This window comes from Allocoprococcus comes (genome assembly GCF_013300725.1).
In the GTDB taxonomy this organism is placed as follows: domain Bacteria; phylum Bacillota; class Clostridia; order Lachnospirales; family Lachnospiraceae; genus Allocoprococcus; species Allocoprococcus comes_A.
On the sequence record NZ_JAAIMM010000007.1, the window covers coordinates 1 to 115,343 of the forward strand.

Sequence of the window (115,343 nt, forward strand, 5' to 3'; positions counted from 1 at the left end):
GCTGACTGTTACTAATCGGTCGAGGGCATAACCAAGAAGGTAGGACAGGGTAAAGAAATGGATGGAGTAAAGATTTAAGTTTGTATGTGGTTTTGAAGGTACATGAGATAATTCGAGAGAAGTTGTAGACCAGATGGTTTGCAGCTTTTTTTGTGCAATAATCCAGGGATAACAGAAAAGAGCCGTGAGCCAACTGATAACTTTTGCGGAAGAATAGTATAAAAAAAGATTTGTAAATCGTAAAAGTAGAAATACAAATCTTTTTTAGGGATATTTTACCAGCCGCATCTGCCACAATTTGTACAGGGAATGCAGCTCTTCTTTTTTAGAAGAGGGTACCAAGGATGAATCTGAATATCCGGTAATTTATGAAGATCCAAGGTTAGAGAATGATAATGATCTTTCAAAATAATCTGATCATCATGACAATGGATAATCGTCAGTGGATAGATGGTTTTCTCTTCTGGAATCATGCAATTCTGATGAAGAACAGGAGTGTATTTATCTGCTCTAATCTGAATTAATTGATCTATTGTGATAATTTTATAGATATCGTCAGAATCTGAAACAATAGCAGGAGAGCTGTAAAGTGTATAACCAGCAGGAATCTCATAAGAATTTATTGTGAATTCTCCGATAGGAGTTACTATTTTTTTCATACGATTATTTGTTGAATCATCCATTTTTCTGTTCTTCTTTCATGGCGCTGTCTTTTCCCTGCATAAAATGATCTTTTTTCAGGATTGCAAAAGCCCGCTCATAATCATTTTTACGCATATATTTAACCATTTTTTTCAAATTCTCATTCGTTGGAACGATCCGCATGCCGTTTTTCAGCGAATACATACCCACTCTTACCAGCTCTGATAAATTGGATTCGTAGAATTTGGTGATCCGGTCATTATTGAAAATGCTGACAATTTCCAGATGCATCTGCGTATCAGCAAGCTCCCACTCATAAACATCGGAAGCAACCGCACACATATGTACCACTTTTTCTTCAATTCGATAGGAATATTCTTCTGCTTTTCCACTTTCAAAGATCAGTTTAAATGCACTGCCCTCTAAGAGTTCGCGGAGCTGATAAAGTTCATTGATATCTTTATCGGTGATTTCTTTTACAGTCATGGATTTATAATAATCGGTAACGATCAGACCTTCAGACTGCAGCATTTTGAGTGCAGTGCGTACCGGATTACGGCTCATACCAAGTTCTTCTGTCAGAAGTGCTTCTGTAAGAGGCATTCCTGGTGGATAAGTCAGATTCATAATATTATTTTTGATAATTTCATAAGCCTGATCGGCAAGTGATTTCCTTTTTTCAGCCATGTGAAATCCCCCTCTGTCTGGTGAATATATTAAGTATAACACATTAAAACGGGGTTTGTAAAAAACAAAATTGGGTATATGTAAAGTCGCGTTTAATATAAGAGTACAGACTGGTGATTGTATACAATGGTGCACGTATTTTCGACGGAAAACGGCATTTTCTATTGTGAAAATGTTGACTTTAAACAGGGGAAGTGATACATTGAATGCAGAAAGAAATTTGTATACAAATTTAAAGATTGTATACAAATTAAAAATGAAAATGTATAAGGTTTTAAGTTCATCAGGAGGAGAAAGACTATGAAATTAGGATTTATCGGAACAGGTAATATGGCAGGAGCAATTATGGGAGGCGTTATTAAAAGTAACGTATTCAAACCGGAAGAAATCATCGGAGCAGATCTTTTTGCACCAGGCCGCGAAAAAGTAAAAGAACTTTATGGAATCAATGTTACCGATAGCAATAAAGAAGTAATTGAAAAGTCAGAAGTTGTTATTTTTTCTGTAAAACCACAGTTTTATGCAGATGTCATTCAGGAAGTAAAAGATCTGGTAAGACCGGAACAACTTATTATCACGATCGCACCAGGAAAGACACTTGCATGGCTTGCCGAACAGTTTGGAAAAGATGTTAAGATTGTTCGTACAATGCCGAACACTCCGGCTATGGTTGGAGAAGGTATGACAGCTGCCACGCCGAATGAGTATGTAACAAAAGAAGAACTTGATTATGCATGCAAGATCCTTTCTGCATTTGGCAAAGTAGAAGTTGTGACAGAGCATATGATGGATGCAGTTGTTGCAGTAAGCGGAAGTTCACCGGCATATGTATTTATGTTTATCGAAGCAATGGCAGATGCCGCTGTTGCAGAGGGAATGCCGAGAGCACAGGCATACAAATTTGCAGCACAGGCAGTTCTTGGAAGTGCGAAGATGGTTCTTGAAACAGGAAAGCATCCGGGAGAACTCAAAGACATGGTATGCTCACCGGCAGGAACAACGATTGAAGCCGTAGGTGTATTGGAAGAACACGGATTCAGAAGTGCGATCATTGATGCAATGAAGGCCTGTGTTGATGTTGCAAAAGGAATGTAGATACGATATACTTGTTTACGGGGAAAAACATGTCCACGTAAACCTGAGAAGGACCGGGGCGTATGACGCAGCCGGTCCTTCTTTTATTCATAGGAAAATTCGAAGGAACTTCCTGTGAAATAAAAGACACTGCGTGTCGGGGATGCGCATTCGTGCGAAGAGGAAGAATGCCGCAAGCGACGACCGCAGATGTCGAATAGCTGTAAGCGGTCTATGAGGAACATGATACCACAGGAGGTAGATAGATGGCAGCAAAACAGAATGTAAAGCGGCGGATCGTAGATGCCGCATGGGAATTGTTCTATGAAAAAGGATATGATGATACGACAGTAGATGATATCATCCGTCTTTCTGAGACATCAAAAGGATCGTTCTATTATTATTTCAGCAGTAAAGATTCTCTGCTTGATACATTATCAACTATTCTGGATGAGAATTATGCAAAGCTTGAAGAGGAACTGGATCCGGAAATGAACAGTTTTGATAAACTGATGTATCTCAATTACCGTTCGCATTCATTTATGGAGCAGAAAATTGATGTCGCATTGTTATCATCTTTGTATTCGACACAGCTGATCGCAAAGGGAGACCGTAATCTTCTGGATCAGAACCGTACTTATTATAAACTGATCAGCCGGATTATTGAAGAAGGACATGTGCGCAACCAGATCAGCAGAGAGAAGAGTATTCAGGAAATTACAAAATATTATTCACTTTGTGAGCGGGCATTGGTATCGGACTGGTGTCTGAACAGGGGAAACTATTCTCTTGGAGAATATAGTAAAGAGTATATGCCAGTTTTGATGGAACATTTCCGGGTAAACGAGGCAGAATAGATTAAAAATAGAAGTTTCCGGCATGTAGACAACTTTGGGCTGGATAGTCATTGCAATAGGTAAGAGCCAGATGCAGGGAAACGTGTCAGAGTCTAATTTTGAAGAGTTGATTTGAGAGGAAATTACAAATGGGGAAAACAGAACTTACGGAGAAGTTTGACCGCCGTGAGAACTTAAGAGGAACTGCACTTACCATTATGGGTGGAATATTTTGGGGACTGGCAGGAGTGTTTGGAAAATATTCTTTTGTATACAGAGGAATGACAGCACAGTGGCTGGTAAATGTAAGACTTATTATTGTAGGAATTATCCTGCTTACGGCTGTATACAGAAAGCAGGGAAAGGATACCTGGAGAGTATGGAAAAATAAAAGACATGCGATTCGGATGATCCTTTATGGCGTGATCGGAATTGCTGCATGCCAGATGACATACTATATGGCGGTGGACGATTCCAATGCCGGTATTGCGACGGTACTTCAGTATACAGCGCCGGTTATGATCATGATATATCTTGCCATCCGTAATCGGAAAATGCCGAACTGTACCGAGCTTACTGCATTATTTCTGGCGTTTGCAGGAACCGTGCTTCTTGCTACTCACGGGAATCTGACAGAACTCAGTATTTCAAAAATAACGCTGGTTCTGGGACTTCTTTCAGCAGTGGCAACCGTCTTCTACAATCTGCTTCCGGGAGAGCTGATGAACGAGTATGGAACCTTTGAGATTGTTGGCTGGGCGATGCTAGTGAGTGGAATTTTATTACTTCCGGTTGTCAGACCGTGGACGATACAGGGAATTATCTGGGACTGGCAGACCGTGCTGTGTGTGGGAGTCGTGATTATCATTGGAACCGTGCTGTCTTTTGGATGCTACATGGAAGGTGTCCGGCTGATCGGAGGAACAAAAGCAAGTCTTTTTGCATCGATAGAACCGCTGACCGCAACGGTTATTTCAATCCTGTTCATGGGAGGTGCATTTTCATGGATGGATCTGTTTGGCTTTGTGGGGATCATCGGAGCAGTTACAATCCTGTCATTACCGAAAAAGAAGGCATAAAGAAAGGATTTTTATATGAAAGAGAGTCAGGGGAAAGGGTTAATTTCAGTACATATTGCTGTTGCATTGTTTGGCTTTGTAGGGCTTTTTGCAAAGCTGGTAGATCTGCCGGCGGTGATCATTGTACTTGGAAGAGTGTTTTTTTCATCCATTTTCCTCTGGCTTTTTCTGCGTTTTAAGAAGCAGAAAATTCGCCTGGAGGAGAAAAGTGATTATTTTTGGATGATCGGAGCCGGAATGGTTCTTGCGGTACACTGGAGCAGTTATATGCAGTCGATTCAGAGTTCGACTGTTGCTGTCGGGACGCTTACGGTATCTACATTTCCAGTATTTGTAATTTTTCTGGAGCCATATCTGTTTCATGAAAAACTGAAAAAATCAGATGTATTTTGTACACTGATGATGCTGGTCGGAGTTTTCTTTATCGTACCGGCATTTCAGATGGACAATCAGATCACACAGGGAGTTCTGTGGGGACTTTTGAGCGCGTTTACTTATGCAGTGCTTTCACTGATGAACCGGCGTTTTTCCTGTAAATACCCGGCGACATTGGTGTCCCTTTATGAACAGGGAACAGCGACGATCGTTCTGATTCCGACACTTTTTGTGTTAAAGCCGGTGATCACACTGGCAGATGCGGGTGTTCTGATGATGCTGGGAATTATTTTCACTGCGGTTGCACATTCTTTATTTATCGGTGGGCTTCGGACGGTCAAGGTAAGGACAGCGGGGATTCTGTCCGGACTGGAGCCGGTATACGGAACTCTGAGTGCATTTCTCTTTTTGAAAGAAGTTCCAAGCTTCCGGGAGTGCCTTGGTGGTGTGATCATTCTGGTTGCAGTTTTCTTATCGACACTGAAGCCGGAAGAGAAAGAAAAATAGCCGAAGATTCACTGGCAGGAAGGTTTGGCAGAAGGACAGAAAGGAAGGACTGGCATGAAAAAGGAACTGGAATATTTTACAATAGACGGTGAATTTGGCGGAAATCAGGACTGGTTTACCAATGTGGTCATGCATGTGGGTGGCTGCGCTGCGGCAACTGCATGCGACAGCTGTATCTATTTTGCAAGAAAATTTGGGATGAAAAGCCTGTATCCGTTTGATACATGGAAGTTGAATAAAGAGGAATATAAAAAATACAGCCAGATCATGAAGCCTTATCTGAGACCGCGGATCAATGGAGTTAACAAATTATATCTGTATACGGACGGATTCCGCGAATATCTGAAGGATAAGCAGAAAGATGGTGGAGTTTGTGTTTCTGCGGAAATGAAAGAATTTTCCGGGGAGCATACGGTGACGGAGGCAAAGCAGTTTGTCAGACAGCAGATCGGAAAGGAGATACCGATCCCGTATCTGATGCTCCGGCACAAGAATAAAGAGAAGTTTGAGGATTTTATCTGGCACTGGTTTCTGGTGATCGGTTATGAAGAAAAAGAGGACGGATTCTGGATCCGGGTTGCGACCTATGGGGAAGAAACCTGGCTGAACCTGGAAGAACTTTGGAATACCGGAGAAAAAGAAAAGGGCGGTATGATCGGATATCGTCTGGAAAATGTATAAAGACTTTCTAAAAACTATTTACGGACGGGAAAAGTTCCGTTACAATAGGTAGAGAAATCAATGAAAAGGAGATTGTATAAAATGGCAAATCCAATAGTAACATTTGAAATGGCAAATGGCGATGTGATCAAAGCGGAATTATATCCGGAAATCGCACCGAATACAGTGAATAACTTTGTATCTCTTGTAAATAAGGGATTCTATGATGGACTGATCTTCCACCGTGTCATCAGTGGATTCATGATCCAGGGTGGATGCCCGGATGGAACCGGAATGGGTGGCCCTGGATACAGTATCAAAGGAGAATTTAAGCAGAACGGTTTTGCAAATGATCTGAAGCATGAACCGGGCGTTCTTTCGATGGCGCGTGCAATGCATCCGGATTCAGCAGGATCACAGTTTTTCATCATGCATAAGACTTCACCACATCTTGACGGTGCATATGCAGCTTTTGGTAAAGTTACAGAAGGTATGGATGTTGTAAATAAAATTGCTGAGACGGCAACAGACTACAGTGACAGACCGCTGGAAGAACAGAAGATGAAAAAAGTGACTGTTGAGACTTTTGGAGAGGCTTATCCAGAACCAGAGAGAGTCTAACAGGAGTTACAAAGCAGACAACATCAGAGACACTTGTGCATGGCAGGTGTTTCTTTTTAATTCATAGGAAATGCCGAAGGAACTTCCTATGAAACAAAAGATACTACGTGCCGGAGATGCGTACTTGCACGAAGATGAAGCATGTCGCAGGCAACTGTGCTCGGCGTGAGAATGTGCCAAGGCACATTCTTTTTATACAAAATATTCAGAATTATGGAAAAAGAGAGGAAGAGAGTCAAATGAGAACAGCACTTACAATTGCAGGAAGCGATTCAAGCGGAGGAGCAGGTATCCAGGCAGATATCAAAACAATGATCAGTAACGGAGTCTATGCTATGAGCGCAATTACGGCTCTTACTGCACAGAATACAACCGGAGTTACAGGAATTATGGAGGCAACGCCGGAATTCCTGGGAGAACAGCTGGATAATATTTTCACGGATATTTACCCGGATGCAGTGAAGATTGGAATGGTATCTTCAAGTGGTCTGATCACAAAGATCGCAGACAAATTAAAAGAATATGATGCGAAAAATATTGTAGTTGATCCGGTTATGGTAGCAACAAGTGGAGCAAGACTGATCAGCGAGGAAGCGATTGATGCGCTGAAGAGCCGCCTGCTTCCGATGGCAACCGTTCTGACTCCGAATATCCCGGAAGCAGAAGTGCTTGCAGGTATGAAAATCCAGTCGCAGGCGGATATGATAAAAGCAGCAGAAGAGATCGGCACCCAATATCACTGTGCAGTTCTTTGTAAGGGAGGGCATCAGCTGAATGATGCCAATGATCTGCTGTGGAGAGACGGTGGATATAAGTGGTTCTACGGAGAGCGGATCGACAATCCGAATACGCACGGAACAGGATGTACTTTATCCAGTGCGATCGCATCAAATCTTGCAAAAGGATATGATCTGGATGAGTCAGTAGAACGTGCGAAGAAATACATTTCCGGAGCACTTGCAGCAATGCTGGATCTTGGTAAAGGCAGTGGTCCGATGAATCATGGATTTGCAATTAAAAATGAATATACAGAAAGCAAAGTGGAGGAATAGAAGTATGAATGAAAAGGGAACCTCTATCTTTGAAAATGGACTGATCTGGTTTGGGGCAGGCGTGTCCCTTGCAGAGATCCTGACCGGTACTTATTTTGCGCCTCTTGGATTCGGAAAAGGAGTTCTGGCGATTATTATTGGTCATATCATAGGATGCACGATGCTTTTCCTTGCCGGAGTAATTGGTGGAAAGACCAGACGAAGTGCAATGGAAACAGTAAAAATGAGTTTTGGCGAGAAAGGAGGAGTCTTCTTCTCCTTCCTGAATGTGCTGCAGCTGGTTGGCTGGACAGCGATTATGATTTATGATGGGGCACTTGCAGCAAATGGTGTTCTTCATACCGGCAGATGGGTATGGTGTCTGGTGATCGGTGCACTGATCATCTTATGGATTGTGATCGGAATCACAAATCTTGGCAAGATCAACACGGTTGCAATGGCTGCTTTATTTATCCTGACACTGGTACTCAGCAAAGTGATCTTTGGTGATGGATCGGTAGCAGGCGCAGGTGGAGATGCCATGACGTTTGGTGCAGCGGTAGAGCTTTCCGTTGCCATGCCACTTTCCTGGCTGCCACTGATCAGTGACTATACAAGAGAAGCAAAAGAACCGGTAAAAGCAACCGCAGTCAGTGCCGTTGTTTATGGAGTTGTCAGCTGTTGGATGTATGTGATCGGTATGAACGCCGCGATTTACACAGGAGAGTCTGATATTGCAAATATCATGGTGAAGGCCGGACTTGGAATAGCAGGACTTCTGATCATTGTATTTTCTACCGTTACGACGACTTTTCTGGATGCTTACTCAGCAGGAATTTCATCAGAGTCAGTATTTTCAAAAATCAATGGGAAATATGCAGCAATTGTTGTCACTGTGATCGGAATGATCGGAGCGATCGTTTATCCGATGGACAACATTACCGATTTCCTGTACCTGATCGGTTCCGTATTCGCGCCGATGATCGCAATCCAGATTGCGGATTTCTTCATTCTGAAGAGAAAGGACAGCCTGGAAGTATCTCTGGATGTCATGAATGGTGTGATCTGGGTGATCGGTTTTATACTTTATCGTATTCTGATGAATGTGGATATTCCGCTTGGAAATACACTCCCGGATATGGTCATTACCATCGTAATCTGTATTCTTGCAAGAAAATGTATAAAGACAGAAAAATAGCTTTGAAAGAAAATGGAAATGCCGTGTTGACATTTCCATTTTCTTTTGACAGAATATGTAGCGATCTACAGAATAGAGGTGGAAAAATGAATGATGATGCCTGGGAACGTGGTAAAATTTTATAAGAAAGAAGTTTTGGAGAATTTAGAAGATTGCGAGAGTGCAAAGCACGTAGCAATCTGGTATCAAAGGGGTCAAAATACCTTTTGCCCACAACATCTATATATGGGAAAAAGAGTTGGGCAGAATGAAAAAAGAGCTTACGACATATGATCGGGGGAAATGTCGTAAACTCTTTTTTCTGTAATTTCATTAAAGGAGAAATGAAAATAAAAAGTATCAAAATACTGAAAACGTCTTATTTGGTTTTGATTCCTGATCAAGTGGGGCAATTGTGACTGACTAAGATGCCGCCCCACCGAGGAATTCTTATCTAGTTGTTATCTTCAAGCTGATATTATAATACCAAGAGGCTGGGAATTTGTATATTCGCAAAAAAAACAAAAGAAAAAAGCTTTGAAAAATAAAATTGTGCAAAATAACAGGGGAAAAATCAATTTATACAAAAGGTTATCTGGAATTTAGAAATTGATAATAAAATTTGCATAAATGCAAAAAAATGAGTGCGAATGATTTCTGTGTAAGAACAAATGTGTTTTTGAGAAGGAATTAGGAATGCTTATTGTAAATGTCAATATAAAAAATTTTCGAACATGAGGAGACCGGTATGAAAATCCTGAAAAAGAAAAAGAGCTTACGACATATGATCGGGGGAAATGTCGTAAACTCTTTTTCCAATAATTTCATTAAAGGAGAAATGAAAATAAAAAGTATCAAAATACTGAAAACGTCTTATTTTGTTCGGTTAAGTGTTATCCTTAACTTGTTATTATAATAGCATTTGCCGGAAGTTTTGTATATTCGCAAAAAAAACTAAAAGAACTGGAAAGTTAAAATAAAATTGTGCAAAATAACGAGGTGCAAAACAAGATTGACAAAAGAATGCAAAAAAAGGAAATTTTAACGGTAAAAATATATAATGTCTAATAATTAACAAGAGGTTACAGAAAGTTACAAGGAAAACTGTAATTTTTGAAAGTTTACTCCGGAAGCAAGGGGAAAAATAGAGGAGGATACTGTTTGTGAATGCCGGAAAGATTCAGATAATGGAAAAAGAGCTTGCGACATATGATCGGGGGAAATGTCGTAAGCTCTTTTTCTGTAATTTCATTAAAGGAGAAATGAAAATAAAAAGTATCAAAATACTGAAAACGTCTTATTTAGTTTCGTTAAGTGCTATCCTTAACTTGATATTATAATATCATGTGTATGCTCTTCTGTAAATTCGCAGAAAAGACAAATGTTACAAAAATGATACTATAAAATTATGCAATATTACCAAAGATGGTGCAAAAAATGGAAAATGTGAAAGTTTTATAATCTTACGACTTCTTATTTGATTTGCTTTTCCAATATGTTAAAATTAAAAAAAGCAGAAAATTTTTACAGATAAGGGGAAAGATGATGAAAGAATTTGTTGAAATGCGGGATGTCCGTAAGATTTACCGTATGGGTGAAGTTGAGATTGCCGCAGCAGATGGAATTGATTTTCAGATAAAAAAAGGTGAATTTGCAGTTGTAGTAGGTCCAAGTGGTGCGGGAAAAACGACAGTGCTCAACATTCTGGGGGGAATGGATACGGCAACAAGTGGAGAGGTCTGGATCGATGGAAAGAATATTGTAAAGTATTCGTCGAGGCAGCTTACTTCCTATAGAAGGGATGATATTGGATTTGTATTCCAGTTTTACAACCTGATTCCGAATCTGACAGCACTTGAGAATGTAGAACTGGCACTTCAGATCTGCAAGGATCCACTGGATGCAGAGATGGTTTTAAAAGAAGTCGGGCTTGCAGACCGTATGAAGAATTTTCCGGCACAGCTTTCCGGTGGGGAGCAGCAGAGGGTATCGATTGCGCGTGCACTGGCAAAGAACCCGAAGCTTCTTTTGTGTGATGAGCCGACAGGGGCGCTGGATTACAATACCGGTAAGGCAATATTGAAGCTTTTACAGGATATGTGCCGTGAACGAGGGATGACGGTGATCCTGATCACACACAACTCAGCGATCACGCCGATGGCAGATCGTGTAATTAAGATGAAGAATGGAAAAGTCGGAAGTATGAAGCTGAATGAAAGACCGGTTCCGGTAGAGACGATTGAATGGTAGGTGGACGTAAAGACCGATGAAGAAAAATATTTTACGCAAAGACTTTATAATAGAAATTAAAAAGACGATGGGACGGTTTATATCGATCTTTTTTATCGTGGCATTGGGTGTCGCATTTTATTCGGGAATCCGTGCATCAGAGCCAAGTATGCGGATCACTGCAGATCAGTATTTTGATGATTCGGAGCTGATGGATCTGAAGGTAATGGGAACCATGGGACTTACCAAAGCGGATATCAAAGCGATTGGAAAGGTATCGGGAATTGAAGCTGTAGAAGGCGGATACAGCAAAGACGTGCTTTGCCCGGTTGGAGACAATGAAAAGGTTGTCCATATGCTGAGCACGCAGAAGAATTTTAATCAGGTTTCGGTTGTAGAAGGCAGGCTGCCGGAAAAAGCCGGAGAATGTCTGGTGGATGAAGATTTTCTGAGCTATACAGACCTGAAGGTTGGCGACACGGTAACTTTCCATTCCGGCGATGGAGAGGCATTGACGGATTCACTGGTTACAGATACATACAAGATTGTCGGGATCGGGAACAGTCCGCTGTATATTTCATTTGGAAGAGGAAGCAGTACGATCGGAACCGGAGAGATCAGTGGATTTGTTGTAGTGAATAAAGCTTCTTTTGACATGGATGTTTATACGGAAGCTTATGTGAAAGTGAGTGGTGCTGCAGAGAAAACTGCATTTACTGATGAATACAATGATCTGTCGGATGCAGCAAAGGAAGCCGTGAGTGCGATTGAAGAGGAACGCTGTGCAATACGTAAACAGGAGATCGTAGATGAGGCAAATGAAAAGCTTGCTGATTCAGAGAAGACAGTGAATGAAAAATCGCAGGAACTGGAGGATGCGAAAAAAGAGCTGGAGAGTGGGAAAAGTAAGGCAGCCGAAGAACTGGAAAAAGCAAAGCAGCAGCTTACGGATGGAGAAGCAGAGCTTGCGGATGCAAAGCAGCAGATCGCAGACGGCGAGACGCAGCTTGCAGATGCAAAAGCGCAGCTGAATGATAAGCAGGCACAGCTTGATTCGGCGGAGGCACAGTATGAATCCGGAAAAGCACAGCTGGATCAGAAAGAACAGGAGCTTGCAGATGCGGAACAGGTTTATCTGAGCAATTATTCGAAATATATGCCGATCATTACGGCGGGGAAGGAACAGATTGCAGCAGGAAAGACACAGATTGCGGATGGAAAGAAACAGCTGGACGAGGGACTTGCACCGCTTAATCAGCTGAAAGACGGACTGGCTGAGATTGAAGATGGAATCAGCCGGTGTGATTCAGAAATTGCAGAATTGAATACGCAGCTGAACGGAATGGACAGCAATGAATATCAGAAATATGTAAATATTCCTAAAGAGAATAGAAATGAAGAACAACAAGCTTATGTGGAAAAGTGGGAGAATTTAAATATACAGCTTGCCGGTATGCAGGAGCGGAAGACACAGCTTGAAAATACAAAGCAGGAGAAGCTGAAACAGGCAGGTTTTGCCACAGAAGCAGACCTGGAGGCACAGATCACCAGCCTGACTGAGCAAAAAGAAGATCTGGATGCAAAAGAGACGGCACTTCTTCAGCAGGAGCAGACACTTGCCGCACAGGAAGAAGAGCTGTTAAGTGCAGGCAGACAGATTACAGACGGCAAGAGTCAGATTGCAGCAGCCAGAGCCCAGCTTGACAGTGCAAAATCACAGATCACGGACGGAAAAGCACAGATCCAGTCTGCATGGGCACTTCTGAATGAAAAAGAGGGCACTTTAAATGCAAGTAAAGCACAACTTGCATCCGGTGAACAGGAGCTTGCGGATGGCCGGAGTGAATATGAGCAGGCAGCAAAAGAAGCTGAAGACCAGATCACGGACGGGCAGGTGAAGATCATAGACGGAGAAAAGCAGCTTGCGGATGCAAAGCAGAAGATCGCAGACGCAAAGGCTGAGATCAAAAAGATTGAGAATCCGAAATGGTACGTGCAGACGAGAGAAGATGCGCTGACAGAATATCAGGGATACGGGGATAATGCAGACCGCATGCGTTCCATTGGAAAAGTATTTCCGGTACTCTTTTTCCTGGTGGCAGCATTGATCAGTCTGACAACGATGACACGAATGGTAGAGGAACAGCGTGTACAGATCGGAACGATGAAGGCTCTCGGTTATGGAAAAGCTGCGATCGCAGGAAAATACATCGGATATGCGCTGATAGCAACGCTGGGAGGAAGTATTTTTGGGGTACTGATCGGGGAGAAGATTCTGCCGCTTGTCATTATTTATGGCTATATGATTTTGTATAAGCATTTGCCGGCAATCCTGCTTCCGTATCACATGAGCTATGCAATCCAGGCTTCGGTGATCGCAGTTGCCTGTATACTGATCGCTACGATCGCATCCTGCTACAAAGAGCTGGCAGCAGAACCGGCAGAACTGATGCGTCCGGCAGCACCGAAGCAGGGCAAGAGGATTCTGCTTGAACGGATCGGAATTATCTGGAAGCATCTGAATTTTACATGGAAATCGACCGTGCGGAATCTGATCCGGTATAAGAAGCGATTCTTTATGACTATTTTCGGAATCGGCGGCTGTATGGCGTTGATGGTAGTCGGATTCGGACTGAAAGACTGTATCTATGAGATTGTCAGCTTACAGTATGAGAAGGTGCAGTTCTATGATGCAGCAACCTATATGAATGATGATATTTCTGAAGAAAACAGACAGCAGATCCAGGAGTATCTGGATCAGAATGCAGATGTAAAAGAGACGATCGAAGTACATATGCAGAAGACAGATGTAAAGTCTGCATCTGGTAAAAAGACACTTTATCTGATGGTTCCGTCGGATGATGAAAAGATTGAGGACTTTTTAAGCTTCCACAGCAGAACGAATAAGAATGAAGTTTATTCACTGAAAAAAGATGAGGTGATCCTTACCGAGAAAATGGCATCTCTTCTGAATGTGAAGGTGGGAGATCAGCTTACAATCGAAGATGAAGACCGTGGGGACCAGACGGTTACCATTGGAGCAATCTGCGAAAACTATATGAGCCATTATCTGTATCTGTCACCGGAAAAATACGAGGAATTGTATGGAAAACCGGTCGAATACAATACGATCATTTACAGTGTGAAAGATGGAAAAGATGATCAGATCGAGAAGACAGGAACAAAGCTTCTGGCGATGGACGGAGTGTTGAATGTAAGCTACACCAGCAGTATTGAGGGCAGACTGGATGATATGCTCCGCAGTCTGAACCTGGTTATTGTGGTACTGATCGTATCGGCCGGAATGCTTGCCTTTGTGGTACTGTACAATCTGAATAATATCAACATTACGGAGCGTCAGCGAGAACTTGCCACACTGAAGGTTCTGGGCTTTTATGACGGAGAAGTTGCCTCTTATGTGTACAGGGAAAATATTCTGCTGACGATCATCGGATCAGTTGTAGGTATGGTGCTTGGCAATTTCCTGCATCGTTATACTATCCTGACGGTTGAAGTGGAAGAGGCGATGTTCGGACGTCAGATACACTGGCAGAGTTATCTGTACAGCTTCTTGTTTACTGCAGCATTTTCTTTATTTGTAAACTGGGTAATGTTCTACAAACTGAAGAAGATCGATATGGTGGAATCTTTGAAGAGCGTGGAATAAAAGCTTTTGACAGTGTATGTCAAAGATTTCTTATAGACGGTACACAAAGGATCGGGAAATATATTTCACAGAAATTTTATATTTTTTACAGAATTATTAGCACTCTTGTTGAAAGAGTGCTAATTTTCTATTGACATTTAGAAATCAGGGTATTAAGATATTTCATGGACAGAAAAATACGGTGTTTGAAACCGCAAAAAGATAGAATATGAAATTTAGGAGTGATAAAAATGGCAGTAAAAAAAGGTAGTCTTTCAATCAGCAGCGAAAATATTTTCCCGATTATCAAGAAATGGGTATATTCCGATCATGATATTTTCGCAAGAGAGCTTGTTTCCAATGGATGCGACGCGATCACAAAATTAAAGAAGCTGGATATGATGGGAGAATATACACTTCCGGATGGTTATAAAGGAAAGATCCAGGTTATTGTAAACCCGGAAGAGAAGACTTTGAAATTCATCGATAATGGTCTTGGTATGACTGCTGATGAAGTAGAAGAATATATCACACAGATCGCATTTTCAGGAGCAACCGAATTCCTGAACAAATACAAAGATAAGACAACAGAGGACGATATGATCGGACACTTTGGTCTTGGATTCTACTCTGCATTCATGGTAGCTGATGAAGTTCATATTGATACCCTTTCTTATAAAGAGGATGCCAAACCGGTACACTGGGTAAGTGAAGGCGGTACAGAGTATGAGATGGAAGAAGGGGATAAAGAGGAAGTTGGTTCTGAAATCACCTTATTCCTGAACGAAGACTGTGTAGAATTTTCAAATGAATACAGGATCCGTGAAGTCCTTGAGAAATACTGTTCATTCATGCCGGTAGAGATTTTTGTATCCAAAGCAAATGCAGAACCGGAATATGAGACGATCCCGGAAGATGAAGTCCTTGATACCGATACGGTTGTTGAACATATCCACGAAGATGCCAAGATGGAAGAAAAAGAAAATGAGAACGGCGAAAAAGAAATGGTTGAAGTTTCACCGGCATCCGATAAAGCAAAGATCGTGAAACGCCCGGTATCGATCAGTGAGCCGGCACCGTTGTGGACAAAGCATCCAAACGAATGCAGCAAAGAAGATTATATTGATTTCTACCGGAAAGTATTTATGGATTACAAAGAACCTCTGTTCTGGATCCATCTGAACATGGATTATCCATTCAACTTAAAGGGTATCCTGTACTTCCCGAAGATCAATACGGAATATGATTCTATTGAAGGAACGATCAAACTTTATAATAACCAGGTATTTATCGCAGACAATATCAAAGAAGTCATTCCGGAATTCCTGATGGTATTAAAAGGAGTCATTGATTGTCCGGATCTGCCGCTTAACGTATCACGAAGCGCACTGCAGAATGATGGATTCGTACAGAAGATTTCTGAATATATTTCCAAGAAAGTTGCTGACAAGCTTTCCGGAATGTGCAAGACAGATAAAGAAAACTATGAGAAATACTGGGATGACATCAGTCCGTTTATCAAATTCGGCTGCCTGAAAGATGAAAAATTCTGTGAGAAGATGAGCGATTATGTTCTGTTCAAGAACCTGGATCATAAGTATATGACACTCAAAGAATGCATCGAAAAAAATGGCGGAAAAGCAGAGCCGGAGGAAAAGACCGAGGGTGAAAATGCAGAGCAGTCAGCAGAAAAGAAAGAAGCAGAGAAGACAACGATCTACTATGTAACAGATGAACAGCAGCAGAGCCAGTACATCAATATGTTCAAAAAAGAGGGACTGGATGCAGTGATCCTGTCACATAATATTGATTCTCCATTTATTACTCAGATGGAGCAGAAGAACGAACATATTAAGTTCCAGAGAATCGATGCAGATCTGACCGATCACTTCAAAGAGGATGTATCTGAAGAAGAAAAAGAAGCATTCAAAGAAAAGACAGACAGTCTGGTTGAAATCTTCCGTAAAGCACTTGGCAATGACAAACTGGAAGTAAAAGTGGAAAAGATGAAAGATGAAAATGTGGCATCTATGATCACACTTTCCGAAGAATCACGCCGTATGCAGGAAATGATGAAGATGTATGGAATGTCAGGCATGGATCCGTCTATGTTCGGAACCAATGCAACCCTGATCCTGAATGCAAATCATCCGCTGGTAGAATATGTTGTAGAGCATAAAGATGGCGAAAATACAGAGATGTTCTGCCATCAGTTATATGACCTGGCAATGCTGGCACACAAGCCACTCAGCCCGGAAGAGATGACAGAATTTGTAAAACGCAGTAATGAAATTATGATGAAACTGGCAAAGTAATTTTGCTGTAGATACCAGGAAAAGCCTGAACCATTCAGATTCCCGTTTTCGCTTATGCGAAAAGGTCTGAATGGTCAGGCTTTTTTGGGCTGTATTTGGAAACACTTTCCACAAAGTGTTGGTGAACTTCCCGGTCTTTTATAGTATAATATAACAAAAGAGAGGCGGTGGATACGATGAAGAATTATTCAGAGGATATAAGCAGACAATATCATATTCAGGTGGCCAACGGGGAAGTCGGTCGTTATGTCATTCTCCCGGGAGATCCAAAGCGCTGCAAAAAAATTGCACAGTATTTTGACAATCCGGTGATGATTGCAGATAACCGGGAATTTATCACTTATACAGGAACTTTAGATGGCGTAAAGGTAAGTGTCACATCTACCGGAATCGGCGGACCATCGGCGGCGATCGCAATGGAAGAACTGGCAAGATGTGGAGCAGATACGTTTATCCGGATCGGAACCTGCGGTGGGATACAGCCGGAAGTAAAAAGCGGAGATATTGTGATTGGAACCGGGGCAGTCCGTATGGAAGGCACAAGCAAAGAATATGCGCCGATCGAGTATCCGGCGGTGGCAGATCTTACAGTTACCAATGCCCTTGTGCATGTTGCCAAGGAAAAGAACTGTGAATTTCATATAGGAGTGGTACAGTCAAAAGATGCATTTTACGGACAGCATGAGCCGGAGCTGATGCCGGCAGGTTATGAACTGATCGATAAATGGGAAGCCTGGAAGAAACTGGGATGTCTGGCATCAGAGATGGAGACGGCAGCACTTTACATTGTGGCAGCAAAGCTTCATGTACGCGTGGGTGCGTGTTTCCTTGTAATGGCAAACCAGGAAAGAGAAAAACTGGGACTTGAAAATCCGGTAGTGCATGATACAGATATGGCAGTACAGGTGGCAGTGGAAGCCATCAGAAAGTTAATCAAAGAGGATCGGTAAATGAAAGAAACAATATATAAACGAATCTTTGTGATCGTTCTGGATTCGCTCGGAATTGGTGCAATGCCTGATTCTGAGAAATTCGGTGACAGGGATGTAGATACATTTGGTCATATTTTAGACAGAATGGGAACACTGGAGATTCCAAATCTTCAGAAGCTTGGTATGCTGAATCTGCATACCGGGGGAAAGATGTACGGAATCGAGAATCCGGTTGGAAAAATTACCAGACTGAAAGAGGCGAGTAACGGAAAAGATACGATGACCGGACACTGGGAAATGATGGGGATTTATACAGAAAAACCATTTAAAACCTTTACCGAACATGGATTTCCACCGGAACTGATCGCAGAATTGGAAAAACAATGCGGGAAAAAAGTGATTGGAAACCGTAGTGAGAGCGGAACAAAGATCATTGAAGAACTTGGGGAAGAAGAAATCGAAACAGGTGCAATGATCGTCTATACCTCTGCGGATTCTGTATTGCAGATATGTGGAAATGAAGAGACATTTGATCTGGCAAATCTGTACCGGTGTTGTGAGATCGCAAGAGAGATCACGATGAAGGATGAGTGGCGCGTGGGACGAGTCATTGCAAGACCGTATGTAGGAAAGAAAAAGGGTGAATTTAAAAGAACCAGCAACCGCAGAGATTATGCACTTGAGCCGACCGGAAAGACTGCACTTGACGCACTGAAAGATGCGGGAAAGGATGTGATCGCAGTCGGAAAGATCCATGATATCTTTTGCGGGGAAGGAATCACAGAATCATATCATTCCAATAGCTCCGTGCATGGAATGGAGCAGACCATTGAGATCTGCAAAAAAGATTTTGACGGACTGTGCTTTGTAAATCTGGTTGATTTTGATGCACAGTGGGGACACCGGCGTGATCCGGTTGGCTACGGACATGAGATTGAGAAATTTGATAAAAATCTTGGAATTTTGCTGGATGATCTGCGGGAGGATGATCTTCTTATTATTACCGCCGATCATGGAAACGATCCGACCTACACAGGAACCGATCATACACGGGAATATGTACCGTTTTTGGCGTATTCCAAAAAGATGGATGAGGGTGGCGTGATCACGGAGGGAAATACCTTTGCAGTGATCGGGGCAACGGTCACAGATAACTTTGGTGTAAAAATGCCGGAAGGAACGATCGGGCATTCGATTCTGAAGGAACTTATTTAGTAAGAAAAAGCAGGAAAAAAGAGAATGAAAAAAGAACAAATAATAAAAATGATAGAGATTGCGCTTTCGCAGCTTGCATATTCTTATACCCCTTATTCTGACTTTAAAGTAGGAGCTGCGCTGCTTGCAAAGAATGGTCGGATATATACGGGATGCAATATTGAAAATGCGGCTTATACACCGACAAACTGTGCGGAGCGTACTGCATTTTTCAAGGCAGTCAGCGAAGGAGTAAAAGAATTTGATGCAATCTGTATTGTAGGAGGAAAAGGCGGTGTTGTGACAGAGTATGCACCGCCGTGCGGAGTATGCAGGCAGGTCATGATGGAATTCTGTGAACCGGAGACATTTCAGATCATTCTTGCAGTAGATGCAGAGCATTATGATATCTATACCTTGAAAGAAATGTTGCCAAAAGGTTTCGGACCATCCAATCTTACAGAATGAGAAAGGACTCTTACTCAACCTCAAACGGAATCTCGTATTTCGCAAAAATCCGCTGCGCCATCTTATCCCATGCCTGCTCCAGTGATTTGTCCAGCGTGAACAGGTTCATAGACGTTCCGGTCGTACAACTAAGCGTTGTCCCGTCATACTTAAAATTCAGGTACAGTCCCTGAACATCCGCAGGAGCAAACGAAAGATTTTCCTGCTCGAGAAGCCGTGCAATATTCGGTGCAGACATAGAAAGAACAAAATGAAATCCCAGAGGAGTACGCTTTCCTTTGATCAGAGAAAGACAGAACTCGCGAAGTTCTTTCCAGAGAGCATATTCCCGGTCATTCAGAGCTTCTCTTTCTTCAGCACTGAAGAAATCTTTTTTCAGTCGTCCGTTAAATTGAAAGGTATTAAAAGTTGTGATATCTCCTTCAATAAATAAAAAGGAATCAAATGCAGGATGCAGTAAAAGTGCATTCATGCATTTTTTTGTATCCAGAGAAAAAATAAGCATAGACTTCCTCCTGTCATCAGTGTAATAGTATCAGTATAGCATAAATCTTGAGATATGCATAAGAATTTGATACAATACGGGAAAGAAAAAGGATGGATAACAAGATGAAAATAGAATTAAACCGGGATCAGATCAAATACATTGCAGTGTTTACCATGCTGCTCAATCATGTTGCAAATATATTTTTGCAACCGGGAACCTTTGCCTGCGAAGCGTTAAAGGATATCGGTTATTTTACGGCACCGGTCATGTGCTGGTTTCTGGTTGAGGGATACCGTTATACAAGGTCAGTAAAAAAATATGCAGGAAGACTGCTGATCTTTGCTGTCATTTCGCAGCTTCCGTATTATCTGGCATTTGCGCGGAATCATCTGGCACCGTGGTATACTTTAAATATGATGTTTACACTTTTTCTGTGTCTGTGTCTGCTGATAGCAGAGGAAAAAATATTAGATCTGGGAAAGAAAAGTCTGGTTGTACTGGGAATTATAGCAGTAAGCAGTATCTGTGACTGGGCAATTCTGGCTCCCTTGTATACACTTTGGTTTTACCGGGCAGGAGAGGATCCGGAGCGCCGGAAAAAGGCATTTTTTATTGCGGCACTTGTTCTGGGGATTACGGTGACAGCAGAACTTCCGGGAGCTGCGGGAATTGCAGCGGGAGCAGGGGCAATGATCGCAGTACTGGCAGCGGGAGCCTGCGTTCTGGTATTTTATAACGGAAAAAAATCACAGAAACATTTTCTTGTGAAAAAGTATTTTTTTTACGTGTTTTACCCTGCACATTTGGTGATTTTGGCATTATTAAAGATTTGACTTTTATAATAGAAGAAAGTAAAATGAATAAGTTAGAGTATTTATCACATGATTCAATGAAAATGAAACTCATATTTTAATAAAAGATAGGATGCATAGCATGAAGAAAAGAACGATGGAGAAAGAACATCAGGCAGAAGAAAGAAGAAAAAAAGTTCTGATGGAAATTGCAGGAGCGGTTGTTGTACTGACTGTAATCGTAAGTATTGGTCTTTCGCATCTTGGAACAGATAAGGTGAATACATCAGCAGGAGTAAAAGCAATCAAGAAGCTGGAAAAAGCAGATGTATCTGAGGTGGAGACCAAAATTTCAAATATTGAAAAAGAAGAAAAACAGGCGACAGAGGACTGGAAGAACCGTCCGTTGTCCGAAAAATTTGCGCATGCGGTGATTCTCGGAGATTCGATCACAACCGGTTTTACCGTATATGATGTGCTTGATACTTCTAAGGTTGTAGCGGAAAAAGGAATGCACCTTGAACAGACCGGTGATCTGATCAAGACAGCTGCAGAGTTAAAGCCTGAAGTCCTTTTTCTGGCACTTGGACTGAATGACATTTCCGGAACAGATGGAGATACCGATGCATTTATTGAAAAATACAAAGCGGTACTTGCAAATGTGCGAGAGCAGATGCCGGATGCAGTGCTCTACATCAACTGTGTTCTTCCTGTTTCCACGCAAAAAGAAGAAGAAGAGCCGGTTTATGCCAAGATTCCGGATTATAATACCGCACTCAAAGCATTGTGCGATGAAGAAGGAATTACATTTATCGATAATACAGAGATCGTAAAAGATGAGTATTATGAGCAGGATGGCGAGCATATGAAGTCGGAGTATTATCCAATCTGGGCAGAACATATGGCGGAGGTGGCCGGAATATGACAAAGAAAAAAGGGGAATTTACAGTTCTGCGTAATATCAGAGCTGGGATGGTAGTTATTTTGCTTATCTATATTGGTCTGATCTTTCAGTCTAAGGGAGACAGCGATACACCGTTTGCAGATGTACAGAAAGCGGTTGTGGATGCAGCAGATGATAAGAACATGACACTTGCCGGAACCCAGGAGATCAAGAGATTCTATGGGATCAATCCGAAGGATTATGAAGATATAACACTGTATTATACGAATGAAACAATGGGAGTCAACGAGCTCCTTCTGGTGAAAACAAAGGACGAGAATGAGGCGGAGGCAGTTGAGGAAGCCGCAGAACAGCGAAAAAAGACACAGCTCGATAATTTTGAAGGATATGGGGCCGAGCAGGTAAAGCTTCTGGATGCTTCGATCATTAAGACGAAAGGTACATACGTGCTTTTTGTTATTTCACCAAAAGCTGAAACTGTAGAAAAGGCGTTTACAAAGAGCCTGAAGTAGATAAAAGGAAACGAAAAAGTTATGTTATTTAGTAGTCTGGTATTTTTGTTTACATTTTTGCCAATTACACTGTTGGTATATTATTTGGTGCCGCGTAAGGTAAAAAATGTGGTACTTTTGATCGCTTCCCTCATATTTTATGCGTGGGGAGAGCCGGTCTATATCTTCCTGATGCTGATTTCCATTCTGTTCAATTATTTTTGCGGAATGGACATTGCATTAAAAGCAGGAAGAAAATCGCAGGTTCACAGTCTGATCTTTACGATCGTTGTAAACCTGTTTATTCTTGGATTTTTCAAATATTACGGATTTATCGTAACGAATTTAAACGCGATCCTTCCGTTTTATATTCCATATAGAAAACTGGAGCTCCCAATAGGAATTTCCTTCTATACTTTCCAGACATTGTCTTACATCATTGATGTATATAGAGGAAATGTAGACGTACAGGTAAATCTGATTGATTTCGGAACCTATGTTACAATGTTCCCACAGCTGATCGCAGGTCCGATCGTACAGTATGCAGATGTGGAGCGACAGCTGCGTGAAAGAAAGGAATCACTGACGAAGTTTGGATACGGTGCCTGGTTCTTTGTGATGGGACTGGCGAAGAAAGTGCTTTTGGCGAATACGATTGGTTCGATTTATGAAAATATCGCGGCGATGGATGGAATGTCGGTAGTGACTGCATGGCTTGGATGTCTTGCCTACACTTTCCAGATTTATTTCGATTTCAGCGGTTATTCGGACATGGCAGTCGGACTTGGAAAGATGTTCGGGTTTGAGTTTATGCAGAACTTCAATTATCCGTATATTTCCAAAAGTGTTACCGAGTTCTGGAGAAGATGGCATATTTCGCTGGGATCATGGTTCCGCGAGTATGTGTATATTCCGCTTGGAGGAAACCGGGTAACGGTTCCGCGGCATTTACTGAATCTTCTGATCGTATGGTTCCTGACCGGTCTCTGGCATGGGGCAAGCTGGAACTTTGTAGCATGGGGGCTCTTCTACGGAGTGATCCTCATTACTGAAAAATATTTTACAGGAAAAATACTTGCAAAGCTGCCGGGGGCAGTCCAGACGATTTACACAATGATTCTGGTCATGCTTGGCTGGGTACTGTTCTTCAGCCCGACACTCGGAAGCGCACTTACCTGGATCGGCAATATGTTCGGTCAGGGTGCAACCGGATTTATGGACAGTCAGGCATTGTACCTGATCATGCGAAACTGGCTCTTCTGGGTGGCAGGGATCATAGGAAGTACACCGTTTATGCATCTGCTCGGAAAGCGGCTGGTATTTGACGAGGAAAGACCGCATACGGTTCTGGCAGGCTGCCTGATGACAGGACTGTTTGTACTGTGTGTGGCATATCTGGTGACAGAAAGTTACAATCCATTTTTATATTTTAGATTTTAAGGAAAGACAATGGTAGAAAGAAAGAATAATAAACAAAAAAACAGAACAAAGCATTTTCTGCCAGGAGGGAAAAAACAGATCCAGGCGGTATGTGCGTTTTTATTTCTGGGAGCCCTTATTCTCAGCTGCGGAGTAAACCTTATGCACAAAGACAGGCAGATGTCAGAAAAAGAAATGCGTATGCTGGCGCAGAAACCGGAAATTTCTCTTTCCGGAATTGCTTCCGGAAGGTTTATGGAGCAGTACGAGGAGTATGTATCGGATCAGTTTGCAGGAAGAGATACCTGGGTAAGACTCAAGACATTTGCGGACAGTGTGGCGGGGAGGACAGAAGAAGGTGGTGTTTTCAAAGGAAAGGACCATTATCTGATGGAAGATGTTGCTGTGGCAGATGAAAATGATCTGAAAGAGAATCTGGATGCAATGAAGAATTTTAAAGAGCGTTATCCGGATATCAAGATGCATATGATGCTGATCCCGAATGCGGCAAATGTCATGGAGGACAAGCTTCCGGCATTTGCGGTGACTGCTAATCAGAGCAGACAGATCAGCCGTGTAAAGGCAGAACTTGGAGATTCTTATGACTGGATCGATGCAGAAAAAGTACTGGATGCTCACAAGGATGAAGCAATTTATTATCACACAGATCATCACTGGACTTCTCTTGGTGCATGGTATGCATTCCAGGGAGCAAAGACGCAGCTTGGACTGGATAAGAGTGAAGAAATTAAGATGAAAGCCTATGCGGTATCGGATTCTTTTAACGGAACGTTATCCGCAAAGAGTGGATATGAGACAGATTATAAGGAACCGATCTATATTTATCTGCCAAAGAGTGCAGATGCACCACAGGTTGCAGTCAATTATGTGGAAGAACAGAAAAAGAGTGCTTCTATGTATGATTCATCCAAACTGGATGAGAGAGATCAATATTCCGTATTCTTCGGTGGAAATCATGCAATGATCGATATTCAGTCAACACAGACAGAAAAACGCAGACTTCTGGTGTTCAAAGATTCATATGCAAACTGTTTTCTTCCGCTTCTGGCTCCGTATTACCGGGAGATCGTTGTGATCGACCCTCGTTATTATACCGGTAAATTAAGTTCTGTGATGTCAGATAAACAGTTTGATGATGTTCTGTTTCTGTACAATGCCAATACATTCTTTGAAGACCGGATGCTGGCGGGGGTACTGGATGAGAATTAACAGGAGAAAAACATGGCAAATAAAATAGAAAAGCAGTTTCTGGACACGGAAAATAAAGGACCGGTCCGGCTGAACAAATATTTAAGTGAAGCTGGTGTATGTTCCAGAAGAGAAGCGGACAAACTGATAGCAGCCGGACAGGTGACAGTTGACGGTGTGCGTGCAGAAACCGGAATGAAGGTTGAGCCGTGGCAGGTTGTGCGGATTGGGAAAAAGCAGGTATCCAGACAGGAAGAGATGATCGTGCTTGCGGTCAATAAGCCACGTGGAATCGTCTGTACTGAGGAAAGACGGGAGAGAGACAGTATTGTACGTTTTCTTAACTATCCGGTACGGATTACTTATGTAGGACGTCTGGATAAGGATTCGGAAGGGCTGCTTCTGATGACGAACAATGGTGACATTATCAACCGGATGATGCGTGCGGCAAATAAACATGAAAAAGAATATAAAGTTACAGTCAATAAGCCGGTGACAGATGAATTTCTCAAGGAGATGGCGGGTGGTGTCCCGATCCTGGATACTGTCACAAGACCATGCCAGGTAGAAAAGCTTGGAAAATATAAATTTAAGATCATTCTGACACAGGGACTCAACCGGCAGATCCGCCGGATGTGTGAGGCACTTGGCTACGAGGTAAAGGAGCTTCGGAGAGTGCGGATCATGAATATCGAACTTGGTAATTTAAAGCCGGGAGAATACCGGAAGGTTACGGATCAGGAACTGAATGAACTCTATGAGCTGATCAGGGATTCAAAGTCAGAGCCGACACCGTGGAACAATAATTAAAAGTGTGGATTTGGATATGGATAAGATGAAAAGGATGCAGGAGCTGGTAGAGCTTCTGAATAAAGCCGGAAAAGCTTATTATCAGGATGCGCAGGAAATTATGAGCAATTATGAGTATGATGCGCTGTATGATGAACTGAAAGGTCTGGAAGAAGAGCTGGGAACCGTTATGGCTTCCAGTCCGACGGTGAATGTAGGATATGAAGTATTAAGTGAGCTTCCGAAAGAACGTCATGAGTCACCGATGCTTTCTCTTGACAAGACAAAAGAAGTGGCAAGGCTGAAGGAATTTGTTGGAGACCAGACGGCTGTGATCTCATGGAAGATGGATGGTCTGACGATCGTTCTGACCTATCGTGACGGCGAACTTTTTAAGGCAGTTACAAGAGGAAATGGGGAAGTCGGTGAGGTCATTACCAACAATGCGAAAGTATTTAAAAATGTGCCGCTTCATATTCCGTATAAAGGGGAACTGATCCTGCGAGGGGAAGCGGTGATCGGTTACAAAGATTTTGAGCGGATCAATGAAGAAATTGATGACGTGGATGCAAAATATAAAAATCCACGGAATCTGTGCAGTGGTTCTGTCCGCCAGCTGAACAACAAGATCACGGCACAGAGAAACGTAAAATTCTATGCATTTACCCTGGTACGTGCAGAAAATGTGGATTTCCACAATTCCAGAAAAGAACAGCTTGACTGGCTGGAACAGCAGGGATTTGATGTGGTGGAGCATTATCTGGTGACAAGAGAAGAACTGGATGAGAAGGTTGCATTTTTTGCAGAAAAGATCGTAGAAAATGATTTTCCGTCAGATGGTCTGGTTCTTGTATATGACGACATTGCGTATGGGCAGTCGCTTGGGAGAACGGCAAAATTTCCACGTGATTCTTTTGCTTTCAAATGGGCAGATGAGATCCGCGAGACGCACCTTCTGGAGATTGAATGGAGTCCATCAAGAACAGGGCTTATTAATCCGGTAGCGATCTTTGAACCGGTAGAGCTGGAAGGAACAACGGTAAGCCGTGCAAGTGTACACAATTTAAGTATTATGGAGGAGCTGCATCTGGGAATCGGGGATACGATCGAAGTTTATAAGGCGAATATGATCATTCCACAGATCGCGAAGAATCTGACCGGCAGTGACAATATTGAGATCCCGAAAGTCTGTCCGGTTTGTGGTGGAGCTACGGAGATCCGTCAGATGAATGATGCAAAGTCGTTGTATTGCACAAATCCGATGTGTCAGGCAAAAAGAATCAAATCCTTTGCCTTGTTTGTCAGCAGGGATGCACTTAATATTGACGGGCTTTCTGAGGCGACACTGGAGAAATTTATTGCGAGAGGATTCATTCACAAATACAGAGATATCTTTCATCTGGATGTCTATCAGGAAGAAATTCAGACGATGGAAGGTTTTGGAGAAAAATCTTATGCGAACCTGATCGCAAGCGTGGATAAGGCGAGAAGCACAACACTTGCTAAAGTGGTATATGGACTTGGGATTGCAGGGATCGGTCTCGCAAATGCAAAACTGATCTGCCGCCATTTTAAAAATGATGTGGAAAAAATGACAGGAGCATCTGAAGAAGAACTGAGTGATATCCAGGGGGTAGGTCCGGTGCTTGCGGCGGCATTTGTAAAATATTTTGTATCAGAGAAAAGAAAAAAGGAATTTAAGCTCCTTCTCGGAGAACTGGAGATCCAGCAGGAAGAGATGGCAGAAGAACAGAAATTTGCAGGTATGAGTTTCGTTGTCACTGGCAGCGTGAATCATTTTGCAAACCGGAATGAGGTAAAAGAACTGGTTGAGAAGATGGGTGGAAAAGTGACCGGATCTGTAACGAAGAAGACAAATTATCTGATCAACAATGATGTAGAGTCTGCTTCTTCCAAGAACAGAAAGGCGAAAGAACTTGGAGTGCCGATCATTTCAGAGGAAGAGTTTATAGAACTTGCAGGGGTGGAAATCGAATAAGAAGGACAGAGGAATCTGCCTGAATACGACCGAAAAAAGGAGGACCAGCCAATGGCAGAAAATGACCAGAAGGACAAGACAGTTGAGAAAGTAACCGGTGAGGTAGAAAATACAGACAAAAAAGAAAATAACGAAGACCGCTATGAAAAGGTCTGTTTCATCTGTCACAGACCGGAGAGTGTGACCGGAAAGATGATCGATCTTCCGAACAATATCTGCGTGTGTCCGGACTGTATGCAAAAAAGCTTTGATGCAATGAACAATATGAATTTTGGCGGGATGGATTACAGCCAGTTTATGAACATGGGACCGATGATGGGATTTGGAGACATGGATGCACAGATCCCGAAGAGCCAGCGTGTGAAAAAGAAAAAGCCGGAAGAAGAAAAAGAACCGATCCTGAATATCAAGGATATTCCTGCTCCGCATAAGATCAAAGCGAAACTGGATGAATATGTAGTAGGACAGGAATACGCCAAGAAGGTAATGTCGGTTGCTGTATACAATCATTATAAAAGAGTGGCAACGGATACAATGGATGAGATTGAAATCGAGAAATCCAATATGCTGATGATCGGACCTACCGGATCTGGAAAGACATATCTGGTAAAGACACTGGCAAAACTTCTGGATGTGCCGCTTGCAATTACAGATGCGACCTCGCTTACCGAGGCCGGCTACATAGGGGATGATATTGAAAGTGTAGTATCGAAGCTTCTTGCAGCTGCGGATAACGACGTAGATAAGGCGGAACAGGGAATTATCTTTATCGATGAGATCGACAAGATTGCGAAGAAGAAGAATACCAGCCAGAGAGATGTCAGCGGAGAATCTGTACAGCAGGGAATGTTAAAGCTGTTAGAAGGCAGCGAAGTGGAAGTGCCGGTGGGAGCCAACAGTAAGAATGCGATGGTTCCGCTCACTACAGTCAATACAAAGAATATCCTTTTTATCTGTGGTGGTGCGTTCCCGGATCTTGAGCAGATCATCAAGGAAAGACTGATGAAGAATTCTTCTATCGGATTTGGAGCAGATCTGAAAGACAAATATGATCATGATAAGAAAATACTGGAGAAGGTGACGACAGAAGATCTGCGTAACTTCGGAATGATTCCGGAATTTCTGGGACGTCTGCCGATCGTATTTACCCTTCAGGGACTGGATGAAGAGATGATGGTTCAGATATTAAAAGAGCCGAAAAATGCGATTCTCAAGCAGTATCAGAAGCTTCTGGCGCTGGATGAGGTCAATCTGAAATTCGATGATGGTGCACTTCATGCGATCGCAAGAAAGGCAATGAAGAAGGATACAGGAGCCCGTGCACTGCGCGCGATTATTGAAGAATTCATGCTGGATATCATGTATGAGATTCCGAAGGATGACAGCATCGGGGAAGTGACGATCACGGAGGCATATATCGAAGGAACCGGAGGACCGCTGATCGAGTTGAGAAGCCAGTCCGTACCAAGGCTTGAGCATCACTAAGTATAACAATGACCTTCATATATCAAAAAAACATGACGGTCATACAAAAATAGAATGGAAAATATCCGTAAATTTAAAATTTACGGGTATTTTTTTGTTGAAAAATTGTATTAAAAGGTGTACATTAGACAATGTGTCTAAAAAATACAAGATATAAACAGGAGTGAGAGAGAATGGAGACTTATAAGTATTTACTGGATCTTGCAATTATTTTACTTTGTACCAAAGCACTTGGGCTTGCGACCAGAAAGGTACAGATGCCACAGGTTGTAGGAGCACTTCTTGCAGGAGTTCTTCTCGGACCGGCGATGCTTGGGGTCCTGACAGAGACAAGCTTTATACATAACGTTGCAGAGATCGGTGTTATCGTGCTGATGTTCTGTGCAGGTCTGGAAACTGATATACAGGAATTGAAGGCAAGCGGAAAAGCATCCTTCGTTATTGCACTGATAGGTGTTATCGTTCCACTGATCGGCGGTTATGCGACTGCAATGTTCTTTAACCGTCCGGATGTGATCGCATCCGATGCATCCTGCAGCGTATTTCTGCAGAATATCTTTATCGGTGTTATCCTGACAGCAACTTCCGTAAGTATTACGGTAGAGACATTAAAAGAACTTGGTAAATTAAAAACCAAATCCGGAAATGCGATTCTTGGAGCTGCGATCATTGATGACGTGCTTGGTATCATTGCACTGACACTGGTAACAAGTATGGCAGATGAATCGGTAAAGATTTCAGTTGTATTACTGAAGATTGTTGCATTCTTCGCATTTGCAGGTGTGATTGGATTTATCTTTTACAAGGTATTTAAAAAGTGGACAGATCAGGCGGAAAAGGGACTCAGACGTCATGCGATCATGGCATTTGTATTCTGTCTGCTGATGGCTTATGTGGCAGAGAAATTCTTCGGTGTTGCAGATATCACCGGTGCATTTATCGCCGGGCTGATCATTTCCAATACAAGTAAATCTGATTTCGTGCTGAAGAAATTTGATACCATGTCTTATATGCTGCTTTCACCGGTATTTTTCGCAAGTATCGGACTGAAGGTAGAACTTCCGAAGATGAGTACTGCAATTGTAGGCTTTGCAGTGATTCTTACCATTGTTGCGATCCTGACAAAGATCGTTGGCTGCGCCCTTGGTGCGAAGATGTGTGGATATAAGAATTATCAGTGTGCACGAATCGGTGTCGGAATGATCTCCCGTGGTGAGGTTGCGCTGATCGTTGCCAGCAAGGGAGAAGCACTCGGTATGATGGGCGGCAATTTCCTCGGACCGGTTATCATCGTGGTAGTGATAACAACGATCATCACACCAATTCTGCTGAAGATCGTATTCAAGAGCGGTCCGAATGTAAGTACCCTGGAAAAAGGAAAAGAAGTGACTTCCTTCTACGAGGATATTGAAAAGAAGCGTACCGAATAAAGAATGGGTATGGAGTGCAAAATGCGTAACCGTCCAGTATCGTAGTATAAGAAAGAAAAATCCCTCATATATTTTCCAAAAGAAAGTATATGAGGGATTTTTATGCCACAGGAAGAATGTAAAGAAAAGATCCTGTCGGAAGAATACAGGGATTTTATGATGAGGGATACCGGTGCTCTCGGGGAAAACTTTCCTTTGGAAAACGGATGCCGGATACCGTTGAAATACGGTTTTGAGCTTCTTTATATTGACCAGAGTGAAGACAGAAAAAAGTCACTTGCCGATTATCCTTATACAATGGTTCCGAAGTGTTATACAACACTGGATATGGCAGCGATCCAGCAGGCGGGAATTGCTGCGGTTCAGAATCTGCCTGGTCTGGAACTGAGCGGTGAAGGAGTTCTGGTTGGGATCATTGATACTGGGATCAACTATCTGGATCCCATTTTCCGGAATCTGGATGGTTCGACCAGGATCCGGCGAATCTGGGATCAGGAAGAACAAAGTGGAACAGCGCCCCGGGAAATCGGATATGGGAGTGAATATACGAAGGAACAAATCAATCAGGCGATCCTGAGTGAGAATCCAAAGGAAACCGTTCCGTCATTTGATACGGACGGACATGGCACTTTTGTTGCAAGTGTGGCATGCGGAGGGGCAAGTCCGGAGAATTTGTTTATCGGGGCAGCGCCGGAGGCGGAGATGGTGATCGTGAAGCTGAAACAGGCAAAAGAATACTTACGGGAGTACTATTTTGTAGACTGGGATGCCGGATGCTATCAGGAAAATGATCTGGTAGCGGCGGTTTTTTATCTGCAGAAGGTACAAGAAGAGCTGAAAAGACCATTGGTGATCTGTCTGGCAGTTGGAACAAGCTTTGGAGGACATGGAGGATATTCAATTCTGTCAGAGTATCTGCAAAATGTGGCGGCGAGCGAAGGAATCGGGATTGTGACCGGAAGTGGCAACGAGGCAGATAAAAGGCATCATTATCTGGGAATTCTGGAACAGGAAAATAATCTGCCGGTCGAGATCAACGTAGGGAATAATACCAGAGGTTTTGTGATGGAACTATGGACAGAACTTCCGAATCTTCTGGCACTTTCTATCGCATCTCCAACAGGACAGACAGTAGGACCGGTCCCGCTCAGACGGGGAATAGGAGAGTATGTGTTTGTATTCGAGCAGACCAGGGTGATATTAAATTACCGGGTTCTGGTAGAGACGACCGGGGCGCAGCTGGTATTTTTTCAGTTTGACAGACCGGGAAGCGGAATTTGGAAGATTATACCGGAAACACTGGAACTGGGGAATGGAATCTTTCATATCTGGCTTCCAATGGAAGAGTTTCTGACGGGAAATGTCTATTTTATCCGTGCAAATCCGGAATATACGGTGATGGAACCAGGGGATACCGGGGCGGTGGTCTGTGCAGCGTATTATAATGGAAAGGAAAATAGCATTGCAGTCAGTTCGGGAAGAGGTTATACTAGAGATAACAGAATCAAACCGGATTTTGCTGCGCCGGGGATCAATGTGACAGGGATCAATTTAAGGGGGCAGTTTATTGCAAGATCTGGTTCCAGTATAGCAGTTGGGATCACTTCCGGAGCACTGGCACTTTTTATGGAGTGGCTGGATAGGCAGGGAGTGGATCTGGATGCATCACAGATGAAGAATCTGCTGATACTGGGAGCTTCACGGAAGACAGACATGAGTTATCCGAACCAGGAATGGGGATATGGAGCATTGAACCTTTACCGTACTTTTGAGCAGATCAGGCGGTTCTGAAAAATACGCAGATGCGAAAGGGGAAAAAGTAAATGAGTGATTTTTTTGATATAATAGGAAAGCGGATTTCAGATACCGTGGATGACCTTGGAAAGAAGGCAGGAGATACGATCGATATCCAGAAAAAGAAAAATGAGATCTATGGTCTGAAGCGAGACAGCGAGCGGGATATGACAGAGATCGGACGATTGGTATATGAGCGTTTCAAACAGGGAGAAGTGGTAGATACCGATTTTATCGCGTTCTGCGAAGCAATCGAAAAGCGTGAAGAACAGACAGAGATATGCGAGCAGGAAATCGCGCGCATCAAAGGAGAATAATTATGGAAATCCTGAGCATTTTAACCGGAGCTTTTGTTGCCGGGGCCGATCTTGGAATTAAAAAATATACTGAAGAAAATGTAAGAGACGGGGAAGAACGCCGGATTTGGAAGGGAAAAGGAATCTACCGCAAAGTCCACAACAAAGGTCTGATGATGAATCGTCTGGATTCCAGACCAAAGGTGGTAAAAGGCATGTCGGCGGCAGCACTTGGAATCCTGTTTTTCTGGGATCAGCTTCTTTGGAAAGAACCGGGACGCAAACTGACAAAGTTTGGAACATCGCTGATGCTGGGCGGAGCAGTTGGTAATACTTATGACCGTTTCAAAAGAGGTTATGTGGTCGATTATCTGTCTCTGAAAACAAAGAACAGGAAACTCTCAGATATCACTTTTAATCTCTCGGATCTGGCTCTTTTTGCAGGAGCGATCCTGACGGTATGGAGTTCTTTATTTGGAAAAAAGAGATAAAAATAATTCAATGTATTTGAAAAAATACTTGATTATTTTTTAAGATTTGAGGTATTATAAGTCTTGCTGATGTGGCATCGTCTGGCATATGCCATGCAGAAAAAAAGAATAGAATCTTGGTTATATTGGAAACGATACATTCCTCCGGAATGATGAACGAACAACACATTTTCTGTTACGCTTATTATGAAGGAGGATATTTTTATGCCAAAAAACAAATTTCAAGACGTTATTTTCACAATTATCATGGTGTTCGCGATGGTTTATACCATGATCTGTTATAACATTGCTCTCAACGTAGGAGGAATGAACAACCAGGTATTTTTAAATGCATTCCACGAGCTGGTCATCATGGGACCAATTGCATTCATCCTTGATTTCTTCCTGATTGGACCATTTGCAAAGAAAAAAGCATTTTCCATTGTCAATCTGGAAAGAGATAATGCCTTTCACCTGGTGATCGCTATTTCCGTAGTATCCATCATCGGAATGTGCCCGCTTATGAGCCTCGCAGCAACCCTGCTCTTCAAGAATGCCGGAACCCAGTTCGTAGCCGTCTGGCTCCAGACCACTGCAATCAACTTCCCGATGGCATTCTTCTGGCAGCTCTGCTTCGCCGGTCCATTAGTAAGAAAGATTTTTGGTCTATTATTCCCGGAAAAAGAAACATCCAAAATCGCCGATGGACAGGAAGCCTAATTGAGGTAAAGCGTAAATCCATTTGAAAATATAAAACAATGATTTACGACTTCGGTTCAATACCCAGTCAAAGAAGTAAAACTTAGTCAACAACGTAAATAAAAAATAATCCCTGGTAGATGCGTCTTTGCACGATGGAAACGAGACTTAATCAATTGTGGAAGCCATTGCTGACACAATTGATGCTTTCAAAGGCTCGTTGGAATGGTTCGTGCAACTTAGCAGCTACCAGGGATTATTTTTTATGCCCTCTTGCGACTACCCCTCAAGTTCTTTCAACACCTTCCTGAACTGAAACGTAAACAAAACCGTCGTGAAGGATACCGCCAGGAAGTCTGCAATCGGTTCAGCCATATAGACTGCACTGGTCTTGTTCCCGGTCAGAATATGCGGCAGCAGATAGATCAGTGGCAGCAACAGGATAAATTTACGTGTAACAGCGACAGCAATCGAAGCCTTTGCCTTTCCGAATGATGTAAATGCCATCTGGCATGCGATCTGGATTCCGAAAAGCAGCAGGCAGGCACAGTAAATCCGGAGCGCTGATTTAGTAAAACCAAGCAGTGCAGAATCTGAAGTAAACATTTTTGCAAACACCTGCGGGAAGAGCATAATAAATGTCCACAGAAGTGTGGAATAACAGAGGCTTGCTGTTAAAAGAAGTCTGAAAGCTTTTTTAACACGATCTCCGTTTTTTGCACCGTAATTATAGCTCAGGACTGGTTGCGCACCCTGTCCCAGCCCCTGCAGCGGCAGCATTGCGAACTGCATGACACTGGTAAGAATCGTCATGGCACCAACTGCGATATCTCCTCCGTATTTCAGCAGAGAAGAGTTGAAGCATACGGAGATGATACTCTCACTTGCCTGCATGATAAATGTGGCAATCCCGAGAGCGACACAAGGAAGAATAATCTCCGGTTTCAGGATGAGATTCTTTTTCCGGATGTGCAGGATCGTCTTTTTGCCGCACAGGAAAGAAAGAACCCAGATGCAGGAAACTGCCTGTGACAGAATTGTGGCAAGCGCAGCACCTCTGACTCCAAGATGGAATGCAAAGATAAACAGCGGATCCAGAACAATGTTCATCACTGCTCCGATCAGAACAGAGAGCATACCTGTTTTGGCAAAGCCCTGTGTGGTGATAAACATATTCATGCCAAGGGTAAGCTGGACGAAAATAGTGCCGACAGCGTAAATGTTCATATAATTTACAGCGTATTCGATCGTATTTTCACTGGCACCGAAGGCAAGAAGAAAAGTACGGTTACCAAATAACAGGATGACTGTCAGGATTATAGAAATCAGAATCTGCAGGAAAAAGCAGTTGCCCAGAATATGTTCTGCAGTATTAAGGTCATTTTTTCCCATTGCAATCGAAGCACGCGGCGCACCACCGCCTCCAACCAGTGCTGCAAAAGCGGAAATGATCATAATCAGTGGCATACATACGCCGACTCCGGTAAGGGCAAGTGCACCATCACCAGGAATGTGTCCGATGTAAATACGGTCAATAATGTTGTACAGCATATTGATGAGCTGTGCGGTGATCGTCGGAATCGCAAGCCGGAACATCAGCTTTCCGACGGGTTCGGTACCCAGAAAATCTTTGTCTTTGTTCATGTCTAATAATCTCCTTTGTGATAAATAGTTGCTACGTTGGATGCCAGACGTTCATTCAGTGAGGCGAACATCTGGAATTCTTCTAACGAAAATCCGTCAAACAGATTGTGGTAAAAAGCAGACTGGAATGTGTCGATTGCTTCGGTAACATTTTCACATGATGGCAGCAGGGAAAGATGCGTTTTCCTGCGGTCTGTCTGGTCTGCTGTTTTTGAAAGGAACCCCTTCTGACACAAAAGATCAACTGTCTGGGATACATTCCCTTTTGAAAGCATCCGGAGCTCGGCAATATCACCTGCGGTATCTTTTGTTGGGTTATTATGTAAGAAAGCAATGATCTTAGCCTCGATCAGCGAGAGATCATACTGGTGGCATAATTCTTTCAACATCTGTTCATGCATTTTCCCAATTCGCTGCATTAATTCAAGCAGATATGTAATGTTCATCTATACACCTCCGTTTTTACAATAAAAAAGAATGTTCCTTTTATTTCATAGAAAGTTCCTGTGAAATAAAAATAGTTCTAAAAAGAACCATTTAGATAATATCTTATATCCATTGAGATAAAATGTCAATAGAACGAAAACATGAAAGTTGTTTGTTAAAATATAAACGGTATAATTGTATACGAAAATACATTTTTTTTACTTTAACATATTGACGTGAGGAAAATTTGCTGTTACAATAATAAACAATTTATAGACCATAGTTCAAGGAGGACATAAGTACATGCTTACAGGATTTAAAAACGCAGTAGAAGTTGATTTCACATTGGAAGAAAATAAAAAGAAAATAGAAGAAGCATTCAAACAGGCTCATGCAGAAGCAGGTGCTGTTTACCCGCTGATCATCGGTGGAAAGAAAGTTGAGACAGAAAAGAAGATCGCTTCTGTATCACCGGCTACAAAGGAAGTACTCGGATATGCATGCTCATGCAGCAAAGAACAGGCTGATGAGGCAATCAAGGCATCTTACGAAGCATTCAAAAAATGGAGCCTTACATCTGTAGAAGAAAGAGTACGTGTATTAAGAAGACTTGCAGCACTTCTGATCGAGAACCGTTTTATCATGGATGCATGGAACGTCCTTGAAAGTGGAAAGAACTGGGGAGAAGCTGACGGAGAACTTTGCGAACAGCTTGACTTTATCAATTCTTATGTAATGCATATCCAGAATCTGGAAAAAGGAAAAGAACTGGTTCCTACAGATGAACTTACAAAATGCGTTTACATCCCGATTGGTGTAGGTGTGGCTGTTTCTCCATGGAACTTCCCACTCTCACTGTTTGGTGGAATGATCGTATCTGCAGTTGTTACAGGTAACACGATCTGCTGTAAACCATCTTCAGACGCTCCGATCGTTGCATACAAATTCGTAGAACTCTGCCAGAAAGCTGGTATTCCGGCTGATGTAGTAAGTTACATTCCTGGATCAGGATCAGAGATTGGTGACTTCATCGTAGAACATCCGCTTACAAGATTTGTAAACTTCACAGGATCAAAAGCAGTTGGATGCAGAATCAATGAACATGCAGCCAAGATCGCTGACGGACAGAGATGGATCAAACGTGTTGTAGCTGAGATGGGTGGAAAGAATGCAATTATCGTAGATTCAACAGCAGACATCAAGAAAGCAGCAAACGGAGTTGCAAGCTCTGCATTTACATTCCAGGGACAGAAATGCTCTGCATGCTCAAGAGCAATTGTTCTGGCAGATGTATATGATGAGTTTGTAGATGAAGTTGTAAAATGCGCAGCAGAACTGAAGGCAAACCAGGGATCAGGCGAAAGCAATGCAGCGATGGGACCGGTTATCAACCAGGGCGCTTATAACAGTATTACAAATTATATCGAGATCGGACGTAAAGAAGGAAATGTTGTATTCGGTGGTACATACAGTGACGCAGAAGGATATTATATCGATCCTACTGTAATCCGCGATATCAAGAGAGATGCAAGAATCGCCAATGAAGAAATCTTTGGACCAGTCCTTGCTGTTATCAAAGTAGATTCTTTTGATGAAGCACTTGATGTAGCAAACCAGACAGAATATGGTCTTACAGGATCTGTATACAGTGAGACACGTGAAAATATCCAGAGAGCAAAAGTAGAATTCCAGGTAGGTAACTTATACTTTAACAGAAAATCTACAGCAGCAGTTGTACTTCAGCATCCATTTGGTGGATTTAATATGTCCGGAACAGATGCGAAGACTGGTACAGCAGATTATCTGACAAACTTCATGAACCTTAAATCAATCACAGAAGATCTGAATTCATAGGAAGAGCCGGACTTAGAAAAAGGGCAGAGAATCAGAGTGTGTATAAAAGCGAAGTATTGGCCTGGCAGATTATAGAAAAACCGGTGGCTTGTGTAAAAAGACATGAGCCACCGGTTTTTATTATCAGGAATTCTATTTTTTGAAGCAAAGTGTCCAACAAGTGATACTGGTGAGTTGCTTAGCTGTCTGGAAATGCTGACTGCTATTTACTCATCTTTAAATCCTTCACCCACTACATCATTCGATTCCATGATTACAAGGAAGGATTTTGGATCAATCGTTTTGATCAGTTTGCGTATTCCGTACATCTGCTTATTGTTGCAGGCGCACATTACGATGTGCTTATCATCTTTGGAATAGCTTCCCATACCATTTAAAATTGTAGAGCCGCGTCCGAGAACCTCATCGATCTTGAAGCAGATTTCAGTGCTGTGCTCAGGATCGGTTACGATTAGGGCAAGCTTTCCTTCATCAATTCCGTACATAACTTTATCCATAACAAGAGAGAGCAGATAGCTGACGATCAGACCGTAGATCAGGCTGTCCACGTCATGGGATACAATTACGGTTCCAAGGATCACAATTACTGCATCCAGTGCAAATGCAATATTTCCAAGGGAAAGGTGTGGGTTCAGTGCTTTGATCGACATCATGATAAAGTCAGAGCCTCCGGTTGAAGAATCCCGCATATAGATCATTGCATAACCAAGTCCGGAAAGGACACCGCAGCAGATGGCAGAAAGAAGTCTGTCACCCTGATAAACCGGGAATAGCGGTGCGATCACGTCTATGATTATGGAAGTAATGATGATTGTCCGGACTGAATTCAGGAAAAATCTGCGGCCAAGAAGCCGGAAACAACAGATGGCGATCGGGATGTTAAGGATCAGGGCAACAGTACCGATTGGCAGTCCGAACAACTGGTAAAAGATCAGGGCGATTCCGTTTACCCCTGCCATCGGAAACTTTGCGGCGGCAGCAAAATTATAGACACCGACAGCGATCAGGATTCCTCCGATAATATCAGTTGCGATATCTTTTGTAAGTTCCAAAACTTTGTTCTGATTCATGATAGTATCCTCCTTGATGTTGATGAAATGTGATTTATAAAAAGCAAAGGCTTGCCAGAAAGACCAAAAAAAACATCTGCTAATTATATCTGGATATAATCGCAAATGCTCTTCATTTCTTTAGTATACGCGCCATAGGATAAGGATGTCAACGGTTGTTTGGGTTGTATCCGTAAAATAAATTTGTTATGATAATGAACAGGAAAAGTTGCAAATTACAGTGATAAAGTGAGGGACAGATTATGAAAATAGTTTTTTTGGATGTAAAAACAATTGGAGAAGATATTGATCTTTCTGGATTTGACAGGCTTGGTGAAGTCGTAAAATACGATTTTTCTACATCAGAAGAAGTACCGGAAAGAGTTCAGGATGCAGATGTGATCATTTTGAATAAAGTACAGGTCAATGAGCAGACGATTGGAAAAGCAGAGAAGTTAAAGCTGGTATGTGTGACGGCAACGGGGACCAACAATCTGGATAAAGAATATCTGGAAAAAAGAGGAGTTGCATGGAGAAATGTAGCCGGCTATTCGACAGAAACGGTGGCACAGCACACTTTTGCAATGCTTCTCTATCTGCTGGAAAAGATGCGTTATTACGATGATTATGTGAAAGAAGAGCGGTACATTAATGATACAATATTTACGCATTTTGCAGAGCATTTCACGGAGATCAGTGGCAAAACGTGGGGAATCATAGGTCTGGGAACAATTGGCCGGAGAGTTGCGGATATCGCAAAAGCATTCGGAGCACAGATTATTTATTACTCTGCATCAGGGCGTCCGGCGCAGGGAGGTTACGAACAGGTAGATCTGGATACGTTGCTTGCGAAATCTGACATCATATCCGTTCATGCACCGTTAAATGAGCATACAGAGGGCTTAATGGATAAAGCAGCTTTTTCAAAAATGAAAAAAACCTGTATTTTCCTGAATCTCGGACGTGGTCCGATCGTAGTCGAGCAGGATCTGTATGAGGCACTGGAAAATGACGAGATAGCTGCAGCCGGACTTGACGTACTTTGCCAGGAGCCGATGAGTGAGACGAATCCGCTGCGAAAAATAAAAGACAGCAAAAAACTGCTGATTACACCACATGTAGCATGGGCGAGTGTAGAAGCAAGGACAAAGCTGATGGGGATTATACTTGGACAGATAAAAGAATATTTTCAAATTTAAGAAACCGGAGTTGTCGCATGGATTTTAGTGATATGCGGCAACTCCGGTTTTGCTTAAAATATTTGTTTACTTGTAAAGAGTCACAAACTGTCCAATCTGTCCGTCAGACAACCTTTTACATCTCCGCGTATAATTTCACAAGCTCAACCACAATATCCACAGCCTTGTCCATTCCCTCCGCCGTGATGTGTTCATATGGTCCATGGAATGCATGTCCCCCTGTTCCAAGGTTCGGGCAAGGAAGTCCCATAAAGCTGAGCTGGCATCCGTCTGTTCCGCCACGGATCGGAAGCACAAGCGGTGCAACACCCGCATTTTCACAGGCTTTCTTTGCATTCTCAATCAGATGCATGCATCCGGCAATAATCTCAGCCATATTCTGGTACTGGTCAGTAATCGTAAGTTTCACAGTGCCTTCTCCCCATTTTTCATTGAGGTTCTTCTCAATATGACGAAGAGTTTCCTTTCTGGCTTCAAACAGATTCTTGTCGTGATCCCTTACAATGTAATGAAGCTCTGCTTTTGCCACATCTCCACTCATACCGGTCAGATGGTAGAATCCTTCATAATCCTCCGTTTCACGCGGGATTTCAAGCCCTGGGAGCATATTATTAATTTCAGCAGCAACCAGGCACGCATTGATCATCGTATCCTTGCCGGAACCCGGATGCACAGCAAATCCTGTAATTTCAAAATCTGCCTTGCATGCATTGAAGTTTTCATACTGAATTTCGCCTTCGGTATCGCCATCCAGAGTGTAGGCAAACTGTGCATCAAATTTTTCCACATTAAAATGATCAGTTCCACCACCGACTTCTTCATCTGGTGTAAAAGCGATTGAGATCGGTCCGTGCGGAATATTTTCTTTGATCAGTGCTTCAGCCATGGTCATGATCTCGGCAACTCCGGCTTTATCATCGGCACCAAGAACGGTTGTACCGTCTGTTGTGATCAGGGTGCGTCCGGCAAGAGATGGAAGATGCGGAAAATCTTTTACGGTAAGGGTACGTCCACTTGTGCCAAGCGACAGATCACCGCCATCGTAATTCTTGTGTACGACCGGGATGATGTCATGGTCACAGTAATCGGAAACGGTATCCATGTGTGCGATAAATCCGATAGATGGCTTATTCTCATATCCCGGTGTGGCAGGAATCTTTCCGTATACATAGCAGAATTCATCCAGACTTACGTCAGAAATTCCGAGGGCAGTCATCTCATCTGCCAGAATACGTGCCAGGTCGAATTGACACTGGGAAGAAGGAGAAGTCGTACTGTGTTCATCACTTGGGGTACGGACTACTACATAATTTAAAAGTCGTTCATATGCTCTCATAATCAAACCTCTTTTCATTAACATTTCTTATCCGAGTATAACATTTTGCAGGTGAATATGCAATTTTAAAAATAGATTATTCAACCTGTTACGTCCTTGAAAATGTATGTACAATATGAAAATACGTCCTTAAAAATGTATTATCCATACAAAAATACGTCCTTAAAAATGTTGAACCACACATTTTTTAGTGATAAAATAAAAATAAACAGGATATAATGTTTATAGAATCATAGATCATAAAGCAAGGAGGATGCCAGATGAAGCGCTTTGCATTAGAAAAATTAAAAGAGTGGAAGAAAAAAGCAAACAGGAAACCTTTGATTATCCGTGGAGCCAGACAGGTAGGAAAAACATGGCTAATGAAAGAATTTGGAAGGACATGTTTTGAAAAAGTTGCCTATGTAAACTTTGACAGTAACACAAGAATGCAGCAGGTATTTGATGGTGAAATTAATATAGAAAGAATCATACTGGCAATCAGTGCAGAAACAGGAATTTCCATTGATGTGAAAGACACATTGCTGATATTTGATGAAGTACAGGAAGTCCCGAAAGCATTGTCTTCTCTGAAATATTTTTGTGAAAATGCTCCTGAATATGCAATTGTGGCAGCAGGTTCTTTTTTTGGTGTGGCATTGCATAAAGGAACTTCTTTTCCGGTTGGAAAGGTAGATTTTATGGATCTTTATCCATTGACATTTCAGGAATTTTTGTGCGCATTAGGAGAGGAACGCTTCGTAAATATTCTTCAGGGAACGGATACTGATATGGTGACAACATTCAAATCTAAATATATAGACCGGTTACGCGAATATTATTATGTAGGTGGCATGCCGGAAGTAGTACAGACGTATGTAGAAACGAAGGATTTTAATCAGGTCAGAGAGATACAGAAGAACCTGTTGAATTATTATCAACAGGATTTTTCAAAACACGCCGAGACTTCATTGGTTCCAAGACTGAATCTTGTATGGAATTCGATTCCGATGCAGCTGGCGAAGGAAAATAAAAAATATATCTATGGACAGGTGAGAAAAGGATCAAGGGCAAAAGATTTTGAGCTGGCAATACAATGGCTTTTAGACTGTGGATTGATTCATAAGGTACAAAGAGCAGGGAAAGCTGCGCTGCCACTGAAGGCATATCTGGATTTGGATGTGTTCAAAATATATCTTCTGGATGTGGGGCTTTTGATGGCGATGACGGATATGGATGCGCAGGTAATTATCGATGGAAACCGTATATTTACAGAGTTTAAAGGTGCGTTAACGGAGCAGTATGTTTTACAGCAGCTGATCGCACTGGATCATATAGAACCGTATTACTATTCGACTGCAAATTCCAGTGGTGAAATTGATTTCTTATTACAGGGAAGAACTTCGATTATTCCGTTGGAAGTGAAAGCGGAGGAAAATTTGAGGGCAAAAAGCCTGAAAGCTTTCTGTGAAAAATATAAGCCTAAATATGCGGTAAGAATGTCTATGTCAGATTACCGGAAACAGGAATGGATGACAAATATTCCTTTGTATAATATCGACAGGATCAAAGAATATCTGGAACAGTAAAAAGCTGAAAATATGAAAAATTATGGAAATCTATAAGGGTTGAAAAATAAAAAAATTGCACAAAACAAATAAAAAAGTTTGAAAAACAGCAAAAATATGGGCCAAAAAAGATGTGATTTTGGTTAATCTTGATAATCCATGAGTGTTATAATACAGCTGTAACAAGGAAATAGGTACTTTACCAGAAGTCAGTGATTGGAGGAAAAGATAAATGAATACTTTAAAAGCTGAAAAAAGAAACATGCAGACAAAAGCCAAAAAACTCAGAAGAGAAGGTTATGTAACCGGCAATGTATTCGGACGTGAGATTGAAGGCTCCATTCCGGTACAGATGACACAGAAAGAAGCGGAAAAGTTCCTGAAAGCCAATGGCAAAGGAAGCCAGATCATGCTGGATCTGGACGGAGAGCAGATTGATGTGCTGGTAAAAGAAGTCGATTATGATTCTATGGGTTCAAAAGTACTTGAAATAGATTTTCAGGCACTGGTAAGTGGAGAAATGGTACATTCCGTAGCAGAAGTTGTGATCCACAATCAGTCAAAGGTTGTCACAGGTGTTGTTGAGGAACTGCTTAGTGAAATTGAATACAAAGCACTTCCATCTGCACTTGTTGAAAAAGTAATTGTTGATGTTGGGGATTTGAAGGTCGGAGAAACCATTAAAGTCAAAGACCTTGACATCGCAAAAGATAAAGATGTCAAGCTGATCACAGATCCGGAAGCAGATGTAGCAGGTGTGGCTGCCGTTCATAATGATGTTCCGGAAACAGATGAAGAAGAAGCAGCAGCTGAATAAAAAGATTTTGTAAAAAAGGCGGACGCTTTGCAGAAATTTGAACTGCGAAGTGCCCGTTTTTTTTGTTTCATAGGAAGTTCCGAAGGAACTTCCTATGAAACAAAAGGACTACGTGCCGGAGATGCGCATTCTTTTTATATAACTGAAAATTTCTAATCCCATTTTTTAGCATGAAATTATAACGGAATATTTACATAAAATCAGGAATCTTTATACAATCTTTATACTAAAAATACTATCATTGATTTGAAAAAACAGGAGTAAAAACAGTAAGAGGAAGGAAAGGTTATGTTCGAGATTGAGAGTATTATTTTATTTACAGGGATCCTGAGCTTTCTACTGATCGCCGGCTTGCATCTGATGCGTGAACTCGATATTTTCCTGAAGAAGGATAAAGAAGAGAGAGAGGAAGAAAGATACTGAGGAGAAAGGAAAAGAAACAAATGACAGTATTATATAAAAAGATGACACAGACGCAGATGATTGTTGTCGGGTATTTGCTGCTGATTCTTTTGGGAAGTATTCTCTTAATGCTTCCGGTTTCATCAAGGGATGGAAATATGACATCTTTTGCAGATGCATTATTCACCTCGACATCTGCATCCTGTGTGACGGGGCTGGTTGTACAGGATACGTATCAGCACTGGTCTTTTTTTGGACAGCTTATCATTTTGATTCTGATCCAGATCGGCGGTATGGGATTTATGACACTTGGTGTCTGTGTGGCAATTCTGCTAAGAAGAAAGATAGGGCTTAAAGTCCGCGGAATTTTGCAGGAGAGTATCAATAGTATTCAAATTGGTGGAATTGTAAAGCTTACAAAGAAGATTATTAAGGGAACACTTTTTTTTGAAAGCATTGGAGCCGTATTGCTGATGATCCGGTTTATTCCGGAATTTGGAATAGGAAGGGGGATCTGGTATGGGATCTTTCATTCTATATCAGCTTTTTGCAATGCCGGATTTGACCTTATGGGAGAGAATGGTGCCTATCAGTCACTGGTCAGATATTCGGATGACTGGCTGGTAAATACAGTGATCATGCTGCTGATCATAATCGGTGGAATCGGTTTTTTTGTGTGGGATGATCTGTCTGTGAAAAAACTCCACTGGAAAAAATATCATCTGCATACAAAGATTGTTTTATCGACAACAGGTTTTTTGATTATAGCAGGAGCAGTTTTATTCCTGATACTGGAAAGAAATAATGTACTGGCAGGGATGCCTGTGAAAGAACAGATACTCTGTTCTTTATTTCACTCGGTGACAGCCAGAACAGCAGGGTTTAATACAACCGATACAGGAGCGTTGACGGAAGGCAGTAAACTTGTTACTATGATTCTGATGTTCATAGGAGGAAGCCCGGGATCTACAGCAGGTGGAATTAAGACGACAACCGTAGTGGCTCTCATTGTATTTGTGCGTGCAAATCTGATGGAAGCAGCCGGTTGTAATGTATTTAACAGAAGACTGGATGAAACTGCGATCAGAAAGGCCAGTGTTGTAATGTGTACGAATCTGTTCCTTATACTAACAGGAACGATCTTCATGGAAATTATGCAGCCGTTTTCTTTGTCGGATGTGATGTTTGAAGTCTTTTCTGCAATGGGAACAGTGGGAATGTCTGCGGGAATCACAAGAGATGTATGCATGGCATCAAGGATGATGCTGGTATTTCTGATGTTTTGCGGAAGAATAGGAAGTCTGACATTTGCACTTTCACTGAAAGGACACAGACATGAGGCACCGATCCGGAAACCGGTAGAAGAAATTACGATAGGATAGAACGAGGAGTAGAAAAATGAAATCAGTATTGATTATAGGACTTGGAAGATTTGGCCATCATCTGTGTATTGATATGGCCAATCGGGGAAATGAGGTAATGGTCATCGATAAAGATGAGAAAAAGACAACGGATTTACTGGAATACGCAACGGCAGTACGGGTAGGGGACTGTACAAATGAAGAAGTATTAAGAAGTCTTGGAGTAGGAAATTTCGATCTTTGCTTTGTGTGCATCGGATCAAATTTCCAGAGCAGTCTGGAGATAACAAGCCTGGTAAAAGAGCTTGGAGCCAAACATGTTGTCAGTAAGGCAAACAGGGATATCCATGCAAAATTTTTATTGAGAAACGGAGCGGATGAAGTCTTTTATCCGGATCGGGATATTGCAGAACGACTGGCTGTAAAATACAGTGCAAATCATGTTTTTGACTATTTTGAACTCAGTAAGGATTATTCGATTTTTGAAATCCAGCCGAAGTCTGCATGGATCGGGCGGACGATAGAAGAAGCGGATATAAGGGCAAACTATCATATAAATGTATTTGGAATAAAGAAAAATGCAGAGCTGGTGGTCCTTCCGAGAGCGGATTATGTGATGCATGAGAAGGATCATCTGCTTGTAGTAGGTCTTACAAAGGATATTGACCGTCTGCTTACAAGTATGAAATAATGAATGATGGGGGAAAGAAAATGATAAAAGAGAGAGTAAAATATATGGTGCACTCGGTTGCAATCATGGCGGTTGCAACATTTTTGTCTTTTTTTCTCCAGAGTTATGGGATTCGAAAAGAAAATATTCTGATGATCTATATTGTAGGTGTACTGGTCATAACAGTTACAACTACCGGTTATCTGTATGGAATGATGGCTTCAGTATGCAGTGTGCTGCTGTTTAATTATTTTTTTACAGTGCCGGTGCATACATTTGCGATGACGGATCAGAATGATGTGGTACTTCTGGTGTTTTTCCTTATCACAGGATTTATTTCCGCAAGTATTATGGTACGATTTCATAATCAGGTGCGTATTGCAGAGGAAACAAGGGCACAGATGGAAAGAGAAAAGTTGAAAAGCAATATGCTGAGAAGTATTTCCCATGATTTCAGGACACCTTTGACCGGAATCATGGGAGATGCTGGACTTTTAAAAGAGGCGGATGATCTGGATGCCGGAGTCAGAAAGGAACTGGCAGGAGAGATACAGGAGCAGTCTGTATGGCTGATGCGCCTGATGGAAAATATTTTGAATATGACAAAGCTGGAAAGTGAAGAATTTGAGATCCGGAAAGACCAGGAAGTAGTGGATGATCTGATCTATGAAGCCGTATCACATATCATAGGACTCCGGGAAAAGAGGAGATTTGAAATTAAACTTCCGTCGGAGCTGATCGTTGTAAATGTAGATGGAAAACTGATGGTCCAGGTGCTGGTCAATCTTCTGGATAATGCGATGAAGCATACAGGGGAAAATGGATGGATCTGTATAGAAGCCAGATATGATGCAGGAAAAGTGTGGATCAGTGTAGAGGATGATGGAGACGGAATTTCGGAAGATCTGAAAGAAAATATTTTTGACGAATTTGTTACAAGGTCAGATGAAAAAGGGGACAGACAAAGAGGAATCGGTCTGGGACTGGCTATATGTAAAGCGGTAGTAAATGCACATGGTGGAAATATTTGTGCAGAGAACAGAAAAGAAGGCGGAGCAAGGTTCATGTTCTGGCTGGAGGCAAGGCAGGTAAGTACAGATGGCAGATAAGCATAAAATTTTAATTGTGGAAGACGATAAATATATTATTAACTTTATCTCGATGAGTCTTAAGAAAGAAGACTATGATTTTGTGATTGCGAAGACATGTGGAGAAGCAAATGCACTGTTCTATGCAAACAGACCGGATATGATTATTCTGGATCTTGGACTTCCGGATGGTGACGGGATTGAGATTATAAAAAATGTAAGAGAGATCTCGAAGATACCGATCATTGTGGTCAGTGCAAGACAGGAAGAGGAAGAAAAAATACAGGCACTGGATCTGGGAGCAGATGATTATGTGACAAAACCGTTTTATATGGGTGAACTGCTTGCCAGAATCCGTGTGGCGCTCAGAAAGAGTAACCAGATTCCGGAAGAAAAGAAAGAAAAAATCTTTCAGTGTGATTATCTGAAAGTGGACTGGGAAAAACATCAGGTATTGATTGATGAAAAAGAAGTTCATCTGACTCCGATGGAATATAAGATTTTGAAACTATTGATCGACAACAGGGGAAAGGTACTGACACATAATTATATTCTCAGCCAGATCTGGGGCAGTGCACAGGGAGTAGAAGCAGCCAACCTGAGGGTATTTATGGCAGCACTGCGAAGGAAGATAGAAAAGGATCCGGGAAATTGCAGATTTATCCTGACAGAAGTCGGAGTAGGGTACCGGTTTAGAGAGACTGCGGAATAAAACAATTTGCAGGCGAGGAAATTAGTTAGAAAAAACGAATGTTATTCTTGAATGACTACCTACAGGACTGATATGATAATGATATAAATTATCAATAAATGGTTTTGACCAAAGGAGACAGATAGAGGAATGACACTAAAAGAATTACAAGTCGGAAAGACAGCTACGATTCTTTCCGTAGGAGGAAGTGGTGCACTCAGGCAGCATTTCCTGGATATGGGACTGATCCAGGGAACAGAAGTAACGATTGTAAAGTATGCGCCGATGGGGGATCCGGTTGAGATCAGGATCCATGGTTATGAACTTACGATCCGTCTGGAGGATGCCGGACAGATTGAAATTACACCGGCCCATGAGCCACATTATAAGAAGAAGGAAGGCAGACAATCGTTAGGAGATGCACAGCATCCGGGGTATGGAGAAGCAGGCATTTTTCATGAGAAGAAAACAGAGCATCCATTACCGGAGGATACGACACTTACGTTTGCATTGGTTGGAAATCAGAATTGTGGAAAAACAACGCTGTTCAACCAGCTGACCGGATCAAATCAGCATGTGGGTAATTTTCCAGGTGTTACGGTTGACAGAAAAGACGGTGTGATCAAGGAACATCCCAATACCCGTATTACCGATCTTCCGGGAATTTATTCTATGTCTCCGTACAGCAGTGAGGAAATCGTTACAAGAGAATTTCTGCTTCAGGATAAACCGAAGGGAATCATCAATATCGTAGATGCAACCAACATTGAACGGAATATGTATCTGACGATGCAGCTTATGGAACTTGAGATCCCGATGGTTGTTGCGCTGAATATGATGGATGAGATGCGTGTGAACGGAGGCTCTGTGCGTGTGAATGAGCTGGAAGCATTTCTCGGAGTACCGGTTGTACCAATCTCGGCAGCAAAGGGAGAAGGAATTGCGGAACTGGTAGAACATGCACTGCATGTCGCAAAATATCAGGAAGCACCGGAAGAAGTGGATTTCTGTTCTGCTGAAGGTCAGGAAAGTGCGGTTCACAGATGCATTCATGCGATCATGCATCTGATTGAAGATCATGCGAAGGAAGCAGGGATTCCGGTCAGATTTGCAGCAAGCAAGCTGGCAGAGAATGATGAACTTGTCCTGGAAAAATTAAAGCTGAGCCAGAATGAAAAGGAGCTTCTGGAACATATCAATCTGCAGATGGAAGAAGAATGCAAGGTAGACCGTTCATCGGCAGTAGCGGGAATGCGTTTTAACTATATCCAGCGTGCCTGTGAAGATACGGTATTAAAGCCACATGAGAGCAGGGAGCGGGTGCGAAGCAGGAAGATCGATCAGGTTCTGACAGGAAAATATACCGGAATTCCGGCATTTATCGCAATTATGGGACTGGTATTCTGGCTGACATTTAATGTGATCGGAGCATTTTTACAGGATCTTCTGCAACAGGGAATTGACCAGGTGATCATAGCCTGCAGTCAGGCACTGGATGCAGCAGGAGTCAACAGCGTATTAAAGTCACTGGTTGTAGATGGAATCTTTCAGGGGGTTGGAAGCGTGCTGAGTTTCCTGCCGATCATTGTTACACTGTTCTTTTTCCTTTCGATGCTGGAGGACAGTGGATATATGGCAAGGGTTGCGTTTATTATGGATAAACTTTTGCGAAAGATTGGTCTTTCCGGAAGAAGTATTGTACCGATGCTGATCGGATTTGGATGTACAGTACCGGGAGTTATGGCGAGCCGGACACTTTCTTCAGAGCGTGATCGTAAAATGACGATTATGCTGACTCCGTTTATGAGTTGTTCAGCAAAACTTCCGATCTATGCATTCTTTACAGCGGCGTTTTTCCCAGGGAAGGGTGCAATTGTAATGATCGGTCTCTATTTCTTCGGAATCCTGATGGGAATCCTTACTGCACTTGCAATGAAAGGGACGATGTTCAAAGGAGAACCTGTTCCGTTTGTTATGGAGCTTCCGAATTATCGTATGCCGGGAGCGAAAAATGTTGGTCAGCTTCTCTGGGAAAAAGCAAAAGACTTCCTGCAGAGAGCATTTACCGTTATTTTTGGTGCAACGATCGTGATCTGGTTCCTGCAGAGCTTTGATCTGCATCTGAATATGGTGACAGATTCACAGGCAAGTATCCTTGCAACGGTAGCAGGTATGATCGCACCTGTATTCATTCCTCTTGGATTCGGTGACTGGAGGATATCAACGGCACTGATTTCCGGATTTATGGCAAAAGAGAGTGTTGTCTCCACTCTTTCAATTTTGTTTGGGTCAACAGCAGCACTGACAGCGGTGATCAACACAGCCGGTGCAGCAGCTCTTTTGATTTTCTGTCTTTTGTATACACCGTGTGTGGCAGCGATTGCTTCTATTAAAAGAGAACTTGGTGGTAAATGGGCGATCGGTGTTGTGATCTTTCAGTGCGTAATTGCATGGGTTGCAGCATTTATTGTGCATGGAATTGTATGTTTATTTTAAAACAAAAACTTCTGGGAACAGGGAAACTGCTTCCAGAAGTTTTTTATTGCAGATATTTTTTCAAGGCATCCAGATAAGTTGTCCCTAATCTGCTTAACATTCTTTTTTTATGTGTAATATACCCAATCCGCATATCACTTTCGTCAGCAAGAGGAACGGCAATGATATCTTTTCCATTCAACTTTTTGTCGATTACACCACTGCATACTGTGTAGCCATTTAGCCCGATCAGAAGATTAAATAAGGTGGCACGGTCCCGTACACGGATATTTTTTTTTCGTTCAGATACAGAAAAGATTTCTTCTGAAAAATAAAAGGAATTGTGTTCACCCTGTTCAAAGGAAAGATATGGATAATCGTCCAGTTCTTCATTGGCTATTATTTTGTGATCGGCGAGAGGATGACGTCTGCTGATAAATACATGTGGTTTTGCAACAAACAGCTGATGAAAAATAAGCCCGTTGGATTTTAAAATTTTTTCCAGAACCGTTTCATTAAAATTATTTAAGAAAAGAATTCCAATCTCGCTGCGCATTTTTGCTACATCTTCGATGATTTCGTATGTCTGGGTTTCGCGGAGACTGAAATCATATTCATCCTGTCCGTAGGTTTTGATCAGATCGACAAAGGCATTGACAGCGAAAGAATAGTGCTGCGTAGATACACAGAATTTCTTTTTCCCGCCGGAAGTTCCTTTGTATTTATCTTCGAGAATAGCGGCCTGTTCCAGAACCTGTCTGGCGTATCCTAAGAAATCCTCGCCTTCTTTTGAAAGGATGATCCCTTTATTAGTCCGGAGAAAAATGGTAATCTTCATTTCTTTTTCCAGTTCACGGATTGCGTTTGTCAGGCTTGGCTGGGAAATATAAAGACGATTTGCGGCTTCGGTAATTGTTCCTGTTTCAGCAACAGTTACGACGTATTTTAATTGTTGAAGAGTCATATTTTTCACTTTCTATAAAGAATATTGTTTTTGGGTTTGGGATATTAGAAAAGTATCTGGAAAATGTATCTTAGCGGAAAATACTTCTGGTCAGATATCCTGGTAATATTGTAGCATGGAAGAAGGGAGCGTGAAACATTTTTTTGATATTGCTATAGTTTTAAACTATGGCAAACTGCATTTTTTTTGTATTTTTCAGATGCAGAATACTCTGCTATACTTTCAAACATAAAAGACAGACAGTACGAAAGAAAAAAGGAGAGCTATATTATGAGTAAAAATACACCATTTCGTTATGATTATGTAGGAAGTTTTTTAAGACCGGAAACACTGAAAAGAGCAAGAAGAGATTTTGAAGAAGGAAAGATTTCAAAAGAAGAACTGACAAAAGTAGAGGATGCTGCAATTTTAGACCTGGTAGAGAAGCAGAAAAAAGCCGGATATCGTGTGATCACAGACGGCGAGTTCAGAAGAGCAACCTGGCATCTTGATTTCATGTGGGGATTTAACGGGGTAGGACATGAGCCGACTAAGACCGGACTTCCGTTCCACGGTGAAGCTGCAATGATCGATGATACTTATCTGACTGGAAAAATTTCCGTAGATCAGCATCCATTTGTAGAACATTTTAAATTTGTAAAGGCACTGGAAGATGAAAATACAGTAGCAAAGCAGACGATCCCGGCACCGGCACAGTTCCTGGAACAGTTTATTATGCCAATGTCCCTTCCGAATACCAATCAGTATTATCCGGATGTGGAAGAACTGGCAGAAGATATCGCAAATGGATATAAGAAAGTTATTCGTGACCTGTATGATGCGGGCTGTAGAAACATTCAGTTGGATGACTGTTCATGGGGAATGTGTGTAGATCCACATGCTACAGCAATTTTCGGAACCGATGAAGCCGGACTTCAGAAAATCATGGAACAGCTTCTTGCTATCAATAACCGTGCAATTGAGGGAGCGCCGGAGGACCTGGTGATCAACACGCATGTATGCCGTGGAAATTTCCATTCTACTTATGCAAGCAGCGGTGCGTATGACTGTGTGGCAGAAACTTTATTTGCCCGTGAAAATGTAAGTGCATATTATCTGGAATTTGATGATGCGCGTTCTGGTGGATTTGAGCCGCTGAAGAGTGTAAATGGTGATAAAAAAGTGGTTCTCGGTCTGATTACAACCAAGTCATCAAAGCTGGAAGATAAGGAAGACGTAATTAAAAGAATTCATGAGGCTGCAAAATATGTCCCACTTGAAAGACTGTATTTAAGCCCACAGTGTGGATTTGCTTCCTGTGAAATCGGAAATAAGCTGACAGAAGAAGAACAGTGGAAGAAACTTGCACTTGTAAAAGAAATTGCAGAGGAAGTCTGGGGAGAAGAAAAATAATCCGGATATAAAAATTTAAGAAAATAGTAGGTACAGCTCCTTTTGAATCGTGTTACAATAAGAACAGATTTGAAAGGAGCTGAAAATTTATGAATGAAGTAATCAAAAACATGGAAGAGCGCAGAAGCGTCCGCAGCTACAAACCGGATATGATCAGTAAAGAAGATCTGGATGCGATCATTGAGGCTGGAACTTATGCGGCAACAGGAATGGGGATGCAGTCACCGATCATCGTAGCAGTGACCGATAAAGCAACGAGAGATCAGCTCTCTGCAATGAATGCAAAGATCATGGGAACAGATACAGATCCATTTTATGGAGCACCGGTAGTTCTTATTGTACTTGCAGACAAGGCAAGACCAACTTATCTTTATGATGGAAGCCTTGTGATGGGGAATCTGATGAATGCGGCACATTCTCTTGGAATCGGAAGCTGTTGGATTCACCGTGCAAAAGAAGAATTTGAATCTGAGGAAGGAAAGGCTCTTTTGAAAAAATGGGGAATCGAAGGAGACTATGAAGGAATTGGACATTGTGTGCTCGGATATGCGGCAGCAGAACTTCCTGTAGCTAAACCGAGAAAAGAAAACTATGTCTATTATGCAGAAGCATAGGAGTGTGATGTATGGATTACGAAGGACAGATTTGCCGGGCACCGATGGAGAGAAGTTCTTTTATGCTTCCGGTAATGGTTGGATGTTCATACAACCAGTGTAAGTTCTGCAATTTATTCCGGCATCTGAAGTATCGGGAGCTTCCGATAGAGCAGATTGAAGAGGAACTTAAGAGAGTTCGTGATCTGAATGGAAAGCCGAAAAAGATCTTTCTGGGGGATGGCAATGCGTTTGGCCTGAAGACGGAGAAATTGTATGAGATTCTGGATCGGATCGCATATTACTTCCCGGAATGTGAAGGGGTCAATATGGATGCAACCGTTACAAGTATTTTACATAAAAGCCAGGAAGAACTGGAAATGCTTGCAGCAAAAAAAGTAAAGCATCTGTATCTTGGAATTGAAAGCGGATTGGATGATGTACTGAAATTTATGAAAAAGGATCATGATCTGGGACAGGCGTATCAGGCAATTGACAGGCTTCATGAAGCAGGACTGATCTATGATGCACATATTATGACCGGAGTCGCAGGAAAAGGAAGAGGAATGGAAAATGCAGAAGCACTGGCGCAGTTCCTGAACAGGACCAATCCGGCGCATGTAGTGAATTTTTCCATGTTTCTGCATAAAGAAGTTCCGTTGTATGAAGATATACGGCAAGGTACTTTTGTTCCGGCAGATGAGCTGGAAACAATTCGTGAAGAATATCATCTGATCGAGAGGATCGCACCGGAAAAAGCAGGAGCAAATATTTTATATGATGGTTTTCATGACTTTATCCATGTGAGAGTCAGAGGACATCTTCCGGGTGATAAAGAAAAAATGCTTGCCAAATTAAGCGGTATCATTCAGGAATATGAGGGAAAAGAACCGGTTTATTCCTTTGTACAGGGGGAATGCCCGGATCTGGAATACTGTGATGATGGTAAGGCAGTATGGGATATGGACCGGAAGACTTCATAGAATCTGCTGTATTATGAATCGGCAGAAATTGAGCGCGTCATCAGGCGCGCTCTTGAATTTGGAACAGATAATATGTCATAAAAAATCCACTGTATCTGATCTTTCAGCTACAGTGGATTTTAATTTGATCCATCCATTGGATTATCCTCCTTATTCACTTCTTATCTATCTGAAACTATTATCTCAAATAGTTTTTTCTATATAAATTTCAATTATTATGCCATTGGTCTGTACCTCTTACTCTCATTGATTTGATATTGTATAAATTATCTTGCCATTGGTCTGTACCTCTTGCTTTCATCAGATTTGTTCTGGTTTTAAATTATGTTCCTTTTGGTCCATACCTCTTACTTTCATTAGATTTGTTCTGGCTTTAAATTAAGTTTCCGGTGGTCTGTACCTCTTACTTTCTTTAGATTTTGTTCTGGTTTTAAATTATGTTCCTTTTGGTCCGTACCTCTTACTTTCATTAGATTTGTCCGAGTTTTAAATTAAGTGTCCTTTGGTCCATACCTCTTACTTTCTTAGACTTTGGAGTTAAGATTAAGTTTCTGGTGGTCCGTCCTCCTTTTGTTTTGTTGATATTATAATATCGCATAAAATGCAAAATGTCAATAAAAATTCTGAAAAAAATAAAATAATTTTAAATATATGAAATAAATGCGGAATGCAGATAAAAAATAGAGAAATATATATGCTAAACAAATGAATATACAGAAAAAACGATTGGTGTTATATAATATCTTTACGGATAAAATCCCAATTGTAAGTTCATGGTTGGCATGATAAGATGATACCATGAATTTACAAAGGAGAAGACTATGAATCACTATACTGGATATGAATTATTGTGGCTCTTTTTCATTTATTCTTTTGGCGGATGGGTATTAGAAACGATATCGGCAACTTTGAAGCAGAAAAAGTTCGCCAACCGTGGACTGGTTAACGGACCGTTTTGTGTGTTGTATGGTCTGACGGCAATTGCGATGACGATCGGCTTGCAGGAACTTCGTGGAGTCTGGCTGTTCATTTTTGCAGCTGTTTATGCGACTGTGGCAGAATGGGTCAGCGGTCATCTGATTGAAAAAGCGTTTAAGGCGAGATGGTGGGATTATTCAAACATCAAATGGAACCTGGATGGATATATCTGTCTTCCGGTTTCATTGTTTTGGGGTGCGCTCGGTTATCTTGCTGTAAGATGGTGCAATGGGATCACGCTGATTTTGTTACATCTCTTGCCGAAGCTTTTGATGCATATTGTACTTCTGATATTGATCGGGGTACTTTTTATTGATATCTTTGGTTCCTTTATGCTACTTACCGGAAAGAGTAAGAATCCGGAGCGATGGATCGCAACGGATGCCGGGATGGACAAGATCAGTGCCAGGATTGCAGGAAAGATTGTCAGAAGTCTGGAAAAACGTCTGAAAAAAGCGTATCCAAAGGCAAGAAAAATCGAAGAAGAGATCCGGGAAGAGGACGAAGAAGAAGTATTCGCAAAAGGATGCGGCTTTTATAAAATCGTGATGCTGTTTATGATCGGTGCTTTTCTGGGAGATATCACGGAAACAATTTTCTGCCGTGTGACGGCAGGGGTATGGATGAGCAGAAGCAGTGTGGTCTGGGGACCGTTCAGCATTGTCTGGGGACTTGCAATCGCACTTGTTACGGCACTTTTATACAAGTATAAGGATAAAGGGGATCGTTTTCTATTCCTTACGGGGACACTGCTTGGTGGTGCGTATGAGTATCTCTGTAGCGTGTTTACGGAACTTGTATTTGGAAAAGTGTTCTGGGATTACAGCAAGATCCCGTTTAACCTGGGAGGACGAATTAATCTGCTTTACTGTTTTTTCTGGGGAATTGCTGCAGTTGTATGGTTTAAAATATTATTTCCGCCAGTGGAAAAATGGATTGAGAAAATACCGGCAGTTGCAGGAAAGCTTTTGACCTGGTTTTTATTAGTATTTATGGTCTGCAATATTCTGGTATCCTGTGTGGCACTGGTAAGATATGATGAAAGAGGAAATGGTGTACAGGCGACGAATGTTGTCCAAAAATGGGCGGATGTGCATTATGATGATGCAAAGATGAAAAAGATTTACCCGAATGCGAAGACGACGGAAGCAAAGAAATAAATGAAATCATATTGACAAATTTCTATGTGAAGAGTAAGATGCAGTTAAAGAACCGGTGTAAGAAATGTTTTGCACCGGTTAAAAAATGAAAAATATATAGAAATATTTCTATATTTCTATGGGAAGGAGAGAAAATGAAAGCAGTAAAAACCGGATGGGATTTTTTTCGGGATCAGATCCTTGGAATGCGCTGGCTAAAGGATCTGGTTGGAAAACTTCTTGCCAAAGCCGGATTGGGAGAGGGGAGATTCCCGGGCGAATTTCTCCATTTTTTCCTGTATGATATCATCAAAATTTTTGTGTTGCTTGCAGTGCTGATCTTTTTGATATCGTATATTCAAAGCTATTTTCCACCGGAGAGAAGCAGGAAGATCATGGGAAAATTTCATGGAATCTGGGCGAATCTGATCGGGGCACTTCTTGGGACGGTGACACCGTTCTGTTCCTGCTCATCAATTCCGATTTTTATGGGATTTACCAGTGCAGGGCTGCCGCTGGGAGTTACCTTTTCGTTTCTGATCTCATCTCCGATGGTGGATTTGGGATCACTGGTTCTGCTGATGAGCGTATTTGGCGGTAAGATTGCATTTGCGTATGTGATTGTTGGACTGGTCATAGCAGTTACAGGTGGAACGATCATTGAGAGACTGCATATGGAAGATCAGGTGGCAGATTTTATCCGCCAGGCACCGAATGTGGAGGTAGAATCACCGTCACTTACAGTAGCTGACCGTATGGATTATGCAAAAAATCAGGTTGTGTCTACCGTTAAAAAGGTAGCGCCGTATATCGTTGCCGGAGTTATCATTGGGGCAGCCATCCACAATCTGATCCCAGGGCATATCGTTCGCAGCATTCTTGGAAAGCAGACCTGGTATGCAGTGCCACTGGCAACAGCAGTAGGTGTTCCGATGTATGCAGACATTTTCGGAACCATCCCGGTTGCAGAAAGCCTGCTGGCAAAAGGTGCAGGACTTGGAACGATTCTTTCGTTTATGATGGCAGTGACAACCCTTTCACTTCCATCTATGGTAATGCTGTCAAAAGCGATCAAGAAAAAACTGCTCGGAACATTCATTGGGATTGTCTGTATCGGAATAATCATTGTGGGGTATGGGGGAAATGTGATAATATAGGGGAGCAAATTCAAAAGACTTTCATGCTTGCATGAAAAGGATTTTGAACTTGCTCCCCGCCGGACATGAGGAAGGAGCGATTTACGAAGTAAATCAGCGGATTCCGAATGGACGAAGGATTGCGTGAGCAGCAACGCTGCGGAGCAATCCGTAATATTATCAAAAGTAGTGGGGAAATTCAAAGATCATTCATGCTTGCATGAAAAGGGAAAAGATTTACATTACCCGAGGTGACAGAAAAATGCAGATAGATTATGAAAAATATGCCCGTATATTCAAAGTAATGTCGGATCCGAAACGTCTGAAGATCATCGACATGTTATCCGAAGGAGAACTATGCGCCTGCAAGATCCTGGAGGAATTTCACATCACACAGCCAACCTTATCACACGATATGAAGCTGATGTGCGATCTGGGAATTGTGAAGGCACGCAAAGAAGGAAAATGGATGCAGTATTCTCTGGATCTGGATGTGATGAATGAGGTTTACAAGACGGTTGGGCGGCTGATGATCCCGAGAGATTATGCAGGGCTTTTAAATTGCAATTGTAATACAGAAAAGGAAGAAAAATAAGTTGCAGCTGCAGCAGAGCAAATCAGGGTGCAGTTGCAGTATAGAAAAAGGAGAAATGAATCATGAGTAAGATTAAATTGTATTTTCTGACGGGATTTCTGGGATCCGGCAAGACGACGATCCTCAGGAATCTGCTGGAAAATATGGAAGGAACAAAGGTTGGAGTGATCCAGGATGAACTGGGAAAGATCAGTATTGATGGAACCGTGCTTCAGAATAATGATATCCAGATGGTAGAACTGAACCGGGGATCGATTTTCTGCAGCTGTCTGAGATTATCCTTTGTGGATGCGCTGGTTCAGATGTCCAGAAAAGGTCTGGAATACGTGTTTGTAGAGAGCTCAGGGTTTGGAGATCCGTCCAATGCGGAAGAAATTCTTGCGGCGACGGAAGTGATGGCTCCGAATGCATATGATTTCAAAGGATGTATCTGTCTGGTGGACTGCTATAATTTTCTGGATCAGGTCGAAGATTCAGAGACGATCGACCGGCAGCTTAAGCACTGCAATCTTGCAGTTCTGACGAAAATTGATCTGGTAGATGAGAACCGGATTGAGAAGGTGAAAGAGAAAGTGCGTGAGATCAATCCGGTCTGTCCGATCACGGAGAGTGCGAATGGAAATATTGACCGTTCGTTTTATGATATGGATCTGATGCTGTATAAATGGGCAGAATGTGAGGATACTACGAATTCATCGAAAAATAAACCGAAGACATTTTCCATGGATTTCACAGGAGAGATCCAGAAGGAAAAGCTGGAAGCTTTCCTTGCGAAGATTGAACCGGATGTTTTCCGGGTAAAGGGATTCTTTAAAGTGGAAAAAGAAGGATGGGAAAAGGTTGACGTAGTTGGAAAAAAACGGGATTATGCACCTTATAAAGCCCAGCAGAAGTCTCAACTTGTATTTATTTCCAAAATCGGAATCGCACTGATCCGCGAAATCGCAGCGGCGTGGGAAGAATGTGTGGGACTTCCTATGAAACTGAATAATTAAATCGGGAGGCTGGATATGAATATAAAAGTAATTGGAAGCGGCTGCGAGAACTGTGATAAGACGAATGCAGTTGTGAAAGAATGTCTGGAGGAGCTTGGAATCGATACGGAGATTGAAAGAGTGACAGATCTGGTTGAGATTGTAAAACTGGGTGTGATGACGGCTCCTTCGGTGATGATAGATGGAAAACTGGTGGTTGCAGGGCAGGTCCCTTCAAAGAAACAGATGATGAAAATACTGAAAAAATAGAAAAATGGGATGGATGCGGAGACTGGAAAGCGCATCCATCCTGTTTTTTCGTATACGATGAGCAAAGTGCAGCCTGTTCGATTATTACGACACAGCCGGAGCCAGGAACTCCTTGATGTAATAAAGTGCTGCGCCGATCGCCGGAGTATACTGTCCGTGATTCCCTACCAGAAGCTGGTCTTCGGTCATCCGGAAAAGAGAACCTTCATTGACTTTATTTAGCAGATACAGCATATCTGTTTCCTGAAAATATGGTGCAAGATAGCCGCTGATGATCACCGGACTGTCAATTACAAGATTCAGGTTGCGGATCGCAAAAGCAAGATGATCCAGATAGTTCCGCCAGATCTGCATAAGGTTCGGAGCCTGTGTCTGATGCAGGAGATAAAAAAAATCTTTGATCGGCATACCGGCAGCAGCTTTCAGAGCATTAGCGGAGCAATAAGTTTCCAGACATCCATGATTGCCACAGTAGCATTTTGGACCGTCCGGGTCGATGCAGATATGCTCGATCAGCCCGCTTCGCATATGATTTCCCTGATGGACTTCATGCCCGGTGATGATCGCACCGCCCAGGTTTGGATTCAGCAGAAAGACCAGTGCACTGTCAAGCTGCGGATGATTCCAGAGCTCCAGATCCGCCGCTGCTTTGGAGTCATGTTCCAGATGGCACGGATACGGAAGTCTGGAGGAAAAATCCGAAAGCTGCATATTTGCATTTCCCATAATATCGCCGTAGGTTACGGCAGTTCCATCCGGTGAGATGATTCCCTGTGTGGCAATCGAAATTCCCTCAATTTTTTCAAGAGCGTAATGATTCTTCTGGATAAAGAGCTCTACATTTGCAGCAAGGGCAGTGTAGTAAGCATCGCTGTTCTCATATGGGAGTTCAATTGTCTCTGTTGCAACTGCATCTCCATATAAATTCACGGCTACAATATGAAACATATCTTTTAAAATCCCAAGTCCGATCGAAATACGGAAATCTTCAACAATTTTTATAATCTGAGCCTTTCGTCCGCCGGTTGATTCAAAATATCCATTCCGGCTGATCAGACCGTCATTTTCCAGTTCATTTAAATTCTGGCTGACGGTAGAAAGTCCCATTTGCAGATCCTGGACAATCTGAAGTTTGGATGTTTCTTTCTGATTGTAGATGTATTGATAGACCTTATCACGATTTATTTTTTTTAAAGTGATTGTGGTCATTCCTTTTTCACGCATACTATTCTCCTTTACTTACTTATATGTGAATCATACACATAAGATCTGGGTTTATTTTAGTATAGATGCCGAAGTAAAACAAGTCAACAGACGGATTTTGTTAAAAGTGCATAAAAAAAGAATGTGAAATTGTATTTTTTGTCAATAGACAATTGGATACGCTGGATATATACTACACTTACAACTTAGATATAAGCGTAAGTCAAAAGCATAACTAAAAAGAAAAAGTAAAACAGGAGGTAATAAGATGAAGTTAACAATCGAAGGAATCAAAGAACGTGCGGTATGGGAGAAGGCAGGAATTGCGCTTCCGGGATATGATGTGGAGAAGGTATCTGAAAAAGCAAAAGAAGAACCGGGATGGGTTCATTTTGGAATCGGTAATATTTTCCGTATTTTTATCGGTGGAATTGCAGACGGACTTCTGGAAGAAGGTGTACTGGACAGAGGAATCACCTGTGTAGAGACATTTGACTATGACGTAGTAGATAAAATTTATGATCCATATGACAATCTGGGACTGAGCGTAATTCTGCATGGGGACGGAACACGTGAATATAAAGTACTCGGATCCCTTGCAGAAGCAGTAAAAGCACAGTCTTCTGATCTGGCACAGTGGAACCGTCTGAAAGAGATCTTTACAAGCAAATCTCTTCAGATGGTATCCTTTACAATTACAGAAAAAGGATATGCTCTGCAGAAAGCAGACGGAACCTGGTTTCCATTCGTGGAAGCGGATATTAAGAACGGGCCGGACAAAGCGACAGGAGCCATGGCAGTACTGGTAGCAATGCTTTATGAAAGATTCAAAGCAGGAAGATATCCAATTGCACTGGTATCTATGGATAACTGTTCCAAGAATGGTGCAAAACTCCGTGAATCTGTTCTTACAATGGCAGAAGAGTGGAAGAGGCAGGGATTTGTAGATGATGATTTCATTACATATGTAAGTGATGAAAAAGTCGTTGCCTTCCCATGGACCATGATCGACAAGATCACCCCACGTCCGAGCGAACAGATTGCAGATGATCTTGAAGCTCTCGGTGTGGAAAAAATGCAGCCGGTTATCACCGGAAAGAAGACTTATATTGCTCCATTTGTAAATGCAGAAAAACCGCAATATCTGGTCATTGAAGACAGTTTTCCGAACGGACGCCCGGCACTGGAAAAAGGATTTGGAGTTTATATGGCGGACAGAAATACAGTAAATCTTTCGGAACGAATGAAAGTAACGGTATGCTTAAATCCGGTTCATTCAGCCACAGGTCCGCTTGGTGTCGTACTTGGATATGATCTGTTCGCACATATGCTTAATACCAATGAAGATATGATGAAGATGGCAAGAATGGTTGCTTATGACGAAGGACTTCCGGTAGTGGCAGATCCTGGAATCCTTTCTCCACAGGCATTTGTGGATGAACTTTTTAATGACCGTTTCCCAAATGAATATCTGGGAGATACAAATCTCCGTCTTGCAGTTGATGTGTCACAGATGGTTGGTATCCGTTTTGGCGAGACGGTAAAAGCCTATGTGGCAAAATACGGAGATGCATCAAAACTGACAGCAATTCCGCTTGGTATTGCGGGCTGGCTCAGATATATGCTGGCAGTTGATGATGAAGGAAACAAATTCGAACTGGCACCGGATCCGATGAATGAAGAAATCGGAGAACAGCTTGGTGACATCGTAGTTGGAAAGCCGGAGACATTGAAAGACCAGCTGAAACCGATCCTGTCCAATGAACGTCTGTTCTTTACCGATCTTTACAAAGATGGCGTTGGTGAAAAGATTGAAGAAATGTTCCGTGAAATGATCGCAGGACCAGGTGCTGTAAAAGCAACGATCCACAAATATGTTCACTAATCAGGAAGAATACGGGAGGAAATGAAAATGTCAGAAACAGTATTTGCAGCAGATCCGGCAAGACTGCTGATCGCGGCGGCAGCGGGAATTGTTTTATTATTACTGCTGATCATTAAATTCAAATTTCATCCGGTACTGTCTCTGCTGATTTCTGCTCTGGTGATCGGACTCGGAGCCGGGATGCCGGTTCCGACTCTGGTAAATACGGTAGAAAAAGGTGCAGGAGAAACCTTACAGGGAATTGTACTGTTGATCGGTCTGGGTTCCCTGTTCGGAGGTATACTGGAAGTATCGGGTGGCGCACAGTGCGTTGCGCAGACACTGGTGAACCGGTTTGGCGAGAAAAAAGCAGGGATTGCACTTGGAATTACCGGACTTGTAGTTGGAACGACGGTTTTCTTTGAGGCAGGAGTTGTGATCCTGATTCCACTTGCATTTGGTCTGGCAAAGAAAACAAAAAAATCAACACTTTATTATGTAATTCCGCTTCTGGCAGGTCTTGCAACTGGTTTCGCGTTTATTCCGCCGTCAGCAGGATCCGTCCTGGTTGCCAATATGCTTGGAGTAGATCTTGGAGTTATGATTGCAGTCGGTGTACCGACCGGAATTTTATCGCTTATCTTTGCCGGGATTTTATGGTCAAAATTCATCGGAACAAAAATCCATACCGGACTTCCGACTACAGTTTCAGAAGTAAGGGAAGAGGAAGAAGCGAACCTTCCTAAATTTTCAACTGTCATTGCGATCATTCTTGTTCCGTTGGTACTTATTTTGTGTAGTACACTTTCGGAATATATTCCGGCACTTGACGGAGTACGACCGGTACTGGAATTTGTGGGAACGCCATTTGTAGCACTGATTATTGCAGTTCTGTGTGCGATGTATTTTCTTGGAAAAAAACAGGGGTATGACGGAGAACAGCTGAAAAAGATCATGGACAGATCTCTCCGGCCGACAGGACAGATCCTTCTGGTTATTACCGGAGGCGGAATTATCCGCTGGGTGCTTCAGGACTGTGGGATGGGAGACATCATCGGACCGGCACTGGAAAAGAGCGGTCTTCCGTTAATCTTAGTTGCATTTCTGATCGCAGCTCTGGTAAGAGCATCGGTTGGAGCGGCAGTGGTTGCGATGACGATGGCAGCCGGAATTATGGCATCCATGCCGGCGGTTGCAGGACTTTCGCCATTATACCTTGCAGCGATGGTCTGTGCGATTACCGGTGGCGCAACGGCATTCAGTCATGTGAATGATTCTGGTTTCTGGCTGGTAAGCTCCTTACTGGAAATTGATGAAAAGACAACCTTAAAATCATGGACGCTGATGGAGACGATTATCGGATTTACCGGTCTTATCTGTGCCCTGATTATCAGCATATTTGCTTAGGAGGAAAAAATGATTGCGAAAGTAATATTGGGAACCATGACAAATGCACGGAAACTGGTCAGCATTGCAGAGCGGATTTCCTGTGACGTAGAGCTTTGCAGTGGCAGATATGTGGTCAATGCGAAATCCATGCTCGGTGTTTTGAGTATGCCTGAATTTGAATACGGAGAACTGCATATCCACACGGACGAAGAAAATGAATGCAACCAGGTCCTGGAGAGACTGCTTGAAGCAGGACTTCTTGCGGATACCAATGATGCGGCAAAACGGTCGCTTTACGACATTACAACATTTGGTGAGATCCTGATCGATTTCACCTGGCAGGGAGTAAATGAAGACGGGCAGACACTATTTGCCCAGAATCCGGGTGGCGCTCCTGCAAATGTTGCAGTTGCAGTGGCAAAACTTGGCGGACATACCGCTTTTATCGGGAAGGCCGGAAAGGATATGCATGGAGAGTTTTTGAAATCTGTGCTGGAAAAAGAAAATGTGGAAACGGAAGGAATGCTTCTGGATGAAAAATATTTTACGACCCTTGCGTTTGTAAATATTGATGAGAATGGAGAGAGAACATTTTCTTTTGCAAGAAAACCAGGAGCAGATACCAGAATGGAAAAAGAAGAAATCGATGTTGATATTCTGGATAAGACCCATATTTTCCATGTCGGTTCTCTGTCACTTACGGAACAGCCGGCAAGAGATACCACACATTATGCGATCCGGCGCGCAAAAGAAAAAGGAAGTATTATCTCGTATGATCCGAATTACAGAGCCTCTTTATGGAAGGATGAGGAGACTGCAAAGAAACAGATGAGAAGTCTGGTCTCTTACGTGGATATCATGAAAATTTCAGATGAAGAAACAAAGCTTCTGACAGATAAAGAAAGTCCGGAAGAAGCGGCAGAAATTTTATTCCGGAAGGGTGTCAAGATCGTTGCAGTCACGCTGGGAAGCGATGGAGCATATCTGTACTGCAAAGAAGGCGGTGTACATATTCCGGGATTTGTGAGCAAAGCGGTGGACACCAATGGTGCAGGAGATTCCTTCTGGGGTGGATTTTTATATTGTATCAGCAAAGCCGGAAAGAGACCGGAAGCATTTACCATGGATGAACTGAAAGAGTATGTACGGTTTGGCAATGCGGTGGCAAGTCTCTGTGTAGAGAAAAAAGGTGCGATTCCTGCGATGCCGGAACTTGCACAGGTTGAAGAAAGGATGGGACGTTAAGATGGATCTGAAAACATATACAACAGGGATTCAGCATATCGGGATTCCGACAAATGATATTGAAAAAACAATTGCTTTTTATCAGAAACTGGGATTTGAGATCGCACTTCAGACGGTGAATGAAGAAGCAGACGAAAAGGTTGCATTTCTGAAACTGGAAACACTTGTGATCGAGACTTATGAAAATAAGGCTGCAAAGATGGAGAGCGGAGCAATTGATCATGTGGCGATCAATGTGAAAGATATAGAAGAAGTGTATCGGTATATTGAAGACAATCAGATGAATACAACAAATGACATCATTCATTTCTTACCGTTCTGGGAAAATGGGGTACGGTTCTTTACGATTGAGGGACCGAATAAGGAGAAAGTAGAATTTAGTCAGTATATGTAAAAATTCTGGCGTTTCTAAGTGGGGAAAGGAACGCCAGAGTTTTTGCATATATGATCGGGCAGATAAAAAAACGGATGCTAAGATTCAAAAAGAAACAAACTAAAAGTTGCAAAATGAAACAAAAGGAGGCCCAAGGGGAATCCATTCCTTGAGAAAGCGATTCTGACCGGAATCAGTTCTGCTCCTCCTTCTGGTAGGCTCCCGGCGGCATACCGACAATCCTTTTAAACACCGTAATAAAGTAATTATAATCATCAAAACCACAAGCATATGCAACCTCCGCAAGAGGAAGCTCAGGGCTGTTTAGCAGAAGCTCTTTGGCTTTCTCTATGCGGAGTTTTCTTATGAAAAATATGAGAAGATATTTGAACGGTATAAAAAGGTATATCAGGCGGTCAGACCTCTTGTGTAAAGAAGTTATATAAAAATAAGCATTTCACGGAACAATTGACAGAACAGGAAATAAAAGTTATAATTCAAACTGTTTGAATTATAACTTTTATTTTTTAGGAGAAAACGAGATGGATGAGAGTTTACACTATCTGATCATGGCAAATCAAATGCTGGTGCAGAAGGCTTTGATGGAGAGGATTAAGGATACCGGGCTTACAATTGGTCAGCCGAAAATCCTCGATTATTTAAAGACGCATGATGGAAGCAGTCAGAAAGAGATTGCGCAGGCATGCTTTCTGGAAGCAGGTTCCCTGACAACGATTCTGAATAAGATGGAGGAGAAGGGATTGATCGAGCGCCGGATCCTCAATGGGAACAGACGTACCTTTCACATTTTTATGACAGAAGAAGGGGAAGAAAAGCAGAAGCTGATTGATAAGAATTTTCAGCAGATTGAAGAAAGAGCTTTGAGTGGGATATCCGAAGAGGAGATGGAAAAGTTTATGTCGGTATCTAAGAAGATTTACTCAAATCTGCAAGAAAAAAGAAACGAATAAGTGCACAAAAGAAAGGAATGACAGAGAAAAATGAACAAATTAAAACGATATCTTTTATTTTTAGTGGGACTGTTTATCAATGCACTTGGAGTCAGCCTTGTGACAAAAGCAAGTCTTGGAACGTCACCGATTTCATCGATTCCATATGTGTTAAGTCTTCATTTCCCATTGACACTTGGAAACTTTACGATCATTTTCAGTATCCTTCTGATCGTATTGCAGATCCTGATTCTGAGGAAGAATTTTAAGATGGAAAATATTCTTCAGATTCCGGTTTCGGTTGCATTCGGATATTTTATTGACTTTACCATGTATCTGTTTGCCTGGATGAATCCGCAGAATTATCTGGTGAAGCTGATCTCACTTCTTGCAGGATGTATCGTGCTTGGCTTTGGTGTATATATGGAAGTAGTTGCAGATGTGGTTATGCTGCCGGGCGAATCCTTTGTCCGCGCGATCGTGCAGACCTGGAATACCAATTTTGGAACCACAAAGATCATCTTCGATTCATCCATGGCGGTCATTGCCGGAGTACTTTCCTTTCTGTTCTTCGGAAAATTAAACGGAGTGCGTGAGGGTACGGTCATTGCGGCACTTCTGGTAGGATTTATTGCAAGACTGTTCGGAAAACATCTGGAATTTGTCAAACCGTATTTATTCCCAGAAGAGTATGCAGCCAAAAAAGAAGAGCCTGTTGTTGAAAATACTGTAGAGGCAGGTCATAAGAATGTCATCGTCATTGGCAGACAGTATGGCTCAGGCGGACATGAGATTGGAAAAATGCTGGCAGAGAAGCTAGGATATGAATTTTATGATCAGGAGATCATTGAGATGGCTGCCGGAACAACAGGAATGACGCCGGAGTTTATCAGTAAAAGAGAAGAGTCCATGGCAAACAGCCTGCTTTATGATCTGTTCAATCAGATGTATCAGTATGGAAATGAGGAGGAAGAAGCTCCAAAGGACAAGATCTATGAGGCTGAGGCAGAAGTGATACGAAAGCTGGCAGAAAAAGGGAAATGCGTGATCATCGGAAGATGTTCAGATTATATTCTGCGGGATAACAGCCGGGTATTGAAAGTATTTTTCACCGCACCGATCGAGAGCCGTATCCGGCGTGTGATGAAACGTCTTGGCGTAGAAGCCAAAGATGCACAGCATAAGATCCACAGGGAAGATAAGATGCGTGCAGACAATTATCACTATTATACCGGCAGGATCTGGGGAGCAGCAGCGAACTTTGATCTTACGGTGAATACGGATCTTGGAATCGAGTATATTGAAAATTGTATTGAACGGATACTGTAAGATAAGTCTGTCAGAAAATAAGTCTGTCAGAAAAAATTTGTTTGACTTTTTGAAAAACAGGAAATATAATAATTGCAAACGAGTAGCAGTAAGCGTAATGATCAGCTCCCTGTCAAGTAGACAAGTAAAAAATCTAAAATAAGGTTACAGATATCCGTCGCATCTGACTCGATGTGACGGATATTCATATTATGAAAATCCCGCAAGAAGTAAATCAGCATAAACTAATTATCCATTTACGGCTTCTAAAGATAATTAACGATACAGTAAGCCGGAATAATTCCTCCGTAGTAAGCAATGTATACACACCAACAATTCCCCACTTGAATACATATGCCGCAAGCAGACACAGTGGAATTCCGATACACCATGTGCCAACAATATCAATAATCATAATGATTTTGGTGTTACCGCCACTTCTTATAATGCCTCCGCCAAGTATCATATTTTCCACCTTGACCGGAGCATACAAGGCAAATACGATAAGCAGTATCTTTCCAAGCTCTTTTACGCTGTCATCAACACGATAGAATCCGGTATATACTCCAGCCAAAAGAATGAGCAAAGCCGATACCGTTACTGCACCAAATAAGCCTGCATACATAATCTTCTTTGATTCTGTGTAAGCCTCATCATATTCTTTCCTGCCAAGCCTTTTGCCGACCATCACACCGGCAGCCGCTGACAATCCACTAAGTGCCCCTACGATAAGTCCCTGAATCGGACCGGTAAGTGTATAAGCTGCAAGGTTTGATGTGCCAAGATGCCCATAAACAGCAGATTCCACATTTTGCCCGAGACTCCATAAAAATTCACTGATCAGAATCGGCATAATCATGATCAGATAATCCCAGAGTGTGATTTTTTTAAAATGTAGAGATAATACCGGTTTATCTTCATCTTTTCTGATACATAAGACAAATCCAATAACAATAAATACCAGGTTAAACAACTGCGAAATAAGTGTGGCAATCGCAGCTCCCTTTATTCCCATACATGAAAATCCAAATTTTCCAAATATCAGCAGATAGTTCAGTCCTGTGTTTACAACAACTGCTCCAAAGCTTGCAAGAAATGGTATTGTGGCATGTTCTTTACAGCGCAGCCAGGAGGATAAAATATTGCTGACAGCCATTGGAAGATAAGAAAATGCTACGATTCTAAAATAAACCGCACCAGTATTTATAATACTCATATCTTTCGTATACAGTCCAAGAATCTGCGACGGAAAAACTCCGGCTGCAAGCAGGAATAATGCTGATATCACAATTCCGCAGATGAGACTCACATCAAAACTGCACCATGCTTCTTTTGTTTCTTCTGCACCAATAAACTGTGCAATTAATATTCCGGCAACCGTGCTTACCGCACCGATCACTACTGAAAAAATCAGTGAAAAATTACCGCATAATCCAACTGCCGATATATTTGTCTCGCCTAACTGTCCAATCATGATCTGGTCAACAATTGAAAATGATGCCTGCAACATACTTTGCAATGTGACTGGAATTGCTATTTTACACAACGATTTCATAAACTTTGACATTATAATTTCCTCGTACTTTCCCTTCTTATTAAATCAACCGGTAACACGATTTCTGTCTTATATTCTGCTCCATCGCGCATTGCCTCCAGACATTCAATTGCCGCCTTCGCTCTTAAGTTTGCTTCCTGATGAATCGTTGTGAGAGAAGGATTGCTTTCCCTGCTTGCCATGTTATCATCAAAGCCGATGATCTGGATATCCTCTGGAATCCGAATGTTCTTTCCTTGTAAAAATCTCATAAACTCAAGTGCATAAAAATCGGACACTGCAAAAACAGCGGTAACACTGTTTTCTGACAGTTGCATATAGTTATCTTCATAAAAGCACATTCTTTCCTTTTCTGTCTTTGGTATCTCCCATCTAAATGTTTCTCCCTGTTCAAAGGCTTTGCGAAACCCTTCGATGCGCTCTTTATCCATGCAGATGAAATTATCTGCTATGCATAATGCTTTTTTATGTCCCAGTTCCTTAAAATATTTTCCAGCCTGATAGCCGCCGTTATAATGATCGATGACCAAATTTACTACTTTCGAGCATTTTTCAAAATAGCCATCATACACTACAAACGATATCCGCATCTGATTTCTAAGGCTTTCATAATCAGCTTCACAAAATCCAATCAGAATCAGTCCATCCATATTCCACATGGATGCAAATACCGGAATCTCCTTGATATCAGATGTCGTTTTTATCATCAGAAAATATCCTTTTTCATTCACCTCATGGGAAAGAGCATTCAGCGATGACATCACAAATCCATCCTCTAAAACCCTGCCCTCATACTTTTCATGGTCATTCACCACTACTCCGATGATTCTTGAATTATTTCTTGCAAGCAAAATGCCAGCCATATTCGGAATATATCCCGACCTTTCAAGTTCCTGCTGGACACGTTTTACCGTCTCATCTGAAATCTTTTCTGTTTTGCCGTGAATCACTTTTGAGACAGTAGCAGTACTAAGACCTAACGCATCTGCAACATCTACGATTCGAATCCTGTTCTGTGCCATTTTCATTCCTTCTTCTACGATATTATGATAATGCTGGGGGGGTAAAAAAGCTCCCAACTATGATACTATGGTACCTTATGAAGGTGGAATTTACAAAGGTTAAGCGTATAACCCGTTACAAAAATTGAGCTCGATTTTTGTGAATTTTTACTATTATATTACACATTTTCCTCGGGGGACTCCCCCATCTTCTCGCTACTTTCTTCTTGTCTTAACCACTCTTGTTTTAGTATACAAGACAAAAAGTAAAATATAATTGACATTATGAAAAAGAAGTGTTACTTTATAAATGGAGGTGAACATAAAGTGGCAAAAAATATTGCGATTAAAGTGGCAAGGGCTGAAAAGGATATGACGCAAAAAGTCTTAGCAGAAGCAGTTGGTGTTTCAAGACAAACTATAAATGCTATCGAAAAGGGAGAATACAATCCCACAATAAAACTGTGTCGTAAAATTTGTCGTGTATTAGATAAACGTTTGGATGATTTATTCTGGGAGGATGATGAAGATGAAGAAAATGAAAAGTAATTTAGATGAACGCCAAGAATTAAAACTTCTTAAAATTGAACATAACGGATGTTGGCTTGCTTTTTGGGGATTGCTGATTGTAATGGCAATACAAATGATAGTGGGGAATGACAGTATTAAGAATCTTGCCGGAGAATGGGTTGTATTTATGAGTCTTGCATTATATCTTTCAATTGATTGTATTCGAAATGGAATTTGGGATAGAAAATTGAAACCGAATCTCAAGACAAATATCATAGCCAGTAGTATTGCGGCAGTATTGGCAGGGATTATATGGTTTGGTGTTTCCTATCGGAATTACCATAAACTTATTGGTTCAATTGCAACCGGAATTATTATGTTTGTGCAGGTGGAAATCTTATGCTTATTAGCATTAATGATATCTTCTAAAATATATAAAAGAAGAGTACAGAAACTTGAGGAAGATGAGTGATATATGAAGTGGAAAGTTGTGGAGGAATTTATAGTATGAATGATAAATGTGTAGTATTGAATGCAAAGAAAATGAATTTTGACCGAAAGCTGGATTTTTCTATTTTATCTTCTGATGTTACAGTATATGAAGATACAACAGAACAGCAGCTGACAGAACGTATTCAGGGCGCAGACATCATTGTAACAAAAGAGATGCCTGTGAATGCAGAAATGATACAGAGATTCCCGGAATCAGTCAAACTGATCTGTGAGGCAGGTACAGGATATAATAATATTGATCTTGAGGCAGCACGAAAGAAGGGGATTACAGTCTGTAATATCCCGGCATATAGTACAGAACGTGTGGCACATACTGCAATCATGATGATATTGAATCTGAGTTCTGCAATGCAGGTACAGATGAAGATGCTGACATGTGGAAATCATGATAACTTTACTAAAAATCTTCAGGTTCCTCATGTTGAGGTGAACGGAAAAACACTTGGTATTATAGGTGCAGGACATATTGGCAGAAAAGTCATAAAGATTGCGCAGGCGTTGGATATGAATATACTTGTGTACACCAGGACACCAAGGGAGGATGAGAATGGTATCCGTTATGTATCGCTTGAGGAATTACTTAAGAATAGTGATTATGTTTCCATGCATTGTCCACTGACAGAAAGTACAAAACATATGATCAACAAAGAAGCTTTATCACTTATGAAGCCATCCGCGTTTATCATTAATACTTCAAGAGGTGCACTTATTGATGAAGCAGCTCTTATAGAAGCATTGGAAAATGGTACGATTGCAGGAGCCGGACTTGATGTTCAGGAAACGGAACCACCTGAAGAAAACAGCCCTCTTTACACTATGGATAATGTCCTTTTGACACCTCATATGGGATGGAAAGGCCTTGAGACAAGACAGCGGCTGGTTTCTATTTTGGCAGATAATATAAAGAAGTTTATAGAAGGAAATCCGATCAATGTTGTATCAGGATTATAGTATCTGCGTATTAAAAGATGATCTGGATGGTTTTGTAGAACATCTGGAAGAATATAAGACCGCAGGAAAGATATATGCAGCAAACGTGATGGATGCTGGATTGGTTAAGAATCAAAGTGTTTTTAAAGAGGCCTATGATATGGGATATTCTATTTAAGCTATTGAGAAATTGGAATTTGTAAAGTATCTTCCTATTTTTCTAAAGCAGATTATTGGTTGTATTTATATTAGGTTTTTAACAACAATGTAACCATTGAAATTACATCTATTTTTTGATATGATTATTGTCGAAGAGAGGTGTTTATAATGCAGATTTCAAGCAGATTTACAATGGCAATCCATATGTTTACCTGTATAGATACATTTTCGAATCAGAAGATGACCAGTGACTTTATGGCAGCAAGCATTGGAACCAATCCGGTGATTGTCCGTAAAATATTGCAACAATTAAAGGCTGCTGGTCTTATTGAAGTTGCAAGAGGGACAGGCGGTGTGACAATTACCAAACCATTGGAGCAGATTACATTCCTTGATGTGTATAAAGCAGTGGAATGTGCACCAGATGAAGAACTGTTTCATTTTCATGAGAATCCTAATCAGAAATGTCCGGTAGGAAAGAATATTCACCATGTTCTTGATAAGAGGCTGTTAGAGGTACAGAGGGCAATGGAGGAAAAACTTTCAGAAATGACACTTGCTGATGTGAAAAAAGATATTGCAGTGTATACAGAGAAAGAGTAGAATACAGAAGGCTTCGGATACGTGATTATATCATCACAATTTCCGGAGCCTTTTAGTTTGTCATAATTAATGTAAAACTTTTAAAGGAAGTTGTAACAAAAAAAGTTACAAAAAGTTTGATGTAACTGTTGACATTACATCAAACAAATGCTATAGTACAAACATAAGATGTAACAAATGATGTTACAACAAATTAAGGAGGTAATTTAAAATGCAGAAAGTAGTAGAATTTTTACAGAAAAATCCGGTTCAGTACTTAGCAACAGTCGGAAGAGATGGAAAGGCAAAATGCCGTCCATTCATGTTCTGTTTTGAGCAGGACGGAAAGCTTTGGTTCTGTACTAACAACACAAAGGATGTTTACAAGGATATGTTAGCAAATCCTGAAGTAGAAGTTTCTGTTTCTTCGCCAGAATATGCATGGATTCGCCTTCATGGCAAAGCAGTATTTGAGGACAACAAGAGTGTAAAGGAAGGATGCATGAACAATCCTATCGTTAAGGGACAGTACCAGACAGCAGATAATCCTATTTTTGAGGTATTCTATCTTGAAAATCCTCATGGTTTAATCGCAGATTTCTCTGGAAATCCACCTTATGAATTTTAAAGATAATTAACAGAAAAATTACAGTCTTCGGGGCGAGGTGTAATTCCTGACCGGCAGTATAGTCTGCGAGCAAAAAGCTGATATGGTGCAATTCCATAACCGACGGTAAAGTCCGGATGAGAGAAGATATGATAAAGCAAGTCCCGCAGGAAATCCCGTCCTGCGGGCTGTTTTAAATTCAGGCATATCTCACAAAAAGGAGATTTATGAGTAACAATACAGCAACTATTAAAACAAGAAAAAATTTAGTTTCTACAAGGACAATAACAATGACAGCTCTACTGGCAGCTATATCATATGTGTTGGCTTTTTTAGAGTTTCCGGTTCCTTTGAGTCCATCATTTGCACGAATGGATCTGTCAGATTTACCTGCACTGATTGGATCATTTGCGTTTGGACCGGTTACAGGAGTGATGATAGAATTGATAAAAAATATATTACAGCTTCTGTCAACATCAACAGGAGGAATTGGTGAACTTGCCAATTTCTTGATGGGTGCATCCTATGTACTGGTTGCCGGTTTTATATACAAATACAAAAAGACAAAGAAAATGGCGATGTGGGCATGTGTTATTTCAAGCGTAGTTATGGGAATAGCCGCAGCGATTGTAAATTATTTTATTCTGCTACCCCTGTTTGAAACATTTATGCCGCTGGATCAGCTGATCGCATCATTTGGTGAATTTCTGCCATTTATTAAGACAAAATTGGACGTTGTGCTATTCAATGCATTGCCGTTTAATATCTTAAAAGGTTTGGTGATTGGAGCAATTGCCATGATGATATATAAAAAACTTACACCGATACTGAAAGGAGAGAATTTGAAATGACAAAAATGGATTATCTCAAACTTCTTGTGGATGAAATTCATTCAACAACAGTTGCAACGATAGGTTCAGATGGACATCCTCAGACAAGAATCATAGATATGATGTACTATGATGAAGAAGGCGTGTATTTTCTTACAGCAAAGGGAAAAGCATTTTTTGACCAGTTAATGGATCAGCAGTATGTGGCAATATCCGCAACAAAAGACAAAATTGCGGTGTCCCTGCGTGGAAAAATAAAGAACATCGGAAAAAAGAATCTTGATATTATGTTTGAAAAAAATCCTTATATGAAGAAAATCTATCCGGGAGATACGAAAGATGCAATCGAAGTGTTTCGGTTGTATGAGGCACAGGGAGAGTATTTTGATATCAGCAATCCATCAAATATTGTGAGGGATACTATAACAATCGGGAAAACCGAAGCTGTTCAGACAGGTTATTTTGTTGGAAAAGACTGTATCGGATGTAAGTTGTGTTATTCTGTATGCCCGCAAAAGTGTATTGATATATCTTCAGTTCCGGTTACTATCAACCAGAATCATTGTCTGCATTGCGGAAGATGTGCAGAAATTTGTCCGAAGCAGTGTATTGAGAAAAGAGGTTAATTATGATCTTTAAGAAAATCAGAAAAGGGCATATTAACTGGCAGGATTTTTTATGTAGTATTCCGGCAAGGGATTATGTATTCCAAAAGGATGCATATGAAGACCAGATTGACAGGACAGCAGAGTATATAAGAAATGCAGACTGTGTTATAATCGGGGCAGGAGCCGGGGCATCGACAGCGGCAGGAATCCAGTATGGCGGCAAAAGGTTTACGGACAATTTTGCAGAATTTATAAAAAAATACGGTGGGCACTACATGACAGATATGTATACAGCCGGATTTTATCCGTATCCGTCCGAGGAGGCAAAATGGGGATACTGGTCAAAACACGCATTGATGAACCGCTTTGATCCTCCGGCGTTGACGCTTTATACCGAGCTTTATGATATTGTGAAAGACAAGGAATATTTTGTACTGACAACCAATGTGGATCATCAGTTTTATAAAGCGGGATTTGATGAAAAAAGAATATTTGCAACACAGGGAGACTATGGAAAAATCCAGTGCCAGAAAGCCTGTCATCCAAAGACTTACGATGCAAAAGACCTGTTTCGTAAAATGGATAAAACAAGAAGAGACTGCCTGATTCCATCAGAGCTTGTACCAAAATGTCCGGTGTGTGGCGGCAATATGGCTATGAATCTCCGTTGTGATAATTATTTTGTGGAAGATGAAGCGTGGCATGAGGCAGCCGACAGGTATGCGAGTTTTCTGGAACAGAATAAAGATAAAAAGGTTGTTCTTTTGGAACTTGGAGTTGGATTTAATACGCCGATTATTATACGTTTCCCTTTTGAAAAGATGGTGCGGGAGAACTCATCATACAGCTTGATACGTCTGAATATGGACGAAGCGGTAGTGCCGGAAAGCTTCGGGGAACGTGCAATCGGTATTGGCGGTGATATGGCAAAGACAATTGCTGATATAAGGGGGCTGGTATTATGACACAGGACGAGCGAAGAGAATATCTGATTCAGTATCTTTTAAAAGAAGAAATACGGTTTGGCAGACAGAACATTCCTACGGACAAGCAGGGGCAGGAAAATCTGCTCCGCTCACTTATGAATGTCAGACCGCCAAGACCAATCAGTAATGATTTTTTAAAAATACAGGATGAGTATCTTACAGAAAGAAATATAGAGCGTGGAATCACGGATGTTGCCACGCTTGCATCTGTAAAATTCGATTCGAGATTATATATCTGGCAGGGTGATATTACTACTTTGAAATGTGATGCAATCGTGAATGCGTGCAACTCACAGATGCTTGGATGTTTTTCACCGATGCATGCCTGCATCGATAATTTTATTCATACTTATGCAGGAGTTGAGCTGCGACTGAAAATGCATGAGATTATGGCAAAACAGGGACATGAAGAAGAGACCGGCAAAGCAAAGATAACATCGGGCTACAATCTTCCGGCAAAATATATTCTTCATACGGTAGGACCTATTATACAATGGGAAGTTACAAAAGAAGATGAAGCTCTGCTTGCAAGCTGTTACAGAGAGTGCTTAAAGCTTGCAGCTGATACAGGTGTGGAATCTATTGCATTCTGTTGCCTGTCCACAGGAGTATTCCGTTTTCCGCAGCAGAGGGCTGCTGAAATCGCAACGAACACTGTAAAGCAGTATCTTGACAAAGACAGCAGAATAAAAAAGGTAATCTTTAATGTATTTAAGGATGAAGATTTAAAGATATACAATGGATTGTTATAAGTGTCTGTTGAAATATCCTATATACCCTAATTAGCAAAAGGGACAGAATAAATTTCTGCCCTTTTGCTGATTTTTAAGTTCTAATGAATCTTTTTATCTAATATTTTCTATTATGAATGACATAAATTTATGTGCTGCATTACTCAATCGTTCGTAGTCCTGATAAATGAAAGCAATACTCCACGTAATATCTTTATCATCGAATGGAACCATGACAAGATTTCCATAAACGCCTTGATCATACATCGGCTCAAGACTTAATGCGACTCCACGCCCCTTATTTACCAGACTGATCAGTTGATTTGCATCCGATGATTCAAAGGCGACCTTCGGTTCAAAATGATATTTTTTTGCATAATGCCACACCAGATTTTTGTAATACGATTTCTTGTCAAGCATTAGGAAATTCTCATTTTCCAGTTCTGAAAAATTCACCGATTGTTTTTTTGCCAGAGGATTATCTTTGTGCACAAAAAGATATAAGGGAAATGTTTTCACCAAAGTATATGGAATCTTTTCGCCATGCCGATTCTCTGGGATTGCAAGAAGTCCTAAGTGTGTCACGTTTTCTTCAACATATTTATCACAGTCTACGTCAGACAATTCTAACATTTCAAGTGTTATGTTTTTATATTTCTCCTGAAAATCAAACAACAACTCCGGATCAATACATCGAAATATCAATGGTGCACAACAGAATTGTAGCTTCACGGGCTGACTCTCGAAATGTTCTGTAACTTCATTTAATACATGATGATACTGCGTCACCAGAGGACTAAATTTATTTAGAAGATACATTCCTTCTTTGGTAAGGCTTATTCCTTTTACAGTTCTTTGGAATAGCTGACAGCCCAATTCCTGTTCCATGCCTGCGATACATCTGCTCAATGCCTGCTGTGAGATATAAAGTGCTTCTGCCGCTTTGGACATAGATGTGTATTCACAGGTTTTTAAGAAATATTCTATATGCTTAAATTCCATCGCTATCACTTCCTTTCACATACATTATACTACAATTTCAAGTTGTAGCCCATACAAATTTTCAGCCATTTTTCAAATGTGCCGACTGCGTTATAGTATAGTTACGGCAAGGGAAACGAACGATGCAAGCTCATCATTCACCCAGGCAAACATCAGAAAGGGAGGTAACAAAATGTCATTTCTGAAAAAACTTTTTCATCATAAACCCTACACATACAAGGAGGATACTAACATGACAAATAAAGACAAGGCATTAGCACTCATTAACACATTTGCAACTGGTGATACAGATGCAGCAAAAAATTTACTGGCTGAAGGATATATTCAGCACAATCTGGCTTACGGTACAGGTAGAGATGCTTTTTTAGGCTCTGTAACTTATCTCGCATCCGCACCGGTAAAAACAACTGTCAACAACATTCGTGCATTTGAAGATGGCGACAAAGTTTTCTTACAGACTGTGTATAATTTTGCAGGTGTCGGCGAGCAGGTAGCATTTGATATTTTCCGCTTTGACAGCAATGGAAAAATTGCTGAGCATTGGGATAATCTTGCTGCAAAGGCTGAGCCAAATCCATCAGGACATACACAGATTGACGGCAGCATGGAAAAAGAACTTGTAAATGCAGAAGAAACACGCAAAATTGTCTCTGCGTTTGTAGGTGATGTTCTCCGTGGCGAGCATCCGGAAAAGCTGACCAGCTATTTTGATGGAGATACTTATATTCAGCACAACACAGGAATTGCGGATGGGCTTTCCGGACTCGGAGCAGCTCTTGAAGCTCTTGGCAAACAGGGCATTCAGATGATTTATGATCAAACTTATCAGGTACTTGCAGACGGAAATTACGGTCTTGCAGTAAGTGAAGGCTCTTTTGGAGGTGCTCATACAAGTTACTACGATCTTTTCCGAGTTGAAAACGGCAAAATCGTCGAGCATTGGGATGTAATGGAAACTATCGCTGATGAATCTACATGGCAGAATCAGAACGGCAAATTTTAAAACACATTATAATATTTTAGGAGGACTCACACTATGAAAAAAATTATCACACTTCTTTTAACCGCAACTTTAACAATGACTGCATTAGCAGGATGTTCAACATCCAGCAACAACGCTGACAACACTGCTTCTTCCAACAGTGCAACTACACAGGAGACCGAATCGACAAAAACTGAACAGACTCAGATCGAAAAAGCACTCGCATTGATCGATACTTTTGCAACCGGAGATACCGATACTGCTAAAGAATTGCTTGCAGAAGATTATATTCAGCACAACCTTGCCTACGGTACTGGAAGAGATGCATTCATCAGTTCTGTCGAATACCTGGCTTCGGCAGATGAAAAAACTACTGTTGAAAACATCCGGGCATTTGAAGATGGTGACAAAGTATTTCTTCAGACTGTTTACAATTTTGCAGGTGCTGGCGAGCAGGTGGCATTCGACATTTTCAGATTTGACAAGGAAGGAAAAATCGCTGAGCACTGGGATAACCTTGCTGCAAAGGCTGAGCCGAATCCATCAGGACATACACAGATTGACGGAACTACGGAAGTAACCGATCTTGACAAAACTGAAGAAAATCGCAAACTCGTGGAAGATTTTCTTTATGATGTTATGCAGGGCAATAATTTAGATAAAACACCAGACTATTTTGATGGTGACACATATATTCAGCATAACACCGGCATTGCTGATGGCGTATCCGGTCTGAATGAAGCACTTGCAGCACTTGCTGAACAGAATATTCAGATGATTTATACTACTACTCATCAGGTGCTTGCTCAGGGAAACTTTGTACTGGCAGTAAGTGAAGGTACCTTTGGCGATAAACCAACCGCTTACTATGATCTTTGGAGAGTAGAAAACGGCAAGATTGCTGAGCATTGGGATGTAATGGAAACGATTGCCGATAAATCCACATGGCAGAATCAGAATGGAAAATTCTAATAAATTTTAATAAAAGTCCTCCTTCAAAAATAGTAAGGGGGAATTTTATCATATGTTTTTAACAGGAAATATTAAAGTTCAAGTGAATCTTCTGCATCTACCCACATCTGCAAATTTCCATCAAGATATAATCTTGCATATTCAAGAGGATCATCAATGGCGAGTGCGTTTAATGCACAGTCTGATCCAGGTGTAGTCTTTAAATTCTTTTCAGCTTCCAAGCAGTCAATGCGAAGCATATAGCCGGCACTTGTGTAAACATCAATACTGTTGCGCTTGGGATTGTATTCTGCAAATATTGTTCTCATCGTATCAAATCTCCTTATCGTTAAATCAATCATTTGTTGCAAAAATCAGAAGCATTTCAATCAGTTCACCATGTCACTTTTATTTTGTGTTATACTGTTTTATAGAATTTTCTTGCCCTTGTATTTGCCCTTATCAGAGTTCGTAAACACTGGTGGGACGATATAACACAAGGGAAACAATAAGGGAAATCTCACCTGCGACAAATTCAGTGTTTTCAAGGGTTTGCGGAGAATTTAATAACAAAATATAACAGTTATTAAATCTCTTAAAACAGGTGAAATCTCAATCGGAAGTTGTGGAGGTAAAATATAGATGAATCAAGGTAGAATTATTGTAATCACAGGTGCGCCGGGGACAGGAAAAACTACAACGGCATCTGCTGTTGCAAAAGAATCAGATTTGGAAAAGTCTGTGCATATGCACACAGATGACTTTTATCATTATTTGAGTAAAGGGGCAATACCACCGCATTTGCCAGAATCAAATGAGCAAAATTTGATTGTCATTGAAGCGTTTTTAGAAGCTGCGAAGCGATATGCTCGTGGTGGATATGATGTAATTGTAGATGGTATTGTAGGACCGTGGTTTTTAGAGCCGTGGCTCAACATTGTTCAAGAGCATTATGAAGTACACTATATCGTTTTAAGGGCAAGTAAAGAAGAAACTATGAAGCGAGCTATCGAACGCTCAAAGTTAGACAGAGAAACAAATATTGAATTAGTTGAAACAATGTGGAAGCAATTTTCCAATTTAGGAATCTATGAATTAAATGTTATAGATACAACTACGCATTCAATCAAAGATACTGTTTCAGCAGTAAAAGAAAAAATAGTAAGCGGTACGGCTTTACTATTTTAGACAATTCCAATTTGTATAACAGGAATTTATCAGAAAATGAGGAATAGTTGAAATGGAGGCGCTATAATAACATGAAGATTGAAGGGAACCAGAAAGAACTGGATGCAATGGTAGAATTTCATAAGGGAAACCGTGTCGAGGGACTGAGACTGCAAGAAGAATTTGCAGCGGAATTTCGTAAGGAGTATAAAGACAAAGATCACTGTCCTTGCCTGAAAGCCTGTCGTTATCACGGAAACTGTAAGGAATGTGTAGCAATCCACAGAGCGCATCAGGAACATGTTCCTAATTGTATGCGACCATTGATTAATAAAAAATTGAAATTGATGTCAGAATTAACAGAGCATACCTTGGCAAATGAAATAGAAGCTCCACATGAGATTTTAAGAAAATAGGCAAGTCAAATTCCCGTTTATTGGGAAGTCGCAGAGAACGAAAAATCGGAAGTTTACAGCGAGGTGAAAGAGGTTGAATTATGTAGAATATGGAAAAGAAAACAAATATGATGATAATATATTTTTTCAAAAATACAGTCAAATGAGTCGCTCACAGCAGGGACTAGCCGGTGCAGGAGAATGGGAAACATTGAGAAAGCTGCTGCCGGATTTTAAAGATAAGCGTGTGCTTGATTTAGGATGCGGCTATGGATGGCACTGTATTTATGCGATGGAACACGGAGCGTCTTCTGTTGTAGGTGACAAACTATAAATAGTCAAGAGTTTTTTTGAGAAATTTTGTGTAATAAAAAAGGGTAACTTTAATAGACCATCTGAAAATATCGTATTTCAGATGGAGCAGATAAATATATAGGGAAGATATTAACGTAGTTTCTGAGCGTTAAAGTCTACATCTTGCCTCTCCAATGCATAGATGACTCTAATCAGTTTCTTTGCAACGTGAGTAATAGCTACCCGGTGTTTTTTGCCTTCTGCCCGTTTCTTTGCATAATAGGTTGCAAAGGTTAAGTCAAAACGGATTAAGGGAAGGCAAGCATTAAGCAGAACGTAACGTAGTTGGGAAGAACCATGTTTTACCATTCTGCCACCATGAGACTCAGTGCCGGAGTCATTTATTCCTGGTTCAATTCCAGCAAACGCAAGCATCTGACTGGGATTGGAAAAGTTTGATATGTCACCATATTCAGCATAAATAACAGCTGCTGAAATAGGACCGATACCAGGGATGGACATATAGTGAGGATGTACTTCTTCAATAAGTCTAGTAATCTCGGCTTCAAGGTTTTTTATTTCCTTGCAGAGAGAGTTGTATAAGGTCAGCAAACTGTTTAATTCAATGTCAAAGATAGAATTATTGACACCAACTGTGTTAGCAGCCAATTCTTTCAAACGAAGGAACTGTTGTATAGAAAATTTACCTCTTGAAATACAGCGTAGTTTGTCATAAGACACAGAATTCATATGAGCCATTTTTTCAGCAGAACCATAGTTTTCAAGGAGATAGATAGCAGTTTTGGAAAGCCGTTCATTGAAAAAAGGTTTAAATTCTGGAAAGGTATGATCTAAAACATTTGTTATCTTCACAAGATAAAAAGAACGTTGACGAATTAATCTATCTCGCAAACGAGTTAGTGACTTCAAGGAATAAGCGTGGTAAAATCCTTTTGAATGGGGTTTGTACTCAACAGTCATTAACCACCGAGCTATTGATTCACAGTCAACAGAATCGGTTTTGGTTCGCCTTAAAGTAGTTGATTTTTTGTATTCCTTGATGAGGACTGGATTAACTTCCATAAAGCTGTGGTTGGCATTTTCAAGGAAGAGTTCAAGATTGAGGGCATAATGGGCAGTTGATTCAAACCCTATTTTTATATCCTCAGAATTGGAGAGAGAATTAAGAGAAATCAGCAGTTGTTCAAAACCATCCTTATCATTAGTGATGGTAAATTTAGAAACAATCTGCTGGTCGGCTGCAGAAATAATGCAACAATCATGTTTGTACTTGGAAATATCAATTCCAACAAAGTACATGGACATAGAGATTTACCTCCTGAAATAATATTTAGCACTGCTGTCTTCCACAGAGAGTTCGGCTGTGTAATCACGTAAATAGAAACGTCAAGCGTTAACAAACTAATTACCAGTAATAGACGAAAAGCTGTGGTCTGAGTCACCTCCGAACAGTCAAAGCTGTAATGATATAGGTACAGATCCACAGTGCTTTAAGTATTATAATGGAGTATTCAATAAAACCCAAGATGTTGGGAGAAAGGAGAATAATCCATTACCCTCAAAAGAGGATAATTGGATTATACGAGTGTTATGGGAACATTCCGCGCAATTGGAAATTATGGGGCTGGAATGTTGATTTCAATTCTTACTATCCCGATTACCAATATGCTTGGCGGAACACAGCAGGCATGGATCAAATATGGAGTTGTGATCGCACTGGTATGCCTGCTACTGTTTCTGATCTGCTACCGTAATGGCGTCCGTACCAAATTTGCTTCTGATTATGAGAACGAAGCATTTGTAGAAGAACAGGACGAAGAGGAAGAGAATGTTCCATTTAAAGATGCGATGGGAATGCTGTTTCGGAATAAATACTGGCTCATTGTCCTTTTATTTAACCTGATCACATCTATTTCAACAAGTGTTGCTGCATCTTCTGGCACTTATTACTGTAAATGGATTTTTGGGAATGACAATCTGGTATCGTTGATCGGAGCACTTGGAATGCTTGCAACGGTTGCAGGATTTATCCTGGCGCAGCCGATCATAAGCAAAGCAGGAATTCAGAAGACCGTATATTTTGGACTGATCGGAGCAGCTGTGATGGCAGGAATCCGTTGCTTTGTCCCAGAAAATTTTGCTCTCTATATTGTAACAAGCCTGATTGGAAGCTTTGTACAGATTCCATTAATGTGTCTGTATGGTGTACTTACAGCTATGACAATTGATTATAATGAGTGGAAATATGATAAGCGGATGATTGCCATCTCTGGTGGAGCAGTCAGCTTTGGAAGTAAAGTAGGAGCAGGGCTTGGAGCAGCAGTGCTTGCACTGATCCTTCAGGCAGGACATTACGATGCAACATTAGCAGCAGCTACGACATCCATGAAATACTCCATTTATGCATTTTCCAACTATCTGCCTTTAATCATGAATCTTGTCATGTTTGTTGTTTTTATGAGATTTGATCTTGAAAATAAACTTCCACAGATGAAAGAAGAGGTAGCAGCGAGAAGGGCAGCACAGCAGAAACAGGAGTAAAAAAGATGTGTTTGAAATAAGTGATATTTTTATTGAGGAAAAATCTGTATTAAAAGAAGGAAAAGAACTTTTGATCACAGATACAGACAAACCTGTCATTTCATTTCAATTACAGAGTGACCGAAGAGAGACTTCTCTTCGGTCTGCCTGTATCCGGGTAAATAACTGGATAGCAGAAGTGAAAGAACAAATTGGGATAAAATATGAAGGAGAACCATTAAAACCATTTACCCGATATGATGTGGAGATAGAGGCGGTGGATGATCGTGGAAACAACAGTACAAAGTGTGCAGAATTCATGACGGGAAGAAAACGTCTGCCATGGAGTGGAAAGTGGATAACGGATGAGATGCATGTGACAGAAAAGCCAAACTCTCCGCGTCCATTATATTTCCGCAGAAAAATCCATCTGGAAAAAGCAGTGGAGGAGAGCTGGATTGTAGTGACTGCGATTGGAATTTTTGATGTCCTGCTAGATGGCAGACGGATCAGTGAGGATTATTTTTCGCCGGGATTTACCGATTACGAACATAATCTCCAGTATTGCTGCTACCGGATAGGCGAATTACAGGAGGGAGACCATGAACTCTTTGTGACAGTTGCGGCAGGCTGGGCAGTTGGAAGAACAACGAATATTTCGAATACAAACCAGAGCGTTTCATTATTGACTGCAGACCGGCAGGCACTGCTTGCAGAATGGTATATTGTATATAAAGATGGAAGCAGGGAAGTTATAAGTACCGATGGAGCATATGAGGTGACGGCAGATGGACCGTATCAATATGCGGATTTCTATGATGGAGAAATTTATGATGCAAGGTTTAAGGAGACGGATTGGAAATGGAGAAAAGCAGATGTGATAACGCCGGATATCCATCCGATGATTGAAGCAAGGTACGGAGAGCCGGTGACCGGTCATGAAATTTTTGCTCCCATCTCCTGCGAAGAGGTTTACTCAGGAGAGAAGGGAGAGACTGAGATTATCTATGATTTTGGACAAAATCTTTCCGGAGTTGTGGAATTTGAGGCAGAGGGAGAAACGGGGCAGATCATCCGGATATGCCACGCGGAAGCGTTAGAGCATGGAAAACTGTACCGGACAAATCTTCGTTCGGCAAAGCAGGAAATCTGTTATTACTGCAGGGATGGAAAGCAGACGTATGCACCGCGCTTCACCTATATGGGTTTCCGCTATATTAGTGTCAGTGGAATAGAAAAAGAGAAGATAAAAGTACAGGCAAGAGCAATCTATTCAGATCTTACGGTCACGGGTGATTTTTCCTGCTCGGATGAGCGATTGAACCAGCTGCAGAAGAACCTTGTATGGAGTGGAAAAGACAATTTTGTGGATATCCCGACCGACTGTCCGCAGAGGGATGAAAGACAGGGATGGACGGGAGACATTGCATTGTTTGCAGGTACGGCGTGTTTTAATTTTCAGATGAACCGGTTTCTTGGAAAGTGGCTCCGCGACATGAAAGCAGAACAGGGAAAATTAGGTGCGATTCCTTTTGTTGTCCCGGTGCGGAAAGGCGTAACTCCAAGCATTACAACAAGCTGCTGGGGAGACAGCTGCATTCTTGTGCCATATGCCATCTACTGGTCAACCGGAAACCGGGAAGTACTTCACCAGATGTATCCTGTCATGAAAAAATATCTTGCCGATGTGTCAAGATGGGCAATGGCAGGTTTTATTAAGAATCATTCGCGGTATATTTTCTCATTGCCGTTTCAGTTTGGTGATTGGTGTGCACCTTACGGGAATCCAAAGGACTGGCTTGGAAAAGGTCCATGGACAGGAACCGCATATTATTGCTATGCGTGTCAGGTGATGAGTGAGATCGCAGAGGCACTTGGAGAGAGGGCAGACTGTGATTTTTACAGGAAAAAATCTGAAAAAATAAAAAAAGCCTACCGGATAAGATTTATGGATGGAGATGGGACACTGAATGAGGAATTTCAGACTGGGTATGTACTGCCGCTTTATTTTAAAATGGCAGGACAGAAAGAAGCAGAAAAAATGGCGGATAATCTTTGGAAACTGATCCGAGAGAACGGCGGTCATCTGAATACCGGATTTACAGCAACACCGTATATTCTGTTTGCACTTGCGGACAATGGACATTTGAAGGAAGCTTATCAGCTTCTGATGGAAGACACGAACCCATCATGGCTTTATCAGGTAAAAAAAGGAGCAACAACCATGTGGGAACAGTGGGACGTGATTGAAGAGAACGGTCAGGTCAAAGAGGCGTCCATGAATCACTATGCCTATGGAGCGGTAGGAGATTTCTTTTACCGGAGGATCTGCGGATTAGAGCCGGTGGAGGCAGGATATAGAAGATTCCGTATAAAACCGATGCCTGGTGGCGGTCTGACAAACGCACAATGCTCCCATATCTGTATTTATGGAACAATCCGCGTCGCGTGGAGGATAGAAGAGGGCAAAATGAAGCTTAAGATTTCTGTTCCTGTCGGAACAACTTGTGAAGTGGAGCTGCCGAATGGAAAGAAGGAGGAGTTAGTCAGTGGAAACTATGAATTACAGGAATGATAAGCTCTCACCAGAAGAGAGGGCATCCCTGTTATTACAGGAGATGAGTCTGGAAGAGAAAATGGCACAGGTGAACTGTGTATTTCCGTTTGATAAAACATATCTAAATTGTGACTGGATCAAAGAACAGGTTCCATACGGAATCGGAGAGGTCAGTACGCTTGAGATGAGGAGAATCAAGTCTTTGCAGGAAGCAGCAGACTGGCAGAGAAGAGTCCAGCGTATTGTAATGGAGAACAGTCCACATGGAATTCCTGCAATTTTCCATATGGAAGGATTATGTGGAGCATTTTTACAAAAAGCAACAAGTTATCCATCGGGGATTGCGAGAGGAGCCGGATTTGATCCGGAGCTGGAAGAAAAGATTGGAGCAAGTGTGGCAAAGCAGGAGACCGCCTGCGGGATCACACATATTTTGGCACCGGTTTTAGACATATCCAGAGATTCACGTATGGGAAGACAGGGAGAAACCTATGGAGAAGATCCGACACTTGCAGCAGCGCTTGGAACCGCTTATGCGAAGGGCGCAGCAGGCGTGACTGTGGATGGCAGGACACCGGACTGTGTGGCAAAACATTTTCTGGCATTCCACAATTCACAGGGAGGTATCCATGGAACACACAGTGAGACGGCAGAACGTACCTTACAGGAAATCTATGGAAAACCATTTCAGGCGGCAATCCGTGATGGAAAACTGAAAGGCATCATGCCATGTTATTGTTCCATCGACAATGAGCCTGTCTCTGTGTCAAAAAAGCTTCTCACGGATCTTTTGCGAGAGAAGATGGGCTTTGACGGAATCTGTGTCAGTGATTATGGTGGAATTGGAAACAGCCATACCGTACAGCATATCGGAGAGACACTTGGAGAAACCGGATATCTGGCAATGGAAGCGGGAATGGATATTGAGATGCCAAGCCAGACAGGATATGGAAAAGAGCTGATGGAGGGATTTTCGGATGGAACGTATGATATAAGTGTATTAGATAAAGTAGTACATAGGGTGCTCTGTGTAAAATTCCGTATGGGATTATTTGAGCACCCATTTGCAATGGAAGGAGAGGCGTTAGAAAAAGAGTTTGCAGAAGCAGATGAGGGAGGAAGCCTGTCTTTGCAGTCAGCTTTGGAATCTATGGTACTTCTCAAAAATGATGGCATTCTTCCATTGGATAAGAAGAAACTCAGAAAAATTGCGGTGATTGGTCCGCATGCAGACAATGCAAGGATGTTTTTCGGTGGTTACACGCATATGTCCATGATGGAATCTGTATATGCAGTGGCAAACAGTATCGCTGGGGTAGCAGGTATTGAGAACAGAAGTGGAGAGAAAATCCCTACCGTGCCAGGCACTCATATCCAGCTTGACACAGGAAAAATATATGATGAGATTTTAAAAACACAAAAACCGCAGTGCAGATCGCTTGTGGAGTATTTAAGAGAAATCCTTCCGGATACAGAAATTGTATCGGCTTTCGGTTATCCAATCGCAGGGGAGGATGAGTCCGGTTTTGAAAAAGCCCTTAAGACGATGGAAGGCGCAGATATTGTACTTCTTACTTTGGGCGGAAAATACGGCACCTGTTCCCTTGCATCCATGGGTGAGGGAGTTGATGCGGCAGACATAAATCTTCCACCTTGTCAGGATCGGTTTATTCTGGCAGCTTTGGAGAAAAAAATTCCACTGGTAGGTATTCATTTCAATGGAAGACCAATCTCAAGTGATGTGGCAGATATGCATTTGAATGCAATTTTGGAGGCATGGAATCCGGCGGAAATGGGTGCAAGAGCAGTATATGAGGCTTTGTTTGGAATTCATAATCCATCCGGCAGACTGCCGGTTTCTGTGGCATATAGTGCCGGACAGATTCCGGTATATTACAATCATCCATGGGGTTCTGCAAACCATCAGGGAGAGAGTATCGGATTTGTCAACTATCTGGACATGCCGCATACGCCGAGATACTGTTTTGGATATGGATTGAGTTATTCGGATTTTGTCTATTCTGATTTGACCATAGAAAAAGAAGAAGTACTGCCGACAGAGACTGTTTCTGTTTTGATGAAGGTCACAAACCAGTCAGAAACTGCCGGAACAGAGATCGTCCAGCTTTATCTGTCCGACCGCTATGCATCGAGAACAAGACCGGTGCAGGAGCTTGCCGGATTTACAAGAGTATGGTTAGAGCCGAAAGAGAGCAGAACTGTTATTTTCAGGATACAGCCTTCACAGATGGCATTTCTGGATAAAGATATGCGATGGAAAATTGAAAAAGGTACGGTTGATGTGAAAATTGGAAGCTCCAGTGAAGATATCCGGTTGAAAGGTGAGTATACCGTCCGGGAAAATCAGTGGATTGAAGGAAAAGACAGAGCTTTTTGCGCGGAGGTGGAAGTTTTATGAGATATTACTGCAATCCGATCAATGTACCATATGCATACCAGTTTAAGAAAGATCCAAGAGATAAATATCAGCTCACTGTGAACCGGGAAGCTGCAGATCCTTCCATGGTGGAATATCATGGAAAATACTATCTGTTTGCATCAATGAGCGGATCCGTGTGGGTATCTTCGGATATGGCACACTGGGAAAGCTATCCGCTGCCGGAGAATGTACCTGCCTATGACTATGCGCCGGATGTGCGCGTGTTCGGTGACTGGATGTATTTTACAGCATCTGGCAGGGGTGAGGCGTGCGATTTCTACCGGACGAAAGATCCTATACATGGTCCCTATGAGAAAATCGAGGGTGTGATGGATTACTGGGATCCGAATCTGTTTGCAGATGAGGATGGCAGAGTTTATTTTTACTGGGGATGTGCCAATGCAACACCAATCTGGGGCGTGGAATTAGACCCGGATACGATGCATCCAATCGGAGAAAAAAAAGAACTAATCTTTGGAAATCCGTGGGAGAACGGATATGAGAGATTCGGTGAGAACAACAGTGAAAATCCGAAAACAGAAGAAGAGATTGAAGGTCTGTTCGCTGCCTTTTTGAAAGAGTGTGGGGAAGATGCGAAAAATCTTCCGGAGGAGAATAAGAAAATCATCCGTGCAACATATGCGGGAATGCCATACATCGAAGGTGCGTGGATGACAAAATATCAGGGAAATTATTATCTGCAATATGCGTGTCCGGGAGCAGAATTGAATGTTTATGCAGATGGTGTTTATGTCGGAAAATATCCATTAGGTCCGTTTCATCTGGCAGAGAATAATCCGTTTTCCTATAAACCGGGCGGTTTTCTTCCGGGAGCAGGCCATGGTTCTACGATGGAAGATATAACCGGACATTTCTGGCATACGGCAACAATGAGGATCAGCAAAAATCATGTGTTTGAGCGGCGTGTAGGAATCTGGCCGGCAGGGTTTGATGAGGAAGGAAATCTCTTCTGCAACCAGAGATATGGAGACTGGCCGCAGGACGTCGAAAAATTCAGAATGGATCCGTGGGCAGAGCCGGAATGGTTTTTGTTAAGCTATGGCGCAAAGATGACAGCATCCGGTTATGAAAAAGATCACGAGCCATCGCTTGCAGCAGACGAGAATGTACAGACGTGGTGGATGGCAGATACCGAAGCACCGGGAAGTTTTCTTACAATGGATCTGGACACCTGTGCAAACGTGCATGCCATCCAGATTAATTTCGCAGATGATCCTTCCAGTCAGATAAAGTGTCCGGGGGAATGGAAGAAAACACCGGATATGGAGCGCTATATAGACCGGAAGGCAGGTTATACAAGATGGATGTTAGAAGGATCTTTAGATGGAGAGATGTGGTTTGCACTGGAAGATAAGAGAAATGCAGACACTGATTTAAGCCATGATCTTGTTGTGTCAGAAGAGGGATGGAAGCTACGCTTCCTGAGATTCACAATAGAAGAGGTGCCTTACCATGTGAAACCGTGTATTTCAGGACTTCGTGTTTTTGGAAGGGCAGAGAGAACACTTCCGGAAGTGCCGGAATATGAAGTCAGACGGACAGGATATCTTGATATGGAAGTTTCCGTAGAAGAGCAGAAAGCGGTATCCGGATATCTGATCCTGTGGGGAAATAAACCGGAACAGCTCTATCACAGCTGTATGGTTATGGGAAACTGCATAAACTACCGTGTAGGAGCTCTGGTAAAAGGAAAAATGTACTATGTCAGAGTGGATGCTTTTAATGGTTCCGGAATTACGCATGGAGAAGTAAAAAAGCTGGAGGTGTTTAAATGAAAAAACAGTTATTGCGGCAGGCAGATGGATCACCATGGATAGCGATTGCCGGCGAAGCTCATAATTCGAGTGCATCAGATGCCGTTTACATGAGCGGAATCTGGGAAAAGGCAGAAGAACTGGGATTGAATACACTGCTCCTTCCGGTGAGCTGGGAACTGATCGAGCCGGAGGAAAACAGGTTTGAATTCACGTTGGTGGATGAGCTTATCATGCAGGCAAGAAATGCGGGCATGCATATTATTTTTCTGTGGTTTGGAACATGGAAAAATGCACAGTCAACTTATGCACCGGAGTGGGTGAAGAAAGATTTGCAGCGTTTTCCGCGTGCGGAGCTAGAACAGGGAAAACGGAAAATCATTCTTAAAAATTTTTATAATATGCCATATACAACCCTTTCTTATCTGGGCGAAGAGACAAAACATGCAGATGCGAAAGCATTCGCAGGATTAATGCGCCACTTAAGGGTAATTGACGGGAAAGAGCGGACAGTGCTTGCAGTCCAGGTGGAGAATGAGACTGGAGTGCAGGGAAGTGCAAGAGAGCATTCCACATTGGCAGAACAGCTGTTTGCAAAAACACCGCCGCAGGGGCTTGTGGATTATCTGGAAAACCATACAGATGAGATGGATGAATCTTTGAAAAATGTATGGCAAAATCAGAATGCCGGGGCAGAGAGAAAAATAACTCCAGACAGTGGGCAGGATGGTATGGAAAAATGCGGAAAAGAAAAAGGATGGAGAGAGGTTTTTGGTCTGGCAGCAGATGAAATTTTTTCTGCATATCATATTGCAAGTTATGTAGAATATGTCGCAGCAGCCGGAAAAGCAGAGTATGATCTTCCGATGGCGGTCAACAGCTGGCTGACACAGGGGACAGAGCCTGGAGTATATCCATCCGGTGGACCGGTTGCCAAAATGATGGAGGTGTGGAATTATGCAGCCCCGTCCATTGATATCTATGCACCGGATATTTATGTACATAATTTTACCGATATCTGCGAGGAGTATACAAAGCTTGGCAATCCACTTTTTATTCCGGAAACGGCAACACATTCCCACTGTGCGCCAAGGCTTGTGTATGCAATCGGACATTATCATGCAGTCTGCTTTGCACCGTTTGGCTTTGAGGATATGGGAAAACCGTTCAACTCTGCCACAGCACATCTCTTCGGGGTGGATGTGAAAGACCCATTACTTTCCATACCACAGGATGTAAAGGAGTACCATTACTGTGCGTCAACGTTAGGAAGCATGATAGATCTGTTTTCGGACAATTATGGAACAGACAATCTTCAGGCAGTGATTGCAGAAAACTGTAAAGATGGTACAGGAGAAATGTTATTTGAAGATTACAGATTCCGCGTGCAGATGGCGGTTTCAGGGCAGGGAGAACAAAAAGGCGTATGTCTTATTTTAAAGGCAGAGGAAGATACTTTTTATATGTTTGCAAATGCATGCCAGATAGAAATCTGTTCGAATGACAAGACGCGGGAGCACTGTGATATTTTATCTTATGAGGAAGGAGCTTTTTCGGAAGGCATCTGGGTGGCAGGCAGAAGATTAAACGGTGACGAAGCAGCAGCGATTACATTTGAGGAATACCGGCTGGTGAAGATAAAACTCTTTTTATATGGAAATGAATAGAAGATGAAGCTCTTACGATATAGGTATAAATAAAGAAATAGGCGAGAATAAGTAAAAACTGATATCAGATTGTACTCTTCAGAAACCGTACCTGCTGTGGTATAAACCAGAAGCCGTTGTCGTACAATGTGGTAAGAAAATCAAACGAATATATTTTTTCCAAAGATTTGTCGTAAAAATGTGGTCAAATCAAGAAACCTCCGTGCGAAAGCAAGTGAAAAATCCCTGTGAAGCTGTGAGATACGCCATGCACAGCTCGGGAAAGAATTCCCTTGCTGCCAGGCTGTCGCCCTATAAAATAGCGAAAATAGACGCCTTTGCAAGTAAACTTGCAGGGCGTTTTTTTCACCATTTTGCATGGCTCGTAGTGTTCACAAATTCTTCATAAAAAAATTAGCACTCACCTCTTGACAGTGCTAACAATGCGTGCTATAGTACAGATAGAACAAAGGAAGGGGAACAAAAAGAAAGGTTTGCTTTCCAGTGTTCCGAACGTATTATGAGTGTTTGAAAGGAGACAGGACTTATGTTGATGCCTAGTATTTTTAATAATAACTTATTTGATGATGATTGGTTTGGATTTCCATTTTACGGATATGCAGATAAAGCAGAGGACAGAGCAGAAAAGAAGCTCTATGGACATCATGCGAATAATCTGATGAAGACAGATATCAAAGAGATGAAAGATGGATATGAGCTTGAGATTGATCTTCCTGGATTCAAGAAAGATGAAGTTACTGCAGAATTGAAAGATGGTTATCTGACAGTCAGTGCTGCAAAAGGTCTTGATCAGGATGAACAGGAGAAAGAAACCGGAAGATATATCCGTCGCGAACGTTATGCGGGAGCCTGCCAGAGAAGCTACTACGTTGGTGAAGATATCACAGAGGAAGACATCAAAGCAGAATTTAAACATGGTATTCTGAAACTCTTCGTTCCGAAAAAAGAAGCAAAACCGGTTGCAGAAGAGAAGAAGTATATCACAATTGAAGGTTAATATAGAAGATAAGTTTTCCCCGGAGAGTAATCTCCGGGGTGTTTTACAGGCAGGAGGTGACAGGACATGGCAGCAAAGCGGGATTACTACGAGGTGCTTGGAGTAGCGAAGAATGCAGATGAAAAGACGATCAAAAAAGCCTATCGGAAACTGGCAAAGAAATATCATCCGGATACCAATGCCGGGAATCCGGATGCAGAAAAGAAATTTAAAGAGGTAACAGAAGCGTATTCGGTACTGAGTGATCCGGAAAAGAAGAAGATGTATGACCAGTTTGGACACGCCGCATTTGACCAGTCTGCAGGAGGCAGCTATCAGGGCAGTGGATTCGGAAATGGTTTCCAGGGATTCAAAAGTGGTCCTGGAGGCTATCAGGAGTATCATTTTACCGGAAATGCAGATGATATTTTCGGAGATATGTTTAAAGATATATTCCATGGAAACGGCAGCAAAAGCACAGGTGGTTTCGGAAGCCAGGGCTTTCACAGAAGCAGTTTCTATGACGATGGGTCCGGATTTGGCGGGTTCGGAGGATTTGGTGGCCACGGATCAGCAGGCTTTGATCAGAAAGGTCAGGATCTGAATGCCAGTGTATCTGTTACATTTGATGAGGCAGCTTTTGGATGCGATAAAAGGATCACCCTGCAAGATCAGAGTGGAAAAGCACAGACGCTGGAGGTACACATTCCGGCAGGAATTGACAGTGGAAAGAGCATAAGGCTTCGTGGAAAAGGAATGCCGGGAACCGGAAAGGGCGGGGCAGGAGACCTTCTCCTGAAAGTAACTGTTCAGCCGAAAGCAGGCTATGAACGAAAAGGAATGGATGTTTACACGACAGTCAATATTCCTTATACAACGGCCGTATTTGGTGGAGAGGCAAGAGTGCATACCCTGTATGGTGATGTGATGTGCAAGATCAAAGAAGGAACCCAGTCAGGAAGCAAGATACGTTTAAGAGGAAAAGGAATTGTTTCGATGAAGGATGCAAATGTCCACGGCGATCAGTATGTAACGGTACAGATCCAGGTTCCGAGACATTTGAATGCAGAGGCAAGACAGAAACTGATGGAATATAAAAAAGCCGCTGCCGGAGGAAGATAAGGAATCCGGAGCGTTTTATATAGACAGGACTCAGCTTCTGAGTCAGATGATTTAACAGAGGAGTAAAAATGTATATAGATTTAGCACTCGACTCTTGACAGTGCTAACAACACGTGCTATAGTTCGGATAGAACAAAGATAGCAAGGCAAAGGAGGGACTCATGTTATGAATATCAATAAATTTACACAAAGTTCTATGGCAGCAGTGCAGAACCTTGAAAAGATTGCAGCAGATTACGGCAACCAGGAAATTGAGCAGGAACATCTTCTGTATTCTTTGCTTACAATAGATGACAGCCTGATTCTCAAGCTGATTGAGAAGATGGGTATTACAAAAGAGACGATGATGAACCGTGTGGAAGAGCTTTTACGGAAGCGCCCGAAGGTGCAGGGTGGTCAGATGTATATTGGCCAGAACCTGAATAATGTGCTGATCCATGGTGAGGATGAAGCAAAGCAGATGGGTGACGAGTATGTATCCGTTGAGCATCTGTTCCTTGCACTTCTGAAATATGCGAACCGTGAGATAAAAGGTATGATGAAGGAGCTTGGAATTACAAGGGAAAGTTTCCTTCAGGTGCTTTCTTCCGTAAGAGGTAATCAGAGAGTAACCAGTGATAATCCGGAAGCTACTTATGATACTCTGAATAAATACGGGGAAGATCTGGTGGAAAAAGCCAGGGAACAGAAGCTGGATCCGGTCATTGGACGTGATGCAGAGATCCGGAATGTGATCCGTATCCTGTCACGTAAGACCAAGAACAACCCGGTTCTGATCGGTGAACCTGGTGTAGGTAAGACAGCAGCGGTAGAAGGTTTGGCACAGCGTATCGTGCGCGGTGATGTACCGGAAGCTTTGAAAGATAAAAAAGTATTTGCTCTGGATATGGGAGCACTGGTTGCAGGTGCGAAGTATCGGGGTGAATTTGAAGAGCGTCTGAAAGCAGTTCTGGAAGAAGTCAAGAACAGTGATGGAAACATCATCCTGTTTATCGATGAACTGCATACCATTGTAGGTGCCGGAAAGTCAGACGGTGCAATGGACGCCGGAAATATGTTAAAGCCAATGCTTGCCCGTGGTGAGCTGCATTGTATCGGTGCGACAACTCTGGATGAGTATCGCCAGTATATTGAAAAGGATGCCGCTCTGGAACGTCGTTTCCAGCCGGTTATGGTGGATGAGCCTTCAGTTGAGGATGCCATTTCTATCCTTCGTGGATTGAAAGAGCGTTATGAAGTATTCCATGGTGTCAAGATTACAGACAGTGCACTGGTTGCAGCTGTTACTTTGAGTAACCGCTATATTTCAGACCGTTTCCTTCCGGATAAGGCAATCGACCTGGTTGATGAAGCATGTGCATCCATTAAGACAGAGCTGGATTCTATGCCGACAGAGCTGGATGAACTGAACCGTAAGATCATGCAGCTGGAGATTGAAGAGGCAGCTCTGAAAAAAGAGGATGACCGTCTGAGTAAGGAAAGACTGCAGAAACTGCAGGAAGAACTTGCTGAAGAACGGGAAAAATTTGCAAAGCAGAAAGCACAGTGGGATAACGAAAAACATTCTGTTGAACATGTACAGAAGATCCGTGAGCAGATTGAACAGCTGAACCGTGAAATCGAAGCAGCTCAGAGAAGCTATGATCTGAACAAGGCAGCAGAGCTTCAGTACGGACGTCTTCCACAGTTGCAGAAACAGCTGGAAGAAGAGGAAGCAAAGGTAAAAGATGAAGATCTTTCACTGGTTCATGAAAGTGTTACCGATGATGAGATTGCCAAGATCATTTCCCGCTGGACTGGTATTCCGGTTGCAAAATTAAATGAAAGCGAGAGAAGTAAGACACTGCACCTTGCAGATGAACTTCACAAACGTGTCATCGGACAGGACGAAGGCGTTACGAAAGTAACTGATGCAATCATCCGTTCCAAAGCAGGAATCAAAGATCCGACCAAGCCGATCGGTTCCTTCCTCTTCCTTGGACCTACCGGTGTAGGTAAGACAGAGCTTGCAAAAGCACTTGCAGAGAATCTGTTTGATGATGAGAACAATATGGTGCGTATCGATATGAGTGAGTATATGGAGAAATACTCTGTGTCCCGTCTGATCGGAGCGCCTCCGGGATATGTCGGATATGATGAAGGCGGCCAGCTTACCGAGGCTGTTCGTAGAAAACCATACTCTGTTGTGCTTTTCGATGAGGTCGAAAAAGCACATCCGGATGTATTTAACGTACTTCTGCAGGTACTGGATGACGGACGTATCACGGACTCACAGGGACGTACCGTTGATTTCAAGAATACGATCCTGATCATGACATCCAACATCGGATCCTCTTATCTGCTGGATGGTATCGATGAAAATGGCGATATCAAGCCGGATGCAGAGGCAATGGTCATGAATGATCTGAGAGCACATTTCAGACCGGAATTCCTGAACCGTCTGGATGAGACGATCATGTTCCGTCCGCTGACGAAAGATAATGTCTACTCCATCATCAGTCTGCTTGTCAATGACATCAACAAACGGCTTGCTGATAAAGAACTGAGGATCGAGCTTACCGAAGCAGCCAAACAGCTTGTAGTGGAAGGCGGATATGATCCGACCTACGGTGCAAGACCATTGAAGAGATATCTTCAGAAGAATGTTGAAACTGAGGCAGCTAAGCTGATCCTGGAAGGAAATGTCGGCAGCGGAGATACGATCCTGATCGATAATGTGGATGGAAAACTTACTGCAAGGATTAAGCAGCACTTAAGAGAAGTATAAGAAATGTAATATATAAAGAATCTGCAATCGGCAGATCATCGAATCCAATCATGGTGACATCATCAGGCGCAGGACGGTTTATGACCGCTTGCGCCTGTATTCGTTTGGAGTCATACCAAACTGTTTTTTGAAGGCAGTCTGAAAGTGGCTCTGGCTGGAAAAACACAAAAAAGTGCTGATTGTACTGATTGGTTTATTTGTGAACTGAAGCAGACGCCGTCCTTCCTCGAGCTTGCACCGGAGAATAAAATCGCTGACGGTAAATCCAAGATTTTCCTTAAAGTAAGCTGAAAAATAGGATTTGCTGAAGCCTGTATATCTGGCGACATCGCCTACCGTAATGTGCTGATTGGTATTTTGTTGTATGTACCGAATTGCCTTTTGCAGGCGCTCATCTGTGGAAAAAGGGGTCTGTGCCTGGGCAACCTTCTCTGCAAAGGTGTAGGATGTTTTGCCTAATATTTCGTATAGTATATCGGGATTATCCGTCTGTTCTGCAAGCTGGATAAAATGGTCTGAAAGCTCATAGGCGGTATCATATTCAAGACCACCATCTATAGCGGCACGGGTGCAGAGAGTCGTGTTTATAATGATATTGTTTTTCAATTGCCGGATAGCGTTATTACTGGTAACACCTATGTGAAAATTGTCATTGTTAAACTGCAGAGAGTGAAACCCCTCAACATTTCCGGTTCTGACAAGCTTTAAAATAGCTTCTTCGATCACATATGATTTATTGTACACGTAGTTTTCTTTTTTATCGTAGTTCATCTGGACAATCTCAGGAGACAGAGTTTTGGGTGAGGAATTGCTCAGGAGAAAATCAGATGGATTCTTCACTTCTTCATAAATACAGTAATTTAAGAACATCAGTTTTGAAATCAGTGACACCTTGGTAATATGTGGAATCTTTTTTAAAAAATCATGAAATTCATCTTTATTTTCATTCGAAATTACATAATCACGATACATGTTAAGGAGAGTATCCTTTGAATAGGGCACATTAGAAACAGGACCGATTATAAGATACTTAGTAATGTCAAAATCTAACCGCAGGCAGCCAAAATAAATCCCATAAGTTGTGGCACAATATGATATTCTATCGGACTTGGAGATAAGAATATCAACATATTTCTGAGGGGGAAATGTCAGTGAAGTCTGTTGTGGAACACAGGTGTCGAAAGTATGGTCTGCATAGATATACATGGGAATATTGTGATCAAAATAGTACATTTTTAAAAAGTCTTCCATATTGTATTTCAGATTCATGGTATTGTGCTCCTTCCGTTCATTTGTATTTATAGTAATAAAAACAAAGTGATATGTCAATCAAAAACAGTTTAAAAATGAAAAAAATAGTTTAAAAATGAAATATATATAAAAAAATAACAGTTATAATTTCATCAAGATCAAACGAGATTGAGATGTGAATGGAGGTAAAGCATGACAAGAGAGGAGATACAAAATCTGATTTTACAAATGACATTAGAAGAAAAAGCCGGAATGTGTTCAGGAGCAGATTTCTGGCATCTTAAGGGTGTCGAACGACTGGGGATTCCGTCTGTTATGGTCACAGACGGACCGCATGGGATTAGAAAACAGGCACAGGGAGCGGATCATCTTGGAATCAACGAGAGCGAAAAAGCAATCTGTTTCCCGGCAGGATGTGCGACAGCATCCAGTTTTGACCGTGATTTGATCCGCAGACAGGGAGAGCTTCTCGGACAGGAATGTCAGGCAATGGATGTCAGCACAATTCTTGGACCTGCAATGAATATTAAACGTTCCCCACTTTGCGGAAGAAACTTTGAATATTATTCCGAAGATCCGTATGTTTCTACAGAGATGGCAGCAGCACTGATCGAAGGGGTACAGAGCAAGAATGTGGGAACAAGTGCAAAGCATTTTCTTGCAAACAACCAGGAAAAACGCCGTATGACAAATTCTTCTGATGTCGATGAGAGAACCCTCAGAGAAATCTATCTTGCATCCTTTGAAGGTGCAGTAAAGAAAGCGAAACCATGGACAATCATGAGTTCCTACAACCGTATCAATGGTGAATTCGTCGGAGACAGCAAGAAGTATCTGACAGATATTTTAAGAGATGAATGGGGATTTGACGGCTATGTTGTTTCTGACTGGGGCGCAGTCAATGACAGAGTATCTTCCCTCTCAGCGGGACTTGACCTGGAGATGCCACCTGGAGATTACGAGAATGATCGACTGATCGTGAAGGCAGTACAGGAAGGAAAACTCGACGAAAGCGTTGTTGATCAGGCTTGCGAGAGAGTACTGGATGTGATCTTCCGCTACACAGAGAACCGTGACACAGAAGTTGTATTTGATTATGAAAAGGATCACGCAGCAGCAGCTGATATCGAAGCAGAGTGTATGGTATTATTGAAAAATGAAAATGATATTCTTCCCTTAACTTCTGATAAGAAGATTGCATTTATCGGAAAATATGCGAAGACACCGAGATATCAGGGGGGCGGAAGTTCTCATATCAACAGCTGGAAAGTGGAATCTGCACTGGAAGTTGCAAAAGCGATTCCGGAGCTTGCAAATGTAACTTTCGCAGAAGGCTATCAGGATGAGAAAGATGAAGTTATTGAAGAACTTCAGAAGGAAGCTGTAAAGACAGCGGCGGAAGCTGATGTGGCAGTTCTTTTCCTCGGACTTCCGGACAACTTCGAATCAGAAGGCTATGACAGAAAGCATAAGAATCTTCCAAATTGTCAGAACGAACTTGTAGAAAAAGTGCTTGAGGTACAGAAGAACGTTGTGATCGTTCTTCATAACGGTTCACCGGTGATTATGCCATGGAAGGATAGCGTTTCAGGAATCCTGGAAGCATACCTTGGAGGAGAGGCTGTTGGAAGAGCAACTGCAGAGGTACTTGCCGGAATAAAAAATCCATGTGGACGCTTAGCAGAAACATTTCCGCTCCGTCTGGAAGATACACCATGTTATCTGACTTATGGAAAGGGCTTTGATAATGCAGAATATCAGGAAGGTGTGTTTGTAGGATACCGTTACTACACATCCAGAAAAATGGAAACAGCGTTCCCGTTTGGATATGGACTTTCTTATACAACATTTGAGTATAGTGATATTCAGTTAGATAAGAAAGAAATATCTGATAAAGATACTGTAGAAGTAAAGGTTAAAGTAAAGAATACCGGAAATCGTGCAGGTAAGACAGTTGTTCAGCTTTATGTAGAAGCACCGGAGACAGAGGTTGTCCGTCCGGTCAGAGAACTGAGAGGATTTGAAAAGATTTTCTTAGAAGCAGGAGAAGAGAAGACTGTTACATTTACACTGGATGAGAGAGCTTTTGCTTACTGGAATACATTGATCCATGACTGGTATGCAGAGGAAGGCACTTATAAAGTGATGATCGGTGAAAATGCAGATCAGATGTGTGCAGGTGAAGAAATCACAGTACATTCTACAAAAGAACTTCCAAAAACATATTCATTAAATACCTGTCTGGGAGAGCTGATGCGTGATCCAAAGGCACAGGCTGTGATGGGACCTTTCATGCAGGGAATGGCACAGAACAGTGCGGCAGCAGATATGGCAGAAGCACAGGAAAATGATACATCCGGAGCTGTAAATCAGGAAATGATGGCAGCAATGATGGAAGGAATGCCGCTTCGCCAGCTTCTTAGCTTTGTTCCGGGAATCAAGAGAGAGATGCTGGAACAGATGGTAGATGCATTGAATCAATTATAGGATGAGATTGTAACAAAGAGTTGTTATTCACAGTAAGCTGAGAATAACGGGATAAGGAAAAAACAAGAGAGGGACAAAAATGGCTAAAACAAAAAAAGAACTTGGTCTGGACTCAATGGGAGTTCAGAAATCAATGAGACTTACAGATTATCTTGGCGATGGTCTCGGACAGTTACCGCTGAATATTATGAGTTGTCTGGTTGGACAGTTGACTTACTTCTATACAGAGAAGGTTGGACTGGCAGCGGGAATGGTTGCCACTATGCTTCTGATCGCAAAGGTTTTTGATGCATTTTAGACCTTGCAATGGGAAAAATCATGGATAATGGCAAATCACCAAAAGGCAAATGTCGTCCTTGGTTTTCAAGAATGGCAATTCCGGCACTTGTATCTATCGTTTTACTGTTTACAGTACCTAAAAATATGGGTAGTGGCTTACAGGCAGCATATGTACTGATCACGAATATATTGCTCACAGCAATCGTATATACCGCAGTAGCAATTCCATACGGAGCTTTGATGGCAATCCGTACAGAAAGCTCGGAAGAACGTGGTAAAATGGGAATCTTTCGTGCAGCATTTGGATATATCGCAGGAATGGTAATCGCAATCCTTCTGATTCCAATCACAAATATGCTTGGTGGTACACAGAGTGCATGGATTAAAGTGGCAGTTATTTTTGGTTTAATTTCTCTGCTTTCATTGCTCATCCTTTATAAAGTATCGAAAGAAAATGTGCAGATCGTGGGAAAAAGTGAAGACGAGGACGTACCGTTTGTAGAAGGAATCAAAATTCTTTTCAAGAATAAATACTGGGTGATCATGCTTGCACTGCAGTTCTTAATGAATATTTCTTACAGCTTAAGTACTTCCGGTGGTACCTATTATGCAAAATATATTCTTGGAAATGATAACATCGTAGCACTTCTCGGAGCAGTTGGACTGATTCCTACATTCCTCGGATTCATCCTGACAGGACCGATGGCATCTAAATTAGGTATGACAAAAACTTGTATGATTTCCTGTGCGATGGGAGCAGCAGCCTGCCTGGTGAGAGTATTTACACCATACAGCCTTATGACATGTGTTGTAGGTGGAGCAGTAACAACATTTGCTAACATTCCTCTGATGTGTCTGTTTGGACCAATGGTAAATAACTGTGTTGAGTACAATGATTACAAGTTCGGAAAACGTATCGTAGGTATGACAAACAGTGCAAACTCTTTCGGAATGAAGATTGGATCCGGTATCGGAGCATCTCTGATCGGATGGCTTCTGGCAGCAGCCGGATACAATGCAGCACTTACAACACAGCCGGCAGCAGTAGATACAGCAATCTTCACATTTGGTATCTATATTCCGCTTGCACTTTTCGTAATCATGTTTATCCTTCTTATGAAAAATGACCTTGAGAAGAGATATCCGGAGATTATGGCAGAACTGCAGAAGAGAGAAACAGCAAAATAAAACTGAAGAGAAGAGGACGGAACTACCAAAAAAGGTTCTGTCCTTTTTGTGCATAGTATCTTTGAAATGGAGGAATTATAGATGAAATTATATGATCTTAAAACAGAATACAGAGAAAATCCAATCGGACTTACAGAGAAGACACCAAGATTTTCATGGAAAATGGAGTCACAGGAGAAGGATACTTTACAGACTGCATATGAAATAAAGGTGACTGATGAAAATGGTAAAGTTGTCTGGAACAGTGGAAAAAAAGCATCAGACCAGTCTGTTCTGATTCCTTATGAAGGAGAAATTCTGACAGATGAAATGCTTTACAAGGTAGAGGTATCTGTGACAGATAACCATGGAAATGCAGAATCCATCGAAGGAACATTTGAGACAGGAATTTTTGACAATACTGAGTTTATCGCAAAAATGATCACAAGTGATTTTTCTGAAGAAGAGACAGCATGCCCGGTATTTGGAAAGACATTTGCAATTGATAAAAAGGTAAAGAAAGCGCGTCTTTTTGCAACTGCGCATGGTGTATATGAAGTGACACTGAATGGACAGACAGTCGGTGATTACCGTATGACACCTGGATGGACAAGCTATCACAACAGACTGCAGTATCAGATTTATGATGTAACGGAAATGCTTGTTGCGGAAAATAAAATCGAAATTACAGTTGGAAATGGCTGGTACAAGGGTATTTTTGGATTTACTTGTGAGCCGAATCGTTATGGTACACAGGCAGGAGCTTTTTCGGAGCTTCATATCGAATATGAAGATGGAAGCAAAGATGTGATCGCTACAGACGAAACATGGTCTGTAAAGACCGGGAAAATCCGTTACAGCGAAATTTACATGGGTGAGACGATTGACACGGATACACCTGAGATTACAGAGGGAAAAGTTGTTGTTAAAGATTTTGATAAAGCAGTTTTAACAGCACAGGAGAATGAACCTGTTCGCATTACAGAGAAGATTGAAGGGAAAGAACTGATCGTTACACCAAAGGGTGAGAGACTGGTTGATTTTGGACAGATTGTTACAGGTGTTGTTGAGGTTCATGTGAAAGGCGAGAAAGGACAGAAAATCGTGATCCGTCACGCAGAGGTTCTCGACAAAGACGGAAATTTCTATCCGGAGACACTTCGTCAGGCAAAATCAATTGATACATTTATCTGCAACGGAGAAGAGCAGATCTTCCGTCCGCATTTTACATTCCACGGATTCCGTTATATCTGTGTGGAAGGAATGGAAGAGTTTGCAGCAGATCAGTTTATTGCCTGTGTGACACATTCTGATATGGAAAAGACAGGTGATTTCAACTGCTCTAACAAGAAAGTAAATCAGCTGCAGAGCAATATTACATGGGGACAGAGAGGAAATTTCCTTGATATTCCGACAGATTGTCCGCAGAGAGACGAGCGTCTCGGATGGACAGGAGATGCACAGGTATTCTCATGGACAGCAGCATTTAACAGGAATACAGCATTGTTCTACACGAAGTGGATGCGTGATGTGGCAGCAGAATCTTCCCTGGAAAAAGGTGTGCCACATGTTGTGCCGGATATCCTGGGACAGTACAGCTCCTCCGCATGGAGTGATGTAGCAGTTATCGTTCCATGGGTTGTTTATCAGATGTATGGTGATAAAGGCATTCTGGAAGAAAACTGGAAATGTATGCATGAGTGGGTAGACTACATCAAGAATAACTGTGAAGAGAATGGTCTCTGGCAGAGTGGATTCCAGTATGGAGACTGGCTTGCACTGGACAAAGAAGAGAGTGCAGACAGAACCGGAGCAACAGATAAATATATGATCGCAAATGCGTACTATCTGTATGTAACAGAGCTTGTAAAGAAAACAGCAGAGGTGCTGGAAAAAGATGAAGACGCGAAAAAGTATGCGGATCTTTATGAAACAACCTTGGATGCATTCCAGAGAGAATATTATACAGAGACAGGACGTATCGTAAGCGAGACACAGACAGGTGCAATTATTTCCCTGTACTTTAATCTTGCAAGAGAAAAAGACAGAAAACGTATCTTGAAGACACTGATTACGAATATCGAAAATCATAAAAATCATCTGTCTACGGGATTTGTTGGAACACCTTATATTTGCCATGCACTTTCTGAAAATGGAGCACATGAGATGGCGGCAACTCTCTTCATGAAAGAAGATTATCCGTCATGGCTCTACGCAGTAAATATGGGAGCAACAACCATCTGGGAGCGTTGGAATTCAATCAAACCAGATGGAACATTTGATGAATCAGGAATGAACTCTCTGAACCATTATGCGTATGGTTCTGTAGGTGACTGGATGTACCGTAAAGTTGCCGGATTATCTCAGTTAGAGCCGGGATATAAAAAATTCCAGGTAAAACCAATGTTTGTAAAAGGCATTGAAGAGTGGGGCACAGAGTTTGAATCTGTTTACGGAAAGATTGTGGCAAATACATCCTGCAAGAATGGAAAGATCCATGTGCATGTAGAAGTTCCGGCCAACACTACAGCAGTGATCGTTCTTCCGGAAAAAGAGGAAGTACACGAAGTTGGTTCCGGTGTATATGATTACGAATATGACACAGAGACAAGTCTTGTTGTAGAAAGATTCAGTATGGACAGCACACTTGGCGAAATCGTTGCAGCACCACTCGCAGTTGAGATGTTCAACCAGATGGTACCGGGAATGCTGGAAGGCCCGATGATCCAGTTTGCTTATGGAATGACACTTTCAGAGCTGCTCGGTGCTGCGCCGGCTGCGAAACCGATGTATGAGGCAGTTGTGAATGCCTTGAATCAGAAGGAAAAAGAAAATCAGTAGTGCCGGTTAGGGACGGAGTTTTCTGGCTCTTTTTGCAAGCAAAAAGCCAGAAAATCCCGTCCCTGATGGTAAGCTGTGAAAGGAGAATATCATGAACAAAATAACATTATGGAATGAATCAGAATACAATTACGCAGCAGCATGCGGGTTTATCCCGAACATGCGATTATATTTCCATGAAGATGAAAAAGTACGACCATGTATCCTGATCGCACCGGGTGGCGGATATACCGTAGTTTCTCCATCAGAAGGTGAGATTGTAGCAAAGAAGTTTTATGAGATGGGATATCATACTGCAGTTGTGACTTATACCACAAATCTCTTACAGATGATTCCATTGAAATTGCAGCCGATGCAGGATCTGATGCGTGCCATCCGCTATATCAGAAAGCATGCAGAAGAACTTCATGTAGATAAAGATAAGATCATGTTATGCGGATTCTCCGCAGGAGCACATGCATGTGGAAGTGTTGCGGTACACTGGCAGGAATTTGAAGAATCTGAGACAGGAGAATATGCGTCCATATCCGCAAAACCGAATGCAGTCATTCTTTCCTATCCGGTGATCACATCCGGTGACTGTGCACATCGAGGTTCTTTCACTGCACTTTTAGGAGCCGATGCTTCTGAGGAAGAACTTGAATATATGTCTCTGGAAAAACAAGTGACAGAAGATATGCCGCCATGTTTCTTGTGGCAGACGGCGACAGATGAACTGGTTCCGGTTCAGAACTCATTCTTATTTGCACAGGCTCTACAGGAAAAGAAGATTCCGTATGCATTCCATGTGTTTTCCCAAGGGAAACATGGATTGTCACTAGCTGATGAAGCATGGGCAAATGAAGAGTTTGGAGAACCATATACATTGGAACAGACTTTTGCATTAGGTCAGGCAGTGAACGATGGAACATTTCCGGTTCCGGAAGAAGTAAAACAGGCTTTGAATGAGATGGCGAAAATGTTCACCGGACAGACTGAGCGTGAGAGGGAACAGGCGAATGAAGAAGTAAAACATTGGCCGGAGCTGGTGGATGAGTGGATAAGGACTACGCTTTAAAATGGCGAGATGTATTACTGGACGCACATAGTGTGAACAGCAACTGCTAAGTGTGGCACATGTCACAATTCTCCAGCATGCGTCTGATGGGAATCTGGAAAAAGAATGCGAGAAGGCATTTCAGCAGATCATAGATGTAGGATATACAGAATCTCTGGAACAGGAAGGAATCCATAAGATTATAAAATACGGCATTGCATGTTATAAAAAGAAGTGCAAGGTTGAGATGAAAATCGAAGGATAGAAAAAGATGAAACATTTATATTTTCAAGTTGACGTTTCAATCAGGATAGCATAGTCTAATAGTAGCTAATAAAAGAAATTAGATTTCTACAGATCAAACTTCTGCAGGAAGAAGAAAAAGCTCAGAGTCGTGACCTCTGAGCTTTTTCTATTCCGTTATGTAAGGTGGCTTATGCCTTTAGGATGGTGCCGCTAATCGTCTCTTTCCAACCATTTGCAAATAAAATAGTTAACGATAAAATTACAATAGAATATATAAAATTACAATAACTGTACGCCCTCAAATGTTATAGTTGCCTTAGAAAAAACAAACAAACGAATAGCGAGGGAGGCAGTGTATAAACTATGAAACCATTTCTAAATATCAAATCCAACATCCCGGATGGTGAAGCTCATGTAATGCCGGATGGAAAAGTCTATATCTATGGAAGTCTTGACACAAAAGAGGATTCCTGGTGTTCCGATCATTACAAAGTAATTTTGTCCGCAGATCTGGAACATTGGGTAGAGAGTGAAATCAGCTTTTCCATCAAGGATGTTCCGTGGGCAGACGAGATTCAGGAACCAACGTACTTAGAGGGTGTTAAGTCTTATAACGAACTTCCGGAGGCAATTTTGACTTTCCTTCCAGAAGAGACCAAAGAGATTCCAATCGATCAGTTCCTACCGATTTTGAGGAATATACTGATAGAACAGCAAAAGAACAAGAGTCTGTTTGCACCGGATTGTATCTATAAAGATGGAAAATACTATCTATATTTTTGTCTTTCTGACGATACGGAGGGAGTTGCAGTATCAGATTCTCCTACGGGGCCATTTAAAAATGCGGTGAAACTTCCTGTAAAAGGAATTGATCCGGCGGTTTTTGTTGATGATGATGGACAGGCGTACTATTATTGGGGGCAGTTTTCTTCTTGTGGAGCAAAACTGAATCCGGATATGATGAGCATTGATGAAAGTACGATTGCAGAAGGGCTTGTGACGGAGAAAGAGCATCATTTTCATGAAGGAAGTTCTATGAGAAAGCGTGGAGATACCTATTATTATGTTTTTGCAGATATCTCCAGTGGAAGACCAAGTAGTCTGGGATATGCGACATCAAAGTCTCCGCTTGGACCATTTACATACCAGGGAGTGATTGTTGACAATATATCGCTGAATGAGAAAAGCTGGAACAATCATGGCAGTATTGAGGAAGTGAATGGACAGTGGTACGTGTTCTTCCATGTAAGTACAAAGGGGCAGTATCTAAGACGGGCATGCATGACACCAATTGAATTCGATGAGAACGGATTGATCAAGAAGGTGGAACTGTAAGCTGAGTCTGTTTTCTGTATTGGGTAGGAGTAATTCCATATTTCTTTTTAAATACATTCTGAAAATAAGCCTGGGAGGAGAAGCAGAGATAGCTGCTGATTTCGCTCAGGCTTTTTTCTGTGAAGGTAAGCAAACTTTTGGACTCTTCTAACTTGCAGCGCATGATAAAACTACTGATATCGAAACCAAGTTCCTTCTTAAATTTTTTAGTGAGATAAGAGCGGCTTTTCCCGATATGTTCCGTGACATCACCAACCCGGATCGCTTCATTTACATGGCGGGAGATGAACTGGACACAATCAAAAATTTCTTTGGACATTCCACCTGGAATTTTCCCTTTTGCAACACGCTCTGTAAAATCAATCAGCATAGAATAGCTGAGCTTTTCAATATAAGCGATATTTTGAGAGTGTTCACAATCCTGAATGTAAATATCAGCCAGTTGATAGGCTTCTTCCAGGTTCATTCCTCCCTGGATAGCTGCCCGGGTGGTAAGTGTTGCTGTTGTGATAAAAATGTTTTTCCTTTGCCTGAGTGCGTTGCCTGCGACAATCCCCTCCACAAGATTCTGTGAGCTGTTGAGAAGTTCTTTCAATCGTCTGACATCTCCATCCTGGACATATTTCATCATTTCTTTTTCGTAAAAATGGGTATTATGATATCTTTGATTTTCTTTGAGTTCCATTATTTTCTCAGTGTAAATGCTGGATATCTTATCTGTTTGACCAAATCCTTCCAATTGGAAATGCTCACTGACAGAGATTACTTCATCATTGATGCAGAAGTGCAAATAAGCCAGAACATTCAAAAAAGAATAGAGTGATTGCTGTGGAATGCTTTGTAAAAACTGTGAGACGCGGGAATGAAAAGAAGCATCGATGGCCCATTCCTTCATAAAATTGTGTGTATCTGATTCTGTTACTGGTGTACTGAAGACAGGTCCGACAATAAGACAATAATCGCGTCTGGATGATTCAACATAACCATAATAAGTAAAAGAATCTGAAACAAAGTAGTCTGGATTCATTTTGAAATTTAAAAAATCCGGGGAAGGATTATTTACAATGATATTGAACCCGACATCTTCCGGATAAGTATAACTTTTATCCAATGCATAATCATAGCAATTGATTGAGAGAAAAGTGGCTTCATAAAATAATTTGCAAAATGCTTTAATATCCTGGATCATAAATAACCTCCGAAAAATGAATTTGATGAGAAAGGAAATCCAATACTGAAAATATTCAACTTATATCCAATTTTACAATATTTGAATTAATATTACAATAATTAAAGCATGGAGACATGTTATCTTATACTCACAATAAATTAATATTCCTGGTAACCAAAGTAATTAGTATGATTTTAGAGAATAAGTGGAGGAAATTTATGTTTATCCAAAATATAACCTGTGAATTTGTAAAAGAACCGATTTCGATTGATTGTCAACATCCAAGATTTTCATGGGAGATTGATGCAGAAAAAAACAATGTCTTTCAGACAGCCTGGCAAATTATTGTTAAGGATGAAAAGAACGTAATTGTATGGGATAGTGGTGTTCAGGAAAACTCGGATACTACAGCTATTTCTTATCAGGGAGAAATGTTAAAATCAACATCCGTATATCATTATCAGATTACTGTGTGGACAAATACAGAAGAAATGATTCAAAGTGGAGAAAATTATTTTGAAACTGCATTTTTGAATAAGTCTGACTGGAAAGCAAAGTGGATGGAGCCGGAGCCATTGCCACAATTACTACAGAATCCTCTGAATGAAGCCAAAAAAGAGTGGCGGAAGATTACAGAAGCAATGATGCACGGAGATATGAGTGCAATGAAAACAGAAGAGGATATCTGGGATGCTTTACCGATGGAACCCTATGATCCGGCAGTACAGATGCGCCGTGTTTTCAGGGTGGGAAAATCTGTGAAACGTGCCCGTCTGTATGTGACTTCACATGGTATTTATGAAGTAAAGATCAATGGAAAGTCAGTGACGGACAGCCGATTGAATCCAGGTTTTACAGCGTATGACAGAAGACTAAAGTATCAGGTCTACGATGTGGATGAATTTGTGCAAAATGGAGAGAATGCAGTTTCTGTAACAGTTGCAGATGGATGGTATAAAGGAAAGATTGCGCTTGGACACGGATGTGAATATGGAGAAGTACCGGGAGTACTTCTCCAGTTGGAGATGATAGATGAAAATGGTAAAAAACAAGTCATGTGTTCTGATGAAAACTGGAAATATTCCTTTGATGGACCGATACGAAGTGCGGATTTGTTCTTAGGTGAAACCTATGATGCAAGAAGATATGACGGGGATCCTTCCAAGATAGAATATGATGATAAAAAGTGGTTTCCGGTGAGAACACATACAATGGACAATCCAATACCAGAAGCGCAGATCAGTCCACTGGCAAAGGTATTTGAAGAAGTTCCTGCACAGAGCGTATTTATTACACCAAATGGCGAAACAGTGGTTGATTTTGGACAGAATCTTGCAGGAACTATCCGGGTGAAGATTCAGGAAGAAAATGGAACAGAAGTGAAATTTGAACATGGAGAAATGCTTGATGGTCAGGGAAATTTCTTTTATGTTTTTGCCGGAACAAGCAGAGCACAAGAGGATATTTATATTTGCGGAGAGAAGCGGGAAGAAATTTTTGAGCCACATTTTACATATCATGGATTTCGCTATGTGCGCGTGACTGGTGGAGCAGATTGGAAGAAAGAAGATTTCACAGCTCTTGCAATCAGTACAGAAAATGAAGTGACAGGAAATTTCCAATGCTCGGATGAGCAGATCAATCAGCTGCAGAGTAATATTTACTGGAGCCAGCGTTCGAATAACATTACGATTCCAACGGATTGTCCGACAAGAGAAAAAGCAGGGTGGACAGGAGATGTAGTGGTCTATGGGGCAACAGCACTGTTCAATCAGAACATGACAGCCTTTTACGAAGACTGGCTTCGCAGTATTCGCCTGGATCAGCTGGAAAATGGATACGTTCTGGGAACAGTACCACAGATCAGAAATTATGTACAGCAGGGGGATACAGGGTCTCTTGGGTGGGGGGATGTCATACTGACACTGCCACTTCAGATGTATCAACTCTGTGGAGACAAAGAAGTTCTTCAAGTAAATTATGAGGCTATGGGGAAATGGATGCATTCCATGGAGTGTGCTGCACATGAACTTCCAGGTGAAGCGGTTCCTTATGGGGGATTCCAGACAGAACAGAATTGTGATGAAAGAAGCCTTGAAAACCAGCGTTATCTGATCAATACAGGATTTCACTTTGGAGACTGGATTATTCCAAGTGTTGTGAATGAAGAGGGCTTTACCGATGGACCGGCTTCTGCATTTCTCACAATGAATTATGTTGGAAGCAGTCTGCTGGCAGCAGATGCAGATATGTTTTCGGAAATTTCTGAATTAGTGGGAAATATGGAGAATGCAGAGAAATACCGCGCTTATGCAAAAAGAGTCCGCCAGGCGTTCGAAGAAGAATATGTATCGGATGATGGAAAGCTTGGGCAGGAGATGCAGGGAAATTATATTCTGGCATTGAGACATCATATGGTGTCACCGGAGAAAGAACCACTTCTTGCGGAAAGACTGAATGAACTTGTAGTAAAGAATGGATTCAGACTGGATACCGGTTTTATGGCTACCCCGCATATTCTTGATATCTTATGTCAGTATGGATATGCAGATACTGCATGGAAGGTATTGCTTCAGAAGCAGTGTCCGTCCTGGCTCTATGAAGTGGAACAGGGGGCAACAACAGTCTGGGAAAACTGGGATGCAGTAAGACCAGACGGGAAACTGGCAAGTTGTTCCTTTAATCATTATGCGTTTGGCTGTGTTGGAGATTTCCTGTACCGGAAAGTTCTTGGTGTACAGAATGCAGGAATTGGTTATGACAGGATCCGGATTGCACCGGAGTATGACTGTCCGTTTATGTGGGCAGAAGGAACCTATCACAGTGAAAATGGAAACATTGAGTTAAGATGGGAAAAGAATAAAAATAAAGTGAAGATTTTCGGACGGATTCCGGCAAATACATCCGCATGCTTAAGGTTGCCGGATGGAACAGAAAAAGAACTTGGAAATGGACGGTTTGACTTCATCACAACGGCGTTTCAGCTCGTCAAGATCAGGTGCAGACACCCGTATGACGTAGCTTAACTTATACATACTTTCTTTGCTCTGGTCTAAGTCCGTTTCCAGCTCGTCCACGCTGTCTAAAGCGTCCACCACATTTGAGCTGGTTTCACTTCCAGCTTGATAGGCGTGATTATCCAAATCTTTCAATTCCTTTTTCTTGTTGCGGACTGTCGTTAATGCTTTCCGATTTTCCACGATTTCTACATTCATAGAAGTATCAACGGGGAATGTGAATTGCTGTTGCTGGAAATAGAAGATTTCACTGGACGGAAAATCCAGCTCGCCCACAATCGCATTGACGGTAAAGTAGGACACATACCAGCTTCTTTGCTGTGCCAGCAGGTAACTTTCAAACTGCCTGCAACCACGCCCCTTTAACTCTAAAAGGACACCTTTTTCCTCGTCAGCCGACGTATAGATAAAGATGTCCCCTAAAGAATAATGCTCCGTATAGCTGTAATGTCCGTAATCTTCATGGAGCATATAATTGATATTCAGTTTTAATATATCTTTGATGATGTGCTGTATATCCAGCGTGGGAAAACGAATTTTCACATAATCAAACAGCATGGTAAGCGGTGCTTCTGGATTGAACCTTGCCAGTTCTTTATACAGAGTTTCCAGAAGTTCCTTTGACGGCTTCATTTTTCCACTTTCTATCTTGTTGAGATATTCCCTTGTGATACCAGAAGCCACCGCCAGTCTGCCTTGTGAGATACCGTAAGCAATCCGCTTCTCCCGTAATTCTTTTATCCATTGTTCTTCATTCAGAACCATACCCCCAATCTATAAAGTGTGAAGTTTTTTAAGGCGACTTCACAGCCGATTTTTGTTAGAAAATCATGCCAGAAGCCTTATGTTTCCTATGTTTTTTGTCTATTGTCTATTTGTAAACGTACCCCTCTGTTAGATACCGAGGGGTTTTACCTGCTGGCGTGGCTTACGCCACACCAGCAACGGCTAGTCCGTGCCGTCGCCTTTCGCTTCGCACGTCGCCGTCCCGTCCTGCCTTGCTTGTGCAAGAGAACCGATAGTCTGCAAAAAATCATGTCCTTTCGGGACTAAAGGCGTGTAAAATTCACTGATGACGCTTGTTCCCACATCACAATAGCCACGCCCTTTGATACGTTTCTGGTAAAACTGCTTTTTCACGTCAGAACCGAACAGCATACCGTAACCAAGTTCACTGATACGCCCCAGTCCTACACGAAAGTTGAAGTTATCCCTTATCCCGTCCGAGAAATATTTTGCGTCTGGTCTTTGACAAGCGACGATAAGGAAATATCCTGCCTGCCGTCCCAGCATGACGATTTTCTTTAACTGGCTAAGCAGGCTCGTGCTTTCCTTTATCCCCAGCATTTCAAAAAATGCCACATATTCATCAAAGATAAGAAAGCAGGGTGGAAGTCCCAGATAGGCGTAGTTTTCGCCCGTTTTATAGTTCGGGTGTCGCTTCATTTCCTCACTTCGCTGTACCATGCCCTCATAAAAGGCATTGACGCAATCTATCATTTCTTCTTTGGTATGGTAGACGTTAGGCATGACTGTTCCTAAATCCGCAAGGTCGGCGTTCTTCGGGTCTAAGATGTAAAGAATAGCGTCAGTATGCAGTAGGGCTTCAATGAGCGTCAGCAAAAAGTATGTTTTACCGCCACCCGTACCACCAGCAATCAGAGCGTGAGGGAGTGCGTCATATTCCCAGACAAGATTTTTCATCAGTCTAAGACAGCCGTTTTCTGCCCGTACTTCATCAATGGTAATGCGGTTTGCTATCATGTCATAAAGCAGGGTGTATTCAATATATCCGTCATGCAAGGTCTTGTCGGTCAGCTCACAATACAAGCCACTTTCCAATTTGTCCTCTAACCGTAAAAGCTGGTCTTGATATTTTCCTAACGTGATTTCACAGCGGATATGAAGCAGTCCCTTTTCCATTTGATAATAAATCTTTGGAAACCAGACGATTTTTTCCCTTGATCTGCTTTGCAGGTCAGTAAAAAAACCGCTGTCTTGTACGGTATCGGCTTCATACCATTTGTTTTCCAGTATCATTCTTGCCAGCTTTTGACGGTGCAGGAGCTTCTTGAAACTGTCGTAACAGAAGCGGTAATACAGAAAAGCGACCAATGCACAAACACCAGTCGCTATCAATATAGTTATGAAGTTGTAAGGGGAAAGCGTCAAGCCGTTCTCTAACAAACTGAAATGCTCCCAATCGGTACGCATGAGCTGTTTGATATTCAATAGCAAAAGAACCGCCACGAATACAAACAGAAGCGTACCAGCACAGAAACGATATACCAAGCCTTTGTCGCTGGCTCTGATACGGTGTCCTTTATTCCAAATCTTTTGCATAAATCAATCACTCCTTTCTGGGTACGAAAAAAGCAGTCAATCATATAGACTAACTGCTTTGTTATATGGATATGAAGTTGTAAAACTGGGAGTTGACTATCTCACAATAAATCTATAAATTGCATAGGCAACCCATATAATCCAAGAAAAAGCCCATAAATCAAAGAGAATACTAACTGTTAAATAAATGATAGCAACAGAGATTGCTATTATCCAATTTTTCTTTTTAGCATTTTCCATAATCAACCATCTCCTCAAATTCCGATTGAGATTTCACCTGTTTTAGGGAATTTAATAACTGTTATATTTTGTTATTAAATTCTCTGCAAACCCTTGAAAACACTGGATTTATCGCAGGTGAGCTTTCCCTTATTGTTTCCCTTGTGTTATATCGTCCCGTCAGCGTTTACGAACTCTGATAAGGGCAAATACAAGGGCAAGAAAAATCTATAAAACAGTATAACACAAAATAAAAGTGACATGGTGAACTGATTGAAATGCTTCTGATTTTTGTAACAAATGACTGATTGAATGATAAGGAGATTCTATACGATGAGAACAATATTTGCAGAATACAATCCACACAGAAACAGCATTGATATTTATACTTCTGCTGGTTATATGCTCCGCATTGACTGTTGGGAAGCCGAAAAGGATTTAAAAACCACACCCGGATCAGACTGTGCATTGAACGCACTTGCCATTGATAAACCGCTTGAATATGCAAAATTATATCTTGATGAAACAATGCAGATATGGGTAGATGCAGAAGATTCATTAGAACTATGGTGATTTTTTCAACAGCACTAAGGTTACTTTTTCCCAATCTCATTTATTGAGAATCGTCTTTTTACCGTGCATATATATTCAA

General features: G+C 41.8%; 100 protein-coding genes, 2 pseudogenes and 1 riboswitch. Of the genes and pseudogenes, 82 read left to right on the forward strand and 20 right to left on the reverse strand.

Annotated elements, in window-relative coordinates:
• Positions 1–275: 275 nt before the first annotated feature.
• Together G4407_RS05160 and G4407_RS05165 are read right to left on the reverse strand one after the other, a co-directional pair.
• A complete protein-coding gene (locus tag G4407_RS05160) occupies positions 276–683 on the reverse strand; it encodes a hypothetical protein (protein ID WP_173688007.1) in 408 nt (135 codons plus the stop codon).
• Positions 676–1,329 (reverse strand): GntR family transcriptional regulator, encoded by a 654-nt coding sequence (locus G4407_RS05165; RefSeq protein WP_173688008.1) that lies wholly within the window; start codon positions 1,327–1,329, stop codon positions 676–678. The genes G4407_RS05160 and G4407_RS05165 overlap by 8 nt, the downstream gene beginning before the upstream one ends.
• Before the next feature lie 300 nt (positions 1,330–1,629).
• On the opposite strand from G4407_RS05165, the gene proC reads away from it, so the two are divergent.
• The 14 genes from proC (at position 1,630) to cdd (ending at position 19,473) form a co-directional block, all read left to right on the forward strand.
• On the forward strand, positions 1,630–2,424 hold the full coding sequence (proC, locus tag G4407_RS05170) for a pyrroline-5-carboxylate reductase (RefSeq protein ID WP_173688009.1): 795 nt from the start codon (positions 1,630–1,632) through the stop codon (positions 2,422–2,424).
• 245 nt (positions 2,425–2,669) lie between these two features.
• A complete protein-coding gene (locus G4407_RS05175; protein ID WP_173688010.1) occupies positions 2,670–3,260 on the forward strand; it encodes a TetR/AcrR family transcriptional regulator in 591 nt (196 codons plus the stop codon).
• A gap of 128 nt (positions 3,261–3,388) precedes the next feature.
• Positions 3,389–4,318: a DMT family transporter gene (locus G4407_RS05180; protein ID WP_173688011.1), complete on the forward strand. Its 930-nt coding sequence runs from the start codon at positions 3,389–3,391 to the stop codon at positions 4,316–4,318.
• A gap of 15 nt (positions 4,319–4,333) precedes the next feature.
• A complete protein-coding gene (locus tag G4407_RS05185; protein ID WP_173688012.1) occupies positions 4,334–5,200 on the forward strand; it encodes a DMT family transporter in 867 nt (288 codons plus the stop codon).
• Between the two features lie 54 nt (positions 5,201–5,254).
• Positions 5,255–5,881 carry a hypothetical protein gene (locus G4407_RS05190; protein ID WP_173688013.1) on the forward strand — a complete coding sequence of 209 codons (627 nt, stop codon included), beginning with the start codon at positions 5,255–5,257 and terminating at the stop codon, positions 5,879–5,881.
• A gap of 81 nt (positions 5,882–5,962) precedes the next feature.
• A complete protein-coding gene (locus tag G4407_RS05195) occupies positions 5,963–6,481 on the forward strand; it encodes a peptidylprolyl isomerase (RefSeq protein ID WP_173688014.1) in 519 nt (172 codons plus the stop codon).
• Between the two features lie 239 nt (positions 6,482–6,720).
• Complete coding sequence (thiD, locus tag G4407_RS05200; protein WP_173688015.1) at positions 6,721–7,533, forward strand: bifunctional hydroxymethylpyrimidine kinase/phosphomethylpyrimidine kinase; 813 nt, start codon at positions 6,721–6,723, stop codon at positions 7,531–7,533.
• 4 nt (positions 7,534–7,537) lie between these two features.
• Positions 7,538–8,710 carry a putative hydroxymethylpyrimidine transporter CytX gene (gene cytX, locus G4407_RS05205; protein WP_173688016.1) on the forward strand — a complete coding sequence of 391 codons (1,173 nt, stop codon included), beginning with the start codon at positions 7,538–7,540 and terminating at the stop codon, positions 8,708–8,710.
• A gap of 1,524 nt (positions 8,711–10,234) precedes the next feature.
• On the forward strand, positions 10,235–10,939 hold the full coding sequence (locus G4407_RS05210) for an ABC transporter ATP-binding protein (protein ID WP_173688101.1): 705 nt from the start codon (positions 10,235–10,237) through the stop codon (positions 10,937–10,939).
• 16 nt (positions 10,940–10,955) lie between these two features.
• Positions 10,956–14,585, forward strand: a complete 3,630-nt coding sequence (locus G4407_RS05215; protein WP_173688017.1) for an FtsX-like permease family protein — start codon at positions 10,956–10,958, stop codon at positions 14,583–14,585.
• Positions 14,586–14,815: 230 nt separating this feature from the next.
• Positions 14,816–16,879 carry a molecular chaperone HtpG gene (gene htpG / locus G4407_RS05220; RefSeq protein WP_173688018.1) on the forward strand — a complete coding sequence of 688 codons (2,064 nt, stop codon included), beginning with the start codon at positions 14,816–14,818 and terminating at the stop codon, positions 16,877–16,879.
• Positions 16,880–17,055: 176 nt separating this feature from the next.
• The gene (gene udp / locus G4407_RS05225) at positions 17,056–17,829 is read left to right on the forward strand and encodes a uridine phosphorylase (RefSeq protein ID WP_173688019.1); all 774 of its coding nucleotides are present in this window, start codon (positions 17,056–17,058) and stop codon (positions 17,827–17,829) included.
• Positions 17,830–19,026 carry a phosphopentomutase gene (locus G4407_RS05230; RefSeq protein WP_173688020.1) on the forward strand — a complete coding sequence of 399 codons (1,197 nt, stop codon included), beginning with the start codon at positions 17,830–17,832 and terminating at the stop codon, positions 19,024–19,026.
• Between the two features lie 24 nt (positions 19,027–19,050).
• On the forward strand, positions 19,051–19,473 hold the full coding sequence (gene cdd, locus G4407_RS05235) for a cytidine deaminase (protein ID WP_173688021.1): 423 nt from the start codon (positions 19,051–19,053) through the stop codon (positions 19,471–19,473).
• 10 nt (positions 19,474–19,483) lie between these two features.
• Here the strand turns inward: cdd and G4407_RS05240 are convergent, their stop codons facing one another.
• Positions 19,484–19,978 (reverse strand): DUF5721 family protein, encoded by a 495-nt coding sequence (locus tag G4407_RS05240; protein ID WP_173688022.1) that lies wholly within the window; start codon positions 19,976–19,978, stop codon positions 19,484–19,486.
• A gap of 104 nt (positions 19,979–20,082) precedes the next feature.
• Here G4407_RS05240 and G4407_RS05245 point away from each other — a divergent pair, with 104 nt between their 5' ends.
• From G4407_RS05245 to G4407_RS05305, 13 genes are all read left to right on the forward strand, one after another.
• Entirely contained in the window at positions 20,083–20,793 is a 711-nt protein-coding gene (locus G4407_RS05245) for a TraX family protein (RefSeq protein WP_173688023.1), read from the forward strand.
• Between the two features lie 100 nt (positions 20,794–20,893).
• A complete protein-coding gene (locus tag G4407_RS05250; protein WP_173688024.1) occupies positions 20,894–21,676 on the forward strand; it encodes a GDSL-type esterase/lipase family protein in 783 nt (260 codons plus the stop codon).
• Entirely contained in the window at positions 21,673–22,167 is a 495-nt protein-coding gene (locus tag G4407_RS05255; protein WP_173688025.1) for a DUF4358 domain-containing protein, read from the forward strand. The genes G4407_RS05250 and G4407_RS05255 overlap by 4 nt, the downstream gene beginning before the upstream one ends.
• Before the next feature lie 21 nt (positions 22,168–22,188).
• A complete protein-coding gene (locus G4407_RS05260; protein WP_173688026.1) occupies positions 22,189–23,586 on the forward strand; it encodes an MBOAT family O-acyltransferase in 1,398 nt (465 codons plus the stop codon).
• Positions 23,587–23,727: 141 nt separating this feature from the next.
• On the forward strand, positions 23,728–24,795 hold the full coding sequence (locus G4407_RS05265; protein ID WP_243259227.1) for a DHHW family protein: 1,068 nt from the start codon (positions 23,728–23,730) through the stop codon (positions 24,793–24,795).
• Positions 24,796–24,807: 12 nt separating this feature from the next.
• On the forward strand, positions 24,808–25,584 hold the full coding sequence (locus G4407_RS05270) for a pseudouridine synthase (RefSeq protein WP_173688028.1): 777 nt from the start codon (positions 24,808–24,810) through the stop codon (positions 25,582–25,584).
• Positions 25,585–25,600: 16 nt separating this feature from the next.
• On the forward strand, positions 25,601–27,562 hold the full coding sequence (gene ligA / locus G4407_RS05275) for an NAD-dependent DNA ligase LigA (protein WP_173688029.1): 1,962 nt from the start codon (positions 25,601–25,603) through the stop codon (positions 27,560–27,562).
• A gap of 51 nt (positions 27,563–27,613) precedes the next feature.
• Complete coding sequence (gene clpX, locus G4407_RS05280; RefSeq protein ID WP_055158510.1) at positions 27,614–29,047, forward strand: ATP-dependent Clp protease ATP-binding subunit ClpX; 1,434 nt, start codon at positions 27,614–27,616, stop codon at positions 29,045–29,047.
• A gap of 173 nt (positions 29,048–29,220) precedes the next feature.
• Positions 29,221–30,477 carry a cation:proton antiporter gene (locus tag G4407_RS05285; protein WP_173688030.1) on the forward strand — a complete coding sequence of 419 codons (1,257 nt, stop codon included), beginning with the start codon at positions 29,221–29,223 and terminating at the stop codon, positions 30,475–30,477.
• A gap of 102 nt (positions 30,478–30,579) precedes the next feature.
• A complete protein-coding gene (locus G4407_RS05290) occupies positions 30,580–32,268 on the forward strand; it encodes a S8 family peptidase (protein ID WP_173688031.1) in 1,689 nt (562 codons plus the stop codon).
• Between the two features lie 32 nt (positions 32,269–32,300).
• A complete protein-coding gene (locus G4407_RS05295; protein WP_173688032.1) occupies positions 32,301–32,588 on the forward strand; it encodes a hypothetical protein in 288 nt (95 codons plus the stop codon).
• 2 nt (positions 32,589–32,590) lie between these two features.
• Positions 32,591–33,058, forward strand: coding sequence for a signal peptidase II (locus tag G4407_RS05300; protein ID WP_173688033.1), 468 nt, complete (start codon positions 32,591–32,593; stop codon positions 33,056–33,058).
• 204 nt (positions 33,059–33,262) lie between these two features.
• On the forward strand, positions 33,263–33,757 hold the full coding sequence (locus tag G4407_RS05305; protein ID WP_173688034.1) for a DUF2798 domain-containing protein: 495 nt from the start codon (positions 33,263–33,265) through the stop codon (positions 33,755–33,757).
• A gap of 258 nt (positions 33,758–34,015) precedes the next feature.
• On the opposite strand, the gene G4407_RS05310 is transcribed toward G4407_RS05305, so the two are convergent.
• Both G4407_RS05310 and G4407_RS05315 read right to left on the reverse strand, forming a co-directional pair.
• Positions 34,016–35,380: an MATE family efflux transporter gene (locus G4407_RS05310; RefSeq protein WP_173688035.1), complete on the reverse strand. Its 1,365-nt coding sequence runs from the start codon at positions 35,378–35,380 to the stop codon at positions 34,016–34,018.
• A gap of 2 nt (positions 35,381–35,382) precedes the next feature.
• Positions 35,383–35,826 (reverse strand): MarR family winged helix-turn-helix transcriptional regulator, encoded by a 444-nt coding sequence (locus G4407_RS05315; RefSeq protein WP_173688036.1) that lies wholly within the window; start codon positions 35,824–35,826, stop codon positions 35,383–35,385.
• 283 nt (positions 35,827–36,109) lie between these two features.
• Here G4407_RS05315 and G4407_RS05320 point away from each other — a divergent pair, with 283 nt between their 5' ends.
• Positions 36,110–37,660 carry an L-glutamate gamma-semialdehyde dehydrogenase gene (locus tag G4407_RS05320; RefSeq protein ID WP_173688037.1) on the forward strand — a complete coding sequence of 517 codons (1,551 nt, stop codon included), beginning with the start codon at positions 36,110–36,112 and terminating at the stop codon, positions 37,658–37,660.
• Positions 37,661–37,866: 206 nt separating this feature from the next.
• On the opposite strand, the gene G4407_RS05325 is transcribed toward G4407_RS05320, so the two are convergent.
• Complete coding sequence (locus G4407_RS05325) at positions 37,867–38,730, reverse strand: YitT family protein (RefSeq protein ID WP_173688038.1); 864 nt, start codon at positions 38,728–38,730, stop codon at positions 37,867–37,869.
• Positions 38,731–38,972: 242 nt separating this feature from the next.
• Between G4407_RS05325 and G4407_RS05330 the strand changes: the two genes are divergently transcribed.
• Complete coding sequence (locus G4407_RS05330; RefSeq protein WP_173688039.1) at positions 38,973–39,908, forward strand: D-2-hydroxyacid dehydrogenase; 936 nt, start codon at positions 38,973–38,975, stop codon at positions 39,906–39,908.
• 115 nt (positions 39,909–40,023) lie between these two features.
• Here G4407_RS05330 and pepT read toward each other — a convergent pair whose 3' ends face one another.
• Positions 40,024–41,244 carry a peptidase T gene (gene pepT, locus G4407_RS05335; RefSeq protein ID WP_173688040.1) on the reverse strand — a complete coding sequence of 407 codons (1,221 nt, stop codon included), beginning with the start codon at positions 41,242–41,244 and terminating at the stop codon, positions 40,024–40,026.
• 260 nt (positions 41,245–41,504) lie between these two features.
• On the opposite strand from pepT, the gene G4407_RS05340 reads away from it, so the two are divergent.
• The 8 genes from G4407_RS05340 to feoB all read left to right on the forward strand — a co-directional run bounded on the left by G4407_RS05340 (position 41,505) and on the right by feoB (position 50,316).
• A complete protein-coding gene (locus G4407_RS05340; protein WP_173688041.1) occupies positions 41,505–42,812 on the forward strand; it encodes an ATP-binding protein in 1,308 nt (435 codons plus the stop codon).
• A gap of 211 nt (positions 42,813–43,023) precedes the next feature.
• Positions 43,024–43,608: a 50S ribosomal protein L25 gene (locus G4407_RS05345; RefSeq protein ID WP_173688042.1), complete on the forward strand. Its 585-nt coding sequence runs from the start codon at positions 43,024–43,026 to the stop codon at positions 43,606–43,608.
• Positions 43,609–43,896: 288 nt separating this feature from the next.
• Complete coding sequence (locus G4407_RS16710) at positions 43,897–44,031, forward strand: hypothetical protein (protein ID WP_274597643.1); 135 nt, start codon at positions 43,897–43,899, stop codon at positions 44,029–44,031.
• Between the two features lie 20 nt (positions 44,032–44,051).
• Positions 44,052–45,392 (forward strand): TrkH family potassium uptake protein, encoded by a 1,341-nt coding sequence (locus tag G4407_RS05350; protein ID WP_173688043.1) that lies wholly within the window; start codon positions 44,052–44,054, stop codon positions 45,390–45,392.
• Positions 45,393–45,408: 16 nt separating this feature from the next.
• A complete protein-coding gene (locus tag G4407_RS05355; RefSeq protein ID WP_173688044.1) occupies positions 45,409–46,062 on the forward strand; it encodes a potassium channel family protein in 654 nt (217 codons plus the stop codon).
• A 20-nt stretch (positions 46,063–46,082) separates the two neighbouring features.
• Positions 46,083–47,150 (forward strand): sensor histidine kinase, encoded by a 1,068-nt coding sequence (locus G4407_RS05360; protein ID WP_243259229.1) that lies wholly within the window; start codon positions 46,083–46,085, stop codon positions 47,148–47,150.
• Complete coding sequence (locus G4407_RS05365) at positions 47,140–47,841, forward strand: response regulator (protein ID WP_173688046.1); 702 nt, start codon at positions 47,140–47,142, stop codon at positions 47,839–47,841. Before G4407_RS05360 ends, G4407_RS05365 begins: the two co-directional genes overlap by 11 nt.
• Positions 47,842–47,970: 129 nt before the next feature.
• A complete protein-coding gene (feoB, locus tag G4407_RS05370) occupies positions 47,971–50,316 on the forward strand; it encodes a ferrous iron transport protein B (protein ID WP_173688047.1) in 2,346 nt (781 codons plus the stop codon).
• Positions 50,317–50,359: 43 nt separating this feature from the next.
• Here feoB and G4407_RS05375 read toward each other — a convergent pair whose 3' ends face one another.
• Positions 50,360–51,259: a LysR family transcriptional regulator gene (locus G4407_RS05375; RefSeq protein ID WP_173688048.1), complete on the reverse strand. Its 900-nt coding sequence runs from the start codon at positions 51,257–51,259 to the stop codon at positions 50,360–50,362.
• 270 nt (positions 51,260–51,529) lie between these two features.
• Between G4407_RS05375 and G4407_RS05380 the strand changes: the two genes are divergently transcribed.
• From G4407_RS05380 to G4407_RS05415, 8 genes are all read left to right on the forward strand, one after another.
• Positions 51,530–52,651 carry a 5-methyltetrahydropteroyltriglutamate--homocysteine S-methyltransferase gene (locus tag G4407_RS05380; RefSeq protein WP_173688049.1) on the forward strand — a complete coding sequence of 374 codons (1,122 nt, stop codon included), beginning with the start codon at positions 51,530–51,532 and terminating at the stop codon, positions 52,649–52,651.
• An 89-nt stretch (positions 52,652–52,740) separates the two neighbouring features.
• Complete coding sequence (locus G4407_RS05385; RefSeq protein WP_173688050.1) at positions 52,741–53,265, forward strand: nitroreductase; 525 nt, start codon at positions 52,741–52,743, stop codon at positions 53,263–53,265.
• Between the two features lie 11 nt (positions 53,266–53,276).
• On the forward strand, positions 53,277–54,227 hold the full coding sequence (locus G4407_RS05390; RefSeq protein WP_173688051.1) for a radical SAM protein: 951 nt from the start codon (positions 53,277–53,279) through the stop codon (positions 54,225–54,227).
• A gap of 821 nt (positions 54,228–55,048) precedes the next feature.
• Positions 55,049–56,365: a putative ABC transporter permease gene (locus G4407_RS05395; RefSeq protein ID WP_173688052.1), complete on the forward strand. Its 1,317-nt coding sequence runs from the start codon at positions 55,049–55,051 to the stop codon at positions 56,363–56,365.
• A gap of 134 nt (positions 56,366–56,499) precedes the next feature.
• Positions 56,500–57,501, forward strand: a complete 1,002-nt coding sequence (locus tag G4407_RS05400) for a permease (RefSeq protein WP_173688053.1) — start codon at positions 56,500–56,502, stop codon at positions 57,499–57,501.
• A 241-nt stretch (positions 57,502–57,742) separates the two neighbouring features.
• Positions 57,743–58,075: an ArsR/SmtB family transcription factor gene (locus G4407_RS05405; RefSeq protein WP_173688054.1), complete on the forward strand. Its 333-nt coding sequence runs from the start codon at positions 57,743–57,745 to the stop codon at positions 58,073–58,075.
• A 62-nt stretch (positions 58,076–58,137) separates the two neighbouring features.
• Positions 58,138–59,070 (forward strand): CobW family GTP-binding protein, encoded by a 933-nt coding sequence (locus G4407_RS05410; protein ID WP_173688055.1) that lies wholly within the window; start codon positions 58,138–58,140, stop codon positions 59,068–59,070.
• A 15-nt stretch (positions 59,071–59,085) separates the two neighbouring features.
• Positions 59,086–59,319 (forward strand): thioredoxin family protein, encoded by a 234-nt coding sequence (locus G4407_RS05415; RefSeq protein WP_173688056.1) that lies wholly within the window; start codon positions 59,086–59,088, stop codon positions 59,317–59,319.
• A gap of 84 nt (positions 59,320–59,403) precedes the next feature.
• Here the strand turns inward: G4407_RS05415 and G4407_RS05420 are convergent, their stop codons facing one another.
• Complete coding sequence (locus tag G4407_RS05420) at positions 59,404–60,543, reverse strand: ROK family protein (RefSeq protein WP_173688057.1); 1,140 nt, start codon at positions 60,541–60,543, stop codon at positions 59,404–59,406.
• 247 nt (positions 60,544–60,790) lie between these two features.
• Between G4407_RS05420 and G4407_RS05425 the strand changes: the two genes are divergently transcribed.
• The 4 genes from G4407_RS05425 to G4407_RS05440 all read left to right on the forward strand — a co-directional run bounded on the left by G4407_RS05425 (position 60,791) and on the right by G4407_RS05440 (position 65,414).
• Positions 60,791–62,407 carry a mannitol dehydrogenase family protein gene (locus G4407_RS05425; RefSeq protein ID WP_173688058.1) on the forward strand — a complete coding sequence of 539 codons (1,617 nt, stop codon included), beginning with the start codon at positions 60,791–60,793 and terminating at the stop codon, positions 62,405–62,407.
• A gap of 27 nt (positions 62,408–62,434) precedes the next feature.
• On the forward strand, positions 62,435–63,793 hold the full coding sequence (locus tag G4407_RS05430; RefSeq protein ID WP_173688059.1) for a GntP family permease: 1,359 nt from the start codon (positions 62,435–62,437) through the stop codon (positions 63,791–63,793).
• Between the two features lie 222 nt (positions 63,794–64,015).
• A complete protein-coding gene (locus tag G4407_RS05435) occupies positions 64,016–65,020 on the forward strand; it encodes a carbohydrate kinase family protein (RefSeq protein WP_243259234.1) in 1,005 nt (334 codons plus the stop codon).
• A 1-nt stretch (position 65,021) separates the two neighbouring features.
• Positions 65,022–65,414 (forward strand): VOC family protein, encoded by a 393-nt coding sequence (locus tag G4407_RS05440; RefSeq protein ID WP_173688061.1) that lies wholly within the window; start codon positions 65,022–65,024, stop codon positions 65,412–65,414.
• A gap of 172 nt (positions 65,415–65,586) precedes the next feature.
• Here G4407_RS05440 and G4407_RS17155 read toward each other — a convergent pair whose 3' ends face one another.
• Positions 65,587–65,835: a helix-turn-helix domain-containing protein gene (locus G4407_RS17155; RefSeq protein WP_173688102.1), complete on the reverse strand. Its 249-nt coding sequence runs from the start codon at positions 65,833–65,835 to the stop codon at positions 65,587–65,589.
• Positions 65,836–65,935: 100 nt separating this feature from the next.
• On the opposite strand from G4407_RS17155, the gene G4407_RS05450 reads away from it, so the two are divergent.
• Positions 65,936–66,364, forward strand: coding sequence for a MarR family winged helix-turn-helix transcriptional regulator (locus G4407_RS05450; RefSeq protein WP_173688062.1), 429 nt, complete (start codon positions 65,936–65,938; stop codon positions 66,362–66,364).
• A gap of 30 nt (positions 66,365–66,394) precedes the next feature.
• Positions 66,395–67,672 (forward strand): cytidylate kinase family protein, encoded by a 1,278-nt coding sequence (locus G4407_RS05455; RefSeq protein ID WP_173688063.1) that lies wholly within the window; start codon positions 66,395–66,397, stop codon positions 67,670–67,672.
• A 214-nt stretch (positions 67,673–67,886) separates the two neighbouring features.
• On the opposite strand, the gene G4407_RS05460 is transcribed toward G4407_RS05455, so the two are convergent.
• Complete coding sequence (locus G4407_RS05460; protein WP_173688064.1) at positions 67,887–69,218, reverse strand: MATE family efflux transporter; 1,332 nt, start codon at positions 69,216–69,218, stop codon at positions 67,887–67,889.
• Positions 69,218–70,228, reverse strand: coding sequence for a LacI family DNA-binding transcriptional regulator (locus tag G4407_RS05465; protein ID WP_173688065.1), 1,011 nt, complete (start codon positions 70,226–70,228; stop codon positions 69,218–69,220). The genes G4407_RS05460 and G4407_RS05465 overlap by 1 nt, the downstream gene beginning before the upstream one ends.
• Positions 70,229–70,534: 306 nt before the next feature.
• On the opposite strand from G4407_RS05465, the gene G4407_RS05470 reads away from it, so the two are divergent.
• The 10 genes from G4407_RS05470 to G4407_RS05515 all read left to right on the forward strand — a co-directional run bounded on the left by G4407_RS05470 (position 70,535) and on the right by G4407_RS05515 (position 76,684).
• Positions 70,535–70,756, forward strand: coding sequence for a helix-turn-helix transcriptional regulator (locus G4407_RS05470; protein ID WP_173688066.1), 222 nt, complete (start codon positions 70,535–70,537; stop codon positions 70,754–70,756).
• Complete coding sequence (locus G4407_RS05475; RefSeq protein ID WP_173688067.1) at positions 70,737–71,189, forward strand: DUF6773 family protein; 453 nt, start codon at positions 70,737–70,739, stop codon at positions 71,187–71,189. The genes G4407_RS05470 and G4407_RS05475 overlap by 20 nt, the downstream gene beginning before the upstream one ends.
• Before the next feature lie 35 nt (positions 71,190–71,224).
• Positions 71,225–72,181 carry a 2-hydroxyacid dehydrogenase gene (locus tag G4407_RS05480; protein WP_173688068.1) on the forward strand — a complete coding sequence of 319 codons (957 nt, stop codon included), beginning with the start codon at positions 71,225–71,227 and terminating at the stop codon, positions 72,179–72,181.
• Complete coding sequence (locus G4407_RS05485; protein ID WP_243259231.1) at positions 72,162–72,338, forward strand: hypothetical protein; 177 nt, start codon at positions 72,162–72,164, stop codon at positions 72,336–72,338. Before G4407_RS05480 ends, G4407_RS05485 begins: the two co-directional genes overlap by 20 nt.
• 149 nt (positions 72,339–72,487) lie before the next feature.
• The gene (locus G4407_RS05490) at positions 72,488–72,922 is read left to right on the forward strand and encodes an Rrf2 family transcriptional regulator (protein ID WP_173688069.1); all 435 of its coding nucleotides are present in this window, start codon (positions 72,488–72,490) and stop codon (positions 72,920–72,922) included.
• 211 nt (positions 72,923–73,133) lie between these two features.
• Positions 73,134–73,529 (forward strand): pyridoxamine 5'-phosphate oxidase family protein, encoded by a 396-nt coding sequence (locus tag G4407_RS05495; RefSeq protein WP_004844992.1) that lies wholly within the window; start codon positions 73,134–73,136, stop codon positions 73,527–73,529.
• 19 nt (positions 73,530–73,548) lie between these two features.
• Positions 73,549–73,661: riboswitch (FMN riboswitch) on the forward strand.
• 74 nt (positions 73,662–73,735) lie between these two features.
• Positions 73,736–74,359 carry an ECF transporter S component gene (locus G4407_RS05500; RefSeq protein WP_173688070.1) on the forward strand — a complete coding sequence of 208 codons (624 nt, stop codon included), beginning with the start codon at positions 73,736–73,738 and terminating at the stop codon, positions 74,357–74,359.
• Complete coding sequence (locus G4407_RS05505) at positions 74,356–74,964, forward strand: 4Fe-4S binding protein (RefSeq protein ID WP_173688071.1); 609 nt, start codon at positions 74,356–74,358, stop codon at positions 74,962–74,964. Before G4407_RS05500 ends, G4407_RS05505 begins: the two co-directional genes overlap by 4 nt.
• A gap of 2 nt (positions 74,965–74,966) precedes the next feature.
• Positions 74,967–75,911, forward strand: coding sequence for an SIR2 family NAD-dependent protein deacylase (locus G4407_RS05510; RefSeq protein WP_173688072.1), 945 nt, complete (start codon positions 74,967–74,969; stop codon positions 75,909–75,911).
• On the forward strand, positions 75,908–76,684 hold the full coding sequence (locus G4407_RS05515; protein ID WP_173688073.1) for a protein-ADP-ribose hydrolase: 777 nt from the start codon (positions 75,908–75,910) through the stop codon (positions 76,682–76,684). The genes G4407_RS05510 and G4407_RS05515 overlap by 4 nt, the downstream gene beginning before the upstream one ends.
• Positions 76,685–76,777: 93 nt before the next feature.
• On the opposite strand, the gene G4407_RS05520 is transcribed toward G4407_RS05515, so the two are convergent.
• On the reverse strand, positions 76,778–77,665 hold the full coding sequence (locus tag G4407_RS05520) for a LysR family transcriptional regulator (RefSeq protein WP_173688074.1): 888 nt from the start codon (positions 77,663–77,665) through the stop codon (positions 76,778–76,780).
• A gap of 232 nt (positions 77,666–77,897) precedes the next feature.
• Between G4407_RS05520 and G4407_RS05525 the strand changes: the two genes are divergently transcribed.
• Together G4407_RS05525 and G4407_RS05530 are read left to right on the forward strand one after the other, a co-directional pair.
• Entirely contained in the window at positions 77,898–78,668 is a 771-nt protein-coding gene (locus tag G4407_RS05525; protein WP_173688075.1) for a nuclear transport factor 2 family protein, read from the forward strand.
• 33 nt (positions 78,669–78,701) lie between these two features.
• The gene (locus tag G4407_RS05530; protein ID WP_243259233.1) at positions 78,702–79,619 is read left to right on the forward strand and encodes a nuclear transport factor 2 family protein; all 918 of its coding nucleotides are present in this window, start codon (positions 78,702–78,704) and stop codon (positions 79,617–79,619) included.
• A gap of 71 nt (positions 79,620–79,690) precedes the next feature.
• On the opposite strand, the gene G4407_RS05535 is transcribed toward G4407_RS05530, so the two are convergent.
• Entirely contained in the window at positions 79,691–79,927 is a 237-nt protein-coding gene (locus G4407_RS05535; protein WP_173688076.1) for a DUF6061 family protein, read from the reverse strand.
• 313 nt (positions 79,928–80,240) lie between these two features.
• On the opposite strand from G4407_RS05535, the gene G4407_RS05540 reads away from it, so the two are divergent.
• The 3 genes and pseudogenes from G4407_RS05540 to G4407_RS05550 form a co-directional block, all read left to right on the forward strand.
• Complete coding sequence (locus tag G4407_RS05540; RefSeq protein WP_039121379.1) at positions 80,241–80,786, forward strand: P-loop nucleotide/nucleoside kinase family protein; 546 nt, start codon at positions 80,241–80,243, stop codon at positions 80,784–80,786.
• 71 nt (positions 80,787–80,857) lie between these two features.
• The gene (locus tag G4407_RS05545; RefSeq protein WP_004613237.1) at positions 80,858–81,181 is read left to right on the forward strand and encodes a hypothetical protein; all 324 of its coding nucleotides are present in this window, start codon (positions 80,858–80,860) and stop codon (positions 81,179–81,181) included.
• Positions 81,182–81,323: 142 nt separating this feature from the next.
• Positions 81,324–81,482, forward strand: a pseudogene (locus G4407_RS05550) (DUF1698 domain-containing protein); the annotation flags it as partial.
• Positions 81,483–81,604: 122 nt separating this feature from the next.
• Here G4407_RS05550 and G4407_RS05555 read toward each other — a convergent pair.
• Complete coding sequence (locus G4407_RS05555; RefSeq protein ID WP_173688077.1) at positions 81,605–82,780, reverse strand: IS110 family RNA-guided transposase; 1,176 nt, start codon at positions 82,778–82,780, stop codon at positions 81,605–81,607.
• Between the two features lie 267 nt (positions 82,781–83,047).
• Between G4407_RS05555 and G4407_RS05560 the strand changes: the two genes are divergently transcribed.
• The 8 genes from G4407_RS05560 to clpB all read left to right on the forward strand — a co-directional run bounded on the left by G4407_RS05560 (position 83,048) and on the right by clpB (position 97,299).
• A complete protein-coding gene (locus G4407_RS05560; protein WP_195231478.1) occupies positions 83,048–84,016 on the forward strand; it encodes an MFS transporter in 969 nt (322 codons plus the stop codon).
• Positions 84,017–84,023: 7 nt separating this feature from the next.
• Positions 84,024–86,570, forward strand: a complete 2,547-nt coding sequence (locus tag G4407_RS05565) for a family 78 glycoside hydrolase catalytic domain (RefSeq protein WP_178025507.1) — start codon at positions 84,024–84,026, stop codon at positions 86,568–86,570.
• Positions 86,554–88,971, forward strand: a complete 2,418-nt coding sequence (locus tag G4407_RS05570) for a glycoside hydrolase family 3 N-terminal domain-containing protein (protein ID WP_173688105.1) — start codon at positions 86,554–86,556, stop codon at positions 88,969–88,971. The genes G4407_RS05565 and G4407_RS05570 overlap by 17 nt, the downstream gene beginning before the upstream one ends.
• A complete protein-coding gene (locus G4407_RS05575) occupies positions 88,968–90,788 on the forward strand; it encodes a family 43 glycosylhydrolase (protein WP_173688078.1) in 1,821 nt (606 codons plus the stop codon). The genes G4407_RS05570 and G4407_RS05575 overlap by 4 nt, the downstream gene beginning before the upstream one ends.
• Positions 90,785–92,434 carry a DUF5597 domain-containing protein gene (locus tag G4407_RS05580; protein ID WP_173688079.1) on the forward strand — a complete coding sequence of 550 codons (1,650 nt, stop codon included), beginning with the start codon at positions 90,785–90,787 and terminating at the stop codon, positions 92,432–92,434. Before G4407_RS05575 ends, G4407_RS05580 begins: the two co-directional genes overlap by 4 nt.
• 526 nt (positions 92,435–92,960) lie before the next feature.
• Positions 92,961–93,431, forward strand: a complete 471-nt coding sequence (locus G4407_RS05585; protein ID WP_173688080.1) for an Hsp20/alpha crystallin family protein — start codon at positions 92,961–92,963, stop codon at positions 93,429–93,431.
• A gap of 66 nt (positions 93,432–93,497) precedes the next feature.
• Entirely contained in the window at positions 93,498–94,532 is a 1,035-nt protein-coding gene (locus tag G4407_RS05590) for a DnaJ C-terminal domain-containing protein (RefSeq protein ID WP_173688081.1), read from the forward strand.
• A 166-nt stretch (positions 94,533–94,698) separates the two neighbouring features.
• Entirely contained in the window at positions 94,699–97,299 is a 2,601-nt protein-coding gene (gene clpB / locus G4407_RS05595) for an ATP-dependent chaperone ClpB (protein WP_173688082.1), read from the forward strand.
• 78 nt (positions 97,300–97,377) lie between these two features.
• Here the strand turns inward: clpB and G4407_RS05600 are convergent, their stop codons facing one another.
• A complete protein-coding gene (locus tag G4407_RS05600) occupies positions 97,378–98,532 on the reverse strand; it encodes an AraC family transcriptional regulator (protein ID WP_173688083.1) in 1,155 nt (384 codons plus the stop codon).
• A 210-nt stretch (positions 98,533–98,742) separates the two neighbouring features.
• Between G4407_RS05600 and G4407_RS05605 the strand changes: the two genes are divergently transcribed.
• From G4407_RS05605 to G4407_RS05630, 6 genes and pseudogenes are all read left to right on the forward strand, one after another.
• Positions 98,743–101,037, forward strand: a complete 2,295-nt coding sequence (locus G4407_RS05605) for a glycoside hydrolase family 3 C-terminal domain-containing protein (protein WP_173688084.1) — start codon at positions 98,743–98,745, stop codon at positions 101,035–101,037.
• Positions 101,038–101,224: 187 nt separating this feature from the next.
• Positions 101,225–102,504, forward strand: a pseudogene (locus tag G4407_RS05610) (MFS transporter).
• A gap of 81 nt (positions 102,505–102,585) precedes the next feature.
• A complete protein-coding gene (locus tag G4407_RS05615) occupies positions 102,586–105,324 on the forward strand; it encodes an alpha-L-rhamnosidase (RefSeq protein ID WP_173688085.1) in 2,739 nt (912 codons plus the stop codon).
• A 91-nt stretch (positions 105,325–105,415) separates the two neighbouring features.
• A complete protein-coding gene (locus G4407_RS05620; protein WP_173688086.1) occupies positions 105,416–106,381 on the forward strand; it encodes an alpha/beta hydrolase in 966 nt (321 codons plus the stop codon).
• Positions 106,382–106,433: 52 nt separating this feature from the next.
• Positions 106,434–106,625 carry a hypothetical protein gene (locus G4407_RS05625; protein ID WP_173688087.1) on the forward strand — a complete coding sequence of 64 codons (192 nt, stop codon included), beginning with the start codon at positions 106,434–106,436 and terminating at the stop codon, positions 106,623–106,625.
• A gap of 344 nt (positions 106,626–106,969) precedes the next feature.
• On the forward strand, positions 106,970–107,941 hold the full coding sequence (locus G4407_RS05630) for a family 43 glycosylhydrolase (RefSeq protein WP_173688088.1): 972 nt from the start codon (positions 106,970–106,972) through the stop codon (positions 107,939–107,941).
• Here the strand turns inward: G4407_RS05630 and G4407_RS05635 are convergent.
• Positions 107,922–109,130 (reverse strand): helix-turn-helix domain-containing protein, encoded by a 1,209-nt coding sequence (locus G4407_RS05635; protein WP_173688089.1) that lies wholly within the window; start codon positions 109,128–109,130, stop codon positions 107,922–107,924. The two genes, G4407_RS05630 and G4407_RS05635, sit on opposite strands and share 20 nt — an antisense overlap.
• Positions 109,131–109,330: 200 nt before the next feature.
• Here G4407_RS05635 and G4407_RS05640 point away from each other — a divergent pair, with 200 nt between their 5' ends.
• On the forward strand, positions 109,331–112,138 hold the full coding sequence (locus tag G4407_RS05640; RefSeq protein WP_173688090.1) for a family 78 glycoside hydrolase catalytic domain: 2,808 nt from the start codon (positions 109,331–109,333) through the stop codon (positions 112,136–112,138).
• On the opposite strand, the gene G4407_RS17260 is transcribed toward G4407_RS05640, so the two are convergent.
• The 3 genes from G4407_RS17260 to G4407_RS05655 all read right to left on the reverse strand — a co-directional run bounded on the left by G4407_RS17260 (position 112,025) and on the right by G4407_RS05655 (position 114,712).
• On the reverse strand, positions 112,025–112,894 hold the full coding sequence (locus G4407_RS17260; RefSeq protein ID WP_459076694.1) for a helix-turn-helix domain-containing protein: 870 nt from the start codon (positions 112,892–112,894) through the stop codon (positions 112,025–112,027). The two genes, G4407_RS05640 and G4407_RS17260, sit on opposite strands and share 114 nt — an antisense overlap.
• A gap of 183 nt (positions 112,895–113,077) precedes the next feature.
• On the reverse strand, positions 113,078–114,472 hold the full coding sequence (locus G4407_RS05650; RefSeq protein WP_173688091.1) for an FtsK/SpoIIIE domain-containing protein: 1,395 nt from the start codon (positions 114,470–114,472) through the stop codon (positions 113,078–113,080).
• Between the two features lie 96 nt (positions 114,473–114,568).
• On the reverse strand, positions 114,569–114,712 hold the full coding sequence (locus G4407_RS05655; protein ID WP_173688092.1) for a WxxxWxxW domain-containing protein: 144 nt from the start codon (positions 114,710–114,712) through the stop codon (positions 114,569–114,571).
• A gap of 312 nt (positions 114,713–115,024) precedes the next feature.
• Between G4407_RS05655 and G4407_RS05660 the strand changes: the two genes are divergently transcribed.
• Positions 115,025–115,264: a DUF6061 family protein gene (locus G4407_RS05660; protein WP_008115692.1), complete on the forward strand. Its 240-nt coding sequence runs from the start codon at positions 115,025–115,027 to the stop codon at positions 115,262–115,264.
• The last annotated feature ends 79 nt before the right edge of the window (positions 115,265–115,343 follow it).

Excerpts from the sequence above, each read along its gene's own strand:
- G4407_RS05160 (WP_173688007.1), bottom strand. The coding sequence starts at position 683 with ATGGATGATTCAACAAATAATCGTATGAAAAAAATAGTAACTCCTATC.
- G4407_RS05165 (WP_173688008.1), bottom strand. The coding sequence starts at position 1,329 with ATGGCTGAAAAAAGGAAATCACTTGCCGATCAGGCTTATGAAATTATC.
- proC (WP_173688009.1), top strand. The coding sequence starts at position 1,630 with ATGAAATTAGGATTTATCGGAACAGGTAATATGGCAGGAGCAATTATG.
- G4407_RS05175 (WP_173688010.1), top strand. The coding sequence starts at position 2,670 with ATGGCAGCAAAACAGAATGTAAAGCGGCGGATCGTAGATGCCGCATGG.
- G4407_RS05180 (WP_173688011.1), top strand. The coding sequence starts at position 3,389 with ATGGGGAAAACAGAACTTACGGAGAAGTTTGACCGCCGTGAGAACTTA.
- G4407_RS05185 (WP_173688012.1), top strand. The coding sequence starts at position 4,334 with ATGAAAGAGAGTCAGGGGAAAGGGTTAATTTCAGTACATATTGCTGTT.
- G4407_RS05190 (WP_173688013.1), top strand. The coding sequence starts at position 5,255 with ATGAAAAAGGAACTGGAATATTTTACAATAGACGGTGAATTTGGCGGA.
- G4407_RS05195 (WP_173688014.1), top strand. The coding sequence starts at position 5,963 with ATGGCAAATCCAATAGTAACATTTGAAATGGCAAATGGCGATGTGATC.
- thiD (WP_173688015.1), top strand. The coding sequence starts at position 6,721 with ATGAGAACAGCACTTACAATTGCAGGAAGCGATTCAAGCGGAGGAGCA.
- cytX (WP_173688016.1), top strand. The coding sequence starts at position 7,538 with ATGAATGAAAAGGGAACCTCTATCTTTGAAAATGGACTGATCTGGTTT.
- G4407_RS05210 (WP_173688101.1), top strand. The coding sequence starts at position 10,235 with ATGAAAGAATTTGTTGAAATGCGGGATGTCCGTAAGATTTACCGTATG.
- G4407_RS05215 (WP_173688017.1), top strand. The coding sequence starts at position 10,956 with ATGAAGAAAAATATTTTACGCAAAGACTTTATAATAGAAATTAAAAAG.
- htpG (WP_173688018.1), top strand. The coding sequence starts at position 14,816 with ATGGCAGTAAAAAAAGGTAGTCTTTCAATCAGCAGCGAAAATATTTTC.
- udp (WP_173688019.1), top strand. The coding sequence starts at position 17,056 with ATGAAGAATTATTCAGAGGATATAAGCAGACAATATCATATTCAGGTG.
- G4407_RS05230 (WP_173688020.1), top strand. The coding sequence starts at position 17,830 with ATGAAAGAAACAATATATAAACGAATCTTTGTGATCGTTCTGGATTCG.
- cdd (WP_173688021.1), top strand. The coding sequence starts at position 19,051 with ATGAAAAAAGAACAAATAATAAAAATGATAGAGATTGCGCTTTCGCAG.
- G4407_RS05240 (WP_173688022.1), bottom strand. The coding sequence starts at position 19,978 with ATGCTTATTTTTTCTCTGGATACAAAAAAATGCATGAATGCACTTTTA.
- G4407_RS05245 (WP_173688023.1), top strand. The coding sequence starts at position 20,083 with ATGAAAATAGAATTAAACCGGGATCAGATCAAATACATTGCAGTGTTT.
- G4407_RS05250 (WP_173688024.1), top strand. The coding sequence starts at position 20,894 with ATGAAGAAAAGAACGATGGAGAAAGAACATCAGGCAGAAGAAAGAAGA.
- G4407_RS05255 (WP_173688025.1), top strand. The coding sequence starts at position 21,673 with ATGACAAAGAAAAAAGGGGAATTTACAGTTCTGCGTAATATCAGAGCT.
- G4407_RS05260 (WP_173688026.1), top strand. The coding sequence starts at position 22,189 with ATGTTATTTAGTAGTCTGGTATTTTTGTTTACATTTTTGCCAATTACA.
- G4407_RS05265 (WP_243259227.1), top strand. The coding sequence starts at position 23,728 with ATGCACAAAGACAGGCAGATGTCAGAAAAAGAAATGCGTATGCTGGCG.
- G4407_RS05270 (WP_173688028.1), top strand. The coding sequence starts at position 24,808 with ATGGCAAATAAAATAGAAAAGCAGTTTCTGGACACGGAAAATAAAGGA.
- ligA (WP_173688029.1), top strand. The coding sequence starts at position 25,601 with ATGGATAAGATGAAAAGGATGCAGGAGCTGGTAGAGCTTCTGAATAAA.
- clpX (WP_055158510.1), top strand. The coding sequence starts at position 27,614 with ATGGCAGAAAATGACCAGAAGGACAAGACAGTTGAGAAAGTAACCGGT.
- G4407_RS05285 (WP_173688030.1), top strand. The coding sequence starts at position 29,221 with ATGGAGACTTATAAGTATTTACTGGATCTTGCAATTATTTTACTTTGT.
- G4407_RS05290 (WP_173688031.1), top strand. The coding sequence starts at position 30,580 with ATGCCACAGGAAGAATGTAAAGAAAAGATCCTGTCGGAAGAATACAGG.
- G4407_RS05295 (WP_173688032.1), top strand. The coding sequence starts at position 32,301 with ATGAGTGATTTTTTTGATATAATAGGAAAGCGGATTTCAGATACCGTG.
- G4407_RS05300 (WP_173688033.1), top strand. The coding sequence starts at position 32,591 with ATGGAAATCCTGAGCATTTTAACCGGAGCTTTTGTTGCCGGGGCCGAT.
- G4407_RS05305 (WP_173688034.1), top strand. The coding sequence starts at position 33,263 with ATGCCAAAAAACAAATTTCAAGACGTTATTTTCACAATTATCATGGTG.
- G4407_RS05310 (WP_173688035.1), bottom strand. The coding sequence starts at position 35,380 with ATGAACAAAGACAAAGATTTTCTGGGTACCGAACCCGTCGGAAAGCTG.
- G4407_RS05315 (WP_173688036.1), bottom strand. The coding sequence starts at position 35,826 with ATGAACATTACATATCTGCTTGAATTAATGCAGCGAATTGGGAAAATG.
- G4407_RS05320 (WP_173688037.1), top strand. The coding sequence starts at position 36,110 with ATGCTTACAGGATTTAAAAACGCAGTAGAAGTTGATTTCACATTGGAA.
- G4407_RS05325 (WP_173688038.1), bottom strand. The coding sequence starts at position 38,730 with ATGAATCAGAACAAAGTTTTGGAACTTACAAAAGATATCGCAACTGAT.
- G4407_RS05330 (WP_173688039.1), top strand. The coding sequence starts at position 38,973 with ATGAAAATAGTTTTTTTGGATGTAAAAACAATTGGAGAAGATATTGAT.
- pepT (WP_173688040.1), bottom strand. The coding sequence starts at position 41,244 with ATGAGAGCATATGAACGACTTTTAAATTATGTAGTAGTCCGTACCCCA.
- G4407_RS05340 (WP_173688041.1), top strand. The coding sequence starts at position 41,505 with ATGAAGCGCTTTGCATTAGAAAAATTAAAAGAGTGGAAGAAAAAAGCA.
- G4407_RS05345 (WP_173688042.1), top strand. The coding sequence starts at position 43,024 with ATGAATACTTTAAAAGCTGAAAAAAGAAACATGCAGACAAAAGCCAAA.
- G4407_RS16710 (WP_274597643.1), top strand. The coding sequence starts at position 43,897 with ATGTTCGAGATTGAGAGTATTATTTTATTTACAGGGATCCTGAGCTTT.
- G4407_RS05350 (WP_173688043.1), top strand. The coding sequence starts at position 44,052 with ATGACAGTATTATATAAAAAGATGACACAGACGCAGATGATTGTTGTC.
- G4407_RS05355 (WP_173688044.1), top strand. The coding sequence starts at position 45,409 with ATGAAATCAGTATTGATTATAGGACTTGGAAGATTTGGCCATCATCTG.
- G4407_RS05360 (WP_243259229.1), top strand. The coding sequence starts at position 46,083 with ATGATAAAAGAGAGAGTAAAATATATGGTGCACTCGGTTGCAATCATG.
- G4407_RS05365 (WP_173688046.1), top strand. The coding sequence starts at position 47,140 with ATGGCAGATAAGCATAAAATTTTAATTGTGGAAGACGATAAATATATT.
- feoB (WP_173688047.1), top strand. The coding sequence starts at position 47,971 with ATGACACTAAAAGAATTACAAGTCGGAAAGACAGCTACGATTCTTTCC.
- G4407_RS05375 (WP_173688048.1), bottom strand. The coding sequence starts at position 51,259 with ATGACTCTTCAACAATTAAAATACGTCGTAACTGTTGCTGAAACAGGA.
- G4407_RS05380 (WP_173688049.1), top strand. The coding sequence starts at position 51,530 with ATGAGTAAAAATACACCATTTCGTTATGATTATGTAGGAAGTTTTTTA.
- G4407_RS05385 (WP_173688050.1), top strand. The coding sequence starts at position 52,741 with ATGAATGAAGTAATCAAAAACATGGAAGAGCGCAGAAGCGTCCGCAGC.
- G4407_RS05390 (WP_173688051.1), top strand. The coding sequence starts at position 53,277 with ATGGATTACGAAGGACAGATTTGCCGGGCACCGATGGAGAGAAGTTCT.
- G4407_RS05395 (WP_173688052.1), top strand. The coding sequence starts at position 55,049 with ATGAATCACTATACTGGATATGAATTATTGTGGCTCTTTTTCATTTAT.
- G4407_RS05400 (WP_173688053.1), top strand. The coding sequence starts at position 56,500 with ATGAAAGCAGTAAAAACCGGATGGGATTTTTTTCGGGATCAGATCCTT.
- G4407_RS05405 (WP_173688054.1), top strand. The coding sequence starts at position 57,743 with ATGCAGATAGATTATGAAAAATATGCCCGTATATTCAAAGTAATGTCG.
- G4407_RS05410 (WP_173688055.1), top strand. The coding sequence starts at position 58,138 with ATGAGTAAGATTAAATTGTATTTTCTGACGGGATTTCTGGGATCCGGC.
- G4407_RS05415 (WP_173688056.1), top strand. The coding sequence starts at position 59,086 with ATGAATATAAAAGTAATTGGAAGCGGCTGCGAGAACTGTGATAAGACG.
- G4407_RS05420 (WP_173688057.1), bottom strand. The coding sequence starts at position 60,543 with ATGCGTGAAAAAGGAATGACCACAATCACTTTAAAAAAAATAAATCGT.
- G4407_RS05425 (WP_173688058.1), top strand. The coding sequence starts at position 60,791 with ATGAAGTTAACAATCGAAGGAATCAAAGAACGTGCGGTATGGGAGAAG.
- G4407_RS05430 (WP_173688059.1), top strand. The coding sequence starts at position 62,435 with ATGTCAGAAACAGTATTTGCAGCAGATCCGGCAAGACTGCTGATCGCG.
- G4407_RS05440 (WP_173688061.1), top strand. The coding sequence starts at position 65,022 with ATGGATCTGAAAACATATACAACAGGGATTCAGCATATCGGGATTCCG.
- G4407_RS05450 (WP_173688062.1), top strand. The coding sequence starts at position 65,936 with ATGGATGAGAGTTTACACTATCTGATCATGGCAAATCAAATGCTGGTG.
- G4407_RS05455 (WP_173688063.1), top strand. The coding sequence starts at position 66,395 with ATGAACAAATTAAAACGATATCTTTTATTTTTAGTGGGACTGTTTATC.
- G4407_RS05460 (WP_173688064.1), bottom strand. The coding sequence starts at position 69,218 with ATGTCAAAGTTTATGAAATCGTTGTGTAAAATAGCAATTCCAGTCACA.
- G4407_RS05465 (WP_173688065.1), bottom strand. The coding sequence starts at position 70,228 with ATGGCACAGAACAGGATTCGAATCGTAGATGTTGCAGATGCGTTAGGT.
- G4407_RS05475 (WP_173688067.1), top strand. The coding sequence starts at position 70,737 with ATGAAGAAAATGAAAAGTAATTTAGATGAACGCCAAGAATTAAAACTT.
- G4407_RS05480 (WP_173688068.1), top strand. The coding sequence starts at position 71,225 with ATGAATGATAAATGTGTAGTATTGAATGCAAAGAAAATGAATTTTGAC.
- G4407_RS05485 (WP_243259231.1), top strand. The coding sequence starts at position 72,162 with ATGTTGTATCAGGATTATAGTATCTGCGTATTAAAAGATGATCTGGAT.
- G4407_RS05490 (WP_173688069.1), top strand. The coding sequence starts at position 72,488 with ATGCAGATTTCAAGCAGATTTACAATGGCAATCCATATGTTTACCTGT.
- G4407_RS05495 (WP_004844992.1), top strand. The coding sequence starts at position 73,134 with ATGCAGAAAGTAGTAGAATTTTTACAGAAAAATCCGGTTCAGTACTTA.
- G4407_RS05500 (WP_173688070.1), top strand. The coding sequence starts at position 73,736 with ATGAGTAACAATACAGCAACTATTAAAACAAGAAAAAATTTAGTTTCT.
- G4407_RS05505 (WP_173688071.1), top strand. The coding sequence starts at position 74,356 with ATGACAAAAATGGATTATCTCAAACTTCTTGTGGATGAAATTCATTCA.
- G4407_RS05510 (WP_173688072.1), top strand. The coding sequence starts at position 74,967 with ATGATCTTTAAGAAAATCAGAAAAGGGCATATTAACTGGCAGGATTTT.
- G4407_RS05515 (WP_173688073.1), top strand. The coding sequence starts at position 75,908 with ATGACACAGGACGAGCGAAGAGAATATCTGATTCAGTATCTTTTAAAA.
- G4407_RS05520 (WP_173688074.1), bottom strand. The coding sequence starts at position 77,665 with ATGGAATTTAAGCATATAGAATATTTCTTAAAAACCTGTGAATACACA.
- G4407_RS05525 (WP_173688075.1), top strand. The coding sequence starts at position 77,898 with ATGACAAATAAAGACAAGGCATTAGCACTCATTAACACATTTGCAACT.
- G4407_RS05530 (WP_243259233.1), top strand. The coding sequence starts at position 78,702 with ATGAAAAAAATTATCACACTTCTTTTAACCGCAACTTTAACAATGACT.
- G4407_RS05535 (WP_173688076.1), bottom strand. The coding sequence starts at position 79,927 with ATGAGAACAATATTTGCAGAATACAATCCCAAGCGCAACAGTATTGAT.
- G4407_RS05540 (WP_039121379.1), top strand. The coding sequence starts at position 80,241 with ATGAATCAAGGTAGAATTATTGTAATCACAGGTGCGCCGGGGACAGGA.
- G4407_RS05545 (WP_004613237.1), top strand. The coding sequence starts at position 80,858 with ATGAAGATTGAAGGGAACCAGAAAGAACTGGATGCAATGGTAGAATTT.
- G4407_RS05555 (WP_173688077.1), bottom strand. The coding sequence starts at position 82,780 with ATGTCCATGTACTTTGTTGGAATTGATATTTCCAAGTACAAACATGAT.
- G4407_RS05570 (WP_173688105.1), top strand. The coding sequence starts at position 86,554 with ATGAATTACAGGAATGATAAGCTCTCACCAGAAGAGAGGGCATCCCTG.
- G4407_RS05575 (WP_173688078.1), top strand. The coding sequence starts at position 88,968 with ATGAGATATTACTGCAATCCGATCAATGTACCATATGCATACCAGTTT.
- G4407_RS05580 (WP_173688079.1), top strand. The coding sequence starts at position 90,785 with ATGAAAAAACAGTTATTGCGGCAGGCAGATGGATCACCATGGATAGCG.
- G4407_RS05585 (WP_173688080.1), top strand. The coding sequence starts at position 92,961 with ATGTTGATGCCTAGTATTTTTAATAATAACTTATTTGATGATGATTGG.
- G4407_RS05590 (WP_173688081.1), top strand. The coding sequence starts at position 93,498 with ATGGCAGCAAAGCGGGATTACTACGAGGTGCTTGGAGTAGCGAAGAAT.
- clpB (WP_173688082.1), top strand. The coding sequence starts at position 94,699 with ATGAATATCAATAAATTTACACAAAGTTCTATGGCAGCAGTGCAGAAC.
- G4407_RS05600 (WP_173688083.1), bottom strand. The coding sequence starts at position 98,532 with ATGTACTATTTTGATCACAATATTCCCATGTATATCTATGCAGACCAT.
- G4407_RS05605 (WP_173688084.1), top strand. The coding sequence starts at position 98,743 with ATGACAAGAGAGGAGATACAAAATCTGATTTTACAAATGACATTAGAA.
- G4407_RS05615 (WP_173688085.1), top strand. The coding sequence starts at position 102,586 with ATGAAATTATATGATCTTAAAACAGAATACAGAGAAAATCCAATCGGA.
- G4407_RS05620 (WP_173688086.1), top strand. The coding sequence starts at position 105,416 with ATGAACAAAATAACATTATGGAATGAATCAGAATACAATTACGCAGCA.
- G4407_RS05630 (WP_173688088.1), top strand. The coding sequence starts at position 106,970 with ATGAAACCATTTCTAAATATCAAATCCAACATCCCGGATGGTGAAGCT.
- G4407_RS05635 (WP_173688089.1), bottom strand. The coding sequence starts at position 109,130 with ATGATCCAGGATATTAAAGCATTTTGCAAATTATTTTATGAAGCCACT.
- G4407_RS05640 (WP_173688090.1), top strand. The coding sequence starts at position 109,331 with ATGTTTATCCAAAATATAACCTGTGAATTTGTAAAAGAACCGATTTCG.
- G4407_RS17260 (WP_459076694.1), bottom strand. The coding sequence starts at position 112,894 with ATGGTTCTGAATGAAGAACAATGGATAAAAGAATTACGGGAGAAGCGG.
- G4407_RS05650 (WP_173688091.1), bottom strand. The coding sequence starts at position 114,472 with ATGCAAAAGATTTGGAATAAAGGACACCGTATCAGAGCCAGCGACAAA.
- G4407_RS05655 (WP_173688092.1), bottom strand. The coding sequence starts at position 114,712 with ATGGAAAATGCTAAAAAGAAAAATTGGATAATAGCAATCTCTGTTGCT.
- G4407_RS05660 (WP_008115692.1), top strand. The coding sequence starts at position 115,025 with ATGAGAACAATATTTGCAGAATACAATCCACACAGAAACAGCATTGAT.